Source organism: Rhodanobacter soli, assembly GCF_040548735.1.
Lineage (GTDB): Bacteria > Pseudomonadota > Gammaproteobacteria > Xanthomonadales > Rhodanobacteraceae > Rhodanobacter > Rhodanobacter soli_A.
Genome location: NZ_JBEPSD010000002.1, coordinates 53,981 through 164,228, shown reverse-complemented (window position 1 = coordinate 164,228; position 110,248 = coordinate 53,981). Strand labels below are relative to the sequence as shown.

The window sequence follows — 110,248 nt, the reverse complement described above, 5'->3', positions numbered from 1 at the left end:
TGTGCGCCTCGCCGGTGGAGCCGGCCACCACCAGTGCCTGGGTACCGCCGGCCAACTGATGGCCGAGCAGCCGGCCGAACGCATCCAGGTCGAGTGCGCCGTCCGCCGCGAACGGCGTGGCCAGCGCGCAGATGCTACCGCGAATGTTCAAGACTCGATTCCGCTACAAGGCAAGCTGCCCATGTTACTTGCCGCCTCGCGAGGCGGGCAAGTAAGCTCGACCGGAGTAGTCTCATGGCCTCCGCACCGCGCGGGCTGACGTCCACAGGCAGACCCTCTTGAAACCTTCTCCCGGCCCCTCTTCCGCTTCCACGCGTGCGGGCAATGACAACCAGTTGCTGATCCACGCGCTCACCCCGACGACTAAATCGCCGCTGCTGGCGCTGGCCAAGCGCATCGCCGACGCCGGCTGCAACCTGTCCGAGTCGCGCGTCTCCACCATCGGTACGGAAATTTCGCTGATGCTGCTGGCCACCGGCGCGTGGGACGCGCTGGCCAAGCTGGAAACCGCGCTGGCCAAGCTGACCCGCGACGAGGGCATGCGGCTGGTGCATTACCGTACCGGCCCGCGCCAGAACAGCTCGCATCTGCTGCCTTACCTGGTGGAAGTGGTGGCGGCCGACCGGCCCGGCATCGTGGCGCGCATCGTGGATTTCTTCAGCCAGCACGGGATCAGCGTGGAGCAGCTGAACTCCACCCGCTACCAGGCGATGCAGACCGGGGCGGAGATGTTCCAGGCCCAGTTCACCATCGGCATCCCGGCGGAAATCCATATCGCCGCGCTGCGCGACGACTTCCTGGAACTGTGCGACGGCCTGAACCTCGACGCGATCATGGACCCGGTCAAATTCTGAGGCCGGGCAGTCTCCCGAGCATCGCGCGATCACGCCCTCCTGACAAGGACTGTCATCCGCCGCCCCGCCCGCGCTAGTCTGTGCCCGTGAACTGCCGGAGGGACGTTGCATTGCAACCAGCGTATCGATTCATGCCGATCGCTCCGGGCGCCATGACGCCCCTCGTCCGAACCGCGTCACCCCCACTTTCCACCAACGATCACGGCGCCGCAGCGCCGTGCAGGATCCGTCATGCCCGAAATCGGCAAGAAGCTGCCCCCGCTGAAAGGCACCACCGGCGACGGCAGCGAACTGAAGCTGGCCAGCCTCAAGGGCCAGTGGCTCGTGGTGTATTTCTACCCGAAGGACTCGACGCCCGGCTGCACCAGCGAAGCCAGGGATTTCCGCGACCTCTACCCGGCCTTCCTTGAACGCCATGCGCAGGTCATCGGCGTGTCGCGCGATTCCCCGAAATCGCACGCCAACTTCGCCGCGAAGCAGGAGCTGCCGTTCCCGCTGGTGTCCGATGCCGACGAAACCTGGTGCCACGCGTTCGACGTGATCCACGAGAAGGTGCTCTATGGCAAGCGCCACCTGGGCATCGTGCGCAGCACCTTCCTGATCGACCCCGACGGGAAGCTGGCGCGCGAATGGCGCGGCGTGAAAGTCCCGGGCCACGCCCAGGCCATGCTCGACGCCATCCCCGCCCAGTGACCACTCCGCCGCTCATGGCTTTCATCCGCCCGTTCCTTCCACCCACCAGCGAGGACACTTCCGCATGACCGGAAGCAAGCGCATCTACGCTCTCGACACCAACGTCCTGCTGCATGACCCGACCTCGCTGTTCCGCTTCGAGGAACACGACGTCTTCATCCCGATGACCGTGCTGGAGGAACTGGACGAAAAGAAGAAGGGCGCCTCGGAAGTCTCGCGCAACGGGCGCCAGGTCAGCCGCTTCCTCAACGAGTTGATCGAACTGGGCAAGCAGCACGACCTCGGCGACGGGCTGGAGCTCAGCAACCCGCAGGGCATCAAGCTCAAGCGCGGCACCTCCGTGGGCCGGCTGTATTTCCAGCACCGCACCAGCAGCAACGGCCACGCCAAGGCGGACAATCAGATCCTGTCGGCGGTGATCGAACTGCGCGACCAGAACCCCGGCCGCGACGTCATCCTGGTCACCAAGGACATCAACCTCCGGATCAAGGCCAGCATCAACGGCATCGTCGCCGAGGATTACGAGAACGATCGCGCGCTGGACGATTTCTCCCTGCTCTACACCGGTTCCGCCCAGCTGCCGGAAGACTTCTGGGAGCGGCACCCGGAAGTGCGCTCCTGGACCGAACGCGGCCGCACGTTCTACGAAATGAACCGGCGCGAGAACGACGACTGGCATCCCAACCAGTGCCTGTACCTGCCGGGCGAGAACGCGGTCGAGCTGCGCGTGCTGCACGTCGACGACGCCAGCGCCACCCTGGTCCTGCTGGACGACCACTCGCACGCGAATCACCACGTGTGGGGCATCGGCGCGCGCAACCGCGAGCAGAACTTCGCGCTCAACGCGCTGATGGATCCGGATGTCGACTTCGTCACCCTGCTCGGCAACGCCGGCACCGGCAAGACCCTGCTGGCGCTGGCCGCCGGCCTGGCCCAGGTGATGGACCAGCAGCGCTACCGCGAGATCATCATGACCCGCGCCACCGTCTCGGTGGGCGAGGACATCGGCTTCCTGCCCGGCACCGAGGAAGAAAAAATGACGCCGTGGATGGGCGCGCTGACCGACAACCTCGAAGTGCTCACCAACCCCGAGGACGGCGGCAGCTGGGGCCGCCAGGCCACCAACGACCTGCTCGCCTCGCGCATCAAGATCCGCTCGCTGAACTTCATGCGCGGGCGCACTTTCCTCAACCGCTACCTGATCATCGACGAGGCGCAGAACCTCACTCCGAAACAGATGAAGACCCTGATCACCCGCGCCGGCCCCGGCACCAAGATCGTCTGCCTCGGCAACGTCGAACAGATCGACACGCCCTACCTCACCGAAACCACCTCCGGCCTCACCTACGCGGTGGACCGTTTCAAGAACTGGGCGCATTCGGCGCACATCACTCTGCGCCGCGGCGAACGTTCGCGGCTGGCGGATTTCGCGGCGGAGACGCTGTAACGTCAGAAGCTGGAAGCTAGCCGGGGGCCTGCCGCGCGACGGCAGGCCCCGCTTCCGTGCCCTGTCCATTCCCCGCCATACCCGACCGATACCGCCTCCATGTCGCTGAAGAATTTCGCCTACCGCCACCGGCTGCCGGCCAAGCGCGCCATCGCGTTGCTGGCACGCTCGCTGCCCGCACCGGCTCGCCGCCGGCTGCTGGCCGTGGCCGAACGCATCGCGTTCAGCGTCACCCCGCAATACCAGGGCGACACGCTGCCGCCGATCTTCGCGTACTGGTCGGGGCGCTTCCTGGCGCCGGACGCGCAGCGGCTGGGCATCGGCTCGCCGGAAAGTTTCTTCCTCGACCACATCCGGCGCCGTGCCGCCGACTCAAACGCACCGGTGCGCGTGCTCAGCGTCGGCACCGGCTCATGCGGCATGGAGATCGCGCTTGCCGCACGGCTGCAGGCGGACGGCAGCGCGGCGCACATCACCTGTATGGACTTCAACGCGGCGCTGATGCGCTGCGCCGCCGCCGCGGCACGGGAGCGCGGCGTCGATGCGCTGATGGCGTTCGAGGCACGCGACTGCAACCTGCCGTTCGAACTGCCCGGGCAGGACGTCATCATCGTCAACCAGTTCTTCCACCACGTCACCGAACTGGAAACCCTCTGCGGATCGCTGCGCCGTTCGCTGGCCACGCAAGGCGTGCTGCTCAGCTCCGACATCATCGGCCGCAACGGCCACCAGCTGTGGCCCGACGTGGAAACCGTGGTGCAGGAAGCGTGGGCGACCCTGCCGGCGAACAAGCGCCACGACCGCCATTTCAATTCGGCATCGCCGCGTTACCGCCCGATCGACCATGCCGCGTATTCCAACGAGGGCGTGCGCGCGCAGGACATCGTGGCCTGCCTGCTGGCCGAGTTCGATTTCGAGCTGTTCTTCAGCTTCGGCGGCGCCATCATGCCGTTCGTCGAACGGCGGATCGGTTTCAATTTCGACCCGCAGCTGGCGGAGGACCGCGAATGGATCGATCGCATGCATGCGATCGACGTGGCCGCCCTCGCCGCCGGCCGCTACCCTGCCGCCAACATGATCGCCGCGCTGCGCCACAAGGGTGCTGCCGCGCAGCCGGTGTTCGAACCGATCAGCCCGCAGCGGCACGTCGAGCTGACCCGGGAACAGCAGGTGAAGGCCGCGGCGGCCCCGCGCTAGCCGCGGCGGCCAAGCGAGTAGAATGCCTGCCTGACAGTCATTCCACGGTTGCAAAGCGTCGACATGATCCTCACTCCCCGCCTCGTCCTGCTGGCCTTGTTCGCCTTCTTCGCGCTGTGCGTGCTGCTGGTGCACCTGCGCGGCCGCGTGCGGCTGCGCTTCGATCGGCAGCTGGTCGACCACTCGGCGGTGTTCGCGCCGTACAACCTGCTGATGTACGCGTTCTCGGCGGTGCCGGCCCGACCCATCCTCGACCGCCGCGGCTTTCCGCAACTGGACCTGCTGCAGGCGAACTGGCAGGTCATCCGCGACGAGGCGACGCACCTGTTCGACGAGGGCTACATCCGTGCCGCCGCGAAGAACAACGACGCCAGTTTCAACAGCTTCTTCAAGCAGGGCTGGAAGCGCTTTTACCTGAAGTGGTACGGCGAGCCGCTGACCTCGGCCGAGGCGCTGTGCCCGCAGACGGTGGCCCTGCTGAAGTCGATCCCCAGCGTGAAGGCGGCGATGTTCGCGCTGCTGCCGCCGGGCAGCAAGCTCAACCCGCACCGCGACCCGTTCGCCGGTTCGCTGCGCTACCACCTGGGCCTGATCACGCCGAACTCGCCAGGTTGCCGCATCTTCGTCGACGGCGAGGAACACGCCTGGGGCGACGGCAAGGACGTGGTGTTCGACGAGACCTACGTGCACTGGGCCGAGAACACCACCGACCAGACCCGGGTGATCCTGTTCGCCGACGTCGAACGCCCGCTGCGCACGCGCTGGATGAGCGCGATCAACCATCGGGTCGGCGCGTTCATGGGCAAGATCACCGCTTCGCCAAACACCGAGGGCGAAACGGAGAAGACCGGTTTCGTGAACCGCCTGTTCGCGCTGAGCCAGCGCCGCAAGAATACCGGCGGCAACCGCTTCAAGGCCGAGTTCAAGCGGCGGCACAAGAAGCTGTACAAGGCCTGCAAGTACGTCGGCATCCTGCTGCTGATCTGGCTGGTCTTCCTGGCACCGTGGCCGCTGTTTCGATAAGTGACGCTCCGCTGAGCGGTCACATCGTGTGATCCCCGCGCGTCCTGTCTGGACGCCGCAATGGAGAACGCCATGGACCCGCACACCGCACTGTTCCAGCAACACCGCCCACGCCTGTTCGGCCTGGCCTACCGCATGCTCGGCACGCCCAGCGACGCCGAGGACGTGCTGCACGACGCCTGGCTGCGCTGGCACGCGCAGGATGCCGACGCGCTGGACGACCCGGAAGCCTGGCTGGTCACCGTGACCACGCGCATCGCACTCGACCGCCTGCGCCGGGCCAAGACCGAACGCGCGCACTATCCCGGCCCGTGGCTGCCGGAGCCGCTGGCCGCCGAATCCGAGCAGCCCGAGGCGCAACTGGAACGCGCCGAAAGCCTCACCCTCACCTTCCTGCTGTTGCTGGAGCGGCTGAGCGCGGAGGAGCGCGCCGCCTTCCTGCTGCGCGAGGTGTTCGACTACAGCCATGCCGAGACGGCCGCGATGCTGGAGATCAGCGAGGACGCCTGCCGCCAGCGCGTGCATCGGGCGAAGCAGCGGCTGCGCGAGGATCGACCGCGCCAGGCGATGCCGAACATCGACACCCAACGGCGCCTGCTCGAACGCTTCATTCAAGCGCTGCAGCAGCCCGACATGGCCACGCTGCGCGCCCTGTTTGCCGAAGATGCCATGAGCGTTTCCGACGGCGGCGGCCTGGCACGCGCCACCCTGCACCCGCTGTACGGCGCCGAGCGGCTGGCCCGGCTGTACATGCAGATCGCGCTGCAACAGCAGAAGCACGGCGGCGTGCGCCACGAGATCCGCCAGCTCAACGGCACGCCCGCGCTGCTCGGCTGGCATGGCGACACGTTGATCTCGGCCAGCTGGATCGACGACGACGGCGAGCGCATCACCGCGGTGCACGCCCTGCGCCATCCCGGCAAGCTCGCCCGGCTGGCGGCTGTCACGAAATCGACACCGCCCACGTCCTTGCATTGAACGGCCACTCCGGCCGCCCACCCCACGGAGAACCCCATGCCCCGCTTCAATGCCTACAAACGCCCCGACGCCCTGAAACCGCTGCTCGCCCTGGGCGACTACATCAGGAGCTGCGGCCTCGAGCAAAGCCTGATCGAACTGGTGCAGATGCGCGCCTCGCAGCTCAATGGCTGTGCCTACTGTCTGGACATGCACAGCAACGACGCCCGCGCCGCCGGCGAGACCGAGCAGCGCCTGTACGTGTTGCAGGCCTGGCGCGAGGCGCCGTTCTACACTGCGCGCGAGCGTGCCGCGCTGGCCTGGTGCGAGGCGGTGACCCGGCTCGATCCGATCCACGGCGTGCCGGACGAGGTCTACGAGGAGGCCCGCGCCCAGTTCAGCGAGGAAGAGCTGATCGACCTCAACATGGTGGTGATCGTGATCAACGGCTGGAACCGCATCGCCATCCCTTCGCGCGCGGAGCCCGGCCACTACAAGCCAGGCAAGCACTGAACGGCCACCGCCGTGGCCGCGATCAGGCTGTACCGCCACCCGGACTGCGCGAAATGCGCACGCTATGCGCGGCTGCACCGCCGGCTCGACTGGCTGGGCCGTTTCGAGGATTCCACGGGCGTCCCGCCCGTGGGTCCGCTGCGCTTCGGTGAAGTCGTGGTGCAGGACCTTCGCCATGGCACGATACGGCGCGGCGCGGCCGGGTTCGCCCTGTTGTGTCGGCAGATCCCGGCGTACTGGCCACTGTTGCCGTTGCTGCGGATTCCCGCTTTGCGCCGCCGCGTCGAACGCGAGTTCAACGGCTGCGCCGATGCCGGTTGCTCGCTGGACTGACGTCCGGGCCGGGCAGGTCGCACCCGTACGCCGCGTCGGCCCCGTACGATTCCGCCGGATCGGACGATCGCCACCCCCGCATTCGCCATGCTGGCCACCCGACAACCGACCCGGCGGACCACCATGGCTTTGCGCCTCCTGAAGATCACCCTCGTCACCCTGCTCGTCTTCCTGCTTGCCGCCGCCCTCTGGATCGGGACCGCCGGCAAGGACCTGTTCCACACCGCCACCGGCTCGGTCAGCCGCTCGCTGTGCGCAGCCGCGTTCGTTTCGCGAGTCGATCCGCAACGGACATTCCGGGAGGAGCAACTGCCGCTGATGCGCAGCATCGGCTGGGCGATCCACTACGAGGTGGACCGCGCCAGGCGCGAAGTGCGCACCTCGGTATTCGGCGACTTCAGCGCGCGGGCGGTGTACCGCGAAGGCCTCGGCTGCCTGCTCGTGCACGACGACGACGCCGTACCCGAGGCGGCCGGCTTCGAGCCCGCGCCGATCGCCGGCGCCTGGCCGGCGACCGTGGTCGAACCGGCCGACCCGGCCATCCGCCGCGCACTCGAGCAGGCCTTCGCCGAACCCGACCCGGCCCACCCGCGCCTGACCAAGGCGGTTGTCGTGCTGCACGACGGCGAACTGATCGCCGAGCGTTACGCCCCCGGCTACGGGCCGGACACGCCGATCTACGCCCATTCGCTGACGAAATCGGTGGTCAGCGCCCTGATCGGCATCCTGGTGCGCGAGGGCAAGTTGCGGCTGGACCAGCCCGCGCCGATCGCCGCCTGGCGCTCACCGGCCGACCCGCACCATGCGATCACCGTCGACCAGTTGCTGCGCATGGACAGCGGCCTGCCGTTCGACGAAACCGACGGCGCGATCAGCCCGATGACGCGCATGCTGTTCCTCGAGCGCGACATGGCCGGGTACGCGGCGCGCATGCCGCTGGCCCATCCGCCCGGCACCACCTGGGGCTACAGCAACCTCAGCTACGTGCTGCTCTCGCGGGTGATCCGTGACGCGGCCGGCGGCAACGCCGTCGACGCCGGGCGCTTCGTGCGCCGCGAACTGTTCGCGCCGCTGGGCATGCGCAGCGCAGTGATCGAGACCGACGCCACCGGCACGCCGCTCGGTGCCAGCAACGTCTACGCCTCGGCCCGCGACTTCGCCCGATTCGGTCAGCTCTATCTCGACGACGGCGTGGTCGACGGGCGGCGCATCCTGCCCGAAGGCTGGGTGGCGTACAGCCATTCGCAAACCCTGCAAACCGGTTATGGCGCCGGCTTCTGGACCAACCTGGTGAGCGAGGGCAGCGTGCCGGTGTGGAATGCGCCGTGGGGCATGCCGCGGTTGCCGAAGGACATGTACTACGCGCGCGGCGCGCTGGGGCAATACGTGGTGATCGTGCCGTCGGAGCGGCTGGTGGTGGTGCGCATGGGCATCTCGATCGACTACGGCACCGGGACGGAAGACATGGTCGCCGCGATCATCGCCGCGCTGCATCATCGGCCGCCGCAGGCATGACCGTCGTCGGCTGCGATGCGGCCACCTTGCGGTAACTGCTCGGCGTCTCGCCCACCTGCCGCTTGAACGCGGCGTTGAAGGTGGACTTCGAGGTGAAGCCGCAGTCGTAGGCGATGTCGAGGATGGTGCGCGCGTCGCCGCGATCGGCCAGATGCGCGCGCACCGCCTCGACCCGCAGGCGGTTGATGTAATCCCAGAACGTGCCGCCGAAGCGCCGGTTGATCACCGCCGACACCAGGTACTCGGGATAGCCGCTGCGCTTCGCCACCTGCCCGATGGTGAGCGCCGGCTCGCGATAGAGCGCCTCGTCGCCGTCCATCAGCTGCGCCAGGCGCGCCTCCACCGCGGGGAAACGCGCATCGTCGGAATCCGTCGTGTCCGGCGGCGCCGCCTCCCCGCCGACCGCGGCCGGCTCGCTCGCCACCGGCGGCTGGTTCAGGCTGAGCCAGCCGACCACGCACACCCACGCGGCGACCGCGCCGAACAGCAGGCGGTAGTCGATGCCCGGCAGTGTCGCCAGCCATTGCGTGGTGGCGATGACCCAGATGACGACCTGGCAAGCCGCCATCACGTCGATCCAGCGCAGCGACAGGCGGTCGGCATCCGAGCGCCGCTCGCGCAGCCGGCGGCGGTAGCGGTGCACGCGCATCAGTGCGGCCGCCACGTACGACAGGCTGTAGACGAACAAGGGAACGTCGAACCAGGAACCGATGGTCTTTTCGCCCGCCACCCAGCGCGCGGACAACGCCTGCATCTGCTGGTCGCTCAGCAGCAGCACATGCGCATTCAGCGCCAGCATCACGCCGAAACCGAGCAGGTGCACGCCGTCGCGCAGGCGAAAGCCGCGGGCCTCGATCAGCGCACGCGCATAGACGTAGAACAGGCTGCCGTAGAGGAACGGAAACAGCGCGACGAAGCGGTACGCCCTGAACCACTCCGGCGACAGCGAGTTCCAGTACACGGCCTTGACCAGCAGGTCCATGCCGGTCAGCGCGACCCACACCGCCAGCACCCGGTTCGCCCCGGTGTTCACCGGCCGCCGCCACAGCGCCAGCGCCAGCAACGCCGCCTGCACGGCAGCGGCGATGTAGACGAATACCCAGAACGCGTAGGCCTGGTTGGGGATCACCTGGGATGGCATCGGGGATTCCGGCGGTCGCATGAGACTGGCCGAAAGCCTAGCCGCTCGACCGGCGCGATCCAACAAAAAAGCCGCGGGGCGACCGCGGCTTTTTCGTTGGATCGTACCCACTCAGGCCGCGAGGCGTTTCACGATCGCGTCGGCAAAGCTGCTGGTGCTGCCCTTGCCGCCCAGGTCCGGCGTCACGCTGTCGCGGTCGTTCGTCATGGTGTCGCGGATCGCCTGGCGCAAGCGGTCGCCCTTGGCCACCATGTCCAGGTAGTCGAGCATGTCGGCCGCCGCCAGCAGCAGCGCGCACGGATTGGCGATGCCCTTGCCGGCGATGTCCGGCGCCGAGCCATGCACGGCCTCGAAGATCGCCGCGTGCTCGCCGATGTTGTCGCCCGGCGCCAAGCCGAGGCCGCCGACCAGGCCGGCGCACAGATCGGACAGGATGTCGCCGAATAAATTGGTGGTGACGATCACGTCGAACTGCTCGGGCTTCATCACCAGCTGCATGCAGGTGTTGTCCACGATCATCTCGTTGAACTCGATCTGCGGGTATTCCTTCGCGATCTCGCGCGCCACATTGAGGAACAGGCCCGAGCTGGTCTTCAGGATGTTCGCCTTGTGCACTGCGGTGACCTTCTTGCGGCCCTTCTTCACCGCCAGCTCGAACGCGTAGCGCACGATGCGGCTGCTGCCCTTGCGCGTGTTGCGCGCGACCGACTCGGCGATCTCGCCGTCGGCGGACAGGGTCTGCCCCTCGGAGCGGTACGCGCCCTCGGTGTTCTCGCGCACGGTGATGATGTCGATGTTCTCGTACCGCGACTTGGTGCCAGGGAAGCTCACCGCCGGGCGCACGTTCGCGTACAGGTCGAAATGGCGGCGCAGGGTCACGTTCACCGAGGTGAAGCCGCCGCCGATCGGCGTGGTCAGCGGGCCCTTCAGCGCGACCTTGTGCTCGGCGATCTTGTCCAGCGTGGCCTTGGGCAGCAGGTCGCCGTGCTTGTCCAGCGCGACCATGCCGGCGTCGACGAAGTCGTAGGAAAGGCCGCAGTCCAGCGCGTCGAGCACGCGCAGCGTGGCGGTCATGATCTCCGGGCCGATGCCGTCGCCGGGGATCACGGCAATCGTCTTGCTCATGGGGGAACTCCTTGAAACGAAAACCACGGGCGGTACGTGCGCATGGGGATGGGCACGTACCGAAACCGTTCAATTATCGCCGATAAGCCCCCGCGCGAACAGGGCGAACGCCCTGCAAGACGTTGAAAATACTCGCATGCAGCATTGCAAAAAGCCGCAGGCGGCCGCTTCATGCGGCCGTGGCGGCTACGTTCAGGCGTGATCGGCGCAGGCGGCCGGGTCGTCTCCGGCACCCGATTCGAGCTGATCGAGCAGATCCACCGCGCGGCGCAGGTGCGGGATCACGATCGAGCCGCCCACCACCAGGCCCACGCTGAACACCTCGAAGAACTCGTCGCGCTGCACGCCCGCTTCCTTGCACTGGGCCACGTGGTAGCTGATGCAATCGTCGCAGCGCAGCACCATCGAGGCGACCAGGCCCAGCATCTCCTTGGTCTTCACGTCGAGCGCGCCGGCCTTGTAGGTCTGCGTGTCCAGCGCGAAAAAGCGCCGCACGACCTGGTTGTCCTCGGCCAGGATGCGCTCGTTCATGCGCTGGCGGAACGCGGTGAATTCGGCAAGTTTGTCGCTCATGCCGCCTGCTCCAGCAACTCGGCCAGCTTGCCGCTGCGATCGGCGGCGACGAGCTCGTCATAGCCGCCCACAAACTGGTCGTTGATGAAGATCTGCGGCACCGTGCGATGCCCGCCACTGCGCGCCAGCATCGCCTCGCGCTGCGCCATGTCGGTATCGACACGCACCTCGGTCCACTCCAGCCCCTTGGACTTGAGCAGGTTCTTGGCCGCCACGCAGTAGGGGCACACCGCGGTGGAATAGACCTCGATCTTGGACATCACGACACTCCGCAACTTGGAAAAGGCCACCATTAAATGGGGTCGCGCGCCACCAGCTCAAGCGGAACCGACGCGGCAGACCACGGTCACAATGCTATTGTCACCCACCTTATGAGCATGGCACCACGACGACTCGCACCGCGCCTGCTGACGGCGCTGATCACCGCCGGGCTGGCTTGCGCCGCCGGCGCGCAGCAGGACGTGCACCTGCCCGACCTGGGCAGTTCGGCGAACGCGCTGATCTCGCCGCAGGAGGCGCAGGATTACGGCGCCTCCATGCTGCGCCAGATGCGTGCGCTGGACATGGTGGTGGACGACCCGCTGCTGGACGACTACATCAACGACCTCGGCTACCGGCTGGTCGCCAGCAGCGACAAGCCCAAGGAACACTTCGCGTTCTTCGTCGTCAAGGACCAGGAAATCAACGCATTCGCCGCGCCCGGCGGCTACATCGCGGTGAACGCCGGGCTGATGACGATCACCCGCGACGAGAGTGAGCTGGCCGGCGTGGTCGCGCACGAAATCGGCCACATCACCCAGAACCACCTGCAGCGCGCGTTCGAGGATTCGAAGAAGGACGCGCCACTGATGGCGCTGGTGCTGCTGGGCGCGATCGCCGCCGGCGCCAGCAGCCGCAGCGGCGACGCGCCGATGGCGGTGCTGGCCGGCGGCCAGGGCCTGATCGCGCAGAAGTCGATCAACTTCACCCGCAAGGACGAGATCGAGGCCGACCGCGTCGGCATCCAGACGCTGGCCAAGGCCGGCTTCGACCCGAACGCGATGGCCGGCTTCTTCCAGCGCATGCAAGACGTCATGAGCGCCGGCGCCGGTGGCGAGGACGTGCCGGCCCTGCTGCAGACGCACCCGGTGACGACGATGCGGATCAGCGACGCGAAGGCGCGTGCCGACGCGCTGATCGCCGCGCAGAAGCTGCGTCCCTCCGGCAGCATCATGGACAAGCTGCAGTGGGAGAAAAGCACCGCGCCGATCGCGTTCGTGAAAGATCCCACCACGCTGTTCCAGCCGCCCGCCCGCGGCCACCTGAACACCTATGCCCTGATGCGCGAGCGCGTTCGCGTGCTGGCCGGCGATGCGACCAAGCTGGCCACCTACTACAGCGCCAGCCTGCAGACACGGCAGGACTTCAATACACCGGCGAACCGCTACGGCTATGCGCTGGCGCTCACCCGCAGCGGCCGCGGCGCCGCGGCGATCGAACAGCTGCAACCGCTGCTGCAATCCCACCCGGAAAACCTGATCCTGAAGCTGGCGCTGGCCGACGCCCGCCTGCAGGCCGGGCAGCGCGCCGCGGCCCTGGCGATGTACGCCGCGCTCAATACCCAGTCCCCGCGCAATCGCGCCGTCGCGCTTGCCTATGCCAAGGCACTCACCGCCGGCGGCGACCAGGAGCAGGCCCGCCTTGCCGCCAACCTGCTGCGGCCGTTGCTGGACAATGCCAGCGAACCGGAGATCTACAGCACCTATGCCCGCGCCAGCGACAAGGCCGGCGACAGCGTGCGCGCCGGCGAGGCCTTCGCCGATGCCAGCTACTATTCCGGCCGCCCGTACGATGCGATGGAACAGCTCAAGCGGCTGCTCAAGCGCGACGACCTGGACTACTACGCACGGGTGCGCATCCAGGCGCGCATCGCCGAGCTGACCCCGCTGGTGCTGGAACTGCACAAGCGCAAGATCAAGACCGAAGACAGCCCGGACGGCGACTCCCGGCAGTAGGCACGCCACTGTCATCGACACGTAACATCCATCCGCTGCAATATGCCCGTCACAAGCCAAGGCGGACCACGGCGTGCACAAACGCATCCTGATCGTTGAAGACGAGACCTCGATTCGCGAAATGATCGCCTTCGCCCTGCGCAAGGCCGGCATGGACGCGATGCAGGCCGCCGATGCCCGTGCCGCCCAGCTGGCGCTCGCCGAACAGGTGCCCGACCTGATCCTGCTCGACTGGATGCTGCCGGGCATGAGCGGCCTCGAACTGGCCCGGCGCCTGCGCAAGGAAGAGCTCAGCCGCGAGATACCGATCATCATGCTCACCGCGCGCGGCGAGGAAATGGATCGCGTCAACGGCCTCGAAGCCGGCGTCGACGACTACGTGGTGAAACCCTTTTCCACCCGCGAGCTGATCGCCCGGATCAAGGCCGTGCTGCGGCGCAGCCAGGGCGACGACGGCTCCGGCGTGGTCGAACTGGGCGGCCTGCGCATCGACGGCCCGGCGCACCGCGTGTTCGCCGGCGACGAACCGGTGCCGATCGGCCCGACGGAATACCGCCTGCTGTACTTCTTCATGACCCATGCCGAGCGCGTCTACTCGCGCACGCAGCTGCTCGACCACGTCTGGGGCGGCAGCGTGTACGTGGAAGAGCGCACCGTCGACGTGCATATCCGCCGCCTGCGCAAGACGCTGGAGCCGTGGAAGCTGGACGATCTGGTGCAGACCGTGCGCGGCACCGGCTACCGCTTCTCCACCAGCACCTGAGCCGGCGCGGGCGAGCTTGCGGTCTTCGCGGCTTTTGCCGATGCTGGCTCGCCTTCCACACTCCGGCGCCAGCATGACTCCGCCCCGCACGCCTTCCTGGAAACTGCCCGCGGCACTCGCCGCAGCGCTGTGCGCCGGCGCCGTGCTGGGCTGGCTTGCCGGTGGGCGCGTGGCCGCAGGCGTCGCCTTGGTCGCCGTGGCCGAAGTCGTCTTGCTGCTGACCCGGATCCGTCATCAAGCGCGGGCCATGATGACTGCACCGACTGCCGTCAGCCCTCTCCAGCATGACCGTTTCATGACGCGTTCCCGCCGCATCGCCTCCTCTCTGCGTGACCTGCGCAATGCCGCCAGCCAGTTGCCGGATGCGGTGGTGCTGCTCGACCGGCAGCAGCAGATCCGCTGGTTCAACCACGCCGCCGAGAACCTGCTCGGGCTGCGCCGCCCGGATGATCGCGGCGCGTCGCTGCAGCAGCGGCTGGCCGGCTCGGAACTGGCCACCTGGCTGCGCGACGGCGCGCATGAGCCGCTCGCCGACGCCGCCGCCCCCGGCCGGGCGGACAGCCAACTCAATGTCAGCCTGCTGCCGTTCGGCGACCAGGAGCAACTGCTGCTGGCGCACGACATCAGCCATCTGAACCGGCTCGAACAGGTGCGCCGCGACTTCGTGGCGAACGTGTCGCACGAGTTGCGCACGCCGCTGACGGTGATCCACGGCTACCTCGAACTGCTCGACCCGGAGGACGTGCCCGAGCTGGCGGCGGTGCTGGGCGAGATGCGCACGCAGTCGAAACGGATGGGCCAGATCGTGGAAGACCTGCTGACCTTGTCGCGGCTGGAAACCCAGCACGAGGTCATCGACGAACGCGTGCCGATGGCGGCCCTGCTGGCCACCGTGCGCAAGGAAGCCGAGGCGCTCAGCCAGGGCCGCCATCGCATCGTGCTGGAATCCACCGCCGAGGCGGACCTGCTCGGCTCGCCGAAGGACCTGCACAGCGCGTTGTCGAACCTGGCCAGCAACGCGGTGCGCTACACCCCGGCCGGCGGCAGCATCACGATCCGCTGGCAGCGCGAGCCCGAAGGCGCGGTGTATTCGGTCAGCGACACCGGCTTCGGCATCCCGGCCTCGCACCTGGCCCGGCTTACCGAACGTTTCTACCGGGTCTCCTCCAGCCGCTCGCGCGACAGCGGCGGCACCGGCCTGGGCCTGTCGATCGTCAAGCACGTACTGAACCTGCACCGGGCACAACTGCGCATCGAGAGTGCGCCGGGCGTCGGCTCCACCTTCTCCTGCCATTTCGGCGCGGCCCGCCTGCTGACTCCCGGCAGCAGCGACGAAAGCTGAAGGCCGCGGCGGCGCGGCATGCAATGGCCCAGGCCATGCGCCAGAATGCGGCATGGCCCAGCCCTCTCCCACATCGTCCGCATCGCCCGACGCCACCGACCTGACCACCCCCGGCCTTTACCTCAGCCGTGAACTGGCCGCGCTGGAGTTCAATTTCCGCGTGCTGGCGATGGCCCGCGACGCCGCCGTGCCGCTGCTGGAGCGGCTGCGCTACCTGAGCATCGTGGCGAACAATCTCGACGAGTTCTTCGAGGTGCGCGTGGCGATGCTCAAGCATCACCACGCCTACGGCTCGGCCGCCCCGGGGCCGGACGGCATTCCTTCCGGCGAACTGCTGGCGCGCATCCGCAGCCGCGTGCTGGACCTGGTCGCCGAGGTCTACGCCGCCTGGCAGGAGCAGATCGGCCCGCAGCTCGACGCCGAGCAGATCCACATCCTCACCCGCAAGCGCTGGAACCCGCGCCAGCACCGCTGGCTGCGCGGCTACTTCGAGCACGAGGTGCTGCCGGTGCTGTCGCCGCTGGGACTGGACCCGGCGCACCCGTTCCCGCGCATCCTCAACAAGACGCTGAACATCGCGGTGGTGCTGCGCGGCCGCGACGCGTTCGGCCACGAAGGCCACATGGCGCTGGTGCGGGCGCCGCGTTCGCTGCCGCGGATCATCCGCGTCCCGGCCGAAGTCAGCGGCCCGGGCGAGCATTTCGTGTTCCTCGCCGAACTGCTGCAGGCCTTCGTCGACCTGATGTTCCCCGGCCTCAAGGTGGTCGGCTCGTACCAGTTCCGGGTCACCCGCAACAGCGAGCTGATCGTCGAGGAGGCTGAGGTGGAGAACCTGGCCCTCGCGCTCAGCGAGGAACTGGTCGGGCGTGGTTATGCGCGCCCCGTGCGGCTGGAGATCGCCAACGATTGCCCGAAGGCGATCACCGCGATGCTGACCCAGAACTTCCAGTTGGACGACGCCGACGTGTACCGCTGCGACGGCCCGGTCAACATCATCCGCGCGGGCCTCATCTATGACTGGCTGGACCGGCCGGAACTGAAGTTCCCGCGCTTCAACCCGCAGCTGCCGCCGGCGCTCGAGAGCGGGCGCAACAAGTTCGACCTGATCGGCCAGCGCGACGTGCTGCTGCACCACCCGTACCAGAGCTTCGCCGCGGTGATCGACCTGCTGCGCCAGGCCACCGCCGACCCGCAGGTGCTGGCGATCAAGCAGACCCTGTACCGCGCCGGCGAGGACACGCCGCTGGTCGACCTGCTGGTGGAAGCGGCGCGCAACGGCAAGGACGTCACCGTGGTGATCGAGTTGCGCGCGCGTTTCGATGAGGAGGCCAACATCCGCCTGGCCACGCGCCTGCAGGAGGCCGGTGTGCAGGTGGTCTACGGCGTGGTCGGCTACAAGACCCACGCCAAGATGATGCTGATCGTGCGCCGCGAGGGCGACACGCTGCGCCGCTACGTGCACCTGTCCACCGGCAACTACCACCAGGCCAACAGCCGGATGTACACCGACATCGGCCTGATGACGGCGAACCCGGAGATCGGCGAAGACCTGCACAAGGTGTTCCAGCAGCTGTCCGGCCTGGGCCCGATCATCGAGCTGAAGCGGCTGCTGCATTCGCCGTTCACGCTGTATCCCAGCGTGCTGGCCAAGATCGAGCGCGAGACGGCGCACGCGCAGGCCGGCCGCCCCGCGCGCATCGTCGCCAAGCTCAACGCGCTGAACGAGGCGCGCGTGATCGAGGCGCTGTACCGCGCCTCGCAGGCCGGCGTGGAGATCGACCTGATCGTGCGCGGCGCGTGCACCCTGCGTCCCGGCCTGCCCGGCATTTCCGAGCGCATCCGCGTGCGCTCGATCGTGGGGCGCTTCCTCGAACACAGCCGGGTGTACTGGTTCGCCAACGACGGCGACCCCGAGATCTACTGCGCCAGCGCGGACTGGATGGAGCGCAACCTGATGCGGCGGATCGAGGTGGCGTTCCCGATCCTCGACCCCGAGCTGGCCGCGCGCGTGTTCGAGGAAACCCTGGCCAACGGCCTGGCCGACAACACCCAGGCCTGGCTGCTCGGCGGCGACGGCCGCTACGTGCGCGCCGAGCCCGGCGACAACCCGCCGTACAGCGCGCAGTCGGGTCTGCTCGAACGCTACTGCCAATGAACCGCACCATCCGCATGGACTACCGTTTTCTCCATCCCGCGCATGCGTGCGAGAATCCGCGCTTTGCCGTCGCGGGAATCCGGGCGTGAGTCCAGCCGAACAGACACCGATCCGCGACGGCGAACTGATCGCCGCCGTGGACATGGGCTCGAACAGCTTCCACCTGGTGGTGGCGCGCATGGAACACGGCGAGCCGCGCGTGATCGACCGACTGCGCGACACCGTGCGGATGGCCGCCGGCCTGCGCGCCGACGGTACCCTGGATGCCGAACGGCGCGCCCGCGCGATGGCCTGCCTGGCCCGTTTCGGCCAGCGCATCGCCGGCCTGCCGTCGATACGGGTGCGCGCGGTGGCCACCAACACGGTGCGCCGGCTGGCCTCGCCGCAGACCTTCCTGACCACCGCCGAGGCCGCACTCGGCCACCCGATCGAGGTGGTCTCCGGGCGCGAGGAAGGCCGCCTGATCTTCCTCGGCGCGGCGCACGACCTGCCCGCCTCGCGCGAACCGCGGCTGGTGATCGACGTGGGCGGCGGCAGCACCGAGTTCATCATCGGCCGCGGGCTGGCGCCGCTGCACACCGAGAGCGTGCAGGCCGGCTGCATCGCCTCGACGCTGCGTTTCTTCCCCGGCGGCAAGCTCACCCGCAAGCGCTGGCAGCGCGCGCGCAGCGAGATCGGCGTGCTGCTGCAGCAGTTCGCCGAAGACTTCCGCGAGTCGGGCTGGCAGGACGCCTACGGATCCTCCGGCACCGCCAAGTCGATCGGCGCGGTGGTGCAGGCGATGAAATTCTCCGACGACGGCATCACGCCGGCCTCGCTCGCCGCGCTCAGCGACGCGCTGATCGAGCATGGCCAGATCGGTACGCTGAAGCTGCCCGGCCTGGTCGAAGAGCGCGCGCCGGTGATCGCCGGCGGCGTGGTGATCTTCGAGGCGGCCTTCGCCGCGCTCGGCATCGAACGGCTGCGCGTATGCGAAAGCTCGATGCGCGAAGGCCTGCTGTGGGACCTGCTCGGCCGCGCCGGCGGCAGCGACCCGCGCACCGCCAGCATCGACGCGCTGGCCACCCGCTACGGCGTGGATCGCGCCCAGGCGCGCCGGGTCGAGTCGACCGCCCTGCTGCTGTTCGACCAGGTCGCGCGCGCCTGGAAACTGGACTCCGATGCCCGCGAGTGGCTGTCGTGGGCCTCGCGCGTGCACGAGATCGGCCTGGCCATCGCGCATAGCCAGCACCACCACCATGGCGCCTATATCCTGCGCCACGCCGACCTGGCCGGCTTCTCGCGGCAGGAGCAGCAGTTGCTGGCGGCCGTGGTGGAGATGCACCGGCGCAAGCCGGACAGGGCGGTGGTCGCCACCTTGCCGCAGCGCTATCGCCAGCTGGCCCGCTACACCACCGCCCTGTTGCGCCTGGCCGTACTGTTCCGCCGCGCACGCCGTGCCGAGTCGTTGCCGCAAATGCGCCTGGCCGCCAGCAGCAAATCGCTGCGGCTGACCCTGCCGCTGACCTGGTTCGAGCAGCACCCGCTCAGCGAAGCCGATCTGCAGCAGGAACAATCGCCGATGGCCGAGTTGGGCATCAAGCTGGACATCTCCAGCAGCTGACCGCGCCGACAAGCCAGGTTCCGCCGCGGCCGCGTATCATGTCCTGACGCCCAGACCATCTTGATGCCCATGTTGAAATCCCTGCTCGCCACGCTGCTCCTGATCCTGCCGCCGACGCTGGCGGCACAGACCGTCAAACCGGCGCCAGCCGCCGCCACGGCCGCCACGCCACCGCCGCAGGTCGTGCTGCGCACCTCGCAGGGCGACATCACGCTGGAGCTGTACCCGGACAAGGCGCCGAAGAGCGTGGCCAATTTCCTGCAATACGTGCGCGACGGTTTCTACGACGGCACCCTGCTGCACCGTGCCATCCCCGGCTACCTGGTGCAGGGCGGGCTGTACACCCGCGACCTGCAGCCCAAGCGCACGCGATCGGCCGTCGCCAGCGAGGCGGACAACGGCCTGTCCAACCTGCGCGGCACCATCGCCGTCGCCCGCGGCGCCGACCCGAATTCCGGCACCGCGCAGTTCTTCTTCAACCTGGTCGACAACCGCCGGCTGGACTTCGTCGGCAACCAGAGCGGGCTGACCTGGGGCTATACCGTGTTCGGCAAGGTGATCAAGGGCATGGACGTGGTCGACAAGATCGCCGCGCTGCCCACCCGCGCACTCGGCCCGTTCGCCGGCGACGTGCCGAACCCGCTGGTGCTGATCGAAAGCGCCCACGTGATCGGTGAGGAAACCCCGGCTCCCGCCGCCAGTACGGAAGCACCAGCCACCGCCGCGTCGGCACCGACCCGGCCCGCCGCCGCCAAACCGGGCAGGAAAGCGGCCAAGCCGGCCAGCAAGGGCTGACATCACGATGGCCACCCTGTTAATCGCCGACCTGCACCTGGATCCCAGCCGCCCGCAGATCACCGACCTGTTCGAACACTACCTGGCCAGCGATGAAGTCCGCCACGCCGACGCGCTGTACATCCTCGGCGACCTGGTCGAGGCCTGGGTCGGCGACGACGACGACGCGGAGTTGCCCGCGCGCATCGCCGCCGCCACCCGTGCCGTGCGCGACGCCGGCGTGCCGGTGTACTTCATGGTCGGCAACCGCGACTTCCTGCTCGGCCAGGCGTTCGCCGCACGCGCCGGCCTGACCCTGCTCGACGACGGCACCGTGCACGACATCCACGGCCGCCGCACCCTGCTGATGCACGGCGACGTGCTGTGCACCGACGACATCGCCTACCAGGCCGTGCGCAGACAGGTGCGCACGCCCGAGTGGCAGGCGCAGATTCTGGCGATGCCGCTGCAGGCCCGCCGCACGTTCGCCGCCAAGGCGCGCGAAGACAGCAAGGCGCACACCGGCAACACGATGGAAAGCATCATGGACGTCAACGCCGACGCCGTAGCCGAAACCATGCGCAAGGCGGGTGTGACCCGGCTGATCCACGGGCATACGCATCGCCCGGCCGTGCACGATTTCCAGCTCGACGGCGCGCCCGCGCAGCGGATCGTGCTGGGCGACTGGTACGAGCAGGGGTCGGTGCTGCGGGTGGATGCGGACGGGGCCGAACTGTGCGGGCTGGCAGTGAAATGAAGCGCCTCGTGCAGGACCACCGGGGCATGGTGGCCGGATGAGTGCGTCGCCTGGCCTCCTCGGCGACACGGCGGCTCGCGACTACTCGCACAAGCTGCACCTTTTCAATGCGTTCGCGGAACCCGAACTTCGCCGGGTCATCGCCAGCCTGGACCTGAAGCCCGGGGCGCGCGTCCTCGATGCGGGATGCGGTACTGGAGAGGTGCTGCGCTGGCTCTCCGATGAAGTCGGGCCCGATGGTGCCATCGTCGGCATCGATCTGGCGACGGCGCACGCAGCAGCAGCCCGCGCGAGCGCCCCGGCGACGGCGCTGGTGCTGCAGGCGGACCTGCTGAAGGCGCCGCTCCGCAGCGAGAGCCTCGACCTGATCTGGTGCATGAACACGATCAACCACCTGCACGATCCGGTCGCCGGAGCACGGCAGCTGGCCTCCCTGCTGCGTCCCTCCGGCCGTATCGCGCTGTGCCAAAGCTCGGTGCTGCCCGACATGTATTTTGCCTGGGACGCGAGGCTCGAGCGCCTGGTCAACGAGGCGGTGCGCCAGTACTACCGCGACCGTTACGGCGTCAGCGAGCGGGATCTGGCAGCGATCCGATCCCTGGTCGGCGTGTTGCGCCAGGCGCAGTTGCACCACGTCAGCGCGCAAACGTTCGTGATCGAACGCGTATCCCCTCTTGGAGCGGCGGACGAGGCCTATCTGACCGAGGCCATTTTCCGCAACACCTGGGGAGCACGGCTGCAGCCGTACCTGTCAAGCGACGACTACGACGAGCTCACGCGTCTTTGCGACCCGCAGCATCCGCAGTTCGCCCTGCGTCGACCGGATTTCCACTTCGTGCAGACGTTTACGGTGGTGGTTGGGGAGCGGTGATTGGTGGTGATGAGGCGGCGGCATCGCCGCGTACCTGGACGATTTATCGGCGATGTACCAGATCGATTGGCGCTGATCGAAAGCACCATTTGACCGGCGAAGAAGCCCCAGCTTCCACCGAGGGCCCACGCACCACCTCTCTCGACCGGATTTGCAAAGCGCTGCTTCGACGGGGTGCGAGGTAACGTGAAGTCTGCGCGGGATTGTTCGGCCCATCCTCGGGCCTCACCCTTCCGCGCTGCGCGCTCCAGGGCCAGCCTGCGGCTGTCCAAAATTGTTCCGGACAATTTTGTCGAACCGTAAGGGTTCGTCCACCACCTCTCTCCGCCAGATACGCAAAACGCCCCTTGCGGGGCGCTTTGCGTATCTGGCGGAGAGAGAGGGATTCGAACCCTCGATAAGGTTTTTGACCCTATACTCCCTTAGCAGGGGAGCCCCTTCGGCCACTCGGGCATCTCTCCGGGGTTTTCTTCGCAGTGCTGCGGAGCCGGCAAGGATACCGACCGACGAGGACGAGGTAAAGCCTTAATTCACGCGATCAATGTTCGGCGGAATCGTCGGCGGGCGCGCCACTGGTGTCGTGCTCGCCCTTGATCCGCTGATAGATCTCTTCGCGATGGACGGCCACGGTTTTCGGCGCATTGATACCGATGCGCACCTGATTGCCTTTCACGCCAAGAACGGTAACGGTCACCTCGTCGCCGATCATCAGGGTTTCACCGACCCTGCGGGTCAGAATCAACATGATTGCTACTCCATAATGCTGTTGGTCACAGGCCTGCGAATCGACGGAGCCTCACCCCTGAGCACCGTCCTTCCACAGTTCGACGATTGATCCGCCGAAGGCCCTACCGCCTTCCCGGCTCACAGCCAAAACACTCCTGAGCGTCCTGACTGGCGATACAACCGTTTCCGGTAGCATCGACACCTGGTCGATAGTACTTGAGCCTTATTCGTAAGCGCAACGCGTCCGAATCCTGCCAAATAGCCCGCCGTTCATGCTCCGAACGAGCTACTGGGCCGCGATCCACTCGGGCAGGGCCGACAGGATCGCCGGCAAATCCGGCGCATCGGTTCCACCGCCCTGGGCCATGTCCGGGCGCCCACCGCCCTTGCCGTCGATCTGCGCGGCGACGTGCGCCACCACGCCGCCGGCCTTGATCCGGCCCAGCGCCTTGCCGTGCACCCCGGCGATCAGCGAGACACGGCCATCGGCCGCACCGGCCAGCAGGATCACGCAGTCGCCCAGTTGCTGTTTGAGTTGGTCCACGCTGTCGCGCAGTGACTTCGCGTCGAGCCCTTCCAGACGCGCGGCGACCACCTTGATGCCATCGACATCCTGGGCGGAACCGGCTAGATCGGCCGTGGCGGAACCCGCCGCCTTGCTGCGCAGCGATTCCAGTTCGCGCTCGAGCTTCTTCTGGCGGTCGAACAGCTGGCGCAGCTTTTCCACGGCCTCGTCGCCGCTGCTGGAAAGCAGCTGCGAGAACTCGGCCAGGCGACGCTCCTCGTCGGCCACCCAGGCCAGCGCGCCGGCACCGGTGACTGCCTCGATGCGGCGCACCCCGGAAGCCACGCCGGCTTCGCTGACGACCTTGAACAAGCCGATGTCGCCGGTGCGCCCGACATGGGTGCCGCCGCACAACTCGGTGGAGAAGTCGCCCATCTTCAGCACGCGCACTTCGTCGCCATATTTCTCGCCGAACAGGGCCATCGCGCCGAACTCGATCGCCTGGTCGTAGCCCATGTTGTGCACCTCGGCGGCCGCGTTGCGGCGCACCTCGGCGTTCACCAGCGCCTCGACCCGGGCCAGCTCGTCATGGCTCATCGGCTTGAAGTGCGAAAAGTCGAAACGCAGCCGTTCCGGCGCCACCAGCGAGCCCTTTTGCGTGACATGGTCGCCCAGCACCTTGCGCAGCGCTGCATGCAACAGGTGGGTGGCGGAATGGTTGAGCACGATCGCCTGGCGCCGCGACGCATCCACCCGGGCCTCGACCACGTCGCCGGTACGCAGCGGCTGTCCGCCATGCCAGCGGCCGGCATGACCGAAGAACACGCCGCCCATCTTCAACGTATCGCCGACCTCGAAGCGGCCGGCCGCGCCGGACAACGTACCGGTGTCGCCGACCTGGCCGCCGGATTCGGCATAGAACGGCGTGCGGTCGAGGATCAGCAGGCCGTCCTCACCTTCGCCCAGCTGCTCAACCTGCTTGCCGCCGCGCACGATGCCTAGCACCTTGCAGCCTTCACTCTGCAGCGCCTCGTAACCGAGAAAAATGGTGGGCTTGAGCTGGCTGGCCAGTTCGGCCGGCATCTGCCCCTTGGCTTCGAAGCGGCCGGCGGCGCGGGCGCGTTCGCGCTGTTCGTTCATGGCCTGCTCGAAGCCGGTCATGTCCACTTCCAGGCCGCGCTCACGCGCGATGTCGGCGGTGAGATCGACCGGGAAGCCGTAGGTGTCGTACAGGCGGAAGGCGTCGGCGCCGGGGATGGTCGCGCCCGACTTCGCCGCCACCTCGTCGAACAGGCGCATGCCGTGCTCCAGCGTCTCGCCGAAACGATGTTCTTCGGTACGCAACGCGTCCTCGACGAACGCCTGCTTCGCCGGCAACTCGGGATAGGCTTCGCCCATTTCCTCGACCAGCGGCTGCACCATCTTCCAGAAGAAGTCGCCGCGCACACCGAGCATCCAGCCGTGCCGCAAGGCGCGGCGGATGATCCGACGCAACACGTAGCCGCGCCCCTCGTTGGACGGCAGCACACCGTCGACGATCAGGAAGGAACAGGCGCGGATGTGGTCGGCGATCACGCGCAGCGACTTGTTGCCCAGGTCCTTCATGCCGGTCAGCTCGCCGGCAACGCGGATCAGGTGCGCGAACAGGTCGATCTCGTAGTTCGAATGCACGTGCTGCAGCACCGCGGCGAGGCGCTCCAAGCCCATGCCGGTGTCCACGCACGGCGCCGGCAACGGGCTCAGCGTGCCGTCGGGCGCACGGTCGAACTGCATGAACACCAGGTTCCAGATCTCGATGTAGCGGTCGCCGTCCTCGTCTGGCGAACCAGGCGGGCCGCCGGCGATCTCGGCGCCGTGGTCGTAGAAGATCTCGGTGCACGGACCGCACGGGCCGGTGTCGGCCATCTGCCAGAAATTGTCGGAAGCATACGGCGCGCCCTTGTTGTCGCCGATGCGCACGATGCGTTCGGCCGGCACGCCGACCTGCTTGTTCCAGATGTCGAAGGCCTCGTCGTCTGTGTGATAGACGGTGACCCACAGCTTGTCCGCCGGCAGTTTGAAGACTTCGGTCAGCAGCTCCCACGCGTAGGCGATCGCGTCGCGCTTGAAGTAGTCGCCGAACGACCAGTTGCCCAGCATCTCGAAAAACGTGTGATGGCGCGCGGTATAGCCCACGGCGTCCAGGTCGTTGTGCTTGCCGCCGGCGCGCAGGCAGCGCTGCACGTCGGCTGCGCGCACGTAGGACAGCTTCTCGCTGCCCAGGAACACGTTCTTGAACTGCACCATGCCCGAGTTGGTGAACAGCAGGGTCGGGTCGCTGGCCGGCACCAGCGAGCTGGACGGCACGATGGTGTGGCCCTTGGAGCGGAAGTAGTCGAGGAAGGCGGAGCGGATTTCGGAGGTTTTCATGCGGATCAAAGGTGGCAGACGATAAAGGCCACGCCGCGGCCAGGCCGCCCGACCCGTCAACCCGTCATCGTTGGATGATGGATTTCAGGAAATATCGTCGGCTTCGTCCACATCGGCGTGGGTAACACTTCGTACTGTGGCGGCGGCAAAGCCGCGGCGCAAGAGGAATTGCGCCCGCCGGGCACGCTCGGCGGGATCCGCCGTGCCTGCACCGCCATAGCGGCGGCGCAACTGGGCGGCGGCCGAAGCCTCCCAGTCGACCTCGGCCTCGTCCAGCAGTTCGCGGATGCGCGCATCGGCCAAGCCGTGGCTTTTCAGCTCCACGCGCAGGCGCTGCGGACCGTAACCCTGGGCGATCCGGCTGCGCAGCAGCACCTCGGCGAAGCGGTCGTCGTCCTGGTAATGCTGTTCGCCGAGCCGGTCCAGCGCGGCGGCAGCTTCATCGCCCTCGTAACCGCCCTGGCGCAGCTTGGTCTTCAGCTCCTTGCGCGAATGCTCGCGGCGCGCCAGCAAGCCCAGCGCCTTGTCGTACGCGCTGCGCTTCGGCCTGGCCGGATCGTCCTTGCCGGGCGGGCGCTTCATGGCCACGCAAACGGACATGGCCCGGACGAGCCGGGCCATGTCTTCCGCCGGGGAACGCCAACGGTCACCGCTCAGACTTCCTCGAGCGCCTCTTCCGGCGCGGCGGGTGCCGGCTTGCCGACCGGCACCAGCAGGCGCTCGCGCAGCTGCTTGTCGATCTCGTTGGCGATCGCCGGGTTGTCGCGCAGGAACTGGCGCACGTTCTCCTTGCCCTGGCCGATGCGGTCGCCGTTGTAGCTGTACCAGGCGCCGGACTTGTCGATCAGGTTCTGCGCCACGCCCAGTTCGATGATCTCGCCCTCGCGCGAGGTGCCCTCGCCGTACAGGATCTCGAACTCGCACTGGCGGAACGGCGGCGCCACCTTGTTCTTGACCACCTTGACGCGGGTTTCCGAACCGATGATCTCGTCGCCCTTCTTCACCGCGCCGATGCGACGGATGTCCAGGCGCACCGAGGCGTAGAACTTCAACGCGTTGCCGCCGGTGGTGGTCTCGGGGCTGCCGAACATCACGCCGATCTTCATGCGGATCTGGTTGATGAAGATCACCAGGGTGCCGGACTTCTTGATGTTGGCGGTGAGCTTGCGCAGCGCCTGGCTCATCAGGCGGGCGTGCAGGCCGACGTGGGAGTCGCCCATCTCGCCCTCGATTTCCGCCTTCGGGGTCAGCGCGGCCACCGAATCGACCACGACCATGTCCACCGCGCCCGAACGCACGAGCATGTCGGCGATTTCCAGCGCCTGCTCGCCGGTGTCCGGCTGCGACACCAGCAGGTCGTCGACCTTGACGCCGAGCTTTTCGGCGTAGGTCGGATCGAGCGCATGCTCAGCGTCGATGAACGCAGCGGTGCCGCCGGCGCGCTGGCAGCTGGCGATCGCCTGCAAGGTCATGGTGGTCTTGCCGGACGACTCCGGCCCGTAGATCTCGACCACGCGGCCACGCGGCAGGCCGCCGACGCCGAGCGCGATATCCAGGCCCAGCGAACCGGTCGAGACCGTCTCGATCGCCTCGTTCACACGATCGCCCATGCGCATGATCGCGCCCTTGCCGAACTGCTTTTCGATCTGGCCGAGGGCGGAGGTGAGCGCCTTGCGCTTGTTGTCATCCATCGTCTGTATTCCGGTTGGGCTGTGAATGGGTTGCATGATGCCCGGATCGAATCTCACCGGCTGCGATCAAGCTGGCGCGATCACGGATGATCGGCACTGACGCGGCCAGTATCCCACACCGGTCAAGCCGGTCTGGCGGCAGATGGCGCGTCATTCCGTCAGCGTTCTACGCAAACCGATGAGCGCCGCCGCCACGGTCTGCCGCCGCACCGCCTCGCGGTCGCCCGGAAAGTGGAACAGCTGCGCATGGCCGTAGCCGCCGCGGCGCTTCCAGCCGATCCAGACCGTGCCGACCGGTTTGTCCGGGGTGCCGCCCGATGGCCCGGCGATGCCGGTCACCGCCACCGCCACGCCGGCACCAAAGCGCGCCAGCGCGCCGGACACCATCTCCAGCACGGTTTCCTCGCTGACCGCGCCGGTGTGCTCCAGCGTGCGCGGGTTGACCCCGAGCAGCGCCTCCTTCGCCTCGTAGCTGTAGGTCACCACGCCGGCATCGAACCAGGCCGAACTGCCCGGCAGGTCGGTCAGCGTCTTGGCGATCCAGCCGCCGCTGCAGGACTCGGCCGTCACCAGCATCAGCCGGCAGCGTTGCACCTCGCCGGCCACCTCGCCGGCCAGTGCCAGCAACTCGGCATCGGTAGGAACAGACGACAACTCCATGCGAGACTCCCGGACTTGAACGAAACTTTGCGCCACGCGCAGGGGCACCGTTCTACCTGTTCCGCGCGACCACGCCAAGACTTGCATTGCATGAACCAAGACGATCTCACCAAGCACACCCCGTTCATGCGCCAGTACCTGTCGGCCAAGGCCGAGCACCCGGACGTGCTGCTGTTCTTCCGCATGGGCGATTTCTACGAGCTGTTCTACGACGACGCGCGCAAGGCGGCGCGACTGCTCGACATCACCCTGACCCAGCGCGGGCAGTCGGGCGGCGCGCCGATTCCGATGGCCGGCGTGCCGTATCACGCGGTGGAAAACTACCTGGCGCGGCTGGTGCGGCTCGGCGAATCGGTGGCCATCTGCGAACAGATGGGCGACCCGGCGCTGGCCAAGGGCATCGTCGAACGCAAGGTGGTGCGCATCGTCACCCCCGGCACGGTGACCGACGCGGCGCTGCTGGAGGAACGCCGCGACAACCTGCTGCTGGCGATCGCCGCCGGTGCGCATGGCGCCTACGGACTGGCCTGGGTCGACCTCAGCAGCGGCCGCTTCCTGCTCAGCGAAGTACCGAACGCCGAAGCGCTGGCCGCCGAACTGGCGCGGCTGCAGCCGGCCGAGACCCTGGTCGGCGAGGACGTGGCCTGGCCGAAACTGGTCAGCGCCCTGCCCGGCCTGCGCAAGCGGCCGCCGTGGCACTTCGACGGCGATGCCGCAAAACGCGAACTGAACCGCTTCTTTGGCACCCGCGACCTCGGCGGCTTCGGCGTGGACAAGCTGCCGCTGGCGGTCGCCGCCGCCGGCTGCCTGCTCGGCTACGTCGAGGAAACCCAGAAAAGCGCGCTGCCACACCTCACCGGCATGGCGGTGGAAAGCGCCAGCGAGACGATCGCGCTGGACGCGGCCACGCGCCGCAACCTGGAACTGGATACCCACCCCAGCGGCCGCACCGAACACACCCTGCTCGGCGTGCTCGACGAGACGGTGACACCGATGGGCGCGCGCCTGTTGCGCCGCTGGCTGACCCGCCCGCTGCGCGCGCGAGATCTGCTGCGCCAGCGCCACCAGGCGATCGGCACGCTGATCGACAGCCGCCGCTGCGAGCCGCTGCGCGAAACCTTGCGCGGCATCGGCGACCTGGAACGCATCCTCGCCCGCGTGGCGCTGCGTTCGGCGCGCCCGCGCGATTTGTCCACCCTGCGCGACGGCTTGCTGGCCGCGCCGGAATTGCGGACGCGCATCAAGGATCTGGACAGTCCGCTGCTGCACACCCTGGTCGAACGCATTGGCGACCACGCCGACAGCGCCGCCCTGCTCGCCCGCGCCATCGTCAGGCAACCGCCGGTACTGCAGCGCGACGGCGGCGTGATCGCCGACGGCCACGACGCCGAACTCGACGAACTGCGCCGCCTGTCCACCCACGCCGACCAGTACCTGGTCGAGCTGGAGGAACGCGAGAAGGCCGCCAGCGGCATCACCACGCTGAAGGTCGGCTACAACCGCGTGCACGGCTACTACATCGAGATCACCAAGGCGCAGTCGGACAAGGCGCCCACGCACTACACGCGCCGGCAGACCACGAAGAACGCCGAGCGCTACATCACCGAGGAACTGAAAACATTCGAGGACAAGGTGCTGTCGGCGAAGGAACGTTCGCTGATGCGCGAACGTGCGCTGTACGAGGCGCTGCTCGACACGCTCACCGAGAAACTCGAACCGCTGAAAACCGCCGCCGCCGCGATGGCCGAGCTGGACGTGCTGGCCACCCTGGCCGAGCGGGCCGAAGCGCTGGACTGGAGCGCACCCCAGCTCACCGACGAACCCGGCATCGCGATCGAGCGCGGCCGCCATCCGGTGGTCGAGAAAGTTCGCGACGAGCCGTTCGAACCGAACGACCTGAAGCTCGACGACACCCGCCGCATGCTGGTGATCACCGGCCCGAACATGGGCGGCAAGTCCACCTACATGCGCCAGAACGCGCTGATCGTGCTGCTCGCGCACATCGGCAGCTACGTGCCGGCGGCGAGCGCCGTGATCGGCCCGGTCGACCGCATCTTCACCCGCATCGGCGCCGGCGACGACCTCTCGCGCGGCCAGTCCACCTTCATGGTGGAGATGAGCGAGACGGCCAACATCCTGCACAACGCCACGGCCGACAGCCTGGTTCTTATGGACGAGGTCGGCCGCGGCACCAGCACCTACGACGGCCTGTCGCTGGCCCGCGCCGCCGCCGTGCATCTGGCGCGCAACAGCCGTGCCTACACCTTGTTCGCCACCCACTATTTCGAGCTGACCGAACTGGCCAACGAGTTCGCGGCGATCGCCAACGTGCACCTGGACGCCGTGGAGTACGGCGAGCAGCTGGTCTTCATGCACGCGGTGAAGGAAGGCCCCGCCAACCGCAGCTTCGGCCTGCAGGTGGCGGCGCTGGCCGGCCTGCCGAAATCGGTGATCGCCGATGCGAGACGCACCCTGGCCGAACTCGAACGCGGCATGCACCAGCACGCCAGCACGCCAGCGCCGGCCGCCGAGTCCTCGCCACAGCTGGGCCTGTTCGCCCCGGCGCAACCTTCCGCCGCCGAGCGCGCGCTGGAACAGATCGACCCGGATGCGCTGACCCCGCGCGAGGCGCTGGAAGCGCTGTACCGCCTGAAACAGCTGGGCTGACCATGACGGCAACCGACGTTGCCGCCACCACCTTGCGCTAACACCTCATCGGCGATGCTGGCCTGACGGGGCTCGGCAGCAGTCGTGTCATCCATAGGCGGGGGCTATGGAACACATCCAGACTTTCGAATTCCATTTATCGCCACGCCTGCGTAGTTTGACCGAATGTCCAAGCCTCACAGGAGCCCGCCATGAGACAGAACCGCAAGACGCTGACCACCGACGCCGGCGCCCCCTTGGCCGACAACCAGAACAGCCTCACCGCCGGTCCGCGCGGCCCGCTGCTGGTGCAGGACGTGGCGCTGTTCGAGAAGCACGCGCATTTCAACCGCGAGCGCATCCCCGAGCGCGTGGTGCACGCCAAGGCCTCGGCCGCGTTCGGCACGCTGACGATCACCCACGACATCACGAATTACACCCGCGCCAAGGTGTTCAAGCCGGGCACAGTCACGCCGATGCTGGCGCGGTTCTCCACCGTGGCCGGCGAGCGCGGCGCGGCGGATGCCGAGCGTGACGTGCGCGGCTTCGCGCTGAAGTTCTACACGGAGGAAGGCAACTGGGACATGGTCGGCAACAACACGCCGGTGTTCTTCATCCGCGACCCGTACAAGTTCCCCGATTTCATCCACACGCAGAAGCGCGACCCGCGCACGAACATGCGCAGCGCCACCGCGATGTGGGACTACTGGTCGCTGTCACCCGAGTCGCTGCACCAGGTCACCACGCTGATGAGCGACCGTGGCATCCCCGCCACGCTGCGCCACATGCACGGCTTCGGCAGCCACACCTACAGTTTCTGGAACGACAAGGACGAGCGCTACTGGGTGAAGTTCCACTTCAAGACCCGGCAAGGCATCAAGAACCTCACCAATGCCGAGGCAGCGACGCTGATCGGCAACGATCGCGAATCGCACCAGCGCGACCTGTACGAGGCGATCGAGCGCAAGGATTTCCCGCAGTGGACGCTGTACGTGCAAGTGATGCCCGAGGCCGACGCGGAGAACACCTGGTACAACCCGTTCGACCTGACCAAGGTGTGGCCGCACAAGGACTACCCGCTGATCGAGGTCGGCGTGATGGAGTTGAACCACAACCCGGACAACTACTTCGCCCAGGTCGAGCAGTCCAGCTTCTCGCCGGCGAACGTGGTACCCGGCATCGGTTTCTCGCCGGACAAGGTGCTGCAGTTCCGCCTGTTCTCCTACGCCGACGCGGCGCGCTACCGGCTCGGCGCCAACCACGACCAGCTGCCGGTGAACCAGCCGCGCTGCCCGGTGCACAACTACGCGCGCGACGGGTCGATGCGCTACGGCGACAACGGCGGCGGCAGCGTGAACTACGAGCCGAACTCGTTCGGCGGCCCGGTCGAGGACCCCTCGGTGAAGGAGCCGCCGCTGCGGATCTCCGGCGACGCCGACCGTTACGACCACCGCGTCGGCAACGACGATTATCGGCAACCCGGCGACCTGTTCCGCCTGATGGGCGACGCGCAGAAGCAGCAGTTGTTCGACAACATCGCCGCGGCGATGCAGGGCGTGCCGGAAGAAATCATCCGCCGTCAGCTCGGCCACTTCGCCAAGGCCGACCCGGCCTATGCGGCAGGCGTGGCCAAGGCGCTGGGGCTGGCGATCTGACCCGAACCGTCAGCCGATGCCGTGAACCACCTGCAAGGTGGCTTGCGGCATCGCTGTCGCGCCGGCCCGATGCGGCGTGGCATCCGCATCGGGCATCGCGATATCGGGAATGTCGGCCAGGTCGTCGGCGGACAATTCCTCGGCCGACAGCACCGGCGGCGCCAGCTCGACCTGCACCGGCGGCAATCGGCCGGCGAGCCGCCCCGACTGCACCAGTTGGCCGATGCGCAGATACACCTCGTCGCGGCCAAAGGGCTTCTGCATGAAATCGTCGGCACCGAAGCGCTGCACGTAGAACTGCTCGGTTGCCTGCGGGTTGCCGCTGATCATCACGATCGGGATGTCCCGGGTCAGCGGGTCGTGGCGCAGCGCGCGCAACACCGCAAACCCGTTCATGCCCGGCATCACGATGTCCAGGAAGATCAGCGCCGGCTGCTCGCTGCGGGCCAGTTCGATCGCATCCCTGCCCTCGGTGGCCTTGAGCACGGCGTAGCCGTCCTGGCGCAGCATCTTGCCGAGCACGGCGCAGATCGTGGGCGAATCGTCGACCACCAGCATGCGCGCGCCCAACGCCGTCTGCAGATGCGCTTCATCGCGAGGCTCGGCCGCGTGGCTGCCGAGCAGGCGCTTGAAGAAACCAAGGCCATTCATCAGTGCGTGTCCGTCCATGCGAGCCCTCCGGCCTTGTTGGGATGGCGCAGTAACGCCAAGCCCGTGGATTTGCGTGGATATTCCCGCAGATACGGGCCGCAATCTGCGATGCACTGCTCAGCGCTGATCCTTGAGCCGCCGCAATTCGCGCCGCGCCTGCTTGTCCGGCCGCTTCAGCGGCGCGTTCGCGCCGACCAGCCGATGCTGTTCGCGCGCCGCCTCGCGGGCGGCGCGGCTGGCGTCGGTCTCGCGGTACAACGTCTGCGCCACGCTGGCCGGACCGCGTTTGTCGGACAGCACCAGCAGTTCGACTTCCAGGCGCTCCTCGCCGCGGCTGATCTTCAGGCGGTCGCCCACGTGCAGTGTCTTGGCCGGTTTGCAGCCGGCGTCATTGACGTCGATGCGACCACCTTCGATCGCCTGCCGGGCCAGGCTGCGCGTCTTGAAGAAACGCGCCGCCCACAGCCATACGTCGGCACGCGTATCGGTCATCGGGATGGTGTGTGGCTTGTTCATCGCGGGGATTATCGCGCCCCCGCGAACGCGGTAGTCATGCCTGCCCGGTGGGTGGCACGATCAGGTCCTGCGGGTCCGGCATCGCGATGTCCGGGATCGCGGCGTGTTCGGCGGCGGTGTGTTCGGGCGCGCCGGGCAGCGATTCCTCCGCCGTGCGCTGGCGCACCACCAGCCGGCCGCGGCGCGTGAGGTGCTCGATGCGCGCGAACACCTCGCTGCGACCGAACGGCTTCTTCATGAAATCGTCGGCGCCGAAACGCTGCACGTAGAACTGTTCGGTCGCCTGCAGGTTGCCGCTAATCATCACGATCGGGATGTCGCGTGTCAGCAGGTCGTGGCGCAACGCGCGCAACACGGCGAAACCGCTCATGCCGGGCATCACGATGTCGAGGAAGATCAGGTCGGGGCGTTCCGTGCGCGCGATTTCCAGCGCGCTTTCGCCGTCGGCCGCCTTCAGCACCACGTGGCCGTTCTGCGCCAGCATCTTGCCGAGCACCGCACGGATGGTAGCCGAGTCGTCCACCACCAGAACCCAGGCTTCCTTCGGTTCGCCGCTGCGGGGCACCGCACGGCGCTCGCCGTGTTCGTTGCCGAACAGGCGCTTGATCAGATCGAAACCGGCCATGACACGAGCTCCCCCTGCCCATGAGATTCCGGCGCTAGTCTCGGGGCAGCGCAGGCAGGACGCAAGCTGCGCTAAGCCCCGAGCAGCAGGTTGCCCAGCGGGATGGTGAGCAGCGACAGCACGATGCCGGCGCCCAGCACGGTATTTGCCAGGGTCGGTTCCAGATCGTACTCGTCGGCCAGGATCGTCGCCGACACCATCGGCGCCATCGCCGCCTGCAGCACGCCGACGGTCAGCACCAGTCCACCTACGCCGGCCGCCGTGCCCATCGCCCAGCACGCCAGCGGCGCCAGCAGCAGCTTCCAGCCCAGGCCCACGCTGGCCGCGCCAAGCTGCTGCTGGCCCGGGTGGAACTTGAACTGCAGGCCCACCGAAAACAATGCCAGCGGCGTCAGCGTGGCGCCGATCGGCCCGAACACGCCGTCCAGCAGTGCGGGCCAGCCGCCGCCCAGGCCGGCCACGATACCCACCAGCAAGGCGATGAACGGCGGAAACGTGCCGATGCGCCGCGCGATCAGGCCCAACTGCGGCTTGCGCCCGGAATAGATCGAGGCCACCACGATGCCGGCCGAAGCCAGCACCGGGAAGCAGCCCAACTGGTCGGCCACCACCGCCAGCGCCAGGCCTTCCTTGCCGTGCAGCGCCTGCATCAGCGGGTAACCCATGAACGAGGTGTTGCCCAGGCCGCACACCAGGATCAGCGCCCCGGTGCGCTGCCGCGACCAGCCCAGCCGCGGCCCGAGCAGGCCGAACAGCAGCCAGGCGCCGCCGAAGGTGAGCCACATCGCCGCCACCGGAAACCACAGCTGCGGGTCGAACCTCACCTTCGGGATCAGTTCCAGCACCAGCGCCGAAAGCGCCACGTTGAGCACCCACCAGTTGATGCCCTGCACGATCCCCACCGGCGGTTTCGCGTAGCGCGCCACCAGGGTGCCGAGGATCAGGCAGGCGAACAGCAGCAGCATCGCACTCATGGAACGGGGGCACCGCAGGGGAAAGCTGGGCATTATAGGGATGGCACGTCGCGTGCCGATGGTGGTCGAACGTGATGCCCCGTCCTTTCGGGGATAATCCACGGCCTGTCCTGCCTGCGGATACCGCGCCATCCCATGAACGACCCGCTCCACCTCGCCCACGGGCTGGCCGGTGACAACACGCCGCCGGACTGGCCGCCGCTGACCGCCGGCGAGGTCGAGACGCTGCTGCGCGGCTACCCGGCGCTCGGCGCGCCGATCCGCCTCGGCTGGCACAGCCCGCGCCCGCTGTCGGCGGCGTGCCTGGTCGAGACGGAGCACGCCACCGTCTTCGTCAAGCGCCATCACTGCAGCGTGCGCTCGGCCGCCACGCTCACCGAGGAACATCGCTTCATCACGCACCTGCGCGACCACGGCATGCCGATCCCGGCGGTGCTGCGCGATGCGCGGGAACAGACCGCGGTAGCGATAGGCGACTGGATCTACGAGGTGCACGAGCGCGCCGCCGGCATCGACCTGTATCGCGAGGCGATCTCGTGGGAACCGCTGCCGAACCACGCGCACGCGCTCAGCGCCGGCCGCATGCTGGCTGCGTTGCACGACGCGGCCGCGGACTACCGCGCGTCCCAGCGCGACACCCATATCCTGGTCGCGCGCAGCGAGCTGATCGCTGCGCGCGATCCCGTCGCCGCGCTGCGCGCGCAACTGCCGCAGCGGCCCGGTTTGGCCGACTACCTGCGCGGTCGCGACTGGCAACTCGACTTCACCGAACTGCTCGCTCCCTGGCACGCCGCCGCCCAGCCGCGGCTGGCGCAGCAGGCGCGGCTATGGACGCATGGCGACTGGCACGTTTCCAACCTGTGCTGGAGCGACGGCGGCAGCGACGCGCGGATCAGCGCCGTGCTCGATTTCGGCCTCGCCGCCGCCAACTTTGCGCTGTTCGACCTCGCCACCGCGATCGAACGCAACGCCATCGCCTGGCTGGCGCTCGACAGCGGCATCGACGCCGCCCATCCCGACGTCGCCCGCGCGCTGATCGAAGGCTACCGTCGGCAACGTCCGCTGCAGGCGGCCGACCTGCGCCTGCTGGCGGACCTGCTGCCGCTGGTGCATGTGGATTTCGCGCTGTCCGAGGTGGAGTACTTCCACGCCATCACGCATTCGCGCGCGAACGCCGACGTGGCCTACGACACCTTCCTGCGCGGCCACGCCGCGTGGTTCCATACACCGGCCGGCCAGGCCATGCTGCAGGCCATCCGCGAACCCGGCTGACCATCGCGCGGCAATTCGTGGTTCAATAGGCGTTCTTGAAGCGGGGGTGCCCGGCGTTGCCGGGCTGAGAGAGTCCCTTGGAACCTGACCCGGTTAGTACCGGCGTAGGGAGCTTGCAGATCCGGCATGTCCTCGCGACAGCCGGGTCGCCGTCGCTTCGTCCGTACCCACCGACGACGACGATGACGATGCCTCTCTCCCGCACTCCCCTGATCCTCGCCCTGCTCTCGGCCATGGCGCCCGTCCATGCCGGCGACACCACCAGCGAACCGCAGACCACGCGGCTGGCGCCGGTGCACGTGGAAGCCGACACCACCAAGGGCTACCACGCCGACAATTCGCAACTGGACACCTTCGGCAGCTTCGGCAATGCACCGTTGCAGGACACGCCCGCCGCGATCACGGTGATCACCCGCGACCAGATCGACGACCGCCAGCCGCGCACGCTCAGCGAGCTGGCGCGTGCCGACGCCGCACTCGGCGACAGCTACGCGCCGGTCGGCTACTACCAGGACATCGCCATCCGCGGTTATGCGCTGGATCCGGCCACCGGCTTCCGGTTCAACGAAATGAGCATGGCCGGCGAACAGCTGCAGCCGCTGGAAGACAAAGAGCGCGTGGAAATCCTCAAGGGCCTCGGTGGCCTCGAAGCGGGCGTGGTCGCGCCGGGCGGGCTGATCAACTACGTCAGCAAGCGCCCGGCCGACGCGCGCAGCGCCACCGTCGGCACCGACTCGCACGGCTCGCGTTACCTCGCGATGGACGTGGGCGCCTGGCTCTCACCCAGCTTCGGCGTGCGCGTGAATGCCGCCCACGAGGACATGAACTCCTACGTCCGGCACGCCGATGGCCGCCGCACGTTCCTCTCGCTGGCCGCCGACTGGAAGATCGGCTCGAACGCCACGCTGCGGCTGGACACCAACTACCAGACCAGCGGGCAGCGCTCGGTCTCCGGCTACCAGCTGCTCGGCGGCAGCATGATTCCGGCGCACCCCAGCCGCACCCGCATGCTCGGCTTCGAACCATGGCAGCGGCCGGTGGGCATCGACGCCAGCAACAACACGCTGCGCTTCGACTACCGCTTCAACGACCGCTGGAGCGCGCAACTGTCGGCCGGCCACAGCCATGTCGTGATCGACGACAACGTGGCGTTCGCCTACGGCTGCTTCTACTCGCCCGACTGCGCCAGCGGCGCCACGCCCGGCTGGTTCTTCGCGCCGAACGGCGACTACGACGTCTACGACTACCGCAGCCCCGACGACACCCGCGTCAACGACGAGGCACGTGCCGTATTGAAGGGCTCGTTCGACACCGGCCCGCTCAACCACGAAGTCAGCCTCGGCGCCAGCGCGTTCCGTCGCACCATCGACCGCCGCCCCTACGTTTACGACTACGTCGGCACCGCCAATATCGACGAAGTCGATCCGCCCTATTTCGCGCCGTCGCCGAACCAGCCCGGCGCGTCGGCACGCCGGCTGACCAGTTGGCAGCATTCGGTGTTCGCGCTGGACCGCGTGCATCTCGGGCCGCAGTGGCAGGTGCTGCTCGGCGGCCGCTTCGTGCGCCTGCACGAGCGCGCCTATGACGACACCGGCGCACCCGAACGCGACACCCGCCTCGGCAAGGCGCTGCCGCAGGCGGCCGTGCTGTGGCAGCCCACCACGCAACTGACCACCTACGTCAGCTACAGCGAAAGCCTGTCGCTGGGCAACGAGGCGCCGTACTGGACCTCGAACGGCGGCACCACGCTGGCCCCGCTGCTGGCGCGCCAGGCCGAAGCCGGCGTGAAGTACGCCTGGAGCGACGCACTGAGCCTTTCGGCCGCGCTGTACCGCCTCCGCCAACCGTACCAGTTCGCCCGGCCGGACAGCACCGCCGAAGGCTTCACCTTCGTGCAGCAGGGCAACGAGGTGCACAGCGGACTGGAACTCAACGCGGCCGGACAAGTCACCGACAACCTGCGCCTCACCGCCAGCCTCAACCTGATCCAGGCGCGTGCCGAGGACACCGGCGCGCCGGCCTACGAAGGCCACCAGGTGGTCAACGTGCCGCGCCTGCGCAGCGCGTTGTATGTCGACTACCGCCTGCCGTTCGCGCCCCGGCTCGGCCTGCTCGGCGGCTGGCGCTACGCCAGCCCCAACGTGGCCACGCCGAACGGTTTGACCCGCGTGCCGGCCTACAACGTGTTCGACGCCGGCCTGCGTTACGCCAACCAGTGGAACGGTCATGCGCTGACCTGGCGGCTCAGTGTCGACAACGTGTTCAACCGCTTCTACTGGCGCGACACCGGCAGCTCCGGCGGCGACAGCTACCTGTTCCCGGGCGCGCCGCGGCTGGCCCGGCTCTCCTTGACCGTCGCGTTCTGACATGACCTGGGTCGAACTCATCGCCGCGCTGGTCAGCGCCTGGGCCGTCTGGCTCACCACCCGCCGGCGTCCGTGGTGCTGGCCGGTGGGGCTGATCTCGGTGCTGGTCTACGCGTGGGTGTTCGTCGACGCGAAGCTCTACTCCGACGCGCTGCTGCAGCTGGCGTTCGCGCTGCTGATCGGCTACGGCTGGTACCGCTGGCTGCAGCACATGGGCGAGGACGGCCGCGTGGAAGTGGCCGCACTGCCACGGCGGCAGGCGATCGTGCACCTGGCGCTCGGCAGCCTCGGCGCGCTGGCGCTGGGCGCGTTCATGCACTACCGAACCGACGCCGCCCTGCCCTGGCTGGATGCGGCGCTGACCGCCTTCAGCCTGGTCGCGCAGTGGTGGCAAGCGAAGCGGCACGTCGCCGCGTGGTGGCTGTGGATCGTGGTGGACGTGATCTACGTGGGCGAATACGTCTACAAGCACCTGCTGATCACCTCGGTGCTGTACGCGGGCTTCGTGCTGCTGGCGGTGATCGGCCTGCGCGCATGGCAGCGCGTGGACAAGGCACCCACGCCGCCTCTCCCCATCTCACCTCATTGAAGCTCGTGGCGGCACCGGACATCGCTCCCCGGAAGCCTCCACTCGGCGCCCGACAAGCCGGAACGATCAGAGCTTGCTGTGCTCCACCTGGCGTTCGCGCTGCATCAGCGTCCATTCGGCGTGTTCGGTGAGTGCGGCGTCGCCGAGCGAAAGCAGGATCTGCCGCTGCAGCACGGGATCGTGCGTGCGGTCCAATGCCGTGCGTGCGCTGGCGAAGATGCGCTGCATGAAACGGTACTGCCTGATCAATTCCTTGTCGGCCTTGCGGTAGGCGTAAGCCTCGCGCACGGCGGCCATGATCGACAGCACCGCCATGATCATCACCAGGGTGGTCTTGGTTTCCTGCGACAGCTTGAGCACGAATATGGCAAGGAACACGCTGATCGCCACGCCGCCCCACAGGCTGAGCGAGCCGATCGCTTCGGTCACGTGGTGCAGGCCGGTGCGCTCGATGGTCTTGCGCTCGTAGTAATGAAGCTGCCCGGACTTCCCCGATTCCCCCACCCATTCCGCAATGACGTCCGCCAGTGCGGTCGGCGGGGACGCCGTCGGAGCGGTCACCACGTCGAGGCCGGCGGCGCGCATGACGTTGCGGATCCAGCCCAGTTCGATGTTCTGCCTCTGCAGGAAGTTGTCATGCGCGAATTCGTGGTCGGCATTCGCCGAGATGCCCGCCCGCCGCCAGTACGACTGGATCCGCAAGCCCTCCGCCAGCGCGCGGTAATCCAGATACTTGCGGTGCCAGCCGCGATACCGGGCCAGCGCCGCCACCGCGCCGCCGCTGGCGAACAGGACCAGGAACAGGTAGATCAGGAAGTTCTGCGCGGGCATGTGCGCATAGAACGTGAAGGCGATGCCCATCAAGGCCGCCAGCGTGTAAGTCAGGCGCATGGCCAGCAGTACCCGCCGCTGGAAATGCATCGCCAGCCAGTCGGCGGCATGGAACAGCCGGTCGATGGCCGCGGTGTGGCGCGTTTCGGCGACCGGCCGCGCCGGCGCGGCGGCCATGATCTCGTCGGCGTATTTGTCGCACTCGCGATTGAACTCGACCATGCGCGCGAACATCAGCCTGAAATCCGCCGGCATGCTATCGGCGGCGGAAGCCGTGTCGGCGGTACGCCACAGCACCTGCAAGGGCAGCAGTCCGGCAGCCGGCGCGCCGTCGGGCCCGTCGCGCGAACAGACGATGTGGAGGAGCAGGCTTTCGTCGCCGCCGCCCAGCACGTGGCGCGTATCCCGGCGCCGGTCGATCAGGCCCGGCAGGGTACCGCTCAGATGGTATTTCACGATCTGCGCGGTGCCGCCGAGCCGGCCCGATACCTTGCCGTCCCAGATCGCCAGCAGGATGTGGCAGTGGCTGGCGATATAGACGCCGGCCTTGGCGTATTGACGATCGCGCGCGAGGCCTGGCGTGCCGAGATCAAGCAACGACTGCCCCTTCGGCAACGGCAGCGGCACGACCTCGGCCCGAGCGCACAGCGCGTCGAAACTGGCGCGCACCGCTGGGTCGGCAAAGTCGTCCACGTACAGTTCCTGCGGTAACGGCAACGGCGCGACCAGGCGCGCGCTCACGGCGAGCGCCTCGTACGCCACCAACTGGTCGCCGCCCTCGGCCAACGCCGACAGCACCACCAGCGGCAGCGCGGGGAAATCGCGCCGCAGTTGCGCCAGGAAATCCCGCACGCGTTGCCGGATCGGCTCGATTTCGTCGGCGGGAATATTGCGATGGCTGGTGACGCCGATGACCAGGGGAGTCATGACGGCTTCCCGCTGAAGGCTACGCACGATGGACCGCGCACGATTCCGCAGGCCCACGGAACCCCACAGGAGGCCGCTGCCGGCAGCCTCCTCACGAAGCCGCATGAGCCCTGGTGAATGCCTGGACCGCGGCGCACCCTAATTATTCTTGATCGACGGACGAGTGGCGGTGTCCGGCGCGGGCGTGCTCACCAGCGCGGATTCCTGCTCGGCGTCGCTATTCGCCAGGACATTCTCGTCGTCAGTGGGCAGCGGCGCGGCCGGAGCGTCCTGACTTTCATGGCTGGTCTTTGGCATGTCGGTCTCCAAGGTAGTTGAAGCGATGACGTTGGTGCTCCGTGCCGGCATCCGTGCCTTGACGCCCGTTGCCCGAATTTTCCAAGGCTCCAGGTCACGGTGTCCGGGCCTGGAGCCTGTCGGGCTCTTCGGGAATTAGTTGTTTTTTATCGACGGGTTCGTATTGGTCTGCGTGAGGGATGTCTTGTTGGACTGGTAGACCACACCGCCGATGGTGGCGCTCAGCTGATAGATCCAGTCGCCTGCCGTGCTGGCGCTGTTGTTGAGGTCGCTCATCGTCAGCTGGTTGCCGTTTGCCTGCAGCACGGGGGAGCCGAAGATGCCGGCAGGTGGCGGCGTGCCGACCCAGGCGAAACCAGGTTCCGGATCGCTTTGCGTATTGAACGATCCCGAGGCCGCATTGCCGGTCAGCTGCCAGGTGATGGTTTGCGCGTTGGGACTACGGCTGACGTGGTTCGCACCGTTACTCTGATCGATATCGAGATACGGCGGGGTTGTGCTCGTGTCGAGCTTGACATTGAGATTGTTCGGCATGATGGATTCCTTGGTAATGAGGGTTTGATCCGATACCGCGCTTGCCGGTGTTGCCCATCCCCTGTTCGTTGCGCCCGGCCTTACCGGCGAGCGTTGGTGTCGGTTGCCGCCAGCAGTTTCTGCTGGAATGCCGTATTGACCGGATAATCGATCCGCTCGCGTCGCAGCACGGCCAGCAGCGCCGCATCGCGGTAGCCGCTGCTCCACAGTTGCCGGATCACGGCCTGCGCCTCGGCTTTCATGCGCAGCACCAGCAGCGCCTCGACCTGCAACGCCAGCAGACGCGGATCGTCATCGCCGCTTTTCACCGCCTGCATCGCGTTCAAGGCATCGCTGCGCAGTTGCCGAGTGGCCCGCGCCCCATCGGATACCGCCGCGAGCAAAAGCTGCGCTCCCGCCATCGCCAGCAGGGTGGCGCGGTCGTCGGGCTGCTTGACGAACAAGGGGGCGAGGATCGCCAGTGCAGCCTGCGCCTGCCTGCGCGCTGCGTCGGTCTGGCCGGACGCCTGCAATTGCGCAGCCTGCTCAAGCTGCGCCTCGGCGAACTCGCGCTGCCTGCCGACGTTCGCCGGATCCTGTTTCGTCAAGGCAAGGAAAATGGCCAGCGACTGCGCAGTCAGCGTCTGAGCCGCGGGCAGATCGCCGCTCAAGCGCCGCAGCCGGCCCAACTGCGAGGAATACAGCGCCAGATGCTCCTGGAAGCTGGTATTGCCCGGATCGACCTTCGTCAGTTGCCCGGCGATGTCGACCGCCTGTTGCAGATCGCGCATGCCCGCTTCGATGTCGCCGGTCAGGGCCAGCGTGCGCCCCAGAATGGCGCGAACCGTAAGCATGCTCTCGCGCTGGTCGTTGTCCCTTGGGTCGTGCGCGGAGAGCGCGGTTTCGATCGTGTCGTCGGCGGCGTATTCGGCGACAGCTGTTGCAAGGTCGCCGCGCATCAATGCCAGCTTGCCGAGATTGTTGTGCGCGCCGCCCAATTCCAACGCCCACTCGGTGTTGCCGGGTTTGGCAGCCACCAGTTTCCGCGACAACACCAGCGCCCTGCGGTAGTGGCCGGCTGCCTCGTCCAACTGACCGCGCGCTTCAAGCACATGGCCGATGTTGTTGTCCAGCATGGCCAGTTCGTACTGCAAGGGCAGGTTATCCGCGACATTCGACCCGACACGCTGCAGAACGGTTTGCGCCGACACAAAACTCCGTTGCGCCGCATCCAGCTGTCCCTGATACCAGTGGGTCATGCCGACGAAGGTCAATACTCTTGCATAGGCGTGCTGCCGCGAGGCGTCTGCGGGAGCCGCCTCCGCCAGCGTGGCCGCGAGCTTCGAGGCCGCCCGAAACGACTCCATCGCCGCCGGCAGATGGCCCTGGTCCAGCCGTACGATGCCGATCTTCTCCAGCGCCTTGGCGCGCTGCACGAGCGCCTCGTCGGTGACGTCGGTACTCGGCAGCGACTGGAAATAGTTCATCGCGTGATCATCCACCGCCTCCATGATGTCCAGACGCTGCACCTGCGCCAGCTTGTCGTTGAGATCGCCCAGCATGAAATTGACCAGGCCCTCCGCCTGCTTCTGCCGGCGCTCGGCGGCCTGGCTGGCGACCACCGCGGCGTGGCGGGCGATCATGGCGGTGATCGCCAGGGTGGTGGTCGCCGCCATCACGATCAGCGCCAGCATGGCCAGCGCCGCCATGCGCCGGGCGCGTCGCTGCAGTTCGCGCCGCTTCAGCGCATCGAAGCCGAGGTCCAGCATGCCGGCGATCAGCTTCAGCTTGGCGTTGGCCTTGCCGTCCTTGCCTGCGCGCGCGTCGGCGGCGATCGGCTCGGTGCGCTCGTGGCTCAACGCACCGTCGGCGCCGAGTTGGTGGCGCAGCGCCGGCGCGAAACATTCCTCGGCGGCGCAGCCGGGCAGCTCGCTGGCGCCGGGTTCGCCATCGACGATCAGGCAGAAGATGCGCTCACTGCGGCCGAGCCGCTTGAACGCCAGCACCTCCTCGTTGACCCAGTGCGAAGTCGCCGAGTTCGGCGAGCAGATCACCAGCAGGTTGGCCGATTGCGCCAATGCCTCGTTGACCTTGCGGCCGAGATCGGTGGCACTGGCCAGCTCGTCGCGATCGCGGAAGATCGGCGCAAGGCGGCCGGGGATCTCGCCGAACGCTGTCGTCTGGCCGACCAGGCGCTTCGGAACCGCGTAGGTTTCCAGCGCCCGATGCAGCCAGCCCGCCCAGGCCTTGTCCCGGTGGCTGTAGCTGATGAAGGCGCGGTACCGGAATGCCGGCACCGCGGAAGCTTGCGTCATGACGCATTGCTCCCGCACGAGGTGACACATTCCCTTGCCGGGAAGTCCCCATCCACTCGACCTGGCCCCCGGACGCCGGCCAGTCAGGACACGCCAGCAGGCACCCGTGACGCGGGACAATAGCACCAGAAATGTGATGCAGTTCACATTTTTTGAGGTTTAGAGGCAATTTCGAGGCTTGGAACAGCGTAACCGCCCTCCGGCGCCGGCACTCAAACCACCGCATTCCGCTGGTCAAACCGCCCGGGCTACACGCTCTCTGGCTTTCCGTTCCGGGCACCTGGTGCATGGCGACAGCGGCCGGGTGCAGAATGTGGCCACCATGAAAAGCCTGCCAGTGGGAGGAATTTGCTTCTCGGCTGCCGTCCTGCTGCTGGCCGCGGCGGGAACGGCCGGCGCGCAGAACATCTACAAATGCACGCAGGGCGGACAGGTCGCCTACACCGATCACCCCTGCCCGAACGGCAGCGGCGAGCTGCTGCACCGGGCCGACGACACCGAAGTCATCGACCGCTACCTGCGCCTGGGCCAGGACGACCTGGCGAAACGCTATGCGGATTCACGCCACCTCGAAACGCTCTACCAGCAGCGCCTGGATGCCCGCCAGCAGGCGGCGGACGAGGAGGCCCGGCGTCGGGCCGACGAGGCTTACGACGCCGAACAACGCGCCCAGGAAGCCCAGCAGCAGGCGCTCGCCGACCAGGACGCCGAGCGCGAGCGACTACAGGCCGAGAACGACGCGCTGCGGCAGCAGAACGACGAATACCAGGAACAGCTGACCCAGCCGATCTACAACGGTCCGGTCTATTGGGGCGGTGCACCGTATCCGTATCCCCATCGCCGCCATGACAGCGGCCACCACACCCCACCGGTATCGGACAAACCGATATTTCACCCGTGCAAGCAGCTGGCCGGCGGCCGGACCCAGTGTTGAAGGGCTCAACCTAGCGTTTTTCCGCCACCGGGGTGAAGTAAAGGTCCTGGTAGTCGTAGCTGAAGTCGGCCAGCGGCGAGATCGCCTGCATCGTCATGTGGTCGACGCTGCCGTCGGGGCGCAATGCGAAGGTGACGTAGGCATCCTCCAGGCCGGGCTTGCTCCAGTGCGTGCGGAAGGTGTCGTATTGCACATGCTCCAGCGCACCCTGCATGCCTGGCGTGCGATCCATGCTGAGGCGCATGCCGTCCTTGCCGCGGCTGATCGTGGCCGTGCCGTACCAGGGGTCGCTGAACACGCCCGCATAACCTGCCGGTGGCAGTGACGGGCCGCGTTCGGGATGGGTCTTCGCCTGCCGCGCCTGGATCGCCTTCAGCGCCGCGGCGATGCCGAGCTCGTCCACCTGCCGGTAGTTGCCGATCCAGTCGGTGGGCGGCAGTCCGAGGTAGTGGTCGAGCAGGTGGTAGAACGTCGCCATCAGGGTGCCGGCGTCCTCTGCATTGAGCATGATCGCGAACGCGACGTGCCGCTCCGGAAGGATCGCCACCACCGAATACGCGCCCAGCACACCGCCGGTATGCATGACGATCCGATGGCCGCGGTAATCGCGCACGAACAGGCCCAGCGCATAAGCCTGGTAGGCCGGCCGGGTCAACGCCAGCGGAGCCGGTGGCGCATCGATCGGCACCAGGGTCTGCGGCGTCCATAACGCCTGCGATGCCGCTTCGCTGAACAGGCGCTTGTCGCCATCGAGCGCGCCATGCGCCAACTGCACGCGCAGCCAGTGCGTCATGTCGTCGGCGCTGACCCGCAACGCGCCAGCCGGGGCGCAGACATCGCCCGACAATACGGTGCCAAGCACCGACGGCGGCCCCATGCCGCGCACCGGCCCGGAGATCTTGCCGTGCAGCGACACGCTGTCCGGTCCCTGCACATCGAGGCTGGTCAGGGTATCGCGCATGCCCATGGGCGACAGCATGTGCCGTTGCACGAAATCCTCCCAGCGCTCGCCCGACACCGCCTCGACCAGTTCGCCGGCGACGCTGTACAGCACGTTGTCGTAGGCGAAGCCGCTGCGGAAACCGGTGGCCGGCTTCAGATGCCGGATCGCGTGCACCAGCTCGGCGCGCGAACGGGTGGTCGAGGGCAGGAACATCAGGTCGCCCTGGCCCAGGCCAAGTCCACTGCGGTGCACCAGCAGGTCAGTGATCGTCATGTGCTGCGACGTGTACGCGTCGTACATGCGGAACCCGGGCAGCTTGTCGACCACCAGGTCGTCCCAGTGCAATTTGCCCTGGTCGACCAGGATCGCCAGCGCCGCCGCGGTGAAGGCCTTGGTGTTGGAGCCGATCGGGAAGACGGTGTGCGCGTCGACGCGTTCGGGCGCACCGAGTTTCCTGATGCCGTAGACGTGGGTGGCGGCCTGCCCGTCCTCGACGATCGCCACCGCCATGCCCGGCGTGTCGAACGCCTTCATCGCCCGCGCGGCGAAGGCGTCCAGGTCCTGCGGCGCGGCGGCCCATGCCGGTGCAGCGATGACAGCCAATGCGCCTGCCATAAACGGTACCAGGAGCCGGCGCAGTGACAGCCGTGCGAACTTGCAGGTCATGGCGTTTCCTCGTTCGATGATGCCGCCGTCGTCAGCGCCGCTTTGCCGGCTTCTTTCCGCCGCCGTCCTTGGCCTTGCCCGGCTTGCTTCCGCCACCCGCGGACAGCGACGGTCCGTCGTAGCCGATGAATTTCTGCCGCAACTCGGTGATGTCGCCGACGCGCCCGAGTATGTCGCCCGTCTCGCGGATCACCGCGTTGATCAACAGGCTGAACAGGCTGGTAAGCGTGCCGAAGCTGTGCCACGCACGGCCCGTCTGCACCGGGATCATCAGCACGTGCGGGGTCAGCTGGCGCGCCCAATAGCACTGCGTGTCGGTGATGATCAGCAGCGGGATGCCACGCTCCACCACCTCCTCGGCCAGCAGGCGGAAATGGCGCGAATAGCGGCGTATGTCGATCAGCACCACGCAGCTTTTTTCGGTCGAATCCAGCAGCATGCCGGTATAGGAACCATCGGCGCCCGATTCGAACGAAACGCGCGGCCGCACGTGCTGCAGCGAGGCGGCGAGGCCCAGCCCGAGGAACGATCCGTGCTGGAAGCTGGCCACCGACACGCGATCGGCCGCCACCAGCATCTTCACGATGGGCGCCCATTCCTCGGTGCGCGCCAATGCGTAGACATCGTTCAGGCTGCGAATCTCCGCCTGCAGGCTCTCGCTGACGTAGTCGGCATTGGCGGACGGCTCGGCGATCTTGTACAGCTGCATCCATGGCGCATCGCCGCGCAGCTCCTCCTTCAGGTCGCCGACGCCGGCATAGCCGAGGTTGCGCAGAAACCGTCCCACCGTCATCGCGCTCACGCCGACCCGCTTGCCCAGCGACGCTGCCGTCTCGAACGGTATGCCGCTGATGTTGTGCAGCAGGTAGCTGGCGATCTTCTGCTCGGAGGTGGTGAACGTGTCCCACCGGCTTTTCAGTTTTTTCTGCAGGTCCTTGGTCATCGTCATCCGCTTATCTGGCCATTGCCATGGCGGCGCCCGCCGCTCCATGACTTTCCACGTCGCCCAGGCGACGGCCCAGCATATACAACAGCGTGGCCGACACGGCGGCGACCGCCGCAATCAGGGCGAAGAACCAGGCGTGGCTGAGCTGGCTCCACAGCGTGCCCAGCGCGCCGGCCAGCAGGTTGCCGAAGAAGCCGGCGAAGAACCAGGTGGCGATGCTGGTGGCGCGAAAACCCTCCGGCGCCATGCGTCCAAACAGGCCAAGGCCCACCGGCAGGATGTAAAGCTCGCCGGTGGTCATCAACACGAACCAGCCGACCAGCCAGATCCAGCTCGCGCGCGTGCCATGCGCGTCACACCAGGCCGCGACCAACGCAAGCATCAGATAAGACGCCCCGACGATCGCCGCACCGAAGGCCATCTTGCCCAGCCACGGCGTTTCCACGCCGCGTTTCGCCAGCCGCGCCCAACGCGCCACCAGCAACGGCGTGAAGGCGAACACGATCAGCGAGTCCAGCGCCTGGAACCAGGTCATCGGTATCGTCCAGCCGGCCGCAATTTCGCGGTCCACGCCGCTGTCGGCCCACAGCGCGATGGTGTTGCCGACCTGTTCGTACGCACCGCGGAAAATCACGACGATCGCGGCGATGCCGATCAGCAACGCGAAGCGGTCGCGCGCGGCGCGATCGAGCGGCGGCCGGACCGCGCGCGCCGCGCCGCCGCGCGCTGGTTCGGCGGGCAGATAACGGGCGCCGGCCAAGTAGATCACCAGCGACAACAGCATGCCGAAACCCGCGGCGGCAAAGCCCCAGTGCCAGCCGAAACTTTCGCCCAGCGTGCCGCATACCAGCGGCGCCAGGAACGCACCCAGGTTCACGCCCACGTAGTAGATGTTGTACGCACTCTTGCTGCGCGGATCGCCATCGCGATACAGGCCTTCGATCTGGCTGGCCAGGCTGGGCAGGAACAGGCCGTTGCCCAGCGCGATCGTGACCAGCGCCGGATAGAACAACGGCTCGGACGCCATCATGAAGTGGCCCAACGCCATCGTCGTGCCGCCGATCATCACCGCGTTGCGCTTGCCCAGCCAGCGGTCGGCCACCATGCCGCCGAACACCGGCGTGAAATACACGAAGGCCGCATAGGCGCCGTAGACCAGCGAGGCGTACTCCTGCCCCAGGTCCAGGTGCTTGGTCATGTAATAGACCAGCAGCGCGCGCATGCCGAAGAAGGAAAACATCTCCCACATTTCGGTGAGGAACAGCACGCTCAGGCCGCGCGGATGGCCGAACCAGTTCTTGTCGCGTGCTGGAATCATGCGGTCAGACATGTGCGCGATGTCGCTCCCCTGTCGTTGCCGTCGCCACTAGGCAGCGGCGGCCTGCGGGCCACCCCATACCGCATCGTCGCACCAGATCCGGCCGTCCTCATAGGTCGCCGACGGCTGCGGATCGCCGCGCAGGAATACCGGGCCGTCCAGATCCACCACCTTGCACAACTGCCCCAGCACGAAAGCCGGCGCCATCGCCAGCGACGAACCGGACATGTTGCCGACCATCAGTTCGAAACCGAGCCCGCGCGCCTGCTCGGCCATGGCCAGCGCCTCGGTGAGGCCGCCGCACTTGTCCAGCTTGATGTTGATCATGCCGACGCGGCCGACCAGCGACGGCAGGTCGTGGTGATCCTGCACACTCTCGTCGGCAGCGATCATGATCGGGCTGTCCAGCCCGTCGAGCCAGGCTTCGCTGCCGATCGGAAACGGTTGCTCCACCACGGCGATTCCAGCGTCCACCAGCGCCGGCAGCAGGTGCGCAAACGATTCACGGGTGAAGCCCTGGTTGGCATCGACCATGATCCACGCGTCCGGGCACGCCGCGCGCACCGCGCGCACGCGATCCGCATTGAGCCCGTCGTCGGTGAGCTTGAGCTTGAGCGCGCGCGCGGCGGGAAAGCTGCGTGCCGCCTCGGCCATCGTCGCCGGCTCGGCCGCGCCGACGGTGAACGTGGTCAGCAACGGCCGCGGCGCATCCAGCCCCGCCAGCATCCACACGGGCCGGCCGGCGCGCTTGGCCTCCAGGTCCCACAACGCACAATCGATCGCGTTGCGCGCGCCGCCGGCAGGCAGCAGTTGCAGCAACTGCTGCCGGGTCACGCCGGCCTCGATCCGCTCGCGCAGCGCCTCGACCTGCGCCTGCATCGAGACCGGCGTGTCGTCGTGGTAATAGACGCCCAGCGCCTCGCCCCGGCCGACGTGGCCACCTTCGTGCAGGCTGACCACCAGCGCATCGAATACGTCGAAGGTATAGCCGGTGATATGGAACGGCACCTTCAATGCCCATTTCTCGAGCCGCGTGTGCAACTTCATGATCTCTCCTTGTTGGTCCGTGCCGATGCGCTGGACGGGTGTTGCCCGTCAGAACCGCACGTTGAAGCTGACCAGCCCGAACGCGACGATGAACCACGCCAGGTAGATCGCCGCCAACGCCAGCAGGGTTTCGCCGGCACGCACCCAGCGGCCGCACCGCGGAGCCATCCACGCGCGCACGGCATGCACCACCACCGCCAGCGCACCCAGCAGCCCCACCACGCCGAGCACATGGAGCAGGTACAGCCAGCCCGTGCCCGAGCCATCCAACAACAGGCTTTCGTCGGCCGACGTGATGCCGATGAACGACAGCCAGCCGACCACCACGATCACCAACGCCAGCACACCGAACCGCGACAGCAGTCGCGTGCGGCGTTGGCGATCGCTCAACGCCAGCGTCCGGCCGTAATGCCTGCGCACCCACCAGCCGACGAACCAGGTCAGCAGCGTCGCCAGCAGCACCACGATCGACAACCCCATCAGCGGGCCGACCACGCCCATGCTCTTCGCTGCCGAAACGCGCTGGAACACGAACACCGGCACTTCGGCATCGCTGGCCCAGTAGCGGATGCCGCCCTGCGCGTCGGCGACGAATGCCAGCTGCGACTTGCCGTTCACCTCGCTGTAGTGCAGCGGGCCGGTTTCATGCCATTGCAGCGGCTTGCCCGCGTAGTCGTTGAGCATCGACACGCTCAGCGTGCCATCGGGTTTTGCGGACACGTGCACCTGGCCGAACAGGTACAGCATGCGCAACGCGCTGTCATTGCGCCGGCTGGCCTGGTACCAGCCGGCCACGCGCGCGGCATCGGCCTTCGCGGTGGCCACCGTCGCCGGCGTCGGCGCCGCCTGCGGGAAATAGCGGTCGAGGAAGGCCTGGAAGATCGCCTTGCGGATCACGTGCGCACTGCCCGCGTCACCGGCGCTGTTGAACGACATGAAGATGCCGACGTTTGCATCCAGCAGCAGGTGCAGGTCGCTGTGGAACACGATGGTGTCCCCGCCATGGCCGATGATCCGCTGACCGTTGCGGTCTTCCTGGTAGAAACCGAGATCGAAGCCGGCCAGCCCGGGTGCGGCGGTGTGCTGCGGGCTGTGCATCAGCTCGGCGGTGGCCTGCTGCAGGATCCGCGTGTCGCCGAAGCGGCCGCCCTGCAGCTGGGCGATCATGAAGTTCGCCATGTCCGTCGCGCTGCTGCTCATCGCGCCGGCCGGCGCCGGGTCGACCAGCTCGAACGGCTGCGGCTTGCCGTCGGAGGCGCTCTTGTAGCCCTTGGCCATCAGCGGCGCCAACGGCGGCGGCAGCGGCATCGCGAAGCTCGAATGATGCATGCCCAAGGGCTCGAAGATGTGCTTCTGCACGTAGTCGTCAAAGCCTTCGCCGGACACGCGCTGCACGATGTAGCCGGCCAGGCCGCAGCCGTAGTTGGAGTACGCCACGATCTCACCCGGCGCAAAGATGCGCGCGGGGATGTGCGTCTTCAGGTAGCGCTCGAGGTTAACGTCCTCGGGCTTCCTCGGCAGCAGGCCCCTGGCGGTGTCCTCGAAGCCCGCGGTATGCGTCATCAGCTGGCGCAGGGTGACCGGCTTGCCATCGCGCGGCGGGATCTTGAAGTCGAGGTAGTCGTTGACGTCATGGTCCAGGTCCAGCTTGCCCTGCTCCACCTGCTGCATCACCGCCGTCCAGGTGAACAGCTTGGACGTCGAGCCAGGCCGGAACAGCGTGGTCTCGGGCGACACCGGCGTGCGCTTCTCCAGGTCGGCGTAACCGTAGCCGCGGGCGAACAGCAGCTTGCCGTCCTTGACCACCGAGATCACGCCGCCGGCGATGTCGCCGCGCTGGATCATGTACGGCACCATGCCGTCGAGGAAGGTCGACAAGTCGTCCGCTGTCATCACGTGCGGCGTGCCCGGCGACGTGGCTGCGGTCATCACGGCGCCAGTGGGCGCCGGTGATGGCGGAAGCACCGCCGAACTGGCGGATGCGGGATTCGCTACGGGCGGCACTTGCGCCATCGCAAAGCCAGCGACACAGGTGATGGCGAACGCCGCGATGGATTTCGCATAGCGGTTCATGGACGCACTCCGGCAAGGGTTCGTTGGAAGGACATGCTCAGAAATCCACGCTCGCCGAAATGCCGACGGTGCGTGGCGCCACATAAGCGGCACTGAACGGATTCGCGTTCGGGTCGGTGGTTTGCGCAGCGATCGCCGTGATGCCGCGTTCGTTGGTCAGGTTCTTGACGTAAGCCTTGAACGTCCAGTTGGCGTAGTTGACGCCGGCGCGCAGGTCGATGCCGTCGTAGCTGGGAACCTCCCGGCGTGGCCCCGGCACCGCGCGGAAATCGGAGACGCGCGAACCGATGAAGCGGTAGCTGCCGCCGACGAAGCCTGACCACCCCGAAGCCAGCGGAAAGTCGTAGTCCACGCCCACGCTCGCATTCCACTTCGGCACGTACGGCAGGCGATCGCCCTTGTAGCCGAACAATCCCGCTTGCGTATCCGCGGCCAGTTTCGCGTCGGTCCAGCTGGCATTGGCCGACAGCATCAGGCCGCGTACGGGCGCGAACTGCCATGCCGCTTCGAGGCCCTGGCTCTTCGCCTTGCCGCCATTGCCGAGGAAGCCGAAGCCTCCGGCGCTGACGGTCAACTGGATCTGGCTCCAGTCGATGTAGAACGCCGCCACGTCGAACGTCATGCGCCGATCGAGCACGGTCGACTTGAAGCCCAGCTCATAGCTCACCAGCTTGTCGGGACCGAAGGTCAGCGGTGCGCCCAGGCCCGGCGGTACGCCCACGTTCGGGCCGCCCGGACGGAAGCCCGAGGCGACACGCACGTACGCCATCATGTCGTCGCTGAATTTGTAGCTGGGATTGAACAGGAAGGTGGTCGGGCTGTCCGAGCCGCGGATGGTGAAGTTGGTCGGCCCGACCAGCAGGCCGTCGCCGGTCTGCGTGTACGCCGTGCGGTCCTTCGTGTACCGCGCGCCCACCAGCACGCTCAGCTGCGATGTCGCGTGCCAGGTCACGTCGCCGTAGGCGGCCCACTCGGTAAAGATCGCCGGCCCCACACCGATGTCCGCCAGCTGCGGCAGCGCGATCGGCTCGCCGGTGCTCGCGTCGAAGCTCGCCATGTGCTGGAAGTTGTGGCTGTGCTCACGCGTGTAGAACACGCCGGCGCGCCATTCCAGCGTCTGCGTCTCGGGCGACTGCAGGCGCAGTTCCTGGGTGAACTTGCCCAGCGTGATGGTGTTGTCCAGCGCGTAGCCGCCGTTGGCCAGGCCGAACAGCGGGTTCAGGAGCGGCCCGTAGGCCTGCGTATAGTCGACGTCCGAGTGCATCGCCTCCGTGCTGTAGGTGCTCGACGAAATGAAGCGCGCCCAGCCCAGGTCGGCGTTCAGCGAGGCGTCGTACATCCGGTACTTCACCTTGAACATTCCCGTGCTGGCGGCGCGGTCCTGCTGCAGGTCGCCGTGCAGCGGCTGCAGGGTGTCGCGGTCCACGTCGACGCCGACGTTCGCCAGGCCATCGCTGGAGAGGTTCTGCGCCAGCGCGGACAATTTCAGCGACACGCTGTCGCTGGGCGTCCACAACACCTGGGCGCGTACACCGCTCACCTTGGCGCCGTTGACGTCGGACTGGCCGGTGTTGCTGTTGTCGACGTAGCCCGGATCGTTGCGCTGGTAGGCGTTGACGCGCAGGCCGAGCTGGTCTTTCACCAGCGGCAGGTTGACCATGGCGCGGCTGCTGAATCCGCTGTCGCCACCGGACACGCTGCTGAAACCGGCGCCCACGCGGGCCGAAGCCACCGAGCTGTCCGGCGGCGTGGTGACGAACTTCACCAGACCGCCCAGCGTGTTCGAACCGTACAGCGTGCCCTGGGGACCACGCAGCACTTCGATGCGCTGCAGGTCGTCGGGATCGATGTCCGGCGTGAGCACGCCGCCGGCGGCATATATCGTGCTCGATCCGTACGGCGCATCGTCGATGTACGTGCCCACCGTCGCGTTGCCCTGGCCGCTGCCCGAGGTGATGCCGCGCAGCACCAGTTGGGTCCAGCCCTGGCCGTTCGAAATCAGGTTGAGGCCGGGCACCCGCGTGGCGTAGTCGGCAAAGCCGACCGCGCTTTCGCGTTCGAGCTGCAGGCCTTGCAGCGCCGATACCGCCATCGGCACCTCCTGCAGGCGCTCGCTGCGCTTGTTGGCGGTGACCACGACGGTGCCCAGGTTGGTCGGCGCCGTGCTGCTGGAGGCAGGTCCCGCTTGCTGCTCCGCGTCCGCGGCAGCCGGGTTGCCCGATCCATCGCTGGCGGCCACTCGCGCCGCGTCATCCGGGCCAGCCGGGTCCAGTGGTTGTGCCGTGACACCAAACGACCCCAGCAAGGACATGCCAATGGCGATGCAGATGCAGCGGCGGCCGTACTGCAGATGGCGAAGCTCCATGACGTTCTCCCCCCGGGATGGTCGTGTGGACAGCCCACGATCGCAGTGTTATCTGATTAACATTATTGTGTCAATGATATTTTGATATCACAACGGTACACCATGCGTTCGCTGACCACCGGCGCATCAGCAAGAAGGCCGGCATGCGGTCCGCCGGCGCACCGTCGAACGGCTTGCGGTCATCGCTCATCTATGAAGTTTGGCTTCCCCTCTGGCAGGAACGGGCGCAACTCGCCAGCGCCATCGAACTGCTCAAGCGCCTCGTCGACTCGCGAACGGCTCTTCGCCCGAATGCCACGCCCCAGAAACTTTCAAAGCCCCAGTGGCGTCCGGCTTCCCACTCTTCACTTGAACCGGTGGATGAAACCGATCCGGAAGCCGCCGGGCAGCCAGCTGACGATCAGCGGCGAATCCCGGTGCGCCGCCCACAGGCCGACCCCGGTACCGAGCGCGGCACCGACCAGCACGTCGCTCTGCCAGTGGCCGTGCGTCTTCACCCGGGCCACCGCGTCGTAGGCTGGCAGCAGGGCCAGCGCATACACGGCCGGGTGGTCGCGGCCGTAGGTGACGATGAACGGCGTGACCGCCGCCGATATCGCCGCCACTTCCCCGCTGGGAAAGCTCTCCGCATGACTGCCGCTGAAGAAGCGATCGGGGTTGTCGGTCTGCGAAGGCCGCTCGCGCTGGAACGTGTATTTCATCGCCTCGGCACCGACGCTGGTGATCACCATGGCATCCACCGAGCGCCAGAACGTGTCGCCCAACTGGTCGTTGTCGCCGAAAACCAGGGCGCCGCCGACGACCGTGGTGATCGTGCCGTAGATCAACACATCCTGGTTGGTGCGTTTCCAGATGCCGCTGTCGGCGTAGTGGACGCGGTGGTCGATCCCGAACGGACCGCCTCCCGCATGGGCGACGCCTGAAATCAGGATGGCGGCGACGCACAGCCAGAATCGCAATGCAGGCATCTCGCGGCTCCCACATGGCAGGCATCGCCTGTCTTCCTTACCCGCAAGCTACGCGGCCCGGCTTTCAGCACGCTTAGGGGACGTCCTCCCGGAGAGGGATGAACTGGCGGCTTGCCGGACGAAATCATGGCCCTATTGACGCGGCATCGCCCTGCGAGGACAGTCGGAACACGGTACAGATGGCTCAATGCGGGACGTCGCGCAACGCGATTCCGTGATGCTCCAAGGAGGTCACCATGAAACGGTTCCAAACCACCCTGCTTTTCGGAATGCTGTCGGTCGCGGCAAGCGCGGCTCTGGCGTCCTCGGGCTCGCTCAACGAATTCAGGCCCAAGGTCATGCCGGTGCTGGTGCAGGTGAACGCCCACGGCAAGGTCACCGACGCCTCGCCGGCGATGGAACTCTCGCCGCGACTGCGCCGGCTGCTGCTGCAGAACCTGGATGAAATGATCGTCAAGCCGGCGACCGATCACGGGCGCCCCGTGTCCAGCCAGTTCGTCGCCAACCTGGTCCTGCGCACGACGCCTCGCACCGAGGGCAGCTACGACGCCCAGTTTGCCTTCGTATCAAGCTCGCCGGTGCCGTCGGGTTCTTGGTACTGGGTCCATATCGACGGTCATCGGCTGGCGCTGGCAAGCAGGGATTCCATCAACCGCGGGGCGCGGATCCCATTCAACGACGGCCGGAGAATGAACCAGTCCTCGAACCCCATGAACTACCGGTCCGCACCGACTCCGCTCATCCGCAACGCCACCCGCAGCGCACCCAGCCCCGCACCTGCACGCGCGCCCGGGCACGGCCACTGACACCTGCCAGGGAATGACATGAAAAGGCCCGCCGCCAACGACGGGCCTTTTGTCTTGGAGGGATGGCTTACGCCCCCAGCAACACCCGATTCATCCGCTGCACAAACGCCGATGGATCCGGCAACTGTGCGCCCGCCGCAATCTCCGCCTGCTCCAGCAGCAGGGTGGCCAGATCCTTCGCCTTCGCTTCATCGGATTCCGCCTCGACGCGCTTCAACAGCGCGTGCTGCGGATTGATCTCCAGCGTCGGCTTGCTCTCGGGCATCTCCTGTCCCGCTTCGCGCAGCAGGCGAGCGAGATGCGGGGCCATTTCGTAGTCGTTGAGCGCGAGGCACGACGGCGAGTCGGTCAGACGGGCTGACACCTTTACCTCGCCCACGCGGTCGCCGAGCAGGTCCTTCAGTTTCTTCAGCAGCGGCTCGGCTTCTTTCGTCGCTTCTTCCTGCTTCTTCTTGTCGGCCTCGTCCAGCGGCACGTCGCCCTTGGCGACGCTCTTGAGCTTCTTGCCGTCGTACTCGCTCAAGCTGCCGATCATCCACTCGTCGATGCGGTCGGACATCAGCAGAACTTCGATGCCCTTGGCCTTAAACGCTTCCAACTGCGGGCTGCCGAAGGCGGCGGCGTAGCTGTCGGCGGTTATGTACCAGATGGCATCCTGGCCCACCGCCATGCGACCGATGTAATCGTCCAGCGAGGTAGTCTGGTTGGTACCGTCACCCTTGGTGGAGGCGAAGCGCAGCAACTTGGCGATGCGCTCGCGGTTGTTGGCGTCTTCGCTGATGCCTTCCTTGAGCGTGTTGCCGAACGCCTTGTAGAAGGTGGCGAATTTCTCCGGCTCGTCCTTGGCCAGCTTCTCGATCAGGTCGAGCACGCGCTTGACGCAGGCGGCCTTGATGCGCTCGAGCTGGCGGTTGTGCTGCAGGATTTCGCGGCTGACGTTGAGCGGCAGGTCGTCGGCGTCGACCACGCCGCGCACGAAACGCAGGTAGTTCGGCAGCAGTTCCTCGGCCGCGTCCATGATGAAGACACGCTTGATGTAGAGCTTCAGGCCCTTGCGCTCGTCGCGGCCGCCCATCATCAGGTCGAACGGCGGCTGCGAGGGGATGTACAGCAAGGTGGTGAAGCTCTGGCTGCCTTCGACGCGGTTGTGCGTCCACGCCAGCGCATCGTTGAAGTCGTGGCCGAGCGACTTGTAGAAGCTCTGGTAGTCCGCGTCGCTGATGTCCGACTTCGGCTTGGTCCACAGCGCCGAGGCGGCGTTGATGGTTTCGAACTCGTCGGTGGGCTTGCCGTCCTTCTCGACCGGCATGCGGATCGGGAATGCCACGTGGTCGGAGTAGCGGGTGATCAGCGCGCGCAGCTGCCAGCGGCTGAGGAACTCGTCCTCGTCGGCCTTGAGGTGCAGGATCACGGCGGTGCCGCGCTCGGCCAGCTCGACCGGTTCCAGCGAGTACTCGCCCTTGCCGTCGCTCTCCCACTTCACGCCCTCGCCCGCCGGCGCGTCGGCGCGTCGGCTCAGCACGGTGACCTTGTCGGCGACCACGAAGGCGGAATAGAAGCCCACGCCGAACTGGCCGATCAGGCGCGCGTCGGCCTTCTGCTCGCCCGACATCGCCTCCAGGAAGCGGCGCGTGCCGGAGCTGGCGATGGTGCCGATGTTGGCCACGATCTCGTCGCGATTCATGCCGATGCCGTTGTCGCGCACGGTGACGGTGCGCGCGTCCGGATCCCAGCTCACGTCGATGCGCAGCTCGCTGTCGCCGGCGGAAAGTTCCGGCTTGGCGATCGACTCGAAGCGCAGCTTGTCGCAGGCGTCGGAGGCGTTGGAGATCAGCTCGCGCAGGAAGATTTCCTTGTGCGAGTACAGCGAGTGGGTGACCAGGTGCAGTACCTGGGCGACTTCGGCTTCGAACTTGCGGGTTTCGGCGGGTGCGTTCATGCGTGGATGTTCCGTTGTTGCATTGACTATAGGAAATGGACATCCCCCCTGCTCAGGGGGAGGGAGCAAAGCGGAGGTCAGGCGCCGCTCTGCAGCGCGGCGATGCGCTCCTCCAGCGGCGGATGGCTCATGAACAGCCGCTTGAAACCCTCGGCCAGCGGACCGGAGATGCCGAACGCGGCGATCGTCTGCGGCAGCGTGCTCTCGCCGTGATTGGCCTGCAGCCGCTGCAGCGCGGAGATCATCGCACCACGGCCGGCGAACTGCGCGCCCGCCGCGTCGGCGCGGAACTCGCGCCAGCGCGAGAACGCAGCCACGATGATCGAGGCGAACAGGCCGAACACCAGCTGCAGCACCATCACCACCACGAAATAGCCGATGCCGGTGCCGCCTTCACGACTGTCGCGGCCGCCCGACATCCAGCTGTCGACCAGCCGGCCCACGATGCGGGCGGCCAGGATCACCAGCGTGTTCAGCACGCCCTGGATCAGGGTCAGGGTGACCATGTCGCCGTTCGCGACGTGGCCGATCTCGTGGCCGAGCACGGCGCCGGCCTGCTCGCGGTTCATCTGCTGCAGCAGGCCGGAGCTGACCGCCACCAGCGAGCTGTTCTTCGTCATGCCGGTGGCGAACGCGTTCATCTCCGGCGCGTCGTAGATCGCCACCTCGGGCATGCCGATGCCGGCGGCCTGCGCGTGGCGGCGCACGGTGTCGACCAGCCAGCGCTCGGTCTCGTTCTGCGGCTGCTCGATCACCCGCGCGCCGGTGGACCATTTGGCGATCGTCTTGGACATCGCCAGCGAAATGAACGCGCCGCCCATGCCGAACACGGCAGCGTAGGCCAGCAGGCCGCCCATGCTGCCGTAGCCGCGGGCAGCGGCCATCTGGTCGATGCCGAACAGGTGGCAGACGATGCTCAGCAGGAGCAGGACGGCAAGGTTGGTACCAATGAATAATGCGATGCGACGCATGGCTGTCTCTCTATCGTGGCAGTCATGAAGGGGACTGGGGTGGATTGAAAATTCGGGGCGGCGGCCGGTGCTTTCAAGGGTTCGGCACGGCATCTAAGATGCGCCGATGAGCTATCGCGGCCGTTTCGCCCCTTCGCCCACCGGACACCTGCACTTCGGCTCGCTGGTCGCCGCGGTGGGCAGTTGGCTGTGTGCGCGGCATGCCGGGGGCGAGTGGCTGTTGCGGGTGGAAGACATCGACCCGCCGCGCGAGGTTCCCGGTTCGGCGGCGAGCATCCTGGCCGCGCTGCCGGCGTTCGGCCTGGTCGCCGACGCCCCGGCGCTGTTCCAGTCGCAGCGCATCGTCGCTTACGACGCGGCATTCGAACAACTGCGCGCGGCGCAGCAGGTGTTCCCGTGCTGGTGCAGCCGCAGCGAGCTTGCCGGGACGGGCGGGGTCCATCGCGACGGCCGCTGCATCGCGTCGCCACAGGCCGGTCAACTGCCGGCCTGGCGGTTGCGCGTGCCGGATATCGCCATCGCATTCGACGATGCACTGCAGGGCCCGCAGCGACAGAGCCTGCGCGACGAGGTGGGCGACTTCGTGATCCGCCGGGTCGAGGGGTTGTATTCGTACCAGCTCGCCTGCGTGGTCGACGACGCGTTCCAGGGCGTCACCGAGGTGGTGCGCGGGCAGGACCTGCTCGACTCCACCGCGCGGCAGATCTGGCTGCAACGCTGCCTGGGGCTGCCCACGCCGGCTTATCGCCATCTGCCGCTGGTGCTGGATGGCGAGGGACGCAAGCTGTCGAAGTCCGAGCAGGCCTTCCCGGTCGATCCGGCCGACCCGCTGCCGGCGCAGCGGCGGGCGCTGGCGTTCCTGCGGGTACCGGCGCCGGCCGCGGCAACGGATGCCCGCGACCTGCTGGCGCAGGCGCTGGCGAATTTCGATCCGGCGGATTTGCCGCATTGCAGCGGTCACTCTTTCGCCTGAAACGCTATAAATGCGGAACGCATCGGCACCCAGGGCCATGGCTGAAACATGCCGCCGCCATGATCCGGTACGACAGACAGCCCTCCGCTACACCCGCACAGGAGATTCAAGGACATGACTCAGCGCACGGCATTGGTCACAGGCGGCACCGGCGGCATCGGCAGCGCGATCGTTCGCTACCTCGCCGGACAAGGGCATCGGGTGGCCACCAATTATCGTGACCCGGGCAAGGCCGAAGCCTGGCGCAAGGCGATGGCGGCGGATGGCATCGAGGTGTGCATGGTGCAGGGCGACGTCTCCGATCCGGTCGCCTGCGAAGCGATGATCCGCGCGATCGAGGCCAAATGCGGGCCGGTCGACATCCTGGTCAACAACGCCGGCATCACCCGCGACACCACCTTCCACAAGATGACCTACGAGCAGTGGACGGACGTGGTGAACACCAACTTGAATGCCTGCTTCAACGTCACCCGCCCGGTGATCGAGGGCATGCGCACGCGCAAGTGGGGCCGCATCGTGCAGATCAGCTCGATCAACGGCCAGAAGGGCCAGTACGGCCAGGCCAACTACGCCGCGGCGAAGGCCGGCATGCATGGCTTCACCATCTCGCTGGCGCAGGAGAACGCGAAGTTCGGCATCACCGTGAATACGGTCTCCCCCGGTTACGTCGGCACCGACATGGTGATGGCCGTGCCCGAGGAAGTGCGCGAGAAGATCGTGGCGCAGATCCCGGTGGGCCGCCTCGGCCGGCCGGACGAAATCGCCCACGCGGTGGCGTTCTTCACCGGCGACCAGGCCAGCTGGATCACCGGCGCGAACCTGGCGATCAACGGTGGGCATTACATGGGCTGGTGAGGAAGTAGGGGCGAACGGAGAGAAGTGAGCAAGAGCCAGGCTTTCTCTTTCCTCACTTCTCGCCCTTCTCCAGCAGCTTCTCCAGTACCTTGCCCACGGCCGCGAACGCGAACGCGCCGGTGATGTGGGTGGCCGCGCCCAAACCGCCGCCACAGGCCAGGTTCATCGCGTCGCCGCCGGGCGGGCGGGTGCCGCAGACGGTGCCGTCGGGTTGCGGGTACTGCACGTTCTGCAGCGAATAGACGGCTGAAACGCCGAAGTAGCGATCCGGGTTGCGCGGAAAATTGAAATCCGTGCGGAGCTTCTTGCGGATCAGGCTGAACATCGCATCGTGCTCGGTACGCGACAGGTCGCGCACGCGGATCTGGGTGGGGTCGGTGCGCCCGCCGGCCGAACCCACGCTGACGATCGGCAGCTTGCGCCGGCGGCACCAGGCGATCGTCTCCAGCTTCACCCGGAACGCGTCGCAGGCGTCCAGCACCACGTCATAGCCGTGGTCGAGCAGTTCATCCAGCGTGGACGGGGTGAGGAAACGTTCGATCGCCTCCAGCCGGATCGTCGGGTTGATCGCGCGTGCCCGCGCCGCCATCACGCCCACCTTCGACTTGCCGTACTCGCCGTCCAGCGCGTGCAGTTGGCGGTTGGTGTTCGACACGCAGACCTCGTCCGCGTCGATCAGGGTGAGCCGGCCCACGCCGCTGCGCGCCAGCGCCTCGACCGCCCACGAACCGACGCCGCCGATGCCGATCACGCAGACATGCGCGCGCGCCAGCGCGGCCACGCTGCCGTTGCCGTACAGACGCTCGACGCCGGCGAAGCGCTCGGCGGGAAAGGCCACGTCACTCATGTAGTACTGCCGCTTGTATCCGTATCACTGGCCTGGCCTGCTGGGTCGAAGCGGCCATTTTATCGCGCCCGCGTGGCTGCAACGCGTCTGCACGGGTTATCCTTGCGGCCATCTTCATTCCCGGAATCGTGGCGATGCGCGTAGCTTTGATGATCCTGCTCGGCCTGGTGATCGGTGTGATCGGTACGGCCAACGTGATGAATGCGCTGGCCGCGCGCAACCCGATGCCGAAGGCCGTGATGGAAACCATGGGCTACCACATGGGCGAACTGAAGAATGCCATGAAGGCCAAGCAGTGCGACCCGGTCAAGGTCCAGCACCACCTGGCCCGCCTGCAGTCCACCGCCACGGACATCGTGCCGGTGTTCGGCATCGGCGAGAAAACCTTCACCGACGATGCCGTCCAGCTGCAGAACCGCCTGCAGCAGGCCGTGCAGGGTGCGCCCGCGACCTGCGAGGCACTGGCCGCGGTGGTCAAGCCGGTCGGCGAGACTTGCAAGAGCTGCCACCAGCAATATCGCTGAAAGACCAAGAGCACCCCTCCCCAACCCTCCCCTGTAGCAGGGGAGGGAGAAAAGCCCCTCAGAAGCGGATCTTTCCGCGCAGCATCTGGCCGTACATCACCCAGTCGCCAGCCAGGCTGTACAGCGGATGCTTGAACGTGGCCGGACGGTTCTTCTCGAACACGAAATGGCCGATCCAGGCGCATCCGTAGCCGAACACCGGCGCCAGCCACAGCCAGCGCAGCTGGCCGCTCGCCAGGGCCAGCACGATCACCGCCAGCACCAGCGTGCTGCCGATGAAATGCAGGCGACGGCAAAGGCGGTTGCTGTGCTCGCTGAGGTAGAACGGATAGAACTCGGCAAAGCTGCTGTAGCCGGACATGTTGCTGCTCCGCGGCGGGATCGTTCGATTCTGCCACGCGGACATGCCACACGCTCTGTGGGGCGGACTGTCGCCCACCGGCTTTTGCCTTGTTGAAACCCAAGAGCGGCGGGCACTGCCCGCCCTGCGAAGCAAGGCAATCCGCGCCGCCTACTCCGGCAGCGGAATGAACTCCTTGTCGTCGCCGGGCACGTTCGGAAAGCGTCCTTCGCGCCAATCGGCCTTGGCCTGCTCGATGCGCTCGCGCGTGCTGGCCACGAAGTTCCACCACAGGTGCCGCTCGCCATCCAGCGGCGCGCCGCCGAACAGCATCAAGCGGCTCGCCTCGTGCGCGCGCAGCGGCGGTGCCGACGGACCGGCCTGTACCGCCATCTGCTGCGCGCCGACCTCCAGCTCACCCCAGCGGACCGCGCCATCGACCACGTGTACGCCGCGCTCGGCGTGCTCGACCGGTAGCGCCAGTTCGGCACCCGCGGCCAGTTGCACTTCCAGGAAGAACATCGGCGCGAACACCTTCACCGGCGAGCGTTCGCCGTAGGCCGTGCCTGCAATCAGCACGGCCTCCATGCCGGGCCGGCGGATCTTCGGCAATGCGGCGCGGTCGTGATGATGGAACTCCGGGTCCACCTCGGCATCGGCCTGCGGCAAGGCCACCCAGACCTGGATGCCATGCAGCAGCTGGCCACCCTGGCGAGCCTCCGGCGGCGTGCGTTCGGAGTGGACGATGCCGTGACCGGAGGTCATCCAGTTCACTTCGCCGGGGCGGATGTCGGCCAGGCTGCCGAGGCTGTCGCGGTGGCGGATCGCGCCGTCGAACAGCCAGGTCACCGTGGCCAGGCCGATGTGCGGATGCGGACGCACGTCCATGCCCTTGCCGGCGGCGAACGTGGCCGGCCCGATGTGGTCGAAGAACACGAACGGGCCGACGTGGCGCGCCTGCAGCACCGGCAGCATGCGGCGAACCATGAAGCCGTCGCCCAGATCGTGCACGCGGGCGTCGGCAATCAGCATCGGGGCAGCTTCCATCACGCTCTCCTTACCAGGCCCGTTGATATTGCGCCGGAGCGTCGATCTTCGCACCCAGCAGTTGCGCGGCGCGACGCGGGAAGTACGGATCGCGCAGGCTCTCGCGGGCGATCAGCACCACGTCGGCGTCGTCGTTGGCGACGATTTGCGCGGCCTGCTCCGCGCCGGTGATCAGGCCCACCGCGCCGGTGGCGATACCGGCTTCGCGGCGGATCTGCGCCGCGAACGGCACCTGGTAGCCCGGTCCCAACGGGATCTTCGCGTGCGGCAGCAGGCCGCCGCTGGAGACGTCGATCAGGTCAACGCCCAACGGCTTCACCTGGCGCGCCAGCTCGACGCTCTGTCCGATGTCCCAGCCGCCTTCGGCTACCCAATCGGTGGCCGAGAGGCGCAGCCACAACGGCAGTTCGGCCGGCCACACTTCGCGTACGGCGACGATCACCTCGCGTACCAGGCGGGTGCGGTTCTCGAAGCTGCCGCCGTAGCGATCGTCGCGCCGGTTGCTCAGCGGCGACAGGAACTGGTGCAGCAGGTAGCCATGCGCCGCGTGCACCTCGATCAATTCGAAGCCGGCCGCCAACGCGCGGTGTGCGGCGGCGCGGAAGTCCGCGATCACCGCCTGGATGCCGGCCTCGTTCAGCGCCTGCGGCGCAGGCCAGCCGGCATCGAACGGCAGCGCCGACGGCGCCACGGTGCGCCAGTCGTCCTGCCCGGCTGGCACCGGGCCATGCCCATCCCACGGCCGCAGCGTGCTGGCCTTGCGCCCAGCGTGCGCCAGCTGCATGCCGGCGATCGCGCCCTGTGCCTTGATGAAACGGGTGATCGGCTGCCACGCCTGCAACTGGGTCTGGTTCCACAGGCCGGTGTCCTGCGGCGAGATGCGCCCTTGCGCGGAGACCGCCGAAGCTTCGGCGATCACCAGGGCCGCGCCGCCGACCGCGCGGCTGCCGAGGTGCACCATGTGCCAGTCGTTCGGCACGCCGTCGGTGGCGGAGTACTCGCACATCGGCGACACCACCAGGCGGTTGCGCAAGGTCAGGCTGCGTTGGGGAAACGGATCGAACAGGTTCATGGGGAATCCAGCGTCATGGAAGTGTCGAGATGCAGACAGGGTCCCATGGAATCAAGCCGCCGTGCCGTCGCGTGCGGCGAACGCTGCGTCCGGTGCAGCCAACCAGTCGGCGATGCGCGAGGCCATCGGCGCTGGTGTCTTCATCCAGCCGAAATGGTCGGCCGGCGAGCCGCCCAAGTCTTCCTGCGTGATCACGTCCACGCGGCGCTCGCCCGGACCCAGCTTGCCCAGCAGCCACTCCAGCGATGCCGGCGGGCCCAGCCAGTCCTGCTGCAGGCGCAACGCCAGCAACGGCAGTTGCAACGCGGCCAGCCCGCGCTCGAAGTCCTGTGCCATCCCGGCCACCGCATAGCGGCCGCTGCGGCCGCTGCGCGCCCAGTCGGCGATCACTGCGCGCGCCTCGTTGCCGCCAAACCCGATCCGCCGCCCGGGCAGATGACCTGCCAGCCCGGCCAGCAGCGGGGCCAGCGCGTAAGCCGCGCCGATCAGCCAGCCATGCCGGAACCGGCGCCAGTACGGCGCACCGCTGGCGACCAGCACCAGTCCGGTGAAGTCGTGCGGATGCAGGCTGGCGTAAAGCAACCCGAGCTGGCCGCCGAGGCTATGCCCGCCCAGCCAGCAGTTTGCCTGCGGCCAGCGGTGGCGCACCGCCGCCATGCCTGCGGGCAAATCGTCCTGCAGCAATTCGCGATAGCCCCAGTTGCAGCCGCGGCCGGCACGCCGATCGCTGGAACCGATGCCGCGCCACTCGTGCAGCACTACCGCGATGCCCCGTGTCGCCAGCGCCTGGGCCAGCGGCAGGTAATGCCGGGCCGGTATGCCCATCGCCGGAATCCAGTACAGCAAACGCTGCCAGGCGTCGGCGGGAAGCACGGCCAACAACTCGTAGCGGGCACCGTCGGCGGCAATTACCGGAATGACCAGCGGCTCGGCCGCTGCAGGAATGTTTTCGATGGAATGGTCGGACATTCCGGCAGGCTAGCGAATTGCCCCCGCCACTACAAAAAAGAGGCCGGCTTGCGCCGGCCTCTTCAAGCTGATTCCGCCACCGCGATCAAACGGGGGTGACGTCTTCGGCCTGCAAGCCCTTCTGGCCATCGACGACCTTGAAGCTGACCTTCTGGCCTTCTTGCAGGCTCTTGAAACCCGAGCCGGTGATGGCGCGGAAATGCACGAATACGTCAGGGCCATTATCCCGGCTGATGAAACCGAAACCCTTGGCGTCGTTGAACCACTTGACGGTACCTACTTCACGATCCGACATGACTAACTCCGATCCTATCCAGACGCTGAGACAAACCGGCCCCAACGGGCCGACGGTTCACTGAGCATGCAGGGTCCGGTGCAACAGTCGGATTCAGGAAATCCTTACCGGGCACTCACGTAGCCAAGCAGACGCAGCGGGCCAAGCATAACGGATTTTCAGCCCGCGAGTGATTTGTCAAGCAGGCTGTCGCGGACATTATTCGGGCAGGAAAAAACCGGGCATCTTTGCCCGATTTCCCCTACAAACGCGGCAATCAGACCGGGGTCACTTCTTCGGCCTGCAGGCCCTTCTGACCCTGTACCACCTTGAAGGAGACCTGCTGGCCTTCCTGCAGGCTCTTGAAACCGCCGCCGGTAATGGCGCGGAAATGCACGAAAACGTCCGGGCCATTGTCGCGGGCAATGAAACCGAAGCCCTTGGCGTCGTTGAACCACTTGACGGTACCCATCTGACGATCAGACATGTTAATCACTCCACAGGTTTATAGACGCGACCGCCAAGAGAGCGACCGGCCGGCTTGACTGGTATGCAAGGAAACAACCCAGGGGTGAACGATGAGGCAGATCGCGGATCGGCTGCATCGGGCCACAAACTCTGCTGACCCCGGCAAACACAGTGGGCGGATCATAACGGCACAACGGGGCGGAACGGAATGGAGCCAATTCACCGTTTTTTGCCGGTTCCGCGATAAATTCAGATTTTCTTGACCTTCGGCGCGGTCTAGTGGTGGCCAGTTCCCGGATCCACTGTCCGTTGACCGCCCGGCTCGCCGGTACGATCGCCAAGTCGAGGAGAGCCATGATGCCTTCCCTGTCCCACCTGACCCTGATCAGCCTGCTCGGAGGCCTGCTGCTGGCTGGCTGCGCGCAGCACGCCGCCACCAGGACGACGACCACCACCTCCGCCACGACCTCCACCACGAGAACCCCGTCCGCCTCCACCACAAGGGCCGCCAGCGCGCCGCATCGGGAGCACGCCGCCCCCACCCGCAGCAAGCCTGCCGCCGAACCCGACCTGTCCGACAACACCGGCATTGCCGCCTGCGACGACTATCTCTCCAGCTACCTCGCCTGCCATCGCGCAGCGGCGATCTACGCGCCGGACCAGTTGCAATCCCGCTACGAGGCGATGCGCAGCAGCCTGCTGCGCGATTCGAAGAACCCGGATATCCGGCCGCAACTGGCGGCACGCTGCAACTCGCTGGCCAACCAGCTGCGCCAGGCCCTGCACGGCAAGTCATGCACGGAGAACCCGGTGCCGGCCGGCACGCCGTAGCCCCTCGGACAGTAACGGGGTGCCGCCTAGCCGGCTTCTCGCCAGGCCGCACGCAGCAGCCGCGCCATCGCCGCGGGCTGGGTGCTGCCCAGACGGATCTCCGGGGTGCCGTGCCAGCGGGCGGTATCGGCGATCGCCTTGGCTACCGCCTGCACCAGTGGCGGTTCCGGCAACACGCCCGGCTCCAGGAACAAGGCCTTGACCTCGAACTGACCGGTACTGCGATGGGCCTTCGCATCGAGCCGGCCGATCAATCGGCCACGATGCAGGATCGGCAGCACGAAGTAGCCATAGCGGCGCTTCGGAGCCGGCGTGTAGCACTCGATGGTGTACTCGAAATCGAACATCGCCAGCGCCCGCGCGCGATCCCAGACCAGCGGGTCGAACGGCGACAGCAGCGCGGTACGGGTGGCGCGCAGGCGGCCGGCGAGCGCCTTGTCCAGCGCCTCGGCATGGTCGCGGTGCACATAGCCGGGCGTGTTCCAGCCTTGCACCGGCACCGCCAGCAGTTCGCCGCTGGCCAGCAGCGGGGCCAGTTCGCGATCGCTTACTTTCGGCTTCAGGCGGAAATAGTCGGCGATCCAGCCGGCCCGGGTCACCCCCAGCGCGCGCACGCCATCGACGATGAAACGCTGGCGCAGCTGCGCCGCCGAGGGCGCGGCGGCGGGATCGAACGGCGGGTCGAGCCGGGCAAGCACGTTCTCGGCCAGGTCATAGACGCGCTGGAAGTTGTCGCGCCGCGCCACCATCAGTTCGCCCAGCGCAAACCATGCCTCCAGCCAGCGTTTCTCCGGCTTCCACTCCCACCAGCCCGGCTTGCTGGCGCCGTCCCTGCGCGCGAAATCCGCCGCCCGCACCGGGCCGGATGCACGAACCGCCTCCAGCAGCGCATCCATCTCGACACGTTGTTCGCGATGCATCCGCGCCGCATTCCGTTGCGCCCAGTGATGTGTGCGATGACCGTGCCCGCCGCGATGCCAGGCGACATCGGCGGCGCTGACGAAGCACGCCTCGTGCGCCCAGCATTCGGCCAGCCGGCCCTGCGCCAGCGCCTCGTCCAGCCAGCTCATCGGGTAGTCGCCCAGGCGCGAGTGCAGCACCAGGTAGGGGCTGCGCGCCACCACGTGGATGGTGTCGATCTGCAGCAGGCGCATGCGCTCGACCGCGGCCACCACGTCGTCGCGCCGTGGCCGTCGCCGCGGCGGCTGCAGCAGGCCTTGCGCGGACAGTTGCAAGGCTCGCGCCTGCACCAGGCTCAACACGCGGCCATCACCTGAAGCGGCGCCCAATGGCGGCGCATCTTCACAACGTCGTGATCTGGATATTGAGCCGGCATTTACAAAGTCCCTGCTAGCGTGAAACCCGAGTTGGGCCGGACGGGGGGTCCGCCCGATGGCGTGCGGACATCCGCACAACCTCACCGATCATTCTGGCATGGAGTACCGATGATGAAATCCCGCAAGCCGCTATTGACCGTCCTCGCCGCCGGCACCTTGTTGTTCGCCGGCAGCCTGATCGCGCAGCAGGACATGCCGCCGCAGACTCCTCCTCCGCCCCCCACAGACACGGCACCGCAGCCACAGCCTCAGCCGCAACCACAACCGGTCCCGCAGACACCTCCGGCATCGCCAGCGCCGGCGCAATCGAGCATGCCGGCGACACCGCCACCAGCTCCGCCGTCGGCCAGCACGGCGGCCGCACCGCCGACTGGCCAGGCCGATGCGGCCACCATGAACACGCCGGCCGGCGAGCTCAGCGTGCATTCGAGCATGCCGCCGCCTCCGCCGGCCGGCCCGGCGCCCGCTTTCGAGCAATTGTCCGGTGGCGGGAAATACATCACCGAGGATCAGGCTTCTGCCTATCCGCTGCTCGCCAACGATTTCCTCTATGCCGATCACAACCGTGACGGCCGGATCAGCAAGAGCGAGTACGCACGCTGGACCGCAGGCAAATAAGCCCTCACGCAGCAGACGCCGGCCGCACGCGCGGCCGGCGTTTTCATGTGCCAGTCACCGTCGCCCATCACCGCTCCGCTAGACTGACCCGCCGCCCTGCCAGAAACTTTTCCTCATGAAGCGATCGACTGCGGCCGTCCTCCTGGCCTTGTCCGCCGGCACCCTGGCTACCGCCGCACACGCGCAGAATCCGGACCCCACCGATATCCGCGCCTGCACCGCCATCGAGAGCGACGCCCAGCGGCTGGCCTGCTACGACCATGCGACCGGCCGGGTCAACCTGCCGATAGCGCAGAAGCGGGTGGACGAGACGACCACGACGCCGAGCATCTTCGGCCGCGACCGCCAGAAGACGTCCAATGCCGGCGTGGAACCCAACAGCGAAGTGGCCACGCCGCTGTCGCTGCTCGACAGCCGCTGGGAACTGTCGCCGGAAAGCAAGCTCGGCACCTACAACATCCGCGGCTACAAGCCGGTGTACGTGCTGCCGGCCTTTTTCACCAGCAACCAGAACAACCAGCCGCACAGCCCGAACCCGAACAATACGGTGACGGACCAGGGCGAGCAGTTGGACAACGTCGAGGCGAAATTCCAGCTCAGCCTGAAGGCCAAGGTGTGGCAGGGCGTGTTCGGCGACGCCGGCGACCTGTGGGTGGGCTACACCCAGTCCTCGCGCTGGCAGGTCTACAACTCGCAGCTGTCGCGCCCGTTCCGCGAAACCAACTACGAGCCCGAGGCGATGCTGGTGTTCAACACCCACTATCAGGTACTGGGCTGGGATGGGCGGATGCTCAGCATCGGCTTCAACCACCAGTCCAACGGCCGCAGCGATCCGCTGTCACGCAGCTGGAACCGGGTGATCGCCAACGTCGGCTTCGAGCGCGATGGCTGGACCGTGATGCTGCGCCCGTGGTGGCGCGTCCCGGAAGCACGCAGCGACGACAACAACCCCGACATCGGCAACTACATGGGGCGCGCCGAAATGCAGGTCGTGCACGAGTGGCACGGCCAGGAATTCGGCATGCTGCTGCGCCACTCCCTGCGCGGCGGCAGTCGCAGCCATGGCTCGGCGCGCTTCAGCTGGAGCTTCCCGATGGCCGGCAACCTGCGCGGCTACATGGAAGTGTTCAAGGGCTACGGCGAAAGCCTGATCGACTACAACCACAACGCCACCTACCTGGGGTTGGGCGTGTCGCTGCTCGACTGGTACTAGGTCAGGCCGCAAACGGAAGGCCCGGTGCAGGCACCGGGCCTTCGCGCATCGGCGGATCGCGGCGCGGTCGCGCCGGCGATCAGTGGTGGTGCCCGCCGGCACCGTGCACATGGCCGTGCTCCAGCTCTTCGGCGGTGGCGCCACGCACGTCGGTCACCTCGATGGCGAAGTGCAGGGTCTTGCCGGCCAGCGGGTGGTTGGCGTCGATGAAGACCACGTCGTTCTCGACCTTGGTCACGGTGACGTTGATCTGGCCTTCCGGGCCGTTGCCCTGGAACTGCATGCCGGGCTGGATGTCCTCGACGCCCTGGAATGCCGCGCGCGGCACTTCCTGCATCAGCTCGTCATGGCGCACGCCGTAGCCCTCTTCGGGCGCCACGTCGGCGGTGAACTTGTCGCCGACCGCGCGGCCTTCCATCTGCTTTTCCAGGCCCGGCACGATATGGCCGCTGCCATGCAGATAGGTCAGCGGCTCGCGACCCTCGGAGCTGTCGATGACCTGGCCCTCGTCGTCGGTCAGCGTGTAATGGAAGGCGGCAACGGAATTCTGGGCAATCTGCATGAGGTTCTCGCGAATAGGTTCAAGTCCGCCGGCCAGGTGCCGACACGAACCGCGCAGAATACCAGAACCGCGCAAAACGGCCTGCGGGCCGCGCGACGCCATGGGATGCGCCGGCATACTGCCGGCAAACTACCGTGGGCGATCGAGAGAGAGCCGGATCAGCCGGCGAGCCGGGCCTGCGTGTCCTTGCCGATCTTCTCAGGCGTGTCGGTGGAGGCATAGCGCTTCACCACCTGGCCGTTCGCATCGACCAGGAACTTGGTGAAGTTCCACTTGATCGACTCGCTGCCGAGGATGCCCTTGCCTTCGCTCTTCAGCCACTTGTACAGCGGATCGGCGTGCTCGCCATTCACCTCGAGCTTGCCGAACATCGGGAAGGTCACGTCGTACTGGGTGCTGCAGAAGGTCTTGATCTCGGCTTCGTCGCCGGGTTCCTGGTGGCCGAACTGGTCGCACGGAAAACCGAGCACCACCAGGCCCAGGTCGCGCTGGTCCTGCCACAGCGTCTCCAGCCCCTGATATTGCGGGGTGAAGCCGCACTTGGATGCCACATTGACGATCAGCAGGGTCTTGCCGCGCCATTCGGCGAGCGAGCGCTGATTGCCATCGATATCGCGAACGGTGAAATCGTAGACGCTGGACATGGACGGACTCCGTCTTGATGGATCAATCCAGCAGCATACGCCATCGGCCGTGATGTCCGTGGCATAGAATGGCCCACCACCCGCAAGCCAGGCTCCGTCGTGATCCGCTTCGTCGATGTCCACAAGTCCTACCGCGTCGATGGCAAGGACATTCCCGCGCTGCAGCCGTTCAGTCTCGACATCGCCGATGGCGAGGTGTTCGGCATCATCGGCCTGTCCGGTGCCGGCAAATCGACGCTTATACGGCTGATCAACCTGCTCGAACGGCCCAGCGGCGGGCACATCTTCGTGGGCGACACCGAGATGACCGCGCTGGCCGAACCGGCATTGCGCGCGCAGCGGCGCCGCATCGGCATGATCTTCCAGCACTTCAACCTGCTCGCCTCGCAGACGGTGGCGGACAACGTGGCGTTCCCGCTGCGGCTGGCCGGCGAACGCGACGCCGGCGTATTGCGCGCACGCGTCGACGAACTGCTGGCGCGGGTGGGGCTGACCGCGCATGCCGACAAGTACCCGTCGCAGCTTTCCGGTGGCCAGAAGCAGCGCGTCGGCATCGCGCGCGCGCTGGCCAACCGGCCATCCATCCTGCTATGCGACGAGGCCACCAGTGCACTCGACCCGCAGACCACCGCCTCGGTGCTGGAGCTGCTGGCCGAGATCAACCGCGAACTGAAGCTCACCATCGTGCTGATCACCCACGAGATGGACGTGGTGCGCCGCGTGTGCGACCGCGTGGCGGTGCTCGACGCTGGTGTCATCGTGGAGCGCGGCGCGGTCGCCGACGTGTTCCTGCATCCGCGGCACCCCACCACGAAGCGCTTCGTCAACGAGGCGTTGCCGGAAGAAGCGGCCAGCGAACTGGCGCCGTTCGTCCGGGTACCCGGGCGCATCCTGCGCCTGAGCTTCCGCGGCGACGCCACGCTGACGCCGGCGCTGGGCCGCGTGGCGCGCGAGACAGGCGTGGAGTTCAACATCCTCGCCGGGCGCATCGACCGCATCAAGGACCTGCCCTACGGCCAGCTCACCCTGGCGATGCAGGGCGAACGGATGGGCGCCGCGCTGGTTGCGCTGCGCGAGGCCGGCATCGAAATCGAGGAGTTGCACCGATGAACCCGTTGCCGAAACTCTTTCCGAACATCGATGACTGGGGCGAGATCGGCCGTGCCTGCATCGACACCCTGCTGATGCTGGGCGGCTCGCTCGCCCTCACCGTGCTGATCGGCCTGCCGCTGGGCGTGCTGCTGTACCTCACCGGCAAGGGTCAGCTGCGGCCGATGCCGAAGCTCTATGCGATCACCTCGCTGCTGGTGAACATCCTGCGTTCGGTGCCGTTCATCATCCTGATGATCGTGCTGATGCCGGTCACCTATGCCCTGGTCGGCACCAAGCTGGGCATCCGCGGCGCGATCCCGCCGCTGGTGATCGGCGCCGCGCCGTTCTTCGCCCGGCTGGTGGAGACCGCGCTGCGCGAGGTACAGCAGGGCGTGATCGAGGCCAGCCAGGCGATGGGCGCCAGCCTGTGGCAGATCGTGCGCCACGTACTGTTGCCGGAGGCCCGCGGCGGCCTGTTCGCCGGCATCACGGTCACCGCGATCGCGCTGGTCGGCTATACCGCGATGGGCGGCGCGATCGGCTCCGGCGGCCTCGGCGACCTCGCCTACCGCTACGGCTACCTGAGCTACAAGTCCGATTACATGCTGGTCACCGTGGTGCTGCTGATCGTGCTGGTGCAGCTGTTGCAGATGGTCGGCGACCACATCGTGACGCGTTATAAGCAACGCTGATCTGGTTATTTGCGTTTGGCGGCATGGGCGGCCTACTTTCGTTGACCGCCCATGAGAGTCGCCGCCATGAGATTGCTGCTCGCCGCCGTCGCCGCCATCCTGGCCCTGCTCCTGCTGGCCGGCTACGCCGCGCCGAAGTCGTGACGACGCCGAAAGTCATGCTTTACCCATGTTTGTATTTGGCAGTATAGACGGCTTATCATTGTGCGCCGCACAAGTGAATCCGCCATGAAACTGCTGCTTGCCTCCCTCGCCCTGACCCTGCTGTTGCTTGCCGGCTGCTCCGGCTCCGGCAAGCAGGACGACAACGTCCTCACCGTGGCCGCCACCGCGGTGCCGCACGCGGAAATCCTCAAGCAGGCCAAGCCGCTGCTGGCGAAGGAAGGCGTGGACCTGCAGGTCAAGGTGTTCGCCGACTACGTGCAGCCGAACACCCAGGTAGCCGAAAAGAATGTCGACCTGAACTACTTCCAGACCAAGCCCTACCTGGATGCGTTCAACCGCGAACGCGGCACCCAGCTCACCATCATCACCGGCGTGCATATCGAGCCGTTCGGCGCGTACTCGCACAAGTACAAGAGCATCGACCAGCTGCCCGACGGCGCCAGCGTGACGCTGCCGAACGACCCCAGCAACAACAGCCGTGCGCTGTTGCTGCTGGCGAAACACGGCCTGATCACGCTGAAGGATCCGACCGACGAGATGGCCACGCTGAAGGACGTCACCGCGAATCCGAAACACCTGAAGTTCCGCGAGCTGGAAGCGGCGATGCTGCCGCGCACGCTGGACGAGGTCGACCTGGCGCTGATCAATACCAATTACGCACTGGCCGCCGGACTGAATCCCACCAAAGACGCGTTGCTGATCGAGAGCAAGGACTCGCCCTACGTGAACTACCTGGTCGGCCGCCCCGACAACCGGAACGACCCGCGCGTGCAGAAGCTGGCCAAGGTGCTGAACAGTCCGCAGATCAAGGCGTTCATCGAGCAGAAGTACCACGGCGCCGTGCTGCCGGCATTCTGATGTCATGCCGTGCTCCCTCCCCTGCAAGCAGGGGGAGGAGCACAAGCCGCCTCACCCCTGCGACGCGGGGATCTGGAACACCTGGCGCAGATACGCCACGTAGGCCTCGTCCTCGCACATGTTCTTGCCCGGCGAGTCGCTCAGCTTGGCCACCGGCTGGCCGTTGCAGCGGATCATCTTGATCACGATGTTGAGCGGCATGGGGCCCACGTCATTGGTGAGGTTGGTGCCCACGCCGAACGCGAGCTGGCAGCGGCCGCGGAAGTGCGCGTACAGCTGCATCACCTTGGGGATGTCCAGCCCGTCGCTGAACACCAGCACCTTGCTGCGCGGATCGACGCGGTTCGCGCCGTAATGCGCCAGCACCTTCTCGCCCCAGGCGAACGGATCGCCGGAGTCGTGACGGGTACCGTCGAACAGCTTGCAGAAGTACATGTCGAAATCGCGCAGGAACGCATCGAGCCCGTACACGTCCGACAGCGCGATGCCGAGGTCGCCGCGATACTCCTTCGCCCACGCTTCCAGTGCCGCCACCTGCGAATCGCGCAGGCGCGGGCCCAGCGCCTGGTGCGCCTGCAGGTATTCGTGCGCCAGCGTACCCAGCGGAGTCAGGTTGAGCTTGCGCGCCAGCCACACGTTGCTGGTGCCGGCCAACTGCTCGCCCAGCCCCTCGCGCAGCAGGGTCACCACTTTTTCCTGCCACACCCGCGAATAGCGCCGGCGCGTGCCGTAGTCGGCGATCTTGCAGCCGGCGTAGTCCGGCGTGTCGCGCAGCAGTTCGATCTTCGCCTGCAATCGCCGGTGTCCCTCGGCAAGGTCGAGGCCGCCGCTGGTGTTGCGGAAGTACACCTCGTTGACGATCGCCAGCAGCGGCACCTCGAACAGGATGGTGTGCAGCCACGGCCCGCGGATGCGGATCTCGATCTCGCCGTTGGCTGCCGCGGCCGGTGCGATCTCCACGTACTTCTCGTTGAGCTGGAACAGCCCCAGGAAATCCACGAAATCGCTCTTGATGAAGCGCCACGTACGCAGGTAGTCGAGCTCGTCCGGTGCGAAACGCAGCTGGCACAAAGCCTTCAGCTCAGTGCGGATCTCGTCGATGTACGGCACCAGGTCGATGCCGGGCGTACGGCACTTGAAGCGGTACTCGACCTGGGCGGCCGGATACTGGTGCAGCACCACCTGCATCATCGAGAACTTGTACAGGTCGGTGTCGAGCAGCGAGTCGATGATCATCAGTAGCCATGCGGGAACGGGATGGACCATTATCCACGCGAACCGCGGCTTGTTTCGCGCAAAAATAAACCCCATCAGCCAGGGGAGGACTGATGGGGTTTGTCAGGCGGCATCCAGGGGAGGAAATGCCGGCCCCTCAGTGACGCGCTTGTACTGCGCCACTTCCTGTCGCCATCTCGGCGATACGTGGACTTAGTGTGGCCGGCGCCACGTGAGTTCAATGTGCATGTCGAAATGCGTTCAGCTTTCCGACAGGCTTGCTGCAACGGGACGGACAGAAGCGACTCGGGCATCACCACCTACAATTTCTTTACTTCCATGCGGAATCGACCATGAAGCTGTTCGCCACATGCCTGCTCGTGTCGTGCCTGGCACTACTGCCCGCGACGGCCGCCGAGCTGAAAGTCGACCTCGGCCATGGCGTCATCACCTACCGCACCGAAACCCTGCTCAAGCGCCACGACGCGCGCACGATCAGCGTGCCCGACGATGTCGCGTTCCATCGCACGATGCACTACCGCGCCGTACCGCTGGCCGCCCTGCTCGAAGGCATCGGTCCCGACGATCACCTGCAGTTCGTCGCCGGCGACGGCTTCGCCGCCGAGATTCCCGCCACCTTGCTGATGAACACGCAAGGCAGCGAAGCCTGGCTGGCGATCGAAGAGCCGTCACGACCCTGGCCTGCACTGGACAAGAACCGCGGCCGCGCCGGGCCGTTCTACGTCGTGTGGACCCGGCCGCAAGCCGCCCGCGTGGGCCCGGAACAGTGGCCGTACCAACTGGCCCGCATCCGCACGCTGGGCGGCGTGGCCGAGCGCTTCCCGGCGATCCTGCCCGACCCCTCGCTGCCGGCGGACAGCGAAGTGAAACGCGGTTTCGCCGTCTTCCAGCGCACCTGCTTCGCCTGCCACACGCTCAACGGCGAGGGCGATTCGAAGCTCGGCCCGGACTTGAACCTTCCGCACAACCCCACCGAATACCTGCGTGCCGACCTGCTGCGCGCCTTCATCCGCGACCCGCAGTCGCTGCGGCAATGGCCGCAGGCGAAAATGCAAGGGTTCGACACGCACGCGCTGTCCGACGCCGATCTCGACGCCGTGCTGGCCTACCTGCGGCACATGGCCGGGCGCAAGCCGGCGCACTGATACGCAGGCTCAGCTGCGGTCGACGATGCGGCTGATTCGTCCATCGTTGAACGCGAACCCCGAATCGCCCAGCAACTCGATTGCCGCGAACACGTCGTGCCAAGTCAGGGGCTTTGCGGCAGCAGTGCCTGCAACGCCTGTTCGCGCTGCGTCTTCGGCTCGCGCGCCAGCTTGCGCACGCTGGCGTAGAACGCCGGCCAGCGGCGCCCGGCACGCTGGAACAGCACGGCGAACGCCGGCGTCCACTGGTCGTACAGGCCGAACGGCAGCAGCCGCGCATTGTTTATCGGCATGGCGACCCAGGCGTCGTAGCGGTGATCATTCGGCCAGTCGCGATCGCGCCATTGTGCGTAGCGGGCACGGAACGCGGCGATCTCGCGCTGCTTGCCTGCTTCCATCGCCGACTCGCCCGCGCCGCTGGCGTAGAGGGTTTGCAGGCGGGTGCGCAAGTCCAGCACCTGCCGGGTGAAGCCATCGCCCATCGCCCGGGCATGTCCGTCCGGCGGTGGCAGGCCGCACGACCGGCGCCATTCGCGCAGGCCTTCGGTCTGCACGAAGGTCGCGAAGGATTCGTTGAATGCGCTGTCGCCCTTCACGTAGATCAGCTGGTGCGCCAGCTCGTGGAAGATCGTGCCGTCCAGTTCGTCGTCGTCCCAGCGCAGCATGCTCGACAGGATCGGATCGGCGAACCAGCCCAGCGTGGAATACGCCGGCACGCCACCGATCCAGACGTCGTCGCCGCGCGCACGCAGGCGTGCCGCATCCGCCTTCGCATCGGCCTCCCTGAACCAGCCGCGATAGGCGACGCAACCGGCGACCGGAAAACACTGCGGCACGGCTTGCACCGAAAAGCGCGGCGTGGCGAACACGTTCCACACCACGTACGGCCGATCCAGCGCGACATAACCGGTGTAGCTGCGGTTGTCCGGCAGGGCCAGCCGCTGCGAGGCGAAGCGGCGCGCCTGCTGAGCCTGCCGCAGGCGCGCGGCGAGTTCCGGATCGGTGGCCGGGTCGCGCACCAGCTTGCTCACCGCGCGCCGGTGCACGATCAACTCACCCTGCCCGTGCGCCGCCTGTGCGTAATAGCGCAAGCTGCTGCAGGCGCACAGCAAAAGGCCCACCGCCGCGATGACGATGAGCCGTGGAATACGGGTGCGTGACGGCACGAATCCGGGCATGCCCCGATAGTGCCTCAAACCTCAGTGGCGATGATCGCGATCATCACTGCGGGAGCCGCGCCGCTGCCGGTTGCCGCCGCGATAGTCGCTGCGGCCATCGCCATGGCCCCGCCACTGGCCGGCATGGCCACGGTAGTCACGATGATCGCGATAGCCATCATGCCGATAACGCGAGCCGCCGTACCACACGCTGCTTACGCCCACGCTCACGCCGGGCGCATAACAGCAGCCGTAGTAGCCGCCGTAATAGCCATCGTAGTAACCCGGCGCCACATAGTAGGCGTTGCCGCCGTCGCCATAGTAGGCGTCGCCGCTGTAGCCGGAGCCGCGGACGTAGCTGTAGCCCGGGTCGTAGTAGCAGCCCGACAGCGCCGCGGCAGCGACGATCAGCACAAGATTGGCCAACAGGCGTTTCATGATCCGTCTCCATCTGGGAGTTGCGATATCACGCTAGGCCGTGGTGCTTGAACGCGCACTGAGTTCCGGCGCATCGCCCGCCGTCGTTTACCCGCCAGCCATGTATCGCCGTCGCACGGCTCCGGCCACGAAGCCCGCGACAGGCCATCAACCCTTGCGCTTGCCCTGCTCGCCACGTTCCGGTGCCAGCACGCGCGCATCGCTGCCTTCGCCGCCTGAACCGGCTATCGGCGGGTGCAGTTCCATGCTGCCCGGCGCCGGCTGGGCCAGGTTCGCATCCGGCCAGCTGGGTCCCTGTCTCACCCGCTCCTGCTTGGCCTCGAGCAAGGCCTGGATCTTCGCCACAGCGTCTTCCTGGCTGATGTGCTGGATCGGCGCTTCCACCGGCGGGCGTTTGCGCGGGGCCGGCTTTTTCGCGGCGGCGACGGGGCGGGTGGCTGGCCTTGCCACCGGTTTCTTCGCGACCGGTTTTGCTGCCGCGGCCTTCCTGGTTGCAACTGGCTTCGCCACCGGCTTTTTCGCAGCCGCCTTCTTTGCGGCGACCTTCCTGGCCACGGTCTTCTTCGCCACCGCCTTCTTTGTCGCGACCTTCCCGGCTGCGGGTTTCCGTGCGGCCGGCTTCTTTGCCGCGGACTTTTTCACGGCGACTTTCTTCGCCGGAGCCTTCTTCACCGCCGCCTTGCGCGGCGTGGACTTCTTCGCGGCTGACTTTGCGGCGGGCGCCTTTTTGGCGGGTGCTTTCTTTGCCGCGGACTTCTTCGCAGCCGACTTGCGGGTCATAGCCATGCGTTCGTTCTCCTGCGGTGGTCGATGGAACCGTGTCCAGTATGCACGCCCCGGCCGCGGCGGGCATTACGCAGCGCAGGAAACGTTCATCATCGGAAACTGGGCTGCATCAGCGCATTGAGGAAATGCGGCAGCACCCGCGGCTCCGCCAGCAGGGTGAAGACCACGCCGTACGCCGCACCCCACAGGTGCGCGCTGTGGTTGACGTTGCCCTGCCCGCGCCGATCCATGTAGATCGAGTAGCCGGTGTACAGCACCGCGTAGACGATCGCCGGCATCGGAATCACCAGCACGATGATCCGCGACCACGGCGCCAGCAGGATGAAGGCGAACAACACCGCCGATACCGCGCCCGAGGCGCCGAGGCTGCGGTAATCCGGGTTGTTGCGGTTCTTCAGGTAGGTCGGCAGGATCGAGATCACCAGGCCGCCGATATAGAACAGCGCGAAGCCGAACGGCCCCATGCGCGAGGTGAAGAAGCCCTCCATCACCCGGCCGAAGAAGTACAGCGTGATCATGTTGAACAGCAGGTGCCCGAAGTCCGCATGCACCACGCCGTAGGTCACCAGCCGGTGGTATTCGCGCTGGCGGGCGATCGCCGGCGGCCACAGGATCAGGTCGTTCATCAGGCGGCTGTTCTTGAACGCCATGAACGAAACGAGGCAGGTGATGGCGATGATGACCAGGGTGATCGGCATAAGCGATTCCGCGTCGGGCAGCAAAAGCGCACATCTTGGCGCCGCTGCCGCGGCTTGTCGACTTTCCGTTGGCGCAACCGCCAGTCTGCCGACGCTTATGCCTCGCCGCCGCCTCGATATTCCGAAAGGTCACTGCCCGGATCCGCGGCAGGCGGCTATCATTCGGCGCTTTAGGCGGCCGCCAGCCGCCCGATGGATCCCATGACTTCGCTCCGCTATCTGCATCTGGACGTCTTTGCCGCCACCCTGGGCGGCGGCAATCATCTCGGCGTGGTGATCGGCGCGGACGACTGGAGCAGCGCGGCGATGCAGCGCTTCGCGCGCTGGACGGCGCTGGTCGAGACCACCTTCCTGCTGCCGCCGACCGATCCGCGGGCCAGTTATCGCGTGCGTATCTTCACTCCGCACAAGGAAATCCCGTTCGCCGGCCACCCCAGCATCGGCAGCGCGCACGCCGCGCTGGAATGCGGCCTGGCCCAGCCGCTCGATGGCCTGTTGTGGCAGGAATGCGGTGCCGGCGTGCTGCCGATCCGCGTCGAGGGCCGTGGTGCCAGCCGCGAGCTGTTGCTGCAGTCGCCCGGCGAACGGGTGCTGGACACCGGCCGCGACGCCCATCCGTTGCTGGCGGCTACGCTGACCGACATGGAGCTGGGCGTGCTGCCGCCTGCGCTGGTCGACGGCGGGCGGCGCTGGTGGCTGGCCGAGGTGGCGGACGAAGCCGGCCTGCGCGCGTGGCAGCCCGACCACGCGGCGATTGCCGCATTGGCCCGGGCCAGCGACAGCATGGGACTGTGCGCGTTCGCAAGAAGCGATCACCCCGACTACCAGCTGGTGGTGCGCGCGTTTCCGTCCGGCGTCGGCATCGTCGAGGACCCCGCTTCCGGCGCCGCCAACGGACTGATCGCCGCGTATATCGTGCACGCCGAACCGCACGGCCCGCTGGCCCGCGGCTACCGGGTCAGCCAGGGGCGCGAGATCGGCCACGACGCACAACTGATCGTGCACATCGACGGCAACGCGATCTGGGTCGGCGGACGCAGCCACACGGTGATCGACGGCACACTGGAGTGGGCGCCGTAACACCCCGTAGCGGCTATTCGCGTTCGTCCAGACGCGCCCGGCGCGCGGCGACCAGCGCCAGCGCCGACCAGTCCAGCTCCGCATCGCCGGCGGCCAGCGCCTCCAGCATGGCGTCGCGCAGCACGCTGGCGAACGGTAGCGGCACGCGCTGCGCCTCTCCCGCGGCCAGCGCCAGCCCCACGTCCTTGTAGCCCAGCGGCAACGTGAACCCGGCCGGCTTGAAGCGTTGCTCGGCAATCAGCTTGCCGTAGCCCTGATAGGCCGGCGCGGCAAACAGGGTACTGGTCATCACGTCGAGAAAATCCGCCGCGCTGACGCCGTGGGCACGGGTCAGCGCGGTGGCTTCGGCCATGCTTTCGATCGCCGCCGCCAGCATGAAGTTGCCCGCGATCTTCGCCACGTTCGCGCGCTCCGGCGCCTCGCCCAATGGCCACAGCTTGCTGCCCATCGCCTCCAGCAGGGGCCGCACGCGTTCGATGGCGGCGGGCTTGCCGGCCACCAGGATGTTGAGCTTCGCCGCAGCGGCCATGTCCGGACGGCCGAACACCGGCGCGGCGACGTACTCCAGCCCGCGCTTCTCGTGCTCTGCGGCCAGCTCCTGCGCCAGCGCCACCGAGATCGTGGCGTGGTTGACGTGCACGGTGCCGCGATCCATCGCGTCGAGCAGGCCGCCATCGAGGAACACTTCGCGCACCGCCTGATCGTTCGCCAGCATGCTGCATAGCGCCTCGCCCTGCGCAGCGCGGTCGGCGCTGCGCGCCACCCTGGCACCCAGCGAGGCCAGCGGCTCGGTGGCCGCGGCGGAACGGTTCCACACCGTCAGCGTGTGGCCGGCCGCGAGCAGGTTGCTAGCCATCGCGCTGCCCATCGCGCCGAGACCGATGAATCCGACTTTCATGCAGGTGTCCTCACGTCGAAACCGGCGCACAGTGAAGCACGCGGGATATTCAATCCATGCGAAATCCGCCGCGCGCGGGCAGCCTCACACCGCCTGCCCTGCCGCCTGCCCCGAGGCCCACGCCCACTGGAAGTTGTATCCGCCCAGCCAGCCGGTGACGTCGACCACTTCGCCGATGAAGTACAGCCCCGGCACCCGCTTCGACTGCATCGTGCTGGAGGACAGCCCGTCGGTGTCGACGCCGCCCAGGGTGACTTCGGCGGTGCGGTAGCCTTCGGTGCCGCTGGCGGTGATCGGCCAGGCGTTGAGTTGCACGCCGATCTGGTTCAATTCGGCGTCGCGGTACTGGCGCATCGGGCGGTTATCGAACCATTGCTCGCACAAGCGTTGCGCCAGGCGTTTCGGCAGCGCGTCGCCGAGCACGGTCTTCAGTTCCGCCAGCGGCCGCGCCGTGCGCTGCTCGACCAGGTGCGCGCCGGCGTCCCGGTCCGGCAGCAGGTCGATGCGCAGGTCGTCGCCCGGTTGCCAGTAGGAAGAAATCTGCAGGATCGCCGGTCCGCTGATGCCGCGGTGGGTGAACAGCAGGCCTGCGCGAAAGCCTTGCTTGCCGACGCGCGCCTCCACCGCGGGCAGCGCCACGCCGGCGAGATCCTGGTAATGCTCCTGGTGCTTGCCGCTCAGGGTCAACGGCACCAGGCCGGCGCGCGTGGGCAGCAGGGCGTGGCCGAACTGGCGCGCCAGTTCGTAGCCGAAGCCGCTGGCGCCCATGCTGGGGATCGACAGGCCGCCCGAAGCGACCACCAGCGATTCGGCATGCACTTCGCCGCGCGCCGTGTGCACGGCGAAGCCTTCCGGCGTCTTGCGCACGCGCTGCACGCCGCAGTTCGCTTCCACCGTGGCGCCTGAGGCGGCGCATTCGTCCAGCAGCATGCGCACGATTTGCTTGGACGAGTCGTCGCAGAACAGCTGGCCCAGTTCCTTCTCGTGATAGGCGATGCGGTGCTTCTCGACCAGCGCGATGAAATCCCACGGCGTGTAGCGCGCCAGCGCGGACTTGGCGAAATGCGGGTTCGCCGAGAGGTAGTTCGCCGGCGTCGCGCCCGTGTTGGTGAAATTGCAGCGCCCACCGCCGGACATCAGGATCTTCTTGCCGATCTTGTTGGCGTGGTCGACCACCAGCACGCGGCGGCCGCGCTGGCCGGCGGCGATCGCGCACATCAGGCCCGCGGCGCCGGCGCCGATGATCAACACGTCCACTTTCACGAACCGGCATCCTCGCGCCGCCACTGGTCGCGCATTATCACCCGGCCGCATGGCTTACACTTTGGCTCTGTTTCCAGCGAGCCGCCGCCATGCCTTCCTTTGACGTGATCTCCGAAGTCGACAAGCACGAATTGACCAATGCGATCGACCAGGCCAACCGCGAGCTGAGCACGCGCTTCGACTTCAAGGGCGTGGACGCGCAGTACGTGCTGGACGACGGCGTGATCACCCAGAGCGCGCCCAGCGAATTCCAGCTGCAGCAGATGCTGGACATCCTGCGCGGCCGGCTGACCGCGCGGAAGATCGACATCCGCGCGCTCGACGTCGGCGATCCGGAAACCAACCTGGGCGGCTCGCGGCAGAAGATCACCGTGAAGCAGGGCATCGAGCAGCCGGTCGCGAAGAAGCTGGTGGCCGAGCTGAAGGCGGCCAAGCTCAAGGTCGAGGCGCAGATCAACGGCGACAAGCTGCGCGTCAGCGGCAAGAAGCGCGACGACCTGCAGGCGGCGATGGCCGTGCTGCGCAAGTCCGAGGTCGAACTGCCGCTGCAGTTCGACAACTTCCGCGACTGAGCTCAGGTTCTCGACAGCAGCCGGCCGCCCATCGCGGCATTGGCCGCCACCACCACGACCACCGCCAGCGCATGCGTCAGCAGGTCGGTGGCGGCCGCGTCGAACGAGTGGCAGATCTCCAGCAGGCTGGCCGAGGCCGCCGCGCTGGCCAGGCCGATCAGCACCGCGGTCAGCACCGGCCGCAGCGGACAGGCGCGGCGCAGCAGCACGATCAGCAAGGCGGACAGCGGCACCGAAAAGCTGATGATGAAGAGCAGGCAGTCGGCGCTCTGATGCACGCCGGCGAGTTCGGTGCCCGGCGCGATCCACGTGCGCAGGCAGCCGAGGCCGCTGGCACCGACCCACAGCAGGGCGCCGGGCAGCGGCAGCCACGCCCACGCCGCACGGCGCCCCGGCACGCCCAGCGCGAACGCGGCCCACGCCGCGCAGACCGCGGTGATCACCGCACCGATGCCGGCCCAGGCCAGGTCCGGCGTGGCGGCCCAGCGCCGCAGCATCGGGTCCGCGCCGTAATGCATCAGCAACCCGACCGCGAGCGCCATTACCACCAGCAACCAGCCGGCGGTACGCAGCCATGGCGGCAGCAGACGCCGCACCGGCACCAGGTCGGTGCCAAGGCGGTCGATCAATGCCTCATGGGATTGCGGGTCGGACATCACGTCAGGGTTCTCCATGGAAACGTTCGCGCAGTGCCTTCAGCGCACGGTGCAGGTTCACTTTCAGCGCACCGGTGTTGCGTCCGGTCAGCTCGGCCGCCTCGCTGAGCGAACGCTCGCGCAGGCCCAGATGTTCCACCGCTTCGCGCTGCCCCGGCGGCAATTCGGCGATCGCCTCGTGCAGGCGCTGCGCGCGCTGGCCGCTCTCGGCGGCGGCGCTGGCGTCGTCGGCATCCGGGTGCTGGTCGAGCGCGTAGTCGTCGTGCAGTTCGCGGCTGTCGCGACGGCCGCGGCTGCGCAGGGCGTCGATCGCGCGGCGGCTGGCGATCGCGGTCAGCCAGGCATCGTACGAGCGGGCCGGGTCGTAGGTATGGCGCACGCGGTGCACGGTGATCAGGGTCTCCTGCACCACGTCGTCCAGGTAATCCTGCGCCACGCCATGGCGCCGCGCGGTGGCACGGACCAGCGCCACCGAATCGGCCAGCAGCTTCTCGTAGGCCCGCCGGTCGCCGGCCTGCGCCGCCGCCATCCATGCCGCCCGGCGCTGGCCGGGCGATTCGCTGTCGTTCGCCATGGTGATGTCGGCTGGCACGGTCTGGTCGAGACTCGTCCGCAGGGAAAGTCCACTATCTAGACCCATGAAGCCGGTGGCGGTCAAGACTTGCGACATGCTTCGCTCCGCGGCGGAACGCCTGACAGGTATTCGCTGCAGCCGGCGCCGACGTTACTTCGTGCCGGCGTGTAACCCTCGCCAGGGCAACGGCGAATAACCAGACAACCTTCCACGGATGCCCCCCATGCTCGTGTTGATCCTCGCCTATCTCGGCGGCGTACTGACCATCCTCAGCCCGTGCATCCTGCCGGTGCTGCCGTTCGTGTTCGCCCGCGCTGACCGGCCGTTCATGCGCAACGGGTTCCCGATGCTGCTGGGCATGGCGATCACCTTCGCCGTGGTCGCCACGCTGGCCGCGCTCGGCGGCGGCTGGGCGGTGCACGCGAACCAGTACGGCCGCTACGTGGCGATGCTGGTGCTGGCCTTCCTCGGCCTGACCCTGCTGTCGACCCGGCTGGCCGAGTGGATCACGCGCCCGTTCGTGGCGCTCGGCAACCGGCTGTCGCAGCGCTCCGCCACCGACGGCGATTCGGTCTGGGGCGCGGCCGGCCTCGGCGTCGCCACCGGCCTGCTGTGGGCGCCCTGCGCGGGACCGATCCTGGGCCTGCTGCTGACCGGTGCCGCGCTGAACGGCGCCAGCGTGCAGACCACCTTGCTGCTGCTCACCTACGCCGCCGGCGCGGCGACCTCGCTGGGCCTGGCGCTGCTGATCGGCGGCAAGGTGTTCGCGCTGATGAAGCGTTCGCTCGGCGCCGGCGAGTGGGTGCGCCGCGCGCTCGGCGCGCTGGTGCTGTGCGGCGTGGCCGCGATCGCGCTGGGACTGGATACCGGCCTGCTCACCCGCGTCTCGCTGGCCAGCACCGGCGGCATCGAGCAGAAGCTGATCAACGCCGTGCGCCCGGCACCGGCGCCGCAGCGGGCGCCGAAGGCCGGCGAGCCGCTGCCGGTGGAAGGCACGTTCCCGTCGCTGGCCGGCGCCACGCAATGGCTGAACAGCCCGCCGCTGACCACCGAATCGCTGCGCGGCAAGGTGGTGCTTGTCGATTTCTGGACGTACTCCTGCATCAACTGCATCCGCGCGCTGCCGTACGTGCGCGGCTGGGCCGACAAGTACAAGGACCACGGCCTGGTGGTGATCGGCGTGCATGCGCCGGAGTTTGCGTTCGAGAAAGATCCGGCCAACGTGGCCAAGGCCATCAAGGATCTTGGCGTCGACTATCCCGTCGCGCTGGACAACGACTACGCGATCTGGAAAGGCTTCAACAACGAGTACTGGCCGGCGCACTACTTCATCGACGCGCAGGGACAGATCCGCCATCACCACTTCGGCGAAGGCGAATACCGGGAAAGCGAGGACGTGATCCGCCAGCTGCTGGCCGATGCCGGCCAGAAGAACCTGCCCGGCGGCTACGTCAGCGACGACCATCGCGGCGTCGAGGCCGCCGCGTCGAACGATCCCACCCGTTCGCCCGAGACCTACGTCGGCTACGCCCGCGCGATGAACTTCGTCGGCGGCCGGGTGGCGCGCGACGATGCCCGCGACTATCACGCGCCCGCCTCGCTCGCCGCGGACCAGTGGTCGCTCGACGGCCGCTGGACCGTGCACGACGAGAACGCGCAACTGGAGCAGGCCGGCGGCACCATCGTCTACCGCTTCCGCGGCCGCGACCTGCACCTGGTGCTCGGCCCGGCCAGCGGCGGCAAGCCGATCCGCTACCGCGTCACCATCGACGGCAAGCCACCCGGCGCCGACCACGGCATGGACACCGACGCCGACGGCAACGGCACGGTCACCAGTCAGCGGCTGTATCAGCTGGTACGCCAGGCCCACGGCAGCGGCGAGCGACTGTTCGAGATCGAGTTCCTGGATCCGGGCGTGCAGGCGTACGCGTTCACGTTCGGTTGATTGAACCCTGCATGCATCTCCACGGAGGCTGTCATGTCCCGCATCGATGAAACCCTCGCGATGGACCGCCGCCGCTTCCTGCGCGCCGCCCTTGGCGGGGGCGCGTTGCTGGCCGTTGGCGGCGGCCTGCTGCTGCCGCGGCTGTACGCCGCGGCGAGCACGCCGGTGGGCACGCCCGGCGAGGTGTTGCTGGAAATCTTCGACGACGCCGGCCACGACCTCGGCGCGCGCAAGGTGGCGAAGCTGGTGCTGAGCGACGCGCAATGGCAGCAGCGGCTGTCGCCGGCGGCGTACGACATCATGCGCCGCGAGGGCACCGAGCGCGCGTTCAGCGGCGAGCACGAGCGGCCCGCCGTGCCCGGGCTGTTCCGCTGCGTGGCCTGCGCCACCGCGCTGTACGACGCGGCCACCGAGTTCGATTCCGGCACCGGCTGGCCCAGCTTCTGGCAGCCGATCGCGAAGAGCAACGTGATCGAGCGCAGCGACCACAGCTTCGGCTGGGAGCGCATCGCCGTTTCCTGCGCCGGCTGCGACAGCCACCTCGGCCACGTCTTCGACGACGGCCCGCGGCCGACCGGCCTGCGCTACTGCATGAACTCGGTGGCGCTGCGCTTCGTGCCACGCACGACGGCCTGAGCGTCACGACGATGTACGAAAGATGACTCCGCCGTCTTGCGGCTACGGCGGCGTCACACAGGCAGGTGCATATACTGCCGGCGACATCCAATCCACTCGCTGGAGATCGCCCGCATGAAACGCCTTGCCCGATCTACCCTGGCCGTGTTGTCGCTGGCCGCGGCATCGCTGGCCTTCCCGGTGCTGGCACACGCGGCGGACGGTTACGTCACCGGCAACGTCAACCTGCGCGCCGGTCCCGATCCGAGCTATCCGCTGATCGACCTGATCCCGGCGGGCACCGAGGTCGACGTGCTGGGATGCACCGACGGCTGGGAATGGTGCGACGTGATCGCCTACGGCAACCGAGGCTGGGTCGCCGGCAACTATGTCGAATACTTCTACCAGGATCGGCCGGTGCTGCTGCCAGCCTACGGCGCGCAGATCGGCATCCCGATCATTACCTTCGTGATCAGCACCTACTGGGACAGCCACTACCGCGGCAGGCCGTTCTATCGCGAGCGCGAGCGCTGGTACCACCGCCCGGTCGTGCGCCGGCCACCGCCGCCGCCGATGCGCCACCCGTACCGGCCGCCGGTACGTGCATTGAACGACCATCGGTCACCGGGCAACGACCGGCCGCAGCCGCGCCGGGGCAGCACACACGACATGCGCCCGCAGCAGGACCAGCAGCCGCGGCCCTACGAGGACAACCGGCAGCGGCACCCCGCCACCAGCCAGCGTCCACCCACGGCGCCGCAACAGGGCAACGCGGCACGTCCGGTCCGGCAAACCCGGCCGGAAGCGCACGGCGGCAACGCGGCCAGCCAGCAAGGCCATCGCCCGTCGAACGCCGCGCACGGCGAGCCGGCCCGCTCCGGCCATGCCAAGCCGAAATCCGCCGACAAGAAGAACGATCACGGGAATCACGACGGCCATTGATCGCCGTGGCGGCGCCGTGCGCGATCACGGCCACCAGCCGCGCCCCGAGCTGGCGTAGCGGTCGGCCGCGCGCTCGAACGGGTTGCGCGCGCTGACCCCACCGCACAGCAGGTACAGCGGCAGGAACAGCGGGCCCAGCAGCATGTACTGGTAGACGTGCGCGCGTTCATGGTCGGCGAGCGACACCGGCGGTTCGATGCAACGGCCGGCGCGATGCGCGTAGGTGAGGCATGGCGTATCCAGGCGCTCGCCGGTATGCACGATCACGTTGCCCAGGGTCAGCGCCCCGCCGCGCCCCCACGGCCAGCGGCGCACCACCAGCGCCCGTTCGCGCTGCTGCCAGCGCATGCGCGCGCCGAAGGCCAGGCCGGCCACGCCCAGCAGCAAGCCGAGCAGGCTGTTCGGCGAGGTCCACAACATGCCCAGCGCGAGCAGGCTACGCCGCGGCCAGCGTGAAGCGAATGCATCGGGACGTTGCAGCATGTCGGCTCCGCTTGGATTCGGAGGCTCCCGCCGCCATCTTGTCGGCGTGGGCGCCCGGCGCCTGACCTGTTCTCGGAGTGAGTCTGCCATGAGTACACCACTGGCCATCCCCTGTCCGCATTGCGGCGCGCTCAATCGCGTGCCGGCCGAACGGGTCGGCGAGCATCCGAACTGCGGCCGCTGCAAGCAGGCGCTGTTCGAGGGACACCCGGTGGAGCTGACTGCGGCGAACTTCGACGCGATCGCCGGCCGCGGCGACCTGCCGGTGCTGGTGGATTTCTGGGCGCCATGGTGCGGTCCGTGCGTCGGCTTCGCGCCGGTGTTCGTGCAGGCCGCCGGCAAGTTCGAACCGCGCCTGCGGCTGGCCAAGCTGGATACCGAGGCGCAGCCGCAACTGGCCGGGCGTTTCAATATCCGCAGCATTCCCACCTTGATCCTGTTCAAACAGGGCCGCGAGATCGCGCGGCAGTCTGGCGCGCTGAACGCGGCACAGCTGCAGCAGTTCGTCGAGGGCGCGCTGGCGCGCGGCTGATCACAGGGCTGGCTGGCCGGTACCCGCCGCCTGCCAGCGTAGCCAGTCGATCACCGCGGCCACTGCCGCACGCGGTTTTGCGGGCGGCCGCACGATCCAGTACGACGGTCCCAGCGGCACGCTGAGTTCGCCGAACGGGCGCAGCAGGCTGCCGTTCGCCACGTCGTCCGCCGCCAGCCGGTGCCGCGCCAGCGCCACGCCCTGGCCCTGCATCGCCGCGCGCAGCACCAGGTCGGACGAGGTGTAGCGCGCGCCGCCCTGCAGCGAAAGTTTCGCCGGCCCGTGCGCCTGCCGCCACAACTCCCACGCCGCCTGCGGATCGCGATCGTGCAGCAGGCGCAGGCCGGCCAGTTGAGCCGGCCTGGATGGACGTCCGGACGCCTGCCACAGCGCCGGGCTCATCACCGGATACAGCGCGTCGTCCATCAGCGGTTCGGCATGCAGCGCCGGCCACGGCCCCTTGCCCATGCGGATGGCCAGATCGATGCGGCCGTCGTCCAGCGCATCGAGGCGCTGCTCCACCTGCACCGACAGTTCGATCTTCGGATGCGCCTTCTCCAGTGCGGGCAGTCGCGGCAGCAGCCAGCGGATCGCGAACGATGGCGAGGCGGACAGGGTCACCGCATGCGCCGGGCGGGTTTCGCGCAACGCCGCCACCGCCTGTTCGATCTCGCGCAGGCCGGACAGCGTGGCACGACCCAGCGCCTCGCCCTGCGGCGTGAAAACCAGCGCGCCGCGCCCGGCCGCCGTGCGCAGCAGCGGCACCCCCAGCCAGCGATCCAGCTCGCCCAGATGCCGGCTTACCGAGGAGTGCGCCATGCCCAGCTCGCGCGCAGCGGCGCGTACGCCGCCGTGGGCATAGACCATGGCGAAGGCACGCAAGGCGTTCAGCGGCAGCTCGTTCATGGTCGCAATTCTAGACCATAAATCACGCGGCACAGACCAACTTCAGTCCCGAGAATGTACTTCATCCGACCATTAGCGATGAGGTACATGCCATGAATCCGTTGCTCGCCGTGTGCGGCCTGCTCTGCGTGGCCGCGATCACGCCCGGCCCGAACAACCTGGTGGTGCTGCGTGCGGCAGGGCATGCCGGCCTGCGCGGCGCGATGCCGGCGATCGTCGGCATCGTGTGCGGCGGCCTGCTGCTGCTCGCGGTGATGGCGCTGGGTGCGGGCGCGGCTTTCGCCACACACCCGCCACTGCGGCGGTGGGCCGGCGCGATCGGTGCCCTGTACCTGGTCTGGCTCGGGGTATCGCTGTGCGCTGCCGGCATCGCGCCACGACGCGCCGCCGCCACGCCGGCAACCTTGCCGGCCGGAACGCTGGGCCTGATCGGCTTCCAGTTCCTCAACCCGAAAAGCTGGGTGATCGTGCTGACCGTGCTGGCGGCGATGCCGAGCACCGGCCTGCGCGATTACCTGCCTCTGGCCGGACTGTTCGTGCTGATCCCCACCCTGTGCCTGCTGCTGTGGGCCGCGCTGGGCGCGTGGCTGGCCCGCTGGCTGGTACGCCCCACGGTCCGCCGCGCCGTCGACATCGCGATGGGCGCCCTGCTGATGGCCTGCGCCTTCCTGTTGCTGATCGAACCCTGATTCTTTGGCTCACCGGAGATACCGAAATGACCACCTTCCACACGACTCCCGCCCGCCGCGTGCTGTGCCTTGCCGGCAGCCTGCGCCGCGATTCCTGGAACCGCACCCTGCTGCAGGCGGCCGTGGCCCAGGCACCGGCGACGCTGCAACTGGACGTCTACGACGCGCTGTCCGCCGTGCCGCTGTTCGACGAGGACCTGGAGCAGCGCGAACCGGCCGGCCCCGCCGGCGTGCAGGCGCTGCGCGCGGCGATCGCCGCCGCGGACGGCCTGATCATCGCCACGCCCGAGTACAACCATGCCATGCCCGGCGTGCTGAAGAACGCGCTGGACTGGCTCTCGCGCGAAAGCCCCGCGGGCGAGGTGCTGTCGGAAAAACCCGTCGGCGTACTCGGCGCCAGCAGCGGTCCGTGGGGCACGCGCCTGGCGCAGGCCTCGCTGCGCCAGGTGCTGCATACCTGCGGCGCCCTGGTGATGCCCACCCCGACCCTGTTCGTGGCGAATGCGGCCAGCCGCTTCGATGCGGGCGGCGCGCTGACCGACCTGTCCATCGCGCAGTCGCTGCAGGATTTCACGCTGGCGTTCGAGCGATGGATGGAGCGCATGGCGCCGTCATTCGGCAGGCTGGAGTCCGCGGTGGTGGCACGGCGCTGACCGCGATCACCCATGCCTTTACGCACACCCCCACCACGGCGCGGCCGGTTAAGCTTGCCGCTTTCGCCCGCGAGGAAAAACCGTGCGCAAGTCCCTGCAATCCGTCCTGCTGGCGGCCTTCGTGCTGGCCGGGTCCAACATTGCCCCGGCCTTCGCCGGCGACACCCACAAGCCGGCGGCGCCGGATGCGGCCAGCAGCGATGGCTTCCAGCTGCCGCCGCTGCCTGCCGACGCGCACGTGACGCAATCGGCCTCGGTGGACGGCCGCACGCTCAAGTACACGGTCACCGTCGGCTCGCTGCCGGTGCGTGACGACAAGGGCAAGACCACCGGCGAAGTGGTGTTCACCGCCTATACCATGGCTGGCAAGGAACGACCGGTGACTTTCGCGCTCAACGGCGGTCCGGGCGCCTCGTCGGTGTACCTGAACCTCGGCGCGATCGGACCGAAGAGGGTGAACTTCGGCGTCGAGGGCGACAACCCGTCCGACCCGGCGACGCTGCACGACAACCCCGGCACCTGGCTGGGCTTCACCGACCTTGTGTTCATCGATCCGGTGGGCACCGGCTACAGCCGCGCGCTGGTCGACGACAAGGAAGCGACCAAGCAGTTCTACAGCACCGACAACGACATCCAGTACCTGTCGCGCATCGTCTACGACTGGCTGGTCAAGAACGGCCGCATGAGCTCGCGCAAGTATCTGGTCGGCGAGAGCTACGGCGGCTTTCGCGGACCGCGCATCACCGAGTACCTGCAGACCCGGCTCGGCGTGGCGATGAACGGCGTGGTGCTGCTGTCGCCCTATCTCGACCCGGCGGCATCGGACGACGAGAACGTGTCGCCGCTGCCGTGGATGCTCACCCTGCCCTCGATTGCCGCCGCGCACCTGGAGCGCGAGCACAAGCTCAGCGCCGCGGCGATGGCGCCGATCATCGAGTACACCCGCGGCGAATACGCCAGCGACCTGATGCGCGGCCGCTCCGACCCGCAGGCCACCGATCGCGTGGTGAAGAAGGTCACCGAGCTGACCGGGCTGGATCCGCTGTTCGTGAAGCGCTCCGGCGGCCGCATCGAGACCCAGGCCTATCTGCGCGAGGTATATCGCGCCGAAGGCAAGCTGGGCAGCCGCTACGACTCCAACGTCACCGCCTGGGACCCGTTCCCGTACGCGCCGCACCAGCAGACCGGCGATCCGATCCTCAACGGCATCATCGCGCCTACCACCACGGCGATGGTCAACTTCGTCACCCAGACGGTCGGCTGGAAATACGACGGCCGCTACAACGCGCTCAGCTACGAAGTGAACAAGCTGTGGCACGAGGACGAGGATGCGAACAAGGGTTCGGTGTCGCAACTGCGCGAGGCGGTCGCCAACGATCCGGGCCTTCGCGTGCTGATCGCGCACGGCTGGGACGACCTGTCCTGCCCGTTCATGGCCTCGGTGCTGATCGTCGACCAGATGCCGGCGATGGGCGACCCGACCCGCGTGCAGGTGAAGAACTATCCCGGCGGCCACATGTTCTACGCGCGGGCGGACAGCCAGGCCGCGCTGACCGGCGACGTGAAGGCGTTGTACGGCGTCAAATGAGGTAACCCGCCGCAGGCCTGGATGCGCGCGCCCGCCTCGCGCTCAGCGCGCGAGCGTGCTGGCGCGCACCAGGTATTGCACGCTGAACATCCGTTGCGGGTCGGTCCACACGCGCTTCACGGCCAGCCCGGCGCGTGCGGCCAGCGCGGCGAAGTCCTCCAGCGAATACTTGCAACTGTATTCGACCTGGATCGCCTCGTCGGCGCGGAACGGCACGTTCACGCGGCCGACTTTGACCTGCTGCTCGCGGCGGCTGACGAGGTGCGTCTCGATGCGTCCGGCCATCGGGTTGTAATGCGCGCGATGCGCGAACGCCGACAGCTCGAAGTTGCTGCCGATCTCGCGGTTCAGCCGCGCCAGCATGTTCAGGGTGAACTCGGCGGTGACGCCGGCGCGGTCATTGTAGGCCGCCTCGATCAGCGCGGGATCCTTCTTCAGGTCCACACCGATCAGGATGCCGCCGGCATCGCCCATCTCGTTGCGCATCTTGCGCAGCAGCACGGCGGCTTCGCGGTTCTCGAAATTGCCGATGGTGGAGCCGGGGAAATACAGCACGGTGCGCCGCGGCGCGCGTGGCGGAATCGGCAGTCGCAGCGGCTTGCTGAAATCCGCGCACAGCGGCTGCAGCGGCAGCTGCGGGAACGCCGCCGCCAGCCGCTCGACGCTTTGCCGCAGCGGCTCCGGCGAAATCTCCACCGGCACGTAGGCCACCGGCGCATGCAGGTGTTCGAGCAGCATGCGGGTCTTGTGCGCATTGCCGCTGCCGTACTCGACCAGGCGCACGTCGGCACCGAGTTCATCGGCGATGCCGGGCGCGTGCTCATCCATCAGCGCGGTCTCGCAGCGCGTGAGGTAATACTCCGGCTGCTCGCAGATTCGCTCGAACAGCATCGAGCCGCGCTCGTCGTAGAACAGCCACGACGGCAGCCGCTTGGGCTTCGCGCCGAGGCCGCGCTGGACGACTTCCAGAAGATCGCTTGATGGCGGACGACGGTCGTCGTCGCTGATGCCAAAAGGTTGCACGCTGCTCATCGGTCCTGTCCCAGTCGTAGCCCAGCAAACTGCCAGCGGGCCTGGGGTGGAAAGAAATTGCGGTAACTGGCGCGAATATGGTCGCGCGGGGTGGCGCAGGAACCGCCGCGCAACACCCATTGTCCGCACATGAATTTGCCGTTGTACTCGCCCAGCGAACCGGGCAGCGGGCGGAAGCCCGGGTAGCTGACGTAGGGCGAGGCGGTCCACTCCCACACGTCGCCGTACAGCTGCAGCAGGCCGCTGTCGCCATGTGCCGCACACGGCTGGAAGCGCTGCGCGTCCTGCAGGTTGCCGTCGATCGCGACGCCCTGCGCCGTCGATTCCCACTCGGCCTCGGTGGGCAGCCGCGCGCCGGCCCAGCGCGCGAACGCCTCGGCCTCGTAATAGCTGAGATGGCACACCGGTTCGTGCGGATCGAGCGCGCGCACGCCGGCCAGGGTGAATTCGCTGGCCAGGTCGTCCTGCCAGTAGATCGGATGCTGCCAGCCCTCGCGCTGCAGCGTGGCCCAGCCGTCGGACAGCCACAACCCGGGTTCGCGGTAGCCGCCTTCGCGCACGAAGGCCAGGTATTCGGCATTGGTCACCAGGCGGTTGGCCAGTGCGTGCGGCTGCAGCAGGGTGCGGTGGCGCGGGGTCTCGTTGTCGAACGCGAAGCCCTCGCCACGATGACCGATCTCGACGATGCCCTCGCGGCCATCGACGAAGCGCAGCGGCACGGCTTTCGCGTCTGCCGACGCGGCAATCGGCGCGCGATAGGCCGGCTGCAACGGATTGCACCAGAACGCGTGCTTGATGTCGGTCAACAGCAATTCCTGATGCTGCTGTTCGTGCTGGAGACCCAGCTCGACCAGCCCGGGCAGCTCTGCATCGTCGGCGCGGTTGAGCAGTTCGCCTACCGCTTCGTCGATGTAACGCCGGTAATCGCGCACCTCGTCCAGCGACGGCCGCGACAGCAGGCCACGCTGCGGCCGTGCGTGCATCGGCCCGACCGACTGGTAGTAGGAGTTGAACAGGTAATGCCAGGCCGGATCGCGCGGCCGATAGGCCGGGTCGTGGCCCAGCACGAACTGCTCGAAGAACCAGCTGGTATGCGCCAGGTGCCACTTGCCGGGACTGGCGTCGGGCATCGACTGCAGTTGCAGATCCTCGGCGCTGAGGCTGGCGCAGAGTTCCAGTGTCCGTTGCCGCACCTGCAGGAATCGGGCCGCGATACCTGCAGGTGCGGAGGCGTGCCAGGTCGTCATCGCAACTCCCTGGGCACGGCCGGCAAAGCGGCCGCGTTGCGTGAGGTGTCGGGGGCTTTGTCGATCAAAAACATGTCATCAAGCATGCCGCGTCAACCGTTCACTTCTTGTGATATGAAGATGGCAGATACTTTGCAGCGGCCGTCCCCCATGCCCGTGCCGATGCTGGCCGGCATGCCGACCCCGTGACTGAATTCACGGTACGCGTATTACCCGAAACAGACGAGGTAACGCCCATGAAAACGATCCTCCCCACCCTGTTGCTCGCTCTCGGCGTCGGCGTCGGTGCCGCGCAAGCCGCCGAGACGGTACCCGCCCGATCACCGCTGCATACGGCCGATTGCATTGACACTACCCAGATCAACGAATGGCACATCGTGGACGCCCGCACCGCCATCGTGCGCACCGGTCCCAAACGCTACCTGGTGACGTTGCAGAGCGACTGTCCGCGACTGGGTACCCCTCCGCCCGGGCTGATCTTCCGCGCCAACCCATCCAATACCGTCGTCAATCGCAGCCGCATCTGCGGCGAGGTGGGCGAGACCGTGCACTCACGCTACCAGCCACCGTGCGCGATCCAGTCAGTCAGCAAGATCGACAAGGACCGCTTCGATCAGCTCAGTGCCCGCGCCATACGTCATGGCAGCGGCGCCGAGCAGCCGACGACCGTGCCTGCCCATTGAACGGATGCAACGCCAGGTTGCGCTGAAAAACGAAGGGTCCGGCATGCCGGACCCTTCGTATCGGATGTGGTGGCGTGGCCGCCGGGCTCAATCGCCGTCGTCGTAATCGTAGCCATCGTCACGGATGTAGCGCGTCTGGTACGGGTCGTCGTACACCACTGTACGGGTCTCGACCACGCGACGACGCACCACCGGGGCATCCTCATAGATCACTGTGCGGGGCGGGCCGTAAACCGGCGCGCCGTAGTACACCGGCGCCGGGCGCAGCGCGTTGTCGACTAGGCCGATCACTGCACCGGTGACGATCGCACCGGCGATCCAGCGACCGCCGCTCCAGTGACCGCCATGGCCATGGCCGTAGTAACCACCGTGATAGCCACCATGGTAACCGCCGTGATAGCCACCGCCGTAGTAGCCATGACCACGCGCAGACGCGCTCAGTGGCATCGCCACCGCCGCCGCGACTGCCAGACCGATGGCTGCCAGCTTGCCTGCACCGCTGAAACGTTGGGTCATGATCGCTCTCCGTTGTACAGGGCGGATGCTCGTCGGATCACGCTTAATGTGGACTGAAGGGTTCACCTTTTGATGCGCGCCGTATCCCAGGGGTTGATCCCGGGGTCAGCCTTGCGCCGGCGCAGCAGCCAGCAGCCGTGGATATCGGCGCGGCGGGCGAAATCGAACGGGATGCTGGGTGTGGTCCAGTCCTCGATCTCGAAGTGCTGTTCCAGCGCCTCGTGCTCGAGCTTGAAGCGGCGGAAATTGTTCGAGAACACGATCACGCCGTCGCGGGTCAGCCGCTCGTTGCAGGCTTCGAGCAGCTTCACGTGGTCGCGCTGCACATCGAAATCCTCGGCGCGCTTGGAGTTGGAGAACGTGGGCGGGTCGACGAAGATCAGTCCGTAATGGCCGCGGTCGCGCTGCAGGAATTCCAGCGCATCGAACTGCATCAGGCGATGGCTGGCGCCGCTGAAACCGTTCAGCGCGAGATTGCGCGAGGCCCATTCCAGATACGTGGCCGAGAGGTCCACGCTGGTGGTTTCCAGCGCGCCGCCGGCCGCCGCGTGCACGCTGGCCGTGGCGGTGTAGGCGAACAGGTTGAGGAAGCAGCGCCCCTCAGCCAGCTCGCGCACTTTCGCGCGCACCAGCCGGTGGTCGAGGAACAGGCCGGTGTCCAGGTAGTCAGTGAGGTTGACCAGGAACTTCAGTCCGCCCTCTTCCACTTCGATGAACTCGTTGCGCTGGTCGAGCTGGCCGTACTTGGAACCGCCCTTGCCGCGCTCGCGGGTCTTCAGCGCAATGCGTTCGCGCGGCACGCCGAGCACCTCGCCGGCCACGCGGGCGATCTCGCGCAGGCGCAGCCGCGCGACATCTGGCGGGATGTCGGCTGGTGCACGATATTCCTGGATGTGCAGATGGTCGTTGCCGCTGGTGTCGCCGTAGACGTCGATCGCCGCGGCGTACTCGGGCAGGTCCTGGTCGTAGGCACGCCAGCAGTGGATATCCTCGCGCACCAGCCGCTTGCGCAGGTGCTTGACGTTCTTCTCCAGCCGGTTCTTCAGCATCTGCGCGCCGGCCGACAGCGGTTTCGGCTCGCGTGGCTTCTCGTCGCGTTGCTTCAGGTCGAAGGTCAGCAACACGGTTTCCAGCGCGCCGTTGTACAGCGCGTAGCGCTTGTCCGCATGCAGCTGCATCGCCCGGCCCAGCTCCACGTCGCCGGCCAGCACGGCGGCGCGCCAGCCACTGAAACGGTTGCGCAAGGTGTCGCCCACGGCGCGATACAGCTTCGGCATCTCGGCGCGATCGCCGAGCCGCTCGCCGTACGGCGGGTTGGTGATGACCAGGCCGTAGTCGACGCCGGGCGGCGGCGCGGCATGGGTCACGTCCTGCTTGTCCAGGGTGAAGAAGCCGGCCACGCCCGCCTGCTGCGCATTCCGTTTGGCCGTCTGTACCATGCGCGGGTCGGCGTCGCTGCCGAAGAACACGCTGCGCAGGCCGCGCAGGCCGGTTTCCGCGCGTTGTTTCGCTTCATCCAGCAGACCACGCCACAGCACGATGTCGTGCTGCTGCCAGCCGAGGAAACCGAAGTACTCGCGGCGCAAGCCGGGCGCCACGTCGGCCGCCATCAACGCGCCTTCGATCAGCAAGGTGCCCGAGCCGCACATCGGGTCGAGCAGCGCGCCGCCGGCGGCGTACACCTCCGGCCAGCGCGCGCGCAGCAGCATCGCGGCGGCGAGGTTTTCCTTCAGCGGCGCCTCGCCCTGTTCCTCGCGCCAGCCGCGCCGGTGCAGCGGCGAGCCCGCCAGATCCAGCGACAGCGTGGCGCGGTCGCGGCGCACACGGACGTTGATGCGGATATCGGGTTCGTCGGTGTCGATGCCAGGGCGCGAACCGTCGCGCTGGCGGAACTGGTCGACCACCGCGTCCTTGGTACGCAGGCCGATGAACTGGCTGTGGGTCAGCTTGCTCAGCGCGGTGCCGGCGTCCACCGCGAAGGTGGCATGCGCGGCCAGATGCTGGCTCCAGTCGATCGCCTGCACGCCGCCGTACAGCGCGTCGTCGTCGGCCGCGTCGAACTCGGCCAGTGGCAGCAGGATGCGGCTGGCCAGGCGCGACCACAGGCAGGCCTTGTAGGCGGTTTCCAGCGTGCCGGAAAAATGCACGCCGGCCAGCGCCTCGCGCACGTCGCTGGCGCCGATCGCGACCAGTTCGTCGCGCAACAGGTATTCCATGCCTTTCGGGCAGGTGGCGAAGTAGTGACTCATGCGGTGGACGCCAGCTGGTCCAGCATCAGCCGGAACTGCGCGGCGACCGGATTCATGCTGGTGCCCAGCCGATGGTCGTCGTCCAGCACCAGCAGCGGCAGCCGACGCCGGGCGGCGAACGCGTGCACGCCCGCCAGCGGGCAGACCTCGTCGCGCCAGCCGTGGATCAGCAGTGTGGGCACATCCGGGCGCAGGTCGAACTTGCGCGCATAGCCGGGGATCTCGCTCGGCGTGGCCAGCAGCAACAGGCCGGCCACCGGCACGTCCAGCGAGACCAGGCCGGAGACGAATGCGCCCATGCTGGATCCCACCAGCAGCGGTGGCGCATCCAGCGCCTCGATGGTGGCGCGCAGGCGGGCGATCCGCGGAGCCACGGAAGCGGCGTGGCCACGCGCATCGTCGGTGCCGTAATCCGGCCGCTGCGTGCGCCAGCCCAGCGATTCGGCCAGTGCGGCCAGCGCGCTGACCTTGGTCGCATCGGGACTGGAATCCGAACCGTGCGAAAGAATGATCTGGCCGCGCATGGCGGTCTCCATGAAAAGTGCCGAAAGCAAGGCTGGCATGGTAACAGGCAGCGTTTCCGCCGCGGCTTCGACACATGCGAAACTGCCCCGCATGAGCCTGAACATCCACGACCAGCCGCTGCCCTATGTCGACCTCCTGCCCGAGCGCCCCGCCGAGACGGTCGAACTGGTGGTGATCCACTGCACCGAGTTGCCGGACCTGGCCATGGCGCGCGAGTACGGCGAGAAAGTGCTGCACGCCAGCGGCGCCGGCAACAGCGGCCATTACTACGTCGACCGCGACGGAGCGGTGTACCGCTATGTGCCCGGTACCCGCGTGGCGAACCACGTGCGCGGCCACAACCCGAACTCGATCGGCATCGAGCTGGTCAACCGGGGCCGCTATCCGCACTGGTGGGACTCGCGCCACCAGCAGATGGACGAGCCATACACCGATGCGCAGATCGCCGCGCTGAGTGTCCTGCTGGCGCAGTTGCGCGTGGCATTCCCGAACCTGCGCCAGATCGCCGGGCACGAGGACCTGGACACCGCGCTGATGCCGGCCAGCGACGATCCCTCGCTGCAGATCCGCCGCAAGCTCGACCCCGGCCCGCGCTTCCCCTGGGCCGCCGTCGTCCCGGCCTGTGGCCTGCAGCGACTGCGCTAGACTGCGTCGGCCTCCCTTCGACCCGCCGCCATGCCGGAGTTCGACGTCCAACCGCTGCTGCAATCGTCCACCGTCGCGGTGCACGACGTGTGCTGCCGCGGCGCCTGCCGTCATCGCAGCGCCGAGGAATGCGCGGGCTCCACCCAACTGGTGTTCCCGTATCGCGGGCTGTTCCTGCGCCACGTCGGCAGCACGCAATCGGTGGCCGACGCCAACCACGTGCTGTTCTTCAACGCCGGCGAGGGCTACCAGGTCAGCCACCCGGCGACGGGCGGCGACGCCTGCCTGTCGCTGTCGGTGTCGCAGCCGCTGCTGCGCGAACTCGCGCCGGCCGCGATGCTGCAACGGCGCGACCAGCCCGTGTTCCGCCACCAGGCCTTGCGCATCGACGAGCGCGCGCAGGTACTGGTGGCCCTGCTGCGCCACAGCCTGCGCAACGGCGGCATCGAGTCGCTGGAGGCCGAGAGCCTGGCGCTGACCCTGGTATGCCGCAGCCTCGGCCCGCGCACCACCCATGCCCCCGGCGCGTCCCGTGCACGGCAGCGGCTGGTGGACCGGGCGAAGCTGCTGCTCGCCAGCGACCTCACCCGGCGCTGGGCGCTGGCGGACATCGCCGCGGAAGTCGGCGGCTCGCCGGTCTATCTCACCCAGGCCTTCCAGCAGGTCGAAGGCATGCCGCTGTACCGCTACCACCTGCGCCTGCGCCTGGCGCGCGCGCTGGACCGGGTGGCCGACTGCGAGGACGTCGCCGCGCTGGCGCAGGACCTGGGCTTCTCCAGCCACAGCCATTTCAGCGCCGCGTTCCGCCAGGCCTACGGCCGCACGCCCACGGCATTCCGGCAGGCCGCGCTGGCCCGTTCATCGTGAATCGCTAAAGATCCTGACAGCCGCCGCCGCCGGCCGGTGGTCTCCTGTGCCTGCCCGATCGCGGGCCCTACCGGAGACACACCATGAACGAGAACACCTGCGCCGCCTGCGACTATCCGCTCGACGGCAACGCCATCAAGGTCACCATCGGCGGGCGCACCGTCGATGTCTGCTGCGAAGAGTGCGCACAGAAACTTCGCGAGGCGGAAGCGAAGTCGTGAGCGATGGAATCGCATCATTCGCCGCAAGGTTGGCAGCGCCGGGAATGACCCGGCGCCGCTTCCTCGCCCTGTCCGCGGGCACGCTCGCCGGTGTTTGCACGGGCGGCATCGCCGGCTGTGCCGGGTGGCCGCACGCCGGCACCGTGCCCGCGTCCATGGATGCGGCGAGCTTCCACGCCGCGCGCCGCTACACCCGTACCACATTCGGCCGCATCGCCCACGTCGAGCGTGGCAGCGGACCGGCGGCGCTGTTCCTGCACGGTTTCCCGCTCAACGGCTTCCAGTGGCGTGGCGCGCTCGACCGGCTGGCACCGTACCGGCGCTGCATCGCCCCCGATTTCCTCGGCATGGGCTACACCGAGGTCGCCGATGGGCAATCCTGCGCGCCCGACGCGCAGGTCGCCATGCTCATCGCCCTGCTCGACGCACTGCAGGTCGGGCGCGCCGACGTGATCGCCAACGACAGCGGCGGCGCCGTCGCGCAGTTGCTGGTCGCGCACCATCCCGAACGCGTGCGCAGCCTGCTTTTGACCAACTGCGACACCGAGGAAGACAGCCCGCCGCCGGCGCTGCTGCCGGTGATCGCGCTGGCGAAACAGGGCCGCTTCGTCGACGAATGGCTGGGCACATGGCGCGGCAACCATGCCCTCGCGCGCTCGGCCGCCGGCATCGGCGGCATGTGCTACGCCAACCCCGCGCATCCCACCGACGAGGCCATCGAAACCTACTTCGCGCCGCTGCTGGCGTCACGGCGCAGCCGCGATTTCGCGCACGCCTATGCCGTCGCGCTGGAAAAGAACGCGCTCGCCGGCATCGGCCCCGCGCTCGCGCGATCCCGCGTGCCGGTGCGCATCGTCTGGGGCTGCGCCGACACGATCTTTTCTGCAGAAAACCCCGGCTTCCTCGACCGTGCCTTCGGCCGTTCGCTGGGCGTGCGCCAGCTCAAGGGCAGCAAGCTGTTCTGGCCCGAGGAGCGCCCCGAGGTGATCGCCGAGGAAGCACGGCGGCTGTGGGCCGCGCAGGGAGACCAGGCATGACGGCGCATCCTGCCCTCCGCATCGCGGTGTACGGCGCCTACGGCCATACCGGCCGCTTCGTGCTGGCCGAACTGCACCGCCGCGGTTTCGTGCCGGTGGCCTGCGGCCGCGACGCGGCCAGGCTGCATGAACTGGCCACGGTTGCCGGCGTCGAGGCTCGCGTCGCCTCCACCGATGACCCCGCTGCGCTGGATGCCGCCTTCGCCGGCACCGCTGCCGTCCTGCACTGCGCCGGACCTTTTCTCGACACCGCTGCGCCGGTGCTGGATGCGGCGTTGCGCGCACGCATCCACTACCTCGACGTGGCGGCGGAACAGCGTGCCGTGGCCGACACCCTGGCGCGCGATGGCGAGGCGAAAGCCGCGGGCGTGACGGTGGTGCCGGCGATGGCCTTCTATGGCGGCCTTGCCGATCTGCTGGCCAGCGCCGCGCTCGACGGCGCCACCGACGCGGACGCGGTGGACATCGCCGTCGCGCTCGACGGCTGGCATCCGACGCGCGGCACCCGCCTTACCGGCGAGCGCAACCATTACCCGCGCACGTACATCGAGCACGGCCGCACCCGCACCGTGCCCGACCCTGCACCCGTGCGCGAGACCGATTTCCCGCCGCCGTTCGGGCGGCTGGAGACCGTGCTGCTTCCACTGTCCGAGGCCATCGTGGTGCCTCACCACATCGCCTGCCGCAACCTGCACTCGTGGATGAACCTGGCCCCGCTGCGCGACCTGCGCGATCCGGCCACGCCAGCGCCGGTCGCCGCTGACGACAGCGGACGCTCCGCACAGAGTTTCATCGTCGACGTGCGCGTGCGCTGCGGCAACCACGCTTGCCGCGCCATCGCCAGCGGACGCGACATCTACGCCGTCACCGCACCACTACTGGTCGAGGCGTTGCAACGCATCCTCGACGGCCGTGTCCGCGATAGCGGCGCACTCGCCGCGGGCCAGGCCTTCGATGCACGCGACTTCCTGGCCGCCCTCGCGCCCGACGCGGTCACGGTCGCGTTCGAGGCCGGCGCTCCCGCTGACTCGGGGTCGCTCGACGCCTGCTGAATGCGGGTTCGGGCGCCGCCGCCACCGCTATACTGGCGAACCCCCGCAAGGACACGCCATGAGCGAAGACCACGTCACCGAACTGGTCGAGTTGCTGCAACTCGAACGACTGGAGGACAACCTGTTCCGCGGCCAGAGCCGCGACATCGGCACCCGCTTCGTGTTCGGCGGACAGGTGCTGGGGCAGGCGCTGGCGGCGGCGCAGCAGACCGTCGACCCGGTGCGCGAGGCGCATTCGCTGCATGCCTACTTCCTGCGCGCCGGCGACATCGAGGCGCCGATCGTGTACAGCGTGGAGCGTGCCCGCGACGGCGGCACGTTTTCGTCGCGACGCGTGCTGGCGATCCAGCACGGCCAGCCGATCCTGAACGGTTCGATCTCGTTTCAGGTTCCCGAAACCGGCGTCGAGCACCAGACCTCGATGCCCGAAGTCCCTGCACCGGAAGATCTGGAGCCGCTGCATCCGCTGCCGCCGGACGAGCTGGCGCGGCTGCCGGTGAAGCTGCAACGCTGGATGGGTATCGACGGCCCATTCGAATTCCGCCAGGTGTGGCCGCGCGACGAGCGTCATCCGGCCAAGCGGCCGCCGATCCAGCACATCTGGTTCAAGCTGACCTCGCCGATCGATGACTCGGCGATCCTGCATCGCGCGCTGCTCGCCTATGCCTCGGACTTCCACCTGATCGGCACCGCCACCCTGCCACACGGCATTTCCTACCTCACCCACAACGTGCAGATGGCCAGCCTCGATCACGCGCTGTGGTTCCACCGCCCGTTCCGCGTCGACGAGTGGCTGCTGTACTCGTTCGACAGCCCCACCGCCCAGGGCGGTCGCGGCCTGGCACGCGGGCAGATTTTCAGCCGCGACGGTCGGCTGGTCGCCTCCACCGCGCAGGAAGGCCTGATTCGCGTGCGCGGCGACTGAACACCGGTGCCGGGCCATTCGCGTAAACTGCGCCCATGCGCCAGATCTATACCTCACCCCGCCAGGAAAACATCGACATCGTGGTCGCCTTGATGGCCGAACACGGCATCGAGGCCACCGTGGCCAATCGGTCCAACTACAACCGGCCGACCTGGCAGCGTTTCAGCTATTCGCAGCGGCAGGACGACCGCGGCAGCTGGGCGCAGGTGTGGATCACCCACGCGGACGACTACACCAAGGCGCGCACCCTGCTGCGCGAGATCGGCATCGAGCCGGTGGTGCGCCACGGCGAGGAGCTGGCCGCTGCACGCAACCCCACGCCGGCCGACCGGCGCGCGCATACGGTGGCCCGCGTGCGCCGCATCATGCTGCTGGCGGTGCTGGCCGTCTTCGCCATGGCGATGCTGCGCTATTTGCGGGTGATCTGAGGTCGATGGTGCGACGCCCGTCACGCGGGCATAGAATCAGGGAATGCGCCGTTCCGACCAAGTCCGCCTGTTCCAGACGCTGCCCCACGTGTGCGGCTACTATGCCGACCGCACGGCGCAGAACCTGGTGCTGGATCCGGCCGCGCCCAATCTCGACCAGTTGTACGGCCCGGCGCTGGAACGCGGCTTCCGTCGCGCCGGCGGCCATCTGTACTTCCCCAACTGCGCGCAATGCCACGCCTGCACGCCGTGCCGCATCGACGTGGCGAACTTCCAGCCGGACCGGGCCCAGCGCCGCTGCCTGAAGCGCAACGCCGACCTCGCCATCAGCGAATCGATCCCGGGCTACAACCGCGAGCGCCACGCGTTGTACGAACGCTACCTGCAGAGCCGCCACGCCGGCGGCGGCATGGACGATGCGGAAGCCAGCGATTTCCGCCGTTTCCTCACCGCGCCGTGGAGCCCCACCCTGTTCATGGAACTGCGCCTGGGCGAACGCCTGCTCGCCGTGGCGGTCACCGACGTCTGCCTCAACGGCGTCTCGGCGGTCTACACCTTCTACGACCCCGACGAAACCGCGCGCGGACTGGGCACCTACGCGATCCTGCAGCAGGTGTTGCTGGCGCGCCGCCGCGGTATGCCGTGGCTGTACCTGGGCTTCTGGATCGACGGCCATCCGAAGATGGACTACAAGCGGCGCTTCAAGCCGCTGCAGATCCGCACGGCCGAGGGCTGGCAGGCGCTGGCCTGAGCTACGCGTCGACCGCGGCCTGCCGCGTTGCCGGCCGCGGATATGGAAACAGCTTCTCCAGCGGGATCGACAACCCGTCATCGCCGACCACGCGACAGTGCCCGCGGTTGAGCTGGCGCGGTTCGCTGACGCCGCAGCTGTGCGCGATGATGCCGACTTCGTGCATCACGTTCTTCGCGTAATGGAACACCCGCTCGCTCTTGTCGCTGACCACCAGGCCGCGCTGCAGTTTCGGGTTCTGCGTGGTGATGCCGGTGGGACAGGTGTTGCGGTTGCACTGCAATGACTGGATGCAACCCAGCGCCAGCATGAAGCCGCGCGCGGAGTTGACGAAGTCCGCGCCGATCGACAGCGCCCACGCCACGTCGTAGGCGGTGATGCACTTGCCCGAGCAGACCACCTTGATGCGCTCGCGCAGGCCCTTGACGATCAGCATGTCGATCAGCGCCGGCAGCGCCTCGTGCAATGGCAGGCCGACGCCTTCCATCAGGGTCTGCGGCGCCGCGCCGGTGCCGCCTTCGGAACCGTCGACGATGATGAAGTCCGGCGCGCTCGCGATGCCGCGCTTGTGCACTTCATCGCACAGCTCGCCGATCCACTCCACCCCGCCCAGTACCGCCTTGAAACCCACCGGCTTGCCGGTGAGTTCACGGATATGGCCGATGCTGTCCATCAGCTGCGACACGTTGCCGATGTCGAGGTGGCGGTTCGGGCTCTGCGAATCCTCACCGACCGGGATGCCGCGGATCGCGGCGATCTCGGCGGTGACCTTGGCGCCCGGCAGCAGACCGCCCATGCCCGGCTTGGCGCCCTGGCCGAGCTTGATGCTGACCATCTTCACCTGCGGGTGCGCGCAGATCGCCAGCAGCTTGCCGTCGTCCAGCTTGCCGTCGGGCGTGCGCACGCCGTACTTGGCGGTACCGATCTCGAAGATGATGTCGCAGCCGCCTTCCAGATGGTACGGCGCCAGCCCGCCCTCGCCGGTATCCATCCAGATGCCCGCCTTCGCCGCGCCACGCGACAGCGCGCGCACCGCCGGTGCCGACAACGCGCCGAAGCTCATCGCCGAGATGTTGAAGAACGCCGCGTGGCTGTACGGCTCGCGCGCGTACGGGCCGATCGTCACCGGCACCGGCTCGACGTGGTCCACGCCAAGGTCCGGGAACGGCGCGTTGACGAAGAACGGCACGCCCTCGGCGCGCAGGTCGCGGCTGGAGCCGAACGCGTTGGTGTTGTCGACGTTCTTCGCAGCGCGATAGACCCAGGTGCGCTGCGCGCGGTTGAACGGCATCTCCTCGCGGTCGCTGGAATACAGGTACTGGCGGAAGAACTCGCCCAGGTGCAGGAACCAGTAGCGGAAGTGGCCGATGATCGGGAAGTTGCGCAGCACCGCATTGCCGGTCTGGTTGCGGTCGACCACCCAGGTCACCAGCAGCACCACCACCACCAGTGCCAGCAGTAGCAGGGCAAAGGCCGCAACCAGTTCGACCAGCACGACCAGCCAGTGTGCAAATCCTGTCGATTCCATTTCATCACCCTCGATCAATCAGCGGCCATGACAGACCGCCCGTCGTACTTGCAGGAGCCTCGTCACGCAAGCCTATCGCATTGAGCTGGACTGACGCCCGCGCTCACAACTCGATGCGCAAATGCCCAGCCGCACGCACCGCCTTGCCCACCGCCGCCTCCAGCGACCCGGCGCGCGCCAGCGTCACCGCCATGCGCCGGCGACCCTTCACCGCGGGCTTGCCGAAGATGCGCAGCTGCGTGTCCGGCTCGGCCAGTGCCGCGGCGACGCCGTGGTAGCGCGGCCCCGTGCCGTCGCCCTCGACCAGCACCGCGCACGAGGCCGACGGCCCGTACTGGTGGATCACCGGAATCGGCAAGCCGAGGATCGCGCGTGCATGCAAGGCGAACTCGGAGAATTCCTGCGAGATCAGGGTGACCAGGCCGGTGTCGTGCGGCCGCGGGCTGACCTCGGAGAAAATCACCGCATCGCCCTTCACGAAGAACTCCACGCCGAACACGCCCCAGCCGCCCAGCGCGCCGGTGACCGCCGCCGCCTGCCGCTGCGCCTCGGCCAGCGCGGCATCGCTCATCGGCTGCGGCTGCCACGATTCGCGGTAGTCGCCCTCCTCCTGGCGATGGCCGATCGGCGCGCAGAAGCTCACGCCATCGACATGCCGCACGGTGAGCATGGTGATCTCGTAGTCGAAGTCGACAAAACCCTCGACGATCACCCGGCCCTTGCCGGCGCGCCCGCCGGATTGCGCGTAATCCCACGCATGCTGCAGCTCGTCGGTGCCGCGCACCACGCTCTGGCCCTTGCCGGACGAACTCATCACCGGCTTGATCACGAACGGGTAGCCGATCGCGGCCGCCGCCTCGCGGTACTGTGATTCGTCATCGCAGAAGCGGTACGGCGAGGTCGGCAATTTCAGTTCCTCGGCGGCCAGCTTGCGGATGCCCTCGCGGTCCATCGTCAGCCATGCCGCGCGGGCCGTCGGGATCACCCGCTGCCCCTCCTTCTCCAGCTCGATCAGGGTCGGCGTGTGGATCGCCTCGATCTCCGGCACCACCAGGTCGGGTTTTTCCAGCTCGATCACCGCGCGCAACGCCTTGCCGTCGAGCATGTCGACGACGTGGCTGCGATGGGCAATCTGCATGGCCGGCGCATTCGCATAGCGATCCACCGCGATCACTTCCACCGCGTAGCGCTGCAGTTCGATCGCCACCTCCTTGCCCAACTCGCCGGCGCCGAGCAGCAGGACGCGCAACGCATGGTCGGAATAGGGCGTGCCGAATGGCTTCATCGGGTTCTCCGGTGCGGGCAAACCCGCATTGTATGCGGCCGGGTTACAACGCGACCTGCTGCCCTTCTCGGGAAGTGTCACCACCCTTATTGCAACTGATATCAATTTGATATCTAATCAGTACACCTCAGGGAGACAACACATGAACGAACGCAATGGCTTTTCCGTCGCCGGCATTCCCTTCATCGGGCTGTGCCTGGTGCTCGCCGGCCTCGGCGCAGCGCTGGTGGTTTCGGCAATTCACGCCCATCCGGACGCCCCTCCCGTGGCTCGGATACTTGCCGGCGTGATCCTGCTGGCCGTCGACGGCTTCATGCTGAAAGGCTTTTTCCAGGTCGCCCCGAACGAGGGCCAGGTGCTGCAGCTGTTCGGCAAGTACGCCGGCACGGTGCGCCACGAAGGCCTGCGCTGGACCAACCCGTTCTACAGCCGCCAGCGCATCTCGTTGCGGGTGCGCAATTTCGAGAGCGGCAAGCTGAAGGTCAACGACAACGACGGCAACCCGATCGAGATCGGCGCCGTGGTGGTATGGCAGGTGCTGGATACGGCCGAAGCGGTGTTCTGCGTGGACGACTACGAGAACTACGTGCACATCCAGAGCGAATCGGCGCTGCGGCAGATGGCGCAGAGCTACCCGTACGACGCCCATGACGACGGCAAGCCGTCGCTGCGCAGCCATGGCGACGTGATCAACTCGCACCTGCGCGACGAAATCCAGACCCGCCTCGGGAAGGCCGGTGTGCAGGTGGTCGAGGCGCGCATCAGCCACCTCGCCTACGCCCAGGAAATCGCCCAGGCGATGCTGCAGCGGCAGCAGGCCGGCGCGATCATCGCGGCCCGCACGAAAATCGTCGAAGGCGCGGTGAGCATGGTCGAGATGGCGCTGGACCAGCTCAGCCAGCGCGGCGTGGTGAACCTCGACGAGGAGCGCAAGGCGGCGATGGTAAGCAACCTGCTGGTGGTGCTGTGCGGCGAGCGCGGCACCCAGCCGGTGCTGAATACCGGCACGCTGTACTGACGCGTCACGATGACCGTCGAGAAAAAAGCCTACCCGCTGCGCATCAGCGCCACCGTGCTGGACGCGATGCAGCGCTGGTCGGACGACGAGCTGCGCAGCGTCAACGCACAGATCGAATACGTGCTGCGCGACGCGCTGCGCAAGGCCGGCCGGCTGAAGACCGGCCCGGCCAGGCCGGCAGCCGACGACAACGACGCGGATTGAACCGCTCACGGGGAGTACGCACGCATGTCCGCCAACCCGTCCATCCTGCCGGTCAGCGGCCCGCACGTGAAACTCGCCGCACTGTTCGGCGTCGCCGGTGCGCTGGCCACGCTGGCGCTGATGCCGTATGCGATGGCGCTGACGCCGCAGAAATTCGCCGCGCTGCCATTGCCCTTGCCGGTCATCGTGCTGAAGGCGGCGGTGGAGACCGGCATGCTGTGCTGGCTGCTGGGTTGGCTTGGCCTGTACCTGGGCGCGCCGTACGGTCTCGATGCGCCATGGTTGCGCGCCTGGGTATACCGGCGGCCGCGCGATCCGGCACGGCGCCCGCACTGGTGGCTGGCTGTCATGCTCGGCGTGCTGGCCGCGTTGCTGGTGGTCGGGTTGTCGGCGCTCGGCCCGAAGCATGCGGAGGACACCGTGCAGGCGTGGCGCGGTGCGCTGGCTTCGTTCTACGGCGGCATCGTGGAGGAAGTGCTGTGCCGGCTGCTGCTGGTCAGCGCGCTGGTGTGGCTGCTGGCGCGCTGCAACCGGCGCGTGGCGCGGCCGTGGATGTTAGCGCTGGCGATCGTGTTGGCCGCGCTGTTGTTCGGCGCCGGCCACCTGCCCGCCGCGCATGCCGCCGGCCTGCTCGGCACCCCGCTGCTCGTCGCGCGCATTGTGTTGTTGAACGCCGTCGTCGCCGTCGTGTTCGGCGGCCTGTTCTGGAAGTACGGGCTGGAGCACGCGATGCTGGCGCACTTCTGCGCGGACCTGATGCTGCACGTGGCCCTGCCGCTGGCCGGCGGTTTCTAGCGGTCGCTTGCGGCAACCGCCTGCAGCTCCGGCAACTTCAGCAGGCGCAGCTTCGGGTGCTGCCGGCCCGTCACGAACAACCACGACCCCTGCTGCGCGATCGACTGCACGTCCGGCAAGCCGTCGTCCGCGCCGAGACGCTCCAGCGGACGGCCGTCGGTGGCGTCGTAGACCACCAGCTCGCGGGTTGCCGGGTCGACCACCAGTAGCCAATCATGGTCCGCATCCT

At 67.6% G+C, this 110,248-nt stretch carries 111 protein-coding genes, 1 tRNA gene, 1 pseudogene and 1 riboswitch (2 of these 114 cut by a window edge); of the genes and pseudogenes, 55 read left to right on the top strand and 58 right to left on the bottom strand.

The features are described 5' to 3' along the window. A protein-coding gene (gene dapA / locus ABIE04_RS11595; protein ID WP_354550205.1) for a 4-hydroxy-tetrahydrodipicolinate synthase crosses the window boundary here: on the bottom strand, window positions 1-151 show its start. It extends 746 nt beyond the left edge of the window; only the first 151 of its 897 coding nucleotides appear in the window; the start codon lies at window positions 149-151; its stop codon lies beyond the left edge, outside the window. A 127-nt stretch (window positions 152-278) separates the two neighbouring features. On the opposite strand from dapA, the gene ABIE04_RS11590 reads away from it, so the two are divergent. The 9 genes from ABIE04_RS11590 to ABIE04_RS11550 all read left to right on the top strand — a co-directional run bounded on the left by ABIE04_RS11590 (window position 279) and on the right by ABIE04_RS11550 (window position 8,532). Then, window positions 279-854 carry a glycine cleavage system protein R gene (locus ABIE04_RS11590; protein WP_354550203.1) on the top strand — a complete coding sequence of 192 codons (576 nt, stop codon included), beginning with the start codon at window positions 279-281 and terminating at the stop codon, window positions 852-854. Between the two features lie 231 nt (window positions 855-1,085). After that, on the top strand, window positions 1,086-1,547 hold the full coding sequence (locus ABIE04_RS11585; RefSeq protein ID WP_354550201.1) for a peroxiredoxin: 462 nt from the start codon (window positions 1,086-1,088) through the stop codon (window positions 1,545-1,547). 64 nt (window positions 1,548-1,611) lie between these two features. Beyond that, window positions 1,612-2,994, top strand: coding sequence for a PhoH family protein (locus ABIE04_RS11580; RefSeq protein WP_354550199.1), 1,383 nt, complete (start codon window positions 1,612-1,614; stop codon window positions 2,992-2,994). Window positions 2,995-3,093: 99 nt separating this feature from the next. Next, entirely contained in the window at window positions 3,094-4,191 is a 1,098-nt protein-coding gene (locus tag ABIE04_RS11575) for a methyltransferase (RefSeq protein WP_354550197.1), read from the top strand. Window positions 4,192-4,254: 63 nt separating this feature from the next. Further along, window positions 4,255-5,214 carry an aspartyl/asparaginyl beta-hydroxylase domain-containing protein gene (locus tag ABIE04_RS11570; RefSeq protein WP_354550195.1) on the top strand — a complete coding sequence of 320 codons (960 nt, stop codon included), beginning with the start codon at window positions 4,255-4,257 and terminating at the stop codon, window positions 5,212-5,214. Window positions 5,215-5,286: 72 nt separating this feature from the next. Further along, on the top strand, window positions 5,287-6,192 hold the full coding sequence (gene sigJ, locus ABIE04_RS11565; protein ID WP_354550193.1) for an RNA polymerase sigma factor SigJ: 906 nt from the start codon (window positions 5,287-5,289) through the stop codon (window positions 6,190-6,192). 36 nt (window positions 6,193-6,228) lie between these two features. Beyond that, window positions 6,229-6,684, top strand: coding sequence for a carboxymuconolactone decarboxylase family protein (locus ABIE04_RS11560; RefSeq protein WP_354550191.1), 456 nt, complete (start codon window positions 6,229-6,231; stop codon window positions 6,682-6,684). Between the two features lie 12 nt (window positions 6,685-6,696). After that, window positions 6,697-7,017 (top strand): hypothetical protein, encoded by a 321-nt coding sequence (locus ABIE04_RS11555; protein WP_354550189.1) that lies wholly within the window; start codon window positions 6,697-6,699, stop codon window positions 7,015-7,017. A gap of 123 nt (window positions 7,018-7,140) precedes the next feature. Continuing rightward, window positions 7,141-8,532, top strand: coding sequence for a serine hydrolase domain-containing protein (locus tag ABIE04_RS11550; protein WP_354550187.1), 1,392 nt, complete (start codon window positions 7,141-7,143; stop codon window positions 8,530-8,532). On the opposite strand, the gene ABIE04_RS11545 is transcribed toward ABIE04_RS11550, so the two are convergent. The 4 genes from ABIE04_RS11545 to grxC form a co-directional block, all read right to left on the bottom strand. Further along, the gene (locus ABIE04_RS11545) at window positions 8,495-9,673 is read right to left on the bottom strand and encodes a helix-turn-helix domain-containing protein (RefSeq protein WP_354550185.1); all 1,179 of its coding nucleotides are present in this window, start codon (window positions 9,671-9,673) and stop codon (window positions 8,495-8,497) included. The genes ABIE04_RS11550 and ABIE04_RS11545 overlap by 38 nt on opposite strands. Before the next feature lie 111 nt (window positions 9,674-9,784). Next, the gene (locus ABIE04_RS11540; RefSeq protein ID WP_354550183.1) at window positions 9,785-10,798 is read right to left on the bottom strand and encodes an isocitrate dehydrogenase; all 1,014 of its coding nucleotides are present in this window, start codon (window positions 10,796-10,798) and stop codon (window positions 9,785-9,787) included. A gap of 192 nt (window positions 10,799-10,990) precedes the next feature. After that, the gene (locus tag ABIE04_RS11535) at window positions 10,991-11,371 is read right to left on the bottom strand and encodes a carboxymuconolactone decarboxylase family protein (RefSeq protein WP_354550181.1); all 381 of its coding nucleotides are present in this window, start codon (window positions 11,369-11,371) and stop codon (window positions 10,991-10,993) included. After that, the gene (gene grxC, locus ABIE04_RS11530) at window positions 11,368-11,631 is read right to left on the bottom strand and encodes a glutaredoxin 3 (protein WP_354550179.1); all 264 of its coding nucleotides are present in this window, start codon (window positions 11,629-11,631) and stop codon (window positions 11,368-11,370) included. Before grxC ends, ABIE04_RS11535 begins: the two co-directional genes overlap by 4 nt. Before the next feature lie 111 nt (window positions 11,632-11,742). Here grxC and ABIE04_RS11525 point away from each other — a divergent pair, with 111 nt between their 5' ends. The 8 genes from ABIE04_RS11525 (at window position 11,743) to ABIE04_RS11490 (ending at window position 21,630) form a co-directional block, all read left to right on the top strand. Next, complete coding sequence (locus tag ABIE04_RS11525; protein ID WP_354550177.1) at window positions 11,743-13,365, top strand: M48 family metalloprotease; 1,623 nt, start codon at window positions 11,743-11,745, stop codon at window positions 13,363-13,365. Between the two features lie 73 nt (window positions 13,366-13,438). Continuing rightward, the gene (phoB, locus tag ABIE04_RS11520) at window positions 13,439-14,128 is read left to right on the top strand and encodes a phosphate regulon transcriptional regulator PhoB (protein ID WP_354550175.1); all 690 of its coding nucleotides are present in this window, start codon (window positions 13,439-13,441) and stop codon (window positions 14,126-14,128) included. A 73-nt stretch (window positions 14,129-14,201) separates the two neighbouring features. Beyond that, window positions 14,202-15,470, top strand: coding sequence for a phosphate regulon sensor histidine kinase PhoR (gene phoR, locus ABIE04_RS11515; protein ID WP_354550173.1), 1,269 nt, complete (start codon window positions 14,202-14,204; stop codon window positions 15,468-15,470). Between the two features lie 52 nt (window positions 15,471-15,522). Beyond that, a complete protein-coding gene (gene ppk1 / locus ABIE04_RS11510; RefSeq protein ID WP_354550171.1) occupies window positions 15,523-17,625 on the top strand; it encodes a polyphosphate kinase 1 in 2,103 nt (700 codons plus the stop codon). A gap of 85 nt (window positions 17,626-17,710) precedes the next feature. After that, window positions 17,711-19,228: a Ppx/GppA phosphatase family protein gene (locus ABIE04_RS11505; RefSeq protein ID WP_354550169.1), complete on the top strand. Its 1,518-nt coding sequence runs from the start codon at window positions 17,711-17,713 to the stop codon at window positions 19,226-19,228. A 69-nt stretch (window positions 19,229-19,297) separates the two neighbouring features. Continuing rightward, the gene (locus ABIE04_RS11500) at window positions 19,298-20,023 is read left to right on the top strand and encodes a peptidylprolyl isomerase (RefSeq protein ID WP_354550167.1); all 726 of its coding nucleotides are present in this window, start codon (window positions 19,298-19,300) and stop codon (window positions 20,021-20,023) included. 7 nt (window positions 20,024-20,030) lie between these two features. Then, on the top strand, window positions 20,031-20,759 hold the full coding sequence (locus tag ABIE04_RS11495) for a UDP-2,3-diacylglucosamine diphosphatase (RefSeq protein ID WP_354550165.1): 729 nt from the start codon (window positions 20,031-20,033) through the stop codon (window positions 20,757-20,759). Between the two features lie 37 nt (window positions 20,760-20,796). Beyond that, window positions 20,797-21,630 (top strand): class I SAM-dependent methyltransferase, encoded by an 834-nt coding sequence (locus tag ABIE04_RS11490; RefSeq protein ID WP_354550163.1) that lies wholly within the window; start codon window positions 20,797-20,799, stop codon window positions 21,628-21,630. Window positions 21,631-21,998: 368 nt separating this feature from the next. On the opposite strand, the gene ABIE04_RS11485 is transcribed toward ABIE04_RS11490, so the two are convergent. The 6 genes from ABIE04_RS11485 to ABIE04_RS11460 all read right to left on the bottom strand — a co-directional run bounded on the left by ABIE04_RS11485 (window position 21,999) and on the right by ABIE04_RS11460 (window position 27,621). After that, window positions 21,999-22,091 (bottom strand) — tRNA-Ser (locus ABIE04_RS11485). Between the two features lie 77 nt (window positions 22,092-22,168). Then, entirely contained in the window at window positions 22,169-22,375 is a 207-nt protein-coding gene (csrA, locus tag ABIE04_RS11480; RefSeq protein ID WP_354550161.1) for a carbon storage regulator CsrA, read from the bottom strand. A gap of 267 nt (window positions 22,376-22,642) precedes the next feature. Beyond that, on the bottom strand, window positions 22,643-25,270 hold the full coding sequence (gene alaS / locus ABIE04_RS11475) for an alanine--tRNA ligase (RefSeq protein WP_354550159.1): 2,628 nt from the start codon (window positions 25,268-25,270) through the stop codon (window positions 22,643-22,645). Between the two features lie 84 nt (window positions 25,271-25,354). After that, on the bottom strand, window positions 25,355-25,891 hold the full coding sequence (locus tag ABIE04_RS11470; RefSeq protein ID WP_436410381.1) for a regulatory protein RecX: 537 nt from the start codon (window positions 25,889-25,891) through the stop codon (window positions 25,355-25,357). A 32-nt stretch (window positions 25,892-25,923) separates the two neighbouring features. Continuing rightward, the gene (gene recA / locus ABIE04_RS11465) at window positions 25,924-26,961 is read right to left on the bottom strand and encodes a recombinase RecA (RefSeq protein WP_056384821.1); all 1,038 of its coding nucleotides are present in this window, start codon (window positions 26,959-26,961) and stop codon (window positions 25,924-25,926) included. Window positions 26,962-27,111: 150 nt separating this feature from the next. Then, entirely contained in the window at window positions 27,112-27,621 is a 510-nt protein-coding gene (locus tag ABIE04_RS11460) for a CinA family protein (protein WP_354550154.1), read from the bottom strand. Between the two features lie 90 nt (window positions 27,622-27,711). Here ABIE04_RS11460 and mutS point away from each other — a divergent pair, with 90 nt between their 5' ends. Both mutS and ABIE04_RS11450 read left to right on the top strand, forming a co-directional pair. Continuing rightward, window positions 27,712-30,288: a DNA mismatch repair protein MutS gene (mutS, locus tag ABIE04_RS11455; RefSeq protein WP_354550152.1), complete on the top strand. Its 2,577-nt coding sequence runs from the start codon at window positions 27,712-27,714 to the stop codon at window positions 30,286-30,288. A 191-nt stretch (window positions 30,289-30,479) separates the two neighbouring features. Next, on the top strand, window positions 30,480-31,922 hold the full coding sequence (locus tag ABIE04_RS11450; RefSeq protein ID WP_354550150.1) for a catalase: 1,443 nt from the start codon (window positions 30,480-30,482) through the stop codon (window positions 31,920-31,922). A 9-nt stretch (window positions 31,923-31,931) separates the two neighbouring features. Here the strand turns inward: ABIE04_RS11450 and ABIE04_RS11445 are convergent, their stop codons facing one another. The 4 genes from ABIE04_RS11445 to ABIE04_RS11430 form a co-directional block, all read right to left on the bottom strand. Beyond that, entirely contained in the window at window positions 31,932-32,591 is a 660-nt protein-coding gene (locus ABIE04_RS11445; RefSeq protein WP_354550148.1) for a response regulator, read from the bottom strand. A 99-nt stretch (window positions 32,592-32,690) separates the two neighbouring features. After that, on the bottom strand, window positions 32,691-33,089 hold the full coding sequence (locus tag ABIE04_RS11440) for an RNA-binding S4 domain-containing protein (protein WP_354550146.1): 399 nt from the start codon (window positions 33,087-33,089) through the stop codon (window positions 32,691-32,693). A 34-nt stretch (window positions 33,090-33,123) separates the two neighbouring features. After that, complete coding sequence (locus ABIE04_RS11435; protein ID WP_354550144.1) at window positions 33,124-33,714, bottom strand: response regulator; 591 nt, start codon at window positions 33,712-33,714, stop codon at window positions 33,124-33,126. A gap of 71 nt (window positions 33,715-33,785) precedes the next feature. After that, window positions 33,786-34,679, bottom strand: a complete 894-nt coding sequence (locus tag ABIE04_RS11430; protein ID WP_354551439.1) for an AEC family transporter — start codon at window positions 34,677-34,679, stop codon at window positions 33,786-33,788. 144 nt (window positions 34,680-34,823) lie between these two features. Between ABIE04_RS11430 and ABIE04_RS11425 the strand changes: the two genes are divergently transcribed. From ABIE04_RS11425 to pnuC, 3 genes are all read left to right on the top strand, one after another. Continuing rightward, complete coding sequence (locus tag ABIE04_RS11425; protein WP_354550142.1) at window positions 34,824-35,960, top strand: phosphotransferase enzyme family protein; 1,137 nt, start codon at window positions 34,824-34,826, stop codon at window positions 35,958-35,960. A 32-nt stretch (window positions 35,961-35,992) separates the two neighbouring features. Beyond that, a riboswitch (TPP riboswitch) is annotated at window positions 35,993-36,088 on the top strand. 54 nt (window positions 36,089-36,142) lie between these two features. Beyond that, window positions 36,143-38,326, top strand: coding sequence for a TonB-dependent siderophore receptor (locus ABIE04_RS11420; RefSeq protein WP_354550140.1), 2,184 nt, complete (start codon window positions 36,143-36,145; stop codon window positions 38,324-38,326). Window position 38,327: 1 nt separating this feature from the next. After that, a complete protein-coding gene (gene pnuC / locus ABIE04_RS11415; RefSeq protein ID WP_354550138.1) occupies window positions 38,328-38,915 on the top strand; it encodes a nicotinamide riboside transporter PnuC in 588 nt (195 codons plus the stop codon). A 66-nt stretch (window positions 38,916-38,981) separates the two neighbouring features. Here the strand turns inward: pnuC and ABIE04_RS11410 are convergent, their stop codons facing one another. The 4 genes from ABIE04_RS11410 to ABIE04_RS11395 all read right to left on the bottom strand — a co-directional run bounded on the left by ABIE04_RS11410 (window position 38,982) and on the right by ABIE04_RS11395 (window position 43,798). Continuing rightward, window positions 38,982-40,673 carry a hypothetical protein gene (locus tag ABIE04_RS11410; RefSeq protein ID WP_354550136.1) on the bottom strand — a complete coding sequence of 564 codons (1,692 nt, stop codon included), beginning with the start codon at window positions 40,671-40,673 and terminating at the stop codon, window positions 38,982-38,984. Between the two features lie 138 nt (window positions 40,674-40,811). Next, the gene (locus ABIE04_RS11405) at window positions 40,812-40,970 is read right to left on the bottom strand and encodes a hypothetical protein (protein WP_354550134.1); all 159 of its coding nucleotides are present in this window, start codon (window positions 40,968-40,970) and stop codon (window positions 40,812-40,814) included. A 135-nt stretch (window positions 40,971-41,105) separates the two neighbouring features. Next, window positions 41,106-41,504, bottom strand: coding sequence for a hypothetical protein (locus ABIE04_RS11400; RefSeq protein ID WP_354550132.1), 399 nt, complete (start codon window positions 41,502-41,504; stop codon window positions 41,106-41,108). Window positions 41,505-41,584: 80 nt separating this feature from the next. Further along, entirely contained in the window at window positions 41,585-43,798 is a 2,214-nt protein-coding gene (locus ABIE04_RS11395; protein WP_354550130.1) for a toll/interleukin-1 receptor domain-containing protein, read from the bottom strand. 322 nt (window positions 43,799-44,120) lie between these two features. Between ABIE04_RS11395 and ABIE04_RS11390 the strand changes: the two genes are divergently transcribed. Next, a complete protein-coding gene (locus tag ABIE04_RS11390) occupies window positions 44,121-44,732 on the top strand; it encodes a DUF4124 domain-containing protein (RefSeq protein WP_354550128.1) in 612 nt (203 codons plus the stop codon). Between the two features lie 10 nt (window positions 44,733-44,742). On the opposite strand, the gene ABIE04_RS11385 is transcribed toward ABIE04_RS11390, so the two are convergent. The 7 genes from ABIE04_RS11385 to ABIE04_RS11355 form a co-directional block, all read right to left on the bottom strand. Then, window positions 44,743-46,341, bottom strand: a complete 1,599-nt coding sequence (locus ABIE04_RS11385) for a serine hydrolase (protein WP_354550126.1) — start codon at window positions 46,339-46,341, stop codon at window positions 44,743-44,745. 31 nt (window positions 46,342-46,372) lie between these two features. After that, window positions 46,373-47,290 carry a MurR/RpiR family transcriptional regulator gene (locus ABIE04_RS11380; protein ID WP_354550124.1) on the bottom strand — a complete coding sequence of 306 codons (918 nt, stop codon included), beginning with the start codon at window positions 47,288-47,290 and terminating at the stop codon, window positions 46,373-46,375. 4 nt (window positions 47,291-47,294) lie between these two features. Further along, window positions 47,295-48,605: a peptide MFS transporter gene (locus tag ABIE04_RS11375; RefSeq protein ID WP_354550122.1), complete on the bottom strand. Its 1,311-nt coding sequence runs from the start codon at window positions 48,603-48,605 to the stop codon at window positions 47,295-47,297. A gap of 48 nt (window positions 48,606-48,653) precedes the next feature. Further along, complete coding sequence (locus ABIE04_RS11370; RefSeq protein ID WP_354550120.1) at window positions 48,654-49,652, bottom strand: dipeptide epimerase; 999 nt, start codon at window positions 49,650-49,652, stop codon at window positions 48,654-48,656. A gap of 48 nt (window positions 49,653-49,700) precedes the next feature. Further along, complete coding sequence (locus ABIE04_RS11365) at window positions 49,701-51,725, bottom strand: serine hydrolase (RefSeq protein WP_354550118.1); 2,025 nt, start codon at window positions 51,723-51,725, stop codon at window positions 49,701-49,703. Between the two features lie 37 nt (window positions 51,726-51,762). Beyond that, on the bottom strand, window positions 51,763-54,090 hold the full coding sequence (locus tag ABIE04_RS11360) for a TonB-dependent receptor (RefSeq protein WP_354550116.1): 2,328 nt from the start codon (window positions 54,088-54,090) through the stop codon (window positions 51,763-51,765). Window positions 54,091-54,434: 344 nt separating this feature from the next. Then, the gene (locus ABIE04_RS11355; RefSeq protein ID WP_354550114.1) at window positions 54,435-55,058 is read right to left on the bottom strand and encodes a phosphatase PAP2 family protein; all 624 of its coding nucleotides are present in this window, start codon (window positions 55,056-55,058) and stop codon (window positions 54,435-54,437) included. Between the two features lie 236 nt (window positions 55,059-55,294). Here ABIE04_RS11355 and ABIE04_RS11350 point away from each other — a divergent pair, with 236 nt between their 5' ends. Further along, a complete protein-coding gene (locus ABIE04_RS11350) occupies window positions 55,295-55,864 on the top strand; it encodes a hypothetical protein (protein WP_354550112.1) in 570 nt (189 codons plus the stop codon). Window positions 55,865-55,931: 67 nt separating this feature from the next. Here ABIE04_RS11350 and htpG read toward each other — a convergent pair whose 3' ends face one another. Further along, window positions 55,932-57,803 carry a molecular chaperone HtpG gene (gene htpG, locus ABIE04_RS11345; RefSeq protein ID WP_354550110.1) on the bottom strand — a complete coding sequence of 624 codons (1,872 nt, stop codon included), beginning with the start codon at window positions 57,801-57,803 and terminating at the stop codon, window positions 55,932-55,934. A 77-nt stretch (window positions 57,804-57,880) separates the two neighbouring features. Then, window positions 57,881-58,774, bottom strand: coding sequence for a protease HtpX (gene htpX / locus ABIE04_RS11340; protein ID WP_354550108.1), 894 nt, complete (start codon window positions 58,772-58,774; stop codon window positions 57,881-57,883). A 106-nt stretch (window positions 58,775-58,880) separates the two neighbouring features. On the opposite strand from htpX, the gene gluQRS reads away from it, so the two are divergent. Next, entirely contained in the window at window positions 58,881-59,747 is an 867-nt protein-coding gene (gluQRS, locus tag ABIE04_RS11335) for a tRNA glutamyl-Q(34) synthetase GluQRS (RefSeq protein ID WP_354550106.1), read from the top strand. A gap of 114 nt (window positions 59,748-59,861) precedes the next feature. Further along, window positions 59,862-60,602, top strand: a complete 741-nt coding sequence (gene phbB / locus ABIE04_RS11330) for an acetoacetyl-CoA reductase (RefSeq protein WP_354550104.1) — start codon at window positions 59,862-59,864, stop codon at window positions 60,600-60,602. Window positions 60,603-60,654: 52 nt separating this feature from the next. Here the strand turns inward: phbB and ABIE04_RS11325 are convergent, their stop codons facing one another. Further along, on the bottom strand, window positions 60,655-61,449 hold the full coding sequence (locus tag ABIE04_RS11325) for a tRNA threonylcarbamoyladenosine dehydratase (RefSeq protein ID WP_354550102.1): 795 nt from the start codon (window positions 61,447-61,449) through the stop codon (window positions 60,655-60,657). Window positions 61,450-61,583: 134 nt separating this feature from the next. Here ABIE04_RS11325 and ABIE04_RS11320 point away from each other — a divergent pair, with 134 nt between their 5' ends. Further along, entirely contained in the window at window positions 61,584-61,973 is a 390-nt protein-coding gene (locus ABIE04_RS11320) for a cytochrome c (protein WP_354550100.1), read from the top strand. Window positions 61,974-62,031: 58 nt separating this feature from the next. Here the strand turns inward: ABIE04_RS11320 and ABIE04_RS11315 are convergent, their stop codons facing one another. From ABIE04_RS11315 to ABIE04_RS11290, 6 genes are all read right to left on the bottom strand, one after another. Continuing rightward, window positions 62,032-62,334 carry a DUF962 domain-containing protein gene (locus tag ABIE04_RS11315; RefSeq protein WP_354550098.1) on the bottom strand — a complete coding sequence of 101 codons (303 nt, stop codon included), beginning with the start codon at window positions 62,332-62,334 and terminating at the stop codon, window positions 62,032-62,034. Window positions 62,335-62,484: 150 nt separating this feature from the next. Next, window positions 62,485-63,360, bottom strand: a complete 876-nt coding sequence (locus tag ABIE04_RS11310; RefSeq protein WP_354550096.1) for a pirin family protein — start codon at window positions 63,358-63,360, stop codon at window positions 62,485-62,487. Window positions 63,361-63,370: 10 nt separating this feature from the next. After that, on the bottom strand, window positions 63,371-64,432 hold the full coding sequence (locus ABIE04_RS11305; protein ID WP_354550094.1) for an NADH:flavin oxidoreductase/NADH oxidase: 1,062 nt from the start codon (window positions 64,430-64,432) through the stop codon (window positions 63,371-63,373). Window positions 64,433-64,483: 51 nt separating this feature from the next. Next, complete coding sequence (locus ABIE04_RS11300; protein ID WP_354550092.1) at window positions 64,484-65,401, bottom strand: alpha/beta hydrolase family protein; 918 nt, start codon at window positions 65,399-65,401, stop codon at window positions 64,484-64,486. Between the two features lie 85 nt (window positions 65,402-65,486). Then, window positions 65,487-65,696, bottom strand: coding sequence for a cold-shock protein (locus ABIE04_RS11295; protein WP_072761891.1), 210 nt, complete (start codon window positions 65,694-65,696; stop codon window positions 65,487-65,489). Window positions 65,697-65,952: 256 nt separating this feature from the next. Continuing rightward, entirely contained in the window at window positions 65,953-66,162 is a 210-nt protein-coding gene (locus ABIE04_RS11290; RefSeq protein ID WP_214556874.1) for a cold-shock protein, read from the bottom strand. Window positions 66,163-66,500: 338 nt separating this feature from the next. On the opposite strand from ABIE04_RS11290, the gene ABIE04_RS11285 reads away from it, so the two are divergent. Then, window positions 66,501-66,974, top strand: a complete 474-nt coding sequence (locus ABIE04_RS11285; protein WP_354550089.1) for a hypothetical protein — start codon at window positions 66,501-66,503, stop codon at window positions 66,972-66,974. A gap of 26 nt (window positions 66,975-67,000) precedes the next feature. On the opposite strand, the gene ABIE04_RS11280 is transcribed toward ABIE04_RS11285, so the two are convergent. After that, window positions 67,001-68,236: a winged helix-turn-helix domain-containing protein gene (locus ABIE04_RS11280; protein ID WP_354550087.1), complete on the bottom strand. Its 1,236-nt coding sequence runs from the start codon at window positions 68,234-68,236 to the stop codon at window positions 67,001-67,003. Between the two features lie 183 nt (window positions 68,237-68,419). Here ABIE04_RS11280 and ABIE04_RS11275 point away from each other — a divergent pair, with 183 nt between their 5' ends. Then, a complete protein-coding gene (locus ABIE04_RS11275; RefSeq protein ID WP_354550085.1) occupies window positions 68,420-68,929 on the top strand; it encodes a hypothetical protein in 510 nt (169 codons plus the stop codon). 115 nt (window positions 68,930-69,044) lie between these two features. Continuing rightward, window positions 69,045-70,142 carry a phospholipase A gene (locus ABIE04_RS11270; protein ID WP_354550083.1) on the top strand — a complete coding sequence of 366 codons (1,098 nt, stop codon included), beginning with the start codon at window positions 69,045-69,047 and terminating at the stop codon, window positions 70,140-70,142. 79 nt (window positions 70,143-70,221) lie between these two features. On the opposite strand, the gene ABIE04_RS11265 is transcribed toward ABIE04_RS11270, so the two are convergent. Together ABIE04_RS11265 and ABIE04_RS11260 are read right to left on the bottom strand one after the other, a co-directional pair. Then, a complete protein-coding gene (locus ABIE04_RS11265; protein WP_354550081.1) occupies window positions 70,222-70,704 on the bottom strand; it encodes an FKBP-type peptidyl-prolyl cis-trans isomerase in 483 nt (160 codons plus the stop codon). A gap of 158 nt (window positions 70,705-70,862) precedes the next feature. After that, entirely contained in the window at window positions 70,863-71,348 is a 486-nt protein-coding gene (locus ABIE04_RS11260) for a glutathione peroxidase (RefSeq protein ID WP_354550079.1), read from the bottom strand. 99 nt (window positions 71,349-71,447) lie between these two features. Here ABIE04_RS11260 and ABIE04_RS11255 point away from each other — a divergent pair, with 99 nt between their 5' ends. From ABIE04_RS11255 to ABIE04_RS11245, 3 genes are all read left to right on the top strand, one after another. Next, window positions 71,448-72,458, top strand: a complete 1,011-nt coding sequence (locus tag ABIE04_RS11255) for a methionine ABC transporter ATP-binding protein (RefSeq protein WP_354550077.1) — start codon at window positions 71,448-71,450, stop codon at window positions 72,456-72,458. Next, on the top strand, window positions 72,455-73,132 hold the full coding sequence (locus tag ABIE04_RS11250) for a methionine ABC transporter permease (protein WP_354550075.1): 678 nt from the start codon (window positions 72,455-72,457) through the stop codon (window positions 73,130-73,132). The genes ABIE04_RS11255 and ABIE04_RS11250 overlap by 4 nt, the downstream gene beginning before the upstream one ends. A gap of 228 nt (window positions 73,133-73,360) precedes the next feature. Further along, the gene (locus ABIE04_RS11245; protein ID WP_354550073.1) at window positions 73,361-74,155 is read left to right on the top strand and encodes a MetQ/NlpA family ABC transporter substrate-binding protein; all 795 of its coding nucleotides are present in this window, start codon (window positions 73,361-73,363) and stop codon (window positions 74,153-74,155) included. Window positions 74,156-74,206: 51 nt separating this feature from the next. On the opposite strand, the gene pncB is transcribed toward ABIE04_RS11245, so the two are convergent. Beyond that, window positions 74,207-75,391 (bottom strand): nicotinate phosphoribosyltransferase, encoded by a 1,185-nt coding sequence (pncB, locus tag ABIE04_RS11240; protein WP_354550071.1) that lies wholly within the window; start codon window positions 75,389-75,391, stop codon window positions 74,207-74,209. A 332-nt stretch (window positions 75,392-75,723) separates the two neighbouring features. Here pncB and ABIE04_RS11235 point away from each other — a divergent pair, with 332 nt between their 5' ends. Continuing rightward, window positions 75,724-76,536 carry a cytochrome c gene (locus ABIE04_RS11235; RefSeq protein ID WP_354550069.1) on the top strand — a complete coding sequence of 271 codons (813 nt, stop codon included), beginning with the start codon at window positions 75,724-75,726 and terminating at the stop codon, window positions 76,534-76,536. A 104-nt stretch (window positions 76,537-76,640) separates the two neighbouring features. Here the strand turns inward: ABIE04_RS11235 and ABIE04_RS11230 are convergent, their stop codons facing one another. The 5 genes and pseudogenes from ABIE04_RS11230 to ABIE04_RS11210 form a co-directional block, all read right to left on the bottom strand. Beyond that, window positions 76,641-77,714 (bottom strand): aminopeptidase, encoded by a 1,074-nt coding sequence (locus ABIE04_RS11230; protein WP_354550067.1) that lies wholly within the window; start codon window positions 77,712-77,714, stop codon window positions 76,641-76,643. 21 nt (window positions 77,715-77,735) lie between these two features. Then, on the bottom strand, window positions 77,736-78,131 hold the full coding sequence (locus tag ABIE04_RS11225) for a hypothetical protein (RefSeq protein WP_354550065.1): 396 nt from the start codon (window positions 78,129-78,131) through the stop codon (window positions 77,736-77,738). Between the two features lie 147 nt (window positions 78,132-78,278). Further along, window positions 78,279-78,434: a hypothetical protein gene (locus ABIE04_RS11220; RefSeq protein WP_354551488.1), complete on the bottom strand. Its 156-nt coding sequence runs from the start codon at window positions 78,432-78,434 to the stop codon at window positions 78,279-78,281. Window positions 78,435-78,470: 36 nt separating this feature from the next. Further along, a pseudogene (locus ABIE04_RS11215) lies at window positions 78,471-78,911 on the bottom strand (histone H1-like repetitive region-containing protein); the annotation flags it as partial. 95 nt (window positions 78,912-79,006) lie between these two features. Further along, window positions 79,007-79,615, bottom strand: coding sequence for a rhomboid family intramembrane serine protease (locus ABIE04_RS11210; protein ID WP_354550063.1), 609 nt, complete (start codon window positions 79,613-79,615; stop codon window positions 79,007-79,009). A gap of 201 nt (window positions 79,616-79,816) precedes the next feature. Here ABIE04_RS11210 and ABIE04_RS11205 point away from each other — a divergent pair, with 201 nt between their 5' ends. After that, complete coding sequence (locus ABIE04_RS11205; protein ID WP_354550061.1) at window positions 79,817-80,695, top strand: PhzF family phenazine biosynthesis protein; 879 nt, start codon at window positions 79,817-79,819, stop codon at window positions 80,693-80,695. A gap of 13 nt (window positions 80,696-80,708) precedes the next feature. On the opposite strand, the gene ABIE04_RS11200 is transcribed toward ABIE04_RS11205, so the two are convergent. Together ABIE04_RS11200 and ABIE04_RS11195 are read right to left on the bottom strand one after the other, a co-directional pair. Continuing rightward, the gene (locus ABIE04_RS11200) at window positions 80,709-81,593 is read right to left on the bottom strand and encodes an NAD(P)-dependent oxidoreductase (protein WP_354550059.1); all 885 of its coding nucleotides are present in this window, start codon (window positions 81,591-81,593) and stop codon (window positions 80,709-80,711) included. 84 nt (window positions 81,594-81,677) lie between these two features. Further along, window positions 81,678-82,907, bottom strand: a complete 1,230-nt coding sequence (locus ABIE04_RS11195; RefSeq protein ID WP_436410380.1) for an NAD(P)/FAD-dependent oxidoreductase — start codon at window positions 82,905-82,907, stop codon at window positions 81,678-81,680. 38 nt (window positions 82,908-82,945) lie between these two features. On the opposite strand from ABIE04_RS11195, the gene ABIE04_RS11190 reads away from it, so the two are divergent. Continuing rightward, window positions 82,946-83,428 carry a YajQ family cyclic di-GMP-binding protein gene (locus ABIE04_RS11190; RefSeq protein WP_354550055.1) on the top strand — a complete coding sequence of 161 codons (483 nt, stop codon included), beginning with the start codon at window positions 82,946-82,948 and terminating at the stop codon, window positions 83,426-83,428. Window positions 83,429-83,430: 2 nt separating this feature from the next. Here the strand turns inward: ABIE04_RS11190 and ABIE04_RS11185 are convergent, their stop codons facing one another. Both ABIE04_RS11185 and ABIE04_RS11180 read right to left on the bottom strand, forming a co-directional pair. Then, the gene (locus tag ABIE04_RS11185; RefSeq protein WP_354551437.1) at window positions 83,431-84,084 is read right to left on the bottom strand and encodes an NrsF family protein; all 654 of its coding nucleotides are present in this window, start codon (window positions 84,082-84,084) and stop codon (window positions 83,431-83,433) included. Window positions 84,085-84,088: 4 nt separating this feature from the next. Next, window positions 84,089-84,754, bottom strand: coding sequence for an RNA polymerase sigma factor (locus ABIE04_RS11180; protein ID WP_436410379.1), 666 nt, complete (start codon window positions 84,752-84,754; stop codon window positions 84,089-84,091). Between the two features lie 127 nt (window positions 84,755-84,881). Here ABIE04_RS11180 and ABIE04_RS11175 point away from each other — a divergent pair, with 127 nt between their 5' ends. The 3 genes from ABIE04_RS11175 to ABIE04_RS11165 all read left to right on the top strand — a co-directional run bounded on the left by ABIE04_RS11175 (window position 84,882) and on the right by ABIE04_RS11165 (window position 88,160). After that, window positions 84,882-86,603, top strand: a complete 1,722-nt coding sequence (locus ABIE04_RS11175) for a cytochrome c biogenesis protein DipZ (protein WP_354550053.1) — start codon at window positions 84,882-84,884, stop codon at window positions 86,601-86,603. A 33-nt stretch (window positions 86,604-86,636) separates the two neighbouring features. Next, entirely contained in the window at window positions 86,637-87,239 is a 603-nt protein-coding gene (gene msrB / locus ABIE04_RS11170) for a peptide-methionine (R)-S-oxide reductase MsrB (protein WP_354550051.1), read from the top strand. A gap of 114 nt (window positions 87,240-87,353) precedes the next feature. Further along, on the top strand, window positions 87,354-88,160 hold the full coding sequence (locus ABIE04_RS11165; protein WP_354550049.1) for an SH3 domain-containing protein: 807 nt from the start codon (window positions 87,354-87,356) through the stop codon (window positions 88,158-88,160). Between the two features lie 24 nt (window positions 88,161-88,184). Here ABIE04_RS11165 and ABIE04_RS11160 read toward each other — a convergent pair whose 3' ends face one another. After that, window positions 88,185-88,643 carry a hypothetical protein gene (locus ABIE04_RS11160; protein WP_354550047.1) on the bottom strand — a complete coding sequence of 153 codons (459 nt, stop codon included), beginning with the start codon at window positions 88,641-88,643 and terminating at the stop codon, window positions 88,185-88,187. A gap of 88 nt (window positions 88,644-88,731) precedes the next feature. Here ABIE04_RS11160 and trxC point away from each other — a divergent pair, with 88 nt between their 5' ends. Further along, window positions 88,732-89,175 carry a thioredoxin TrxC gene (gene trxC / locus ABIE04_RS11155; protein WP_354550045.1) on the top strand — a complete coding sequence of 148 codons (444 nt, stop codon included), beginning with the start codon at window positions 88,732-88,734 and terminating at the stop codon, window positions 89,173-89,175. Here the strand turns inward: trxC and ABIE04_RS11150 are convergent, their stop codons facing one another. Then, window positions 89,176-90,081: a LysR substrate-binding domain-containing protein gene (locus ABIE04_RS11150; protein ID WP_354550043.1), complete on the bottom strand. Its 906-nt coding sequence runs from the start codon at window positions 90,079-90,081 to the stop codon at window positions 89,176-89,178. A gap of 92 nt (window positions 90,082-90,173) precedes the next feature. Between ABIE04_RS11150 and ABIE04_RS11145 the strand changes: the two genes are divergently transcribed. The 3 genes from ABIE04_RS11145 (at window position 90,174) to ABIE04_RS11135 (ending at window position 93,011) form a co-directional block, all read left to right on the top strand. Then, window positions 90,174-90,770, top strand: coding sequence for a LysE family translocator (locus tag ABIE04_RS11145; RefSeq protein ID WP_354550041.1), 597 nt, complete (start codon window positions 90,174-90,176; stop codon window positions 90,768-90,770). A gap of 26 nt (window positions 90,771-90,796) precedes the next feature. After that, window positions 90,797-91,423: an NADPH-dependent FMN reductase gene (locus ABIE04_RS11140; protein WP_354550039.1), complete on the top strand. Its 627-nt coding sequence runs from the start codon at window positions 90,797-90,799 to the stop codon at window positions 91,421-91,423. An 82-nt stretch (window positions 91,424-91,505) separates the two neighbouring features. After that, on the top strand, window positions 91,506-93,011 hold the full coding sequence (locus ABIE04_RS11135; RefSeq protein ID WP_354550037.1) for a S10 family peptidase: 1,506 nt from the start codon (window positions 91,506-91,508) through the stop codon (window positions 93,009-93,011). Between the two features lie 42 nt (window positions 93,012-93,053). Here the strand turns inward: ABIE04_RS11135 and egtD are convergent, their stop codons facing one another. After that, window positions 93,054-94,043: an L-histidine N(alpha)-methyltransferase gene (gene egtD / locus ABIE04_RS11130; RefSeq protein WP_354550035.1), complete on the bottom strand. Its 990-nt coding sequence runs from the start codon at window positions 94,041-94,043 to the stop codon at window positions 93,054-93,056. Next, on the bottom strand, window positions 94,040-95,290 hold the full coding sequence (gene egtB / locus ABIE04_RS11125; RefSeq protein ID WP_354550033.1) for an ergothioneine biosynthesis protein EgtB: 1,251 nt from the start codon (window positions 95,288-95,290) through the stop codon (window positions 94,040-94,042). Before egtB ends, egtD begins: the two co-directional genes overlap by 4 nt. 236 nt (window positions 95,291-95,526) lie before the next feature. Here egtB and ABIE04_RS11120 point away from each other — a divergent pair, with 236 nt between their 5' ends. Then, complete coding sequence (locus tag ABIE04_RS11120) at window positions 95,527-95,973, top strand: DUF6491 family protein (RefSeq protein WP_354550031.1); 447 nt, start codon at window positions 95,527-95,529, stop codon at window positions 95,971-95,973. 87 nt (window positions 95,974-96,060) lie between these two features. Here ABIE04_RS11120 and ABIE04_RS11115 read toward each other — a convergent pair whose 3' ends face one another. The 3 genes from ABIE04_RS11115 to ABIE04_RS11105 form a co-directional block, all read right to left on the bottom strand. Then, the gene (locus tag ABIE04_RS11115; RefSeq protein ID WP_354550029.1) at window positions 96,061-96,489 is read right to left on the bottom strand and encodes a hypothetical protein; all 429 of its coding nucleotides are present in this window, start codon (window positions 96,487-96,489) and stop codon (window positions 96,061-96,063) included. Window positions 96,490-96,551: 62 nt separating this feature from the next. Further along, window positions 96,552-98,738 carry a bifunctional 23S rRNA (guanine(2069)-N(7))-methyltransferase RlmK/23S rRNA (guanine(2445)-N(2))-methyltransferase RlmL gene (rlmKL, locus tag ABIE04_RS11110; protein ID WP_354550028.1) on the bottom strand — a complete coding sequence of 729 codons (2,187 nt, stop codon included), beginning with the start codon at window positions 98,736-98,738 and terminating at the stop codon, window positions 96,552-96,554. Next, complete coding sequence (locus ABIE04_RS11105; protein WP_354550027.1) at window positions 98,735-99,262, bottom strand: alpha/beta fold hydrolase; 528 nt, start codon at window positions 99,260-99,262, stop codon at window positions 98,735-98,737. Before ABIE04_RS11105 ends, rlmKL begins: the two co-directional genes overlap by 4 nt. A gap of 91 nt (window positions 99,263-99,353) precedes the next feature. Here ABIE04_RS11105 and ABIE04_RS11100 point away from each other — a divergent pair, with 91 nt between their 5' ends. From ABIE04_RS11100 to ABIE04_RS11065, 8 genes are all read left to right on the top strand, one after another. After that, complete coding sequence (locus ABIE04_RS11100) at window positions 99,354-99,908, top strand: N-acetylmuramoyl-L-alanine amidase (protein ID WP_354550025.1); 555 nt, start codon at window positions 99,354-99,356, stop codon at window positions 99,906-99,908. Window positions 99,909-99,938: 30 nt separating this feature from the next. Beyond that, window positions 99,939-100,775, top strand: a complete 837-nt coding sequence (locus ABIE04_RS11095; protein ID WP_354550024.1) for a helix-turn-helix transcriptional regulator — start codon at window positions 99,939-99,941, stop codon at window positions 100,773-100,775. An 83-nt stretch (window positions 100,776-100,858) separates the two neighbouring features. Next, window positions 100,859-100,996, top strand: a complete 138-nt coding sequence (locus ABIE04_RS11090) for a hypothetical protein (protein ID WP_354550023.1) — start codon at window positions 100,859-100,861, stop codon at window positions 100,994-100,996. Window positions 100,997-101,040: 44 nt separating this feature from the next. Further along, complete coding sequence (locus tag ABIE04_RS11085) at window positions 101,041-102,033, top strand: alpha/beta fold hydrolase (RefSeq protein WP_354550021.1); 993 nt, start codon at window positions 101,041-101,043, stop codon at window positions 102,031-102,033. After that, on the top strand, window positions 102,030-103,085 hold the full coding sequence (locus tag ABIE04_RS11080) for a saccharopine dehydrogenase family protein (RefSeq protein WP_354550019.1): 1,056 nt from the start codon (window positions 102,030-102,032) through the stop codon (window positions 103,083-103,085). The genes ABIE04_RS11085 and ABIE04_RS11080 overlap by 4 nt, the downstream gene beginning before the upstream one ends. Window positions 103,086-103,143: 58 nt before the next feature. Further along, window positions 103,144-104,010 carry an acyl-CoA thioesterase gene (locus tag ABIE04_RS11075; protein WP_354550017.1) on the top strand — a complete coding sequence of 289 codons (867 nt, stop codon included), beginning with the start codon at window positions 103,144-103,146 and terminating at the stop codon, window positions 104,008-104,010. A 35-nt stretch (window positions 104,011-104,045) separates the two neighbouring features. Then, window positions 104,046-104,438, top strand: a complete 393-nt coding sequence (locus ABIE04_RS11070; protein WP_354550015.1) for a hypothetical protein — start codon at window positions 104,046-104,048, stop codon at window positions 104,436-104,438. A gap of 43 nt (window positions 104,439-104,481) precedes the next feature. After that, window positions 104,482-105,189 carry an arginyltransferase gene (locus ABIE04_RS11065; RefSeq protein ID WP_354550013.1) on the top strand — a complete coding sequence of 236 codons (708 nt, stop codon included), beginning with the start codon at window positions 104,482-104,484 and terminating at the stop codon, window positions 105,187-105,189. 1 nt (window position 105,190) lies between these two features. On the opposite strand, the gene ABIE04_RS11060 is transcribed toward ABIE04_RS11065, so the two are convergent. After that, entirely contained in the window at window positions 105,191-106,717 is a 1,527-nt protein-coding gene (locus tag ABIE04_RS11060) for an FMN-binding glutamate synthase family protein (RefSeq protein WP_354550011.1), read from the bottom strand. A gap of 103 nt (window positions 106,718-106,820) precedes the next feature. Beyond that, a complete protein-coding gene (purT, locus tag ABIE04_RS11055) occupies window positions 106,821-108,002 on the bottom strand; it encodes a formate-dependent phosphoribosylglycinamide formyltransferase (RefSeq protein WP_354550009.1) in 1,182 nt (393 codons plus the stop codon). Between the two features lie 142 nt (window positions 108,003-108,144). Here purT and ABIE04_RS11050 point away from each other — a divergent pair, with 142 nt between their 5' ends. From ABIE04_RS11050 to ABIE04_RS11040, 3 genes are read left to right on the top strand one after another with little or no spacing between them, the layout of a single operon-like run. Continuing rightward, entirely contained in the window at window positions 108,145-109,020 is an 876-nt protein-coding gene (locus ABIE04_RS11050; protein WP_354550007.1) for an SPFH domain-containing protein, read from the top strand. Between the two features lie 9 nt (window positions 109,021-109,029). Beyond that, on the top strand, window positions 109,030-109,224 hold the full coding sequence (locus ABIE04_RS11045) for an Arc family DNA binding domain-containing protein (protein ID WP_354550005.1): 195 nt from the start codon (window positions 109,030-109,032) through the stop codon (window positions 109,222-109,224). 24 nt (window positions 109,225-109,248) lie between these two features. Then, window positions 109,249-110,019: a CPBP family glutamic-type intramembrane protease gene (locus ABIE04_RS11040; RefSeq protein ID WP_354550002.1), complete on the top strand. Its 771-nt coding sequence runs from the start codon at window positions 109,249-109,251 to the stop codon at window positions 110,017-110,019. Here ABIE04_RS11040 and ABIE04_RS11035 read toward each other — a convergent pair. Beyond that, on the bottom strand, window positions 110,016-110,248 hold the 3' portion of the coding sequence (locus tag ABIE04_RS11035) for a hypothetical protein (protein WP_354550000.1). 181 nt of this gene lie beyond the right edge of the window; 233 of the gene's 414 nt are visible here — the last part of the coding sequence; its start codon lies beyond the right edge, outside the window; the stop codon is at window positions 110,016-110,018. The genes ABIE04_RS11040 and ABIE04_RS11035 overlap by 4 nt on opposite strands.

Excerpts from the sequence above, each read along its gene's own strand:
- ABIE04_RS11585 (WP_354550201.1), top strand. The coding sequence starts at position 1,086 with ATGCCCGAAATCGGCAAGAAGCTGCCCCCGCTGAAAGGCACCACCGGC.
- ABIE04_RS11580 (WP_354550199.1), top strand. The coding sequence starts at position 1,612 with ATGACCGGAAGCAAGCGCATCTACGCTCTCGACACCAACGTCCTGCTG.
- ABIE04_RS11575 (WP_354550197.1), top strand. The coding sequence starts at position 3,094 with ATGTCGCTGAAGAATTTCGCCTACCGCCACCGGCTGCCGGCCAAGCGC.
- ABIE04_RS11570 (WP_354550195.1), top strand. The coding sequence starts at position 4,255 with ATGATCCTCACTCCCCGCCTCGTCCTGCTGGCCTTGTTCGCCTTCTTC.
- sigJ (WP_354550193.1), top strand. The coding sequence starts at position 5,287 with ATGGACCCGCACACCGCACTGTTCCAGCAACACCGCCCACGCCTGTTC.
- ABIE04_RS11560 (WP_354550191.1), top strand. The coding sequence starts at position 6,229 with ATGCCCCGCTTCAATGCCTACAAACGCCCCGACGCCCTGAAACCGCTG.
- ABIE04_RS11550 (WP_354550187.1), top strand. The coding sequence starts at position 7,141 with ATGGCTTTGCGCCTCCTGAAGATCACCCTCGTCACCCTGCTCGTCTTC.
- ABIE04_RS11545 (WP_354550185.1), bottom strand. The coding sequence starts at position 9,673 with ATGCCATCCCAGGTGATCCCCAACCAGGCCTACGCGTTCTGGGTATTC.
- ABIE04_RS11540 (WP_354550183.1), bottom strand. The coding sequence starts at position 10,798 with ATGAGCAAGACGATTGCCGTGATCCCCGGCGACGGCATCGGCCCGGAG.
- ABIE04_RS11535 (WP_354550181.1), bottom strand. The coding sequence starts at position 11,371 with ATGAGCGACAAACTTGCCGAATTCACCGCGTTCCGCCAGCGCATGAAC.
- grxC (WP_354550179.1), bottom strand. The coding sequence starts at position 11,631 with ATGTCCAAGATCGAGGTCTATTCCACCGCGGTGTGCCCCTACTGCGTG.
- ABIE04_RS11525 (WP_354550177.1), top strand. The coding sequence starts at position 11,743 with ATGAGCATGGCACCACGACGACTCGCACCGCGCCTGCTGACGGCGCTG.
- phoR (WP_354550173.1), top strand. The coding sequence starts at position 14,202 with ATGACTCCGCCCCGCACGCCTTCCTGGAAACTGCCCGCGGCACTCGCC.
- ppk1 (WP_354550171.1), top strand. The coding sequence starts at position 15,523 with ATGGCCCAGCCCTCTCCCACATCGTCCGCATCGCCCGACGCCACCGAC.
- ABIE04_RS11500 (WP_354550167.1), top strand. The coding sequence starts at position 19,298 with ATGTTGAAATCCCTGCTCGCCACGCTGCTCCTGATCCTGCCGCCGACG.
- ABIE04_RS11495 (WP_354550165.1), top strand. The coding sequence starts at position 20,031 with ATGGCCACCCTGTTAATCGCCGACCTGCACCTGGATCCCAGCCGCCCG.
- ABIE04_RS11490 (WP_354550163.1), top strand. The coding sequence starts at position 20,797 with ATGAGTGCGTCGCCTGGCCTCCTCGGCGACACGGCGGCTCGCGACTAC.
- csrA (WP_354550161.1), bottom strand. The coding sequence starts at position 22,375 with ATGTTGATTCTGACCCGCAGGGTCGGTGAAACCCTGATGATCGGCGAC.
- alaS (WP_354550159.1), bottom strand. The coding sequence starts at position 25,270 with ATGAAAACCTCCGAAATCCGCTCCGCCTTCCTCGACTACTTCCGCTCC.
- ABIE04_RS11470 (WP_436410381.1), bottom strand. The coding sequence starts at position 25,891 with ATGGCCCGGCTCGTCCGGGCCATGTCCGTTTGCGTGGCCATGAAGCGC.
- recA (WP_056384821.1), bottom strand. The coding sequence starts at position 26,961 with ATGGATGACAACAAGCGCAAGGCGCTCACCTCCGCCCTCGGCCAGATC.
- ABIE04_RS11460 (WP_354550154.1), bottom strand. The coding sequence starts at position 27,621 with ATGGAGTTGTCGTCTGTTCCTACCGATGCCGAGTTGCTGGCACTGGCC.
- mutS (WP_354550152.1), top strand. The coding sequence starts at position 27,712 with ATGAACCAAGACGATCTCACCAAGCACACCCCGTTCATGCGCCAGTAC.
- ABIE04_RS11450 (WP_354550150.1), top strand. The coding sequence starts at position 30,480 with ATGAGACAGAACCGCAAGACGCTGACCACCGACGCCGGCGCCCCCTTG.
- ABIE04_RS11445 (WP_354550148.1), bottom strand. The coding sequence starts at position 32,591 with ATGGACGGACACGCACTGATGAATGGCCTTGGTTTCTTCAAGCGCCTG.
- ABIE04_RS11440 (WP_354550146.1), bottom strand. The coding sequence starts at position 33,089 with ATGAACAAGCCACACACCATCCCGATGACCGATACGCGTGCCGACGTA.
- ABIE04_RS11435 (WP_354550144.1), bottom strand. The coding sequence starts at position 33,714 with ATGGCCGGTTTCGATCTGATCAAGCGCCTGTTCGGCAACGAACACGGC.
- ABIE04_RS11430 (WP_354551439.1), bottom strand. The coding sequence starts at position 34,679 with ATGCTGCTGCTGTTCGCCTGCCTGATCCTCGGCACCCTGGTGGCGCGC.
- ABIE04_RS11425 (WP_354550142.1), top strand. The coding sequence starts at position 34,824 with ATGAACGACCCGCTCCACCTCGCCCACGGGCTGGCCGGTGACAACACG.
- ABIE04_RS11420 (WP_354550140.1), top strand. The coding sequence starts at position 36,143 with ATGACGATGCCTCTCTCCCGCACTCCCCTGATCCTCGCCCTGCTCTCG.
- pnuC (WP_354550138.1), top strand. The coding sequence starts at position 38,328 with ATGACCTGGGTCGAACTCATCGCCGCGCTGGTCAGCGCCTGGGCCGTC.
- ABIE04_RS11410 (WP_354550136.1), bottom strand. The coding sequence starts at position 40,673 with ATGACTCCCCTGGTCATCGGCGTCACCAGCCATCGCAATATTCCCGCC.
- ABIE04_RS11405 (WP_354550134.1), bottom strand. The coding sequence starts at position 40,970 with ATGCCAAAGACCAGCCATGAAAGTCAGGACGCTCCGGCCGCGCCGCTG.
- ABIE04_RS11400 (WP_354550132.1), bottom strand. The coding sequence starts at position 41,504 with ATGCCGAACAATCTCAATGTCAAGCTCGACACGAGCACAACCCCGCCG.
- ABIE04_RS11395 (WP_354550130.1), bottom strand. The coding sequence starts at position 43,798 with ATGACGCAAGCTTCCGCGGTGCCGGCATTCCGGTACCGCGCCTTCATC.
- ABIE04_RS11390 (WP_354550128.1), top strand. The coding sequence starts at position 44,121 with ATGAAAAGCCTGCCAGTGGGAGGAATTTGCTTCTCGGCTGCCGTCCTG.
- ABIE04_RS11385 (WP_354550126.1), bottom strand. The coding sequence starts at position 46,341 with ATGACCTGCAAGTTCGCACGGCTGTCACTGCGCCGGCTCCTGGTACCG.
- ABIE04_RS11380 (WP_354550124.1), bottom strand. The coding sequence starts at position 47,290 with ATGACGATGACCAAGGACCTGCAGAAAAAACTGAAAAGCCGGTGGGAC.
- ABIE04_RS11375 (WP_354550122.1), bottom strand. The coding sequence starts at position 48,605 with ATGATTCCAGCACGCGACAAGAACTGGTTCGGCCATCCGCGCGGCCTG.
- ABIE04_RS11370 (WP_354550120.1), bottom strand. The coding sequence starts at position 49,652 with ATGAAGTTGCACACGCGGCTCGAGAAATGGGCATTGAAGGTGCCGTTC.
- ABIE04_RS11365 (WP_354550118.1), bottom strand. The coding sequence starts at position 51,725 with ATGAACCGCTATGCGAAATCCATCGCGGCGTTCGCCATCACCTGTGTC.
- ABIE04_RS11360 (WP_354550116.1), bottom strand. The coding sequence starts at position 54,090 with ATGGAGCTTCGCCATCTGCAGTACGGCCGCCGCTGCATCTGCATCGCC.
- ABIE04_RS11355 (WP_354550114.1), bottom strand. The coding sequence starts at position 55,058 with ATGCCTGCATTGCGATTCTGGCTGTGCGTCGCCGCCATCCTGATTTCA.
- ABIE04_RS11350 (WP_354550112.1), top strand. The coding sequence starts at position 55,295 with ATGAAACGGTTCCAAACCACCCTGCTTTTCGGAATGCTGTCGGTCGCG.
- htpG (WP_354550110.1), bottom strand. The coding sequence starts at position 57,803 with ATGAACGCACCCGCCGAAACCCGCAAGTTCGAAGCCGAAGTCGCCCAG.
- htpX (WP_354550108.1), bottom strand. The coding sequence starts at position 58,774 with ATGCGTCGCATCGCATTATTCATTGGTACCAACCTTGCCGTCCTGCTC.
- gluQRS (WP_354550106.1), top strand. The coding sequence starts at position 58,881 with ATGAGCTATCGCGGCCGTTTCGCCCCTTCGCCCACCGGACACCTGCAC.
- phbB (WP_354550104.1), top strand. The coding sequence starts at position 59,862 with ATGACTCAGCGCACGGCATTGGTCACAGGCGGCACCGGCGGCATCGGC.
- ABIE04_RS11325 (WP_354550102.1), bottom strand. The coding sequence starts at position 61,449 with ATGAGTGACGTGGCCTTTCCCGCCGAGCGCTTCGCCGGCGTCGAGCGT.
- ABIE04_RS11320 (WP_354550100.1), top strand. The coding sequence starts at position 61,584 with ATGCGCGTAGCTTTGATGATCCTGCTCGGCCTGGTGATCGGTGTGATC.
- ABIE04_RS11315 (WP_354550098.1), bottom strand. The coding sequence starts at position 62,334 with ATGTCCGGCTACAGCAGCTTTGCCGAGTTCTATCCGTTCTACCTCAGC.
- ABIE04_RS11310 (WP_354550096.1), bottom strand. The coding sequence starts at position 63,360 with ATGGAAGCTGCCCCGATGCTGATTGCCGACGCCCGCGTGCACGATCTG.
- ABIE04_RS11305 (WP_354550094.1), bottom strand. The coding sequence starts at position 64,432 with ATGAACCTGTTCGATCCGTTTCCCCAACGCAGCCTGACCTTGCGCAAC.
- ABIE04_RS11300 (WP_354550092.1), bottom strand. The coding sequence starts at position 65,401 with ATGTCCGACCATTCCATCGAAAACATTCCTGCAGCGGCCGAGCCGCTG.
- ABIE04_RS11295 (WP_072761891.1), bottom strand. The coding sequence starts at position 65,696 with ATGTCGGATCGTGAAGTAGGTACCGTCAAGTGGTTCAACGACGCCAAG.
- ABIE04_RS11290 (WP_214556874.1), bottom strand. The coding sequence starts at position 66,162 with ATGTCTGATCGTCAGATGGGTACCGTCAAGTGGTTCAACGACGCCAAG.
- ABIE04_RS11285 (WP_354550089.1), top strand. The coding sequence starts at position 66,501 with ATGCCTTCCCTGTCCCACCTGACCCTGATCAGCCTGCTCGGAGGCCTG.
- ABIE04_RS11275 (WP_354550085.1), top strand. The coding sequence starts at position 68,420 with ATGATGAAATCCCGCAAGCCGCTATTGACCGTCCTCGCCGCCGGCACC.
- ABIE04_RS11270 (WP_354550083.1), top strand. The coding sequence starts at position 69,045 with ATGAAGCGATCGACTGCGGCCGTCCTCCTGGCCTTGTCCGCCGGCACC.
- ABIE04_RS11265 (WP_354550081.1), bottom strand. The coding sequence starts at position 70,704 with ATGCAGATTGCCCAGAATTCCGTTGCCGCCTTCCATTACACGCTGACC.
- ABIE04_RS11260 (WP_354550079.1), bottom strand. The coding sequence starts at position 71,348 with ATGTCCAGCGTCTACGATTTCACCGTTCGCGATATCGATGGCAATCAG.
- ABIE04_RS11250 (WP_354550075.1), top strand. The coding sequence starts at position 72,455 with ATGAACCCGTTGCCGAAACTCTTTCCGAACATCGATGACTGGGGCGAG.
- ABIE04_RS11245 (WP_354550073.1), top strand. The coding sequence starts at position 73,361 with ATGAAACTGCTGCTTGCCTCCCTCGCCCTGACCCTGCTGTTGCTTGCC.
- pncB (WP_354550071.1), bottom strand. The coding sequence starts at position 75,391 with ATGATCATCGACTCGCTGCTCGACACCGACCTGTACAAGTTCTCGATG.
- ABIE04_RS11235 (WP_354550069.1), top strand. The coding sequence starts at position 75,724 with ATGAAGCTGTTCGCCACATGCCTGCTCGTGTCGTGCCTGGCACTACTG.
- ABIE04_RS11230 (WP_354550067.1), bottom strand. The coding sequence starts at position 77,714 with ATGCCCGGATTCGTGCCGTCACGCACCCGTATTCCACGGCTCATCGTC.
- ABIE04_RS11225 (WP_354550065.1), bottom strand. The coding sequence starts at position 78,131 with ATGAAACGCCTGTTGGCCAATCTTGTGCTGATCGTCGCTGCCGCGGCG.
- ABIE04_RS11210 (WP_354550063.1), bottom strand. The coding sequence starts at position 79,615 with ATGCCGATCACCCTGGTCATCATCGCCATCACCTGCCTCGTTTCGTTC.
- ABIE04_RS11205 (WP_354550061.1), top strand. The coding sequence starts at position 79,817 with ATGACTTCGCTCCGCTATCTGCATCTGGACGTCTTTGCCGCCACCCTG.
- ABIE04_RS11200 (WP_354550059.1), bottom strand. The coding sequence starts at position 81,593 with ATGAAAGTCGGATTCATCGGTCTCGGCGCGATGGGCAGCGCGATGGCT.
- ABIE04_RS11195 (WP_436410380.1), bottom strand. The coding sequence starts at position 82,907 with ATGCGGCCGGGTGATAATGCGCGACCAGTGGCGGCGCGAGGATGCCGG.
- ABIE04_RS11190 (WP_354550055.1), top strand. The coding sequence starts at position 82,946 with ATGCCTTCCTTTGACGTGATCTCCGAAGTCGACAAGCACGAATTGACC.
- ABIE04_RS11185 (WP_354551437.1), bottom strand. The coding sequence starts at position 84,084 with ATGTCCGACCCGCAATCCCATGAGGCATTGATCGACCGCCTTGGCACC.
- ABIE04_RS11180 (WP_436410379.1), bottom strand. The coding sequence starts at position 84,754 with ATGTCGCAAGTCTTGACCGCCACCGGCTTCATGGGTCTAGATAGTGGA.
- ABIE04_RS11175 (WP_354550053.1), top strand. The coding sequence starts at position 84,882 with ATGCTCGTGTTGATCCTCGCCTATCTCGGCGGCGTACTGACCATCCTC.
- msrB (WP_354550051.1), top strand. The coding sequence starts at position 86,637 with ATGTCCCGCATCGATGAAACCCTCGCGATGGACCGCCGCCGCTTCCTG.
- ABIE04_RS11165 (WP_354550049.1), top strand. The coding sequence starts at position 87,354 with ATGAAACGCCTTGCCCGATCTACCCTGGCCGTGTTGTCGCTGGCCGCG.
- ABIE04_RS11160 (WP_354550047.1), bottom strand. The coding sequence starts at position 88,643 with ATGCTGCAACGTCCCGATGCATTCGCTTCACGCTGGCCGCGGCGTAGC.
- trxC (WP_354550045.1), top strand. The coding sequence starts at position 88,732 with ATGAGTACACCACTGGCCATCCCCTGTCCGCATTGCGGCGCGCTCAAT.
- ABIE04_RS11150 (WP_354550043.1), bottom strand. The coding sequence starts at position 90,081 with ATGAACGAGCTGCCGCTGAACGCCTTGCGTGCCTTCGCCATGGTCTAT.
- ABIE04_RS11145 (WP_354550041.1), top strand. The coding sequence starts at position 90,174 with ATGAATCCGTTGCTCGCCGTGTGCGGCCTGCTCTGCGTGGCCGCGATC.
- ABIE04_RS11140 (WP_354550039.1), top strand. The coding sequence starts at position 90,797 with ATGACCACCTTCCACACGACTCCCGCCCGCCGCGTGCTGTGCCTTGCC.
- egtD (WP_354550035.1), bottom strand. The coding sequence starts at position 94,043 with ATGAGCAGCGTGCAACCTTTTGGCATCAGCGACGACGACCGTCGTCCG.
- egtB (WP_354550033.1), bottom strand. The coding sequence starts at position 95,290 with ATGACGACCTGGCACGCCTCCGCACCTGCAGGTATCGCGGCCCGATTC.
- ABIE04_RS11120 (WP_354550031.1), top strand. The coding sequence starts at position 95,527 with ATGAAAACGATCCTCCCCACCCTGTTGCTCGCTCTCGGCGTCGGCGTC.
- ABIE04_RS11115 (WP_354550029.1), bottom strand. The coding sequence starts at position 96,489 with ATGACCCAACGTTTCAGCGGTGCAGGCAAGCTGGCAGCCATCGGTCTG.
- rlmKL (WP_354550028.1), bottom strand. The coding sequence starts at position 98,738 with ATGAGTCACTACTTCGCCACCTGCCCGAAAGGCATGGAATACCTGTTG.
- ABIE04_RS11105 (WP_354550027.1), bottom strand. The coding sequence starts at position 99,262 with ATGCGCGGCCAGATCATTCTTTCGCACGGTTCGGATTCCAGTCCCGAT.
- ABIE04_RS11100 (WP_354550025.1), top strand. The coding sequence starts at position 99,354 with ATGAGCCTGAACATCCACGACCAGCCGCTGCCCTATGTCGACCTCCTG.
- ABIE04_RS11095 (WP_354550024.1), top strand. The coding sequence starts at position 99,939 with ATGCCGGAGTTCGACGTCCAACCGCTGCTGCAATCGTCCACCGTCGCG.
- ABIE04_RS11090 (WP_354550023.1), top strand. The coding sequence starts at position 100,859 with ATGAACGAGAACACCTGCGCCGCCTGCGACTATCCGCTCGACGGCAAC.
- ABIE04_RS11085 (WP_354550021.1), top strand. The coding sequence starts at position 101,041 with ATGACCCGGCGCCGCTTCCTCGCCCTGTCCGCGGGCACGCTCGCCGGT.
- ABIE04_RS11080 (WP_354550019.1), top strand. The coding sequence starts at position 102,030 with ATGACGGCGCATCCTGCCCTCCGCATCGCGGTGTACGGCGCCTACGGC.
- ABIE04_RS11075 (WP_354550017.1), top strand. The coding sequence starts at position 103,144 with ATGAGCGAAGACCACGTCACCGAACTGGTCGAGTTGCTGCAACTCGAA.
- ABIE04_RS11070 (WP_354550015.1), top strand. The coding sequence starts at position 104,046 with ATGCGCCAGATCTATACCTCACCCCGCCAGGAAAACATCGACATCGTG.
- ABIE04_RS11065 (WP_354550013.1), top strand. The coding sequence starts at position 104,482 with ATGCGCCGTTCCGACCAAGTCCGCCTGTTCCAGACGCTGCCCCACGTG.
- ABIE04_RS11060 (WP_354550011.1), bottom strand. The coding sequence starts at position 106,717 with ATGGAATCGACAGGATTTGCACACTGGCTGGTCGTGCTGGTCGAACTG.
- purT (WP_354550009.1), bottom strand. The coding sequence starts at position 108,002 with ATGAAGCCATTCGGCACGCCCTATTCCGACCATGCGTTGCGCGTCCTG.
- ABIE04_RS11050 (WP_354550007.1), top strand. The coding sequence starts at position 108,145 with ATGAACGAACGCAATGGCTTTTCCGTCGCCGGCATTCCCTTCATCGGG.
- ABIE04_RS11045 (WP_354550005.1), top strand. The coding sequence starts at position 109,030 with ATGACCGTCGAGAAAAAAGCCTACCCGCTGCGCATCAGCGCCACCGTG.
- ABIE04_RS11040 (WP_354550002.1), top strand. The coding sequence starts at position 109,249 with ATGTCCGCCAACCCGTCCATCCTGCCGGTCAGCGGCCCGCACGTGAAA.